This is a genomic window from Agrobacterium sp. 5Ca39, from assembly GCF_055382365.1.
Map to the genome: position 1 here is coordinate 2,292,843 of NZ_AP026436.1, position 115,343 is coordinate 2,408,185.

General features: G+C 59.2%; 99 protein-coding genes and 2 riboswitches (2 of these 101 cut by a window edge). Of the genes, 47 read left to right on the top strand and 52 right to left on the bottom strand.

Going from position 1 to position 115,343, the window contains the following annotated elements; all coding sequences use genetic code 11:
* The 6 genes from hemC to ACZ47E_RS11350 form a co-directional block, all read left to right on the top strand.
* Positions 1-245, top strand: partial view of a hydroxymethylbilane synthase gene (gene hemC / locus ACZ47E_RS11325; protein WP_278067051.1) — the final stretch only. It extends 685 nt beyond the left edge of the window; the window shows 245 of its 930 coding nt (coding positions 686-930); its start codon lies off the left edge, out of view; the stop codon is at positions 243-245.
* Positions 246-249: 4 nt separating this feature from the next.
* The gene (locus ACZ47E_RS11330) at positions 250-990 is read left to right on the top strand and encodes a uroporphyrinogen-III synthase (protein WP_006698238.1); all 741 of its coding nucleotides are present in this window, start codon (positions 250-252) and stop codon (positions 988-990) included.
* Positions 991-1,063: 73 nt separating this feature from the next.
* Positions 1,064-2,503, top strand: a complete 1,440-nt coding sequence (locus ACZ47E_RS11335) for a COG4223 family protein (RefSeq protein ID WP_278067052.1) — start codon at positions 1,064-1,066, stop codon at positions 2,501-2,503.
* Positions 2,504-2,507: 4 nt separating this feature from the next.
* Positions 2,508-4,124, top strand: a complete 1,617-nt coding sequence (locus ACZ47E_RS11340; RefSeq protein WP_278067053.1) for a heme biosynthesis protein HemY — start codon at positions 2,508-2,510, stop codon at positions 4,122-4,124.
* Positions 4,125-4,138: 14 nt separating this feature from the next.
* Entirely contained in the window at positions 4,139-4,627 is a 489-nt protein-coding gene (locus ACZ47E_RS11345) for a tellurite resistance TerB family protein (RefSeq protein WP_004443844.1), read from the top strand.
* Entirely contained in the window at positions 4,617-5,348 is a 732-nt protein-coding gene (locus ACZ47E_RS11350) for a glutamine amidotransferase (protein ID WP_042936033.1), read from the top strand. The genes ACZ47E_RS11345 and ACZ47E_RS11350 overlap by 11 nt, the downstream gene beginning before the upstream one ends.
* A 115-nt stretch (positions 5,349-5,463) precedes the next feature.
* Here ACZ47E_RS11350 and ACZ47E_RS11355 read toward each other — a convergent pair whose 3' ends face one another.
* On the bottom strand, positions 5,464-6,696 hold the full coding sequence (locus ACZ47E_RS11355; RefSeq protein ID WP_278067054.1) for an MFS transporter: 1,233 nt from the start codon (positions 6,694-6,696) through the stop codon (positions 5,464-5,466).
* A gap of 244 nt (positions 6,697-6,940) precedes the next feature.
* Here ACZ47E_RS11355 and ACZ47E_RS11360 point away from each other — a divergent pair, with 244 nt between their 5' ends.
* Entirely contained in the window at positions 6,941-7,231 is a 291-nt protein-coding gene (locus ACZ47E_RS11360) for a YggT family protein (protein WP_004443850.1), read from the top strand.
* On the top strand, positions 7,228-7,533 hold the full coding sequence (locus ACZ47E_RS11365) for a DUF167 domain-containing protein (protein WP_037090205.1): 306 nt from the start codon (positions 7,228-7,230) through the stop codon (positions 7,531-7,533). The genes ACZ47E_RS11360 and ACZ47E_RS11365 overlap by 4 nt, the downstream gene beginning before the upstream one ends.
* 6 nt (positions 7,534-7,539) lie before the next feature.
* On the opposite strand, the gene ppa is transcribed toward ACZ47E_RS11365, so the two are convergent.
* The 4 genes from ppa to ACZ47E_RS11385 all read right to left on the bottom strand — a co-directional run bounded on the left by ppa (position 7,540) and on the right by ACZ47E_RS11385 (position 12,980).
* The gene (ppa, locus tag ACZ47E_RS11370) at positions 7,540-8,073 is read right to left on the bottom strand and encodes an inorganic diphosphatase (protein WP_004443856.1); all 534 of its coding nucleotides are present in this window, start codon (positions 8,071-8,073) and stop codon (positions 7,540-7,542) included.
* Positions 8,074-8,229: 156 nt separating this feature from the next.
* On the bottom strand, positions 8,230-8,736 hold the full coding sequence (locus tag ACZ47E_RS11375; RefSeq protein ID WP_006698245.1) for a GNAT family N-acetyltransferase: 507 nt from the start codon (positions 8,734-8,736) through the stop codon (positions 8,230-8,232).
* Positions 8,737-8,945: 209 nt separating this feature from the next.
* Positions 8,946-10,769 (bottom strand): translational GTPase TypA, encoded by a 1,824-nt coding sequence (typA, locus tag ACZ47E_RS11380; protein WP_004443860.1) that lies wholly within the window; start codon positions 10,767-10,769, stop codon positions 8,946-8,948.
* A 150-nt stretch (positions 10,770-10,919) separates the two neighbouring features.
* On the bottom strand, positions 10,920-12,980 hold the full coding sequence (locus ACZ47E_RS11385) for a M3 family metallopeptidase (RefSeq protein WP_464016850.1): 2,061 nt from the start codon (positions 12,978-12,980) through the stop codon (positions 10,920-10,922).
* 171 nt (positions 12,981-13,151) lie between these two features.
* On the opposite strand from ACZ47E_RS11385, the gene ACZ47E_RS11390 reads away from it, so the two are divergent.
* From ACZ47E_RS11390 to ACZ47E_RS11400, 3 genes are all read left to right on the top strand, one after another.
* On the top strand, positions 13,152-13,577 hold the full coding sequence (locus ACZ47E_RS11390) for a hypothetical protein (protein WP_037090200.1): 426 nt from the start codon (positions 13,152-13,154) through the stop codon (positions 13,575-13,577).
* Positions 13,578-13,710: 133 nt separating this feature from the next.
* Entirely contained in the window at positions 13,711-14,169 is a 459-nt protein-coding gene (locus ACZ47E_RS11395) for a MarR family winged helix-turn-helix transcriptional regulator (RefSeq protein ID WP_006698248.1), read from the top strand.
* A gap of 5 nt (positions 14,170-14,174) precedes the next feature.
* Positions 14,175-15,371, top strand: coding sequence for a multidrug effflux MFS transporter (locus ACZ47E_RS11400; RefSeq protein ID WP_004443867.1), 1,197 nt, complete (start codon positions 14,175-14,177; stop codon positions 15,369-15,371).
* A gap of 54 nt (positions 15,372-15,425) precedes the next feature.
* On the opposite strand, the gene ACZ47E_RS11405 is transcribed toward ACZ47E_RS11400, so the two are convergent.
* Complete coding sequence (locus tag ACZ47E_RS11405; RefSeq protein WP_004443869.1) at positions 15,426-16,649, bottom strand: argininosuccinate synthase; 1,224 nt, start codon at positions 16,647-16,649, stop codon at positions 15,426-15,428.
* A gap of 313 nt (positions 16,650-16,962) precedes the next feature.
* On the opposite strand from ACZ47E_RS11405, the gene ACZ47E_RS11410 reads away from it, so the two are divergent.
* Positions 16,963-17,817, top strand: a complete 855-nt coding sequence (locus tag ACZ47E_RS11410; RefSeq protein WP_004443871.1) for an SDR family NAD(P)-dependent oxidoreductase — start codon at positions 16,963-16,965, stop codon at positions 17,815-17,817.
* A 143-nt stretch (positions 17,818-17,960) separates the two neighbouring features.
* The gene (locus ACZ47E_RS11415) at positions 17,961-18,608 is read left to right on the top strand and encodes a LysE family translocator (RefSeq protein WP_278067056.1); all 648 of its coding nucleotides are present in this window, start codon (positions 17,961-17,963) and stop codon (positions 18,606-18,608) included.
* A gap of 38 nt (positions 18,609-18,646) precedes the next feature.
* Here ACZ47E_RS11415 and ACZ47E_RS11420 read toward each other — a convergent pair whose 3' ends face one another.
* The 7 genes from ACZ47E_RS11420 to ACZ47E_RS11450 form a co-directional block, all read right to left on the bottom strand.
* Positions 18,647-19,441 carry an ABC transporter ATP-binding protein gene (locus tag ACZ47E_RS11420; protein WP_278067057.1) on the bottom strand — a complete coding sequence of 265 codons (795 nt, stop codon included), beginning with the start codon at positions 19,439-19,441 and terminating at the stop codon, positions 18,647-18,649.
* A complete protein-coding gene (locus ACZ47E_RS11425; RefSeq protein WP_004443879.1) occupies positions 19,438-20,319 on the bottom strand; it encodes an ABC transporter permease in 882 nt (293 codons plus the stop codon). Before ACZ47E_RS11425 ends, ACZ47E_RS11420 begins: the two co-directional genes overlap by 4 nt.
* A 107-nt stretch (positions 20,320-20,426) precedes the next feature.
* Positions 20,427-21,380 carry an ABC transporter substrate-binding protein gene (locus ACZ47E_RS11430; protein ID WP_004443882.1) on the bottom strand — a complete coding sequence of 318 codons (954 nt, stop codon included), beginning with the start codon at positions 21,378-21,380 and terminating at the stop codon, positions 20,427-20,429.
* A gap of 108 nt (positions 21,381-21,488) precedes the next feature.
* Positions 21,489-22,661: a dual-specificity RNA methyltransferase RlmN gene (gene rlmN / locus ACZ47E_RS11435; RefSeq protein ID WP_077987047.1), complete on the bottom strand. Its 1,173-nt coding sequence runs from the start codon at positions 22,659-22,661 to the stop codon at positions 21,489-21,491.
* A gap of 266 nt (positions 22,662-22,927) precedes the next feature.
* Positions 22,928-23,431, bottom strand: coding sequence for an invasion associated locus B family protein (locus tag ACZ47E_RS11440; RefSeq protein WP_003523183.1), 504 nt, complete (start codon positions 23,429-23,431; stop codon positions 22,928-22,930).
* A gap of 296 nt (positions 23,432-23,727) precedes the next feature.
* Positions 23,728-24,108 (bottom strand): YkvA family protein, encoded by a 381-nt coding sequence (locus tag ACZ47E_RS11445; protein ID WP_004443888.1) that lies wholly within the window; start codon positions 24,106-24,108, stop codon positions 23,728-23,730.
* A 51-nt stretch (positions 24,109-24,159) separates the two neighbouring features.
* Positions 24,160-24,465 carry a 4a-hydroxytetrahydrobiopterin dehydratase gene (locus ACZ47E_RS11450; protein ID WP_004443891.1) on the bottom strand — a complete coding sequence of 102 codons (306 nt, stop codon included), beginning with the start codon at positions 24,463-24,465 and terminating at the stop codon, positions 24,160-24,162.
* A 125-nt stretch (positions 24,466-24,590) separates the two neighbouring features.
* Between ACZ47E_RS11450 and ACZ47E_RS11455 the strand changes: the two genes are divergently transcribed.
* Positions 24,591-25,001: a low molecular weight protein-tyrosine-phosphatase gene (locus ACZ47E_RS11455; RefSeq protein WP_278067480.1), complete on the top strand. Its 411-nt coding sequence runs from the start codon at positions 24,591-24,593 to the stop codon at positions 24,999-25,001.
* On the opposite strand, the gene thpR is transcribed toward ACZ47E_RS11455, so the two are convergent.
* Both thpR and ACZ47E_RS11465 read right to left on the bottom strand, forming a co-directional pair.
* A complete protein-coding gene (gene thpR / locus ACZ47E_RS11460; protein WP_004443895.1) occupies positions 24,935-25,528 on the bottom strand; it encodes an RNA 2',3'-cyclic phosphodiesterase in 594 nt (197 codons plus the stop codon). The genes ACZ47E_RS11455 and thpR overlap by 67 nt on opposite strands.
* Before the next feature lie 68 nt (positions 25,529-25,596).
* The gene (locus tag ACZ47E_RS11465; protein WP_037090185.1) at positions 25,597-26,247 is read right to left on the bottom strand and encodes an arylesterase; all 651 of its coding nucleotides are present in this window, start codon (positions 26,245-26,247) and stop codon (positions 25,597-25,599) included.
* Between the two features lie 92 nt (positions 26,248-26,339).
* On the opposite strand from ACZ47E_RS11465, the gene ACZ47E_RS11470 reads away from it, so the two are divergent.
* From ACZ47E_RS11470 to ACZ47E_RS11480, 3 genes are all read left to right on the top strand, one after another.
* Positions 26,340-27,050 carry an ABC transporter ATP-binding protein gene (locus tag ACZ47E_RS11470; protein ID WP_006698256.1) on the top strand — a complete coding sequence of 237 codons (711 nt, stop codon included), beginning with the start codon at positions 26,340-26,342 and terminating at the stop codon, positions 27,048-27,050.
* Positions 27,047-29,608: an ABC transporter permease gene (locus ACZ47E_RS11475; RefSeq protein ID WP_278067058.1), complete on the top strand. Its 2,562-nt coding sequence runs from the start codon at positions 27,047-27,049 to the stop codon at positions 29,606-29,608. The genes ACZ47E_RS11470 and ACZ47E_RS11475 overlap by 4 nt, the downstream gene beginning before the upstream one ends.
* A 218-nt stretch (positions 29,609-29,826) precedes the next feature.
* Positions 29,827-30,564 (top strand): Bax inhibitor-1/YccA family protein, encoded by a 738-nt coding sequence (locus ACZ47E_RS11480; protein WP_006698258.1) that lies wholly within the window; start codon positions 29,827-29,829, stop codon positions 30,562-30,564.
* A gap of 114 nt (positions 30,565-30,678) precedes the next feature.
* Here ACZ47E_RS11480 and ACZ47E_RS11485 read toward each other — a convergent pair whose 3' ends face one another.
* The 3 genes from ACZ47E_RS11485 to acnA all read right to left on the bottom strand — a co-directional run bounded on the left by ACZ47E_RS11485 (position 30,679) and on the right by acnA (position 35,084).
* Positions 30,679-31,071, bottom strand: coding sequence for a DUF2794 domain-containing protein (locus ACZ47E_RS11485; RefSeq protein ID WP_004443903.1), 393 nt, complete (start codon positions 31,069-31,071; stop codon positions 30,679-30,681).
* A 389-nt stretch (positions 31,072-31,460) separates the two neighbouring features.
* Positions 31,461-32,201 (bottom strand): DUF1223 domain-containing protein, encoded by a 741-nt coding sequence (locus ACZ47E_RS11490; RefSeq protein WP_072495153.1) that lies wholly within the window; start codon positions 32,199-32,201, stop codon positions 31,461-31,463.
* 189 nt (positions 32,202-32,390) lie between these two features.
* Positions 32,391-35,084: an aconitate hydratase AcnA gene (gene acnA / locus ACZ47E_RS11495; RefSeq protein ID WP_464016851.1), complete on the bottom strand. Its 2,694-nt coding sequence runs from the start codon at positions 35,082-35,084 to the stop codon at positions 32,391-32,393.
* Between the two features lie 269 nt (positions 35,085-35,353).
* Between acnA and ccmA the strand changes: the two genes are divergently transcribed.
* From ccmA to ACZ47E_RS11520, 5 genes are all read left to right on the top strand, one after another.
* On the top strand, positions 35,354-35,995 hold the full coding sequence (gene ccmA, locus ACZ47E_RS11500) for a heme ABC exporter ATP-binding protein CcmA (protein ID WP_278067059.1): 642 nt from the start codon (positions 35,354-35,356) through the stop codon (positions 35,993-35,995).
* 202 nt (positions 35,996-36,197) lie between these two features.
* Positions 36,198-36,857: a heme exporter protein CcmB gene (ccmB, locus tag ACZ47E_RS11505; protein WP_004443913.1), complete on the top strand. Its 660-nt coding sequence runs from the start codon at positions 36,198-36,200 to the stop codon at positions 36,855-36,857.
* A gap of 74 nt (positions 36,858-36,931) precedes the next feature.
* Positions 36,932-37,693 (top strand): heme ABC transporter permease, encoded by a 762-nt coding sequence (locus tag ACZ47E_RS11510; RefSeq protein WP_278067060.1) that lies wholly within the window; start codon positions 36,932-36,934, stop codon positions 37,691-37,693.
* Between the two features lie 3 nt (positions 37,694-37,696).
* Complete coding sequence (gene ccmD / locus ACZ47E_RS11515; RefSeq protein ID WP_278067061.1) at positions 37,697-37,870, top strand: heme exporter protein CcmD; 174 nt, start codon at positions 37,697-37,699, stop codon at positions 37,868-37,870.
* Positions 37,867-38,472 carry a DsbE family thiol:disulfide interchange protein gene (locus tag ACZ47E_RS11520; RefSeq protein WP_107340296.1) on the top strand — a complete coding sequence of 202 codons (606 nt, stop codon included), beginning with the start codon at positions 37,867-37,869 and terminating at the stop codon, positions 38,470-38,472. The genes ccmD and ACZ47E_RS11520 overlap by 4 nt, the downstream gene beginning before the upstream one ends.
* Positions 38,473-38,486: 14 nt before the next feature.
* On the opposite strand, the gene ACZ47E_RS11525 is transcribed toward ACZ47E_RS11520, so the two are convergent.
* The 7 genes from ACZ47E_RS11525 to ACZ47E_RS11555 all read right to left on the bottom strand — a co-directional run bounded on the left by ACZ47E_RS11525 (position 38,487) and on the right by ACZ47E_RS11555 (position 45,857).
* Entirely contained in the window at positions 38,487-39,668 is a 1,182-nt protein-coding gene (locus ACZ47E_RS11525; protein ID WP_278067062.1) for a GGDEF domain-containing protein, read from the bottom strand.
* A 122-nt stretch (positions 39,669-39,790) separates the two neighbouring features.
* Positions 39,791-40,387 carry a DUF2585 domain-containing protein gene (locus ACZ47E_RS11530; protein ID WP_035207953.1) on the bottom strand — a complete coding sequence of 199 codons (597 nt, stop codon included), beginning with the start codon at positions 40,385-40,387 and terminating at the stop codon, positions 39,791-39,793.
* Positions 40,384-41,034 (bottom strand): septation protein A, encoded by a 651-nt coding sequence (locus ACZ47E_RS11535; RefSeq protein WP_004443928.1) that lies wholly within the window; start codon positions 41,032-41,034, stop codon positions 40,384-40,386. The genes ACZ47E_RS11530 and ACZ47E_RS11535 overlap by 4 nt, the downstream gene beginning before the upstream one ends.
* Positions 41,035-41,036: 2 nt before the next feature.
* Positions 41,037-42,473: a signal recognition particle-docking protein FtsY gene (gene ftsY, locus ACZ47E_RS11540; RefSeq protein WP_278067063.1), complete on the bottom strand. Its 1,437-nt coding sequence runs from the start codon at positions 42,471-42,473 to the stop codon at positions 41,037-41,039.
* Positions 42,474-42,505: 32 nt separating this feature from the next.
* Positions 42,506-43,780: a tRNA (N(6)-L-threonylcarbamoyladenosine(37)-C(2))-methylthiotransferase MtaB gene (gene mtaB / locus ACZ47E_RS11545; protein ID WP_278067064.1), complete on the bottom strand. Its 1,275-nt coding sequence runs from the start codon at positions 43,778-43,780 to the stop codon at positions 42,506-42,508.
* The gene (gene dapF / locus ACZ47E_RS11550; protein WP_464016852.1) at positions 43,777-44,676 is read right to left on the bottom strand and encodes a diaminopimelate epimerase; all 900 of its coding nucleotides are present in this window, start codon (positions 44,674-44,676) and stop codon (positions 43,777-43,779) included. Before dapF ends, mtaB begins: the two co-directional genes overlap by 4 nt.
* A 110-nt stretch (positions 44,677-44,786) precedes the next feature.
* Positions 44,787-45,857 (bottom strand): MBL fold metallo-hydrolase, encoded by a 1,071-nt coding sequence (locus ACZ47E_RS11555; protein ID WP_278067066.1) that lies wholly within the window; start codon positions 45,855-45,857, stop codon positions 44,787-44,789.
* Between the two features lie 325 nt (positions 45,858-46,182).
* Here ACZ47E_RS11555 and ffh point away from each other — a divergent pair, with 325 nt between their 5' ends.
* The 5 genes from ffh to trmD all read left to right on the top strand — a co-directional run bounded on the left by ffh (position 46,183) and on the right by trmD (position 49,883).
* A complete protein-coding gene (gene ffh / locus ACZ47E_RS11560) occupies positions 46,183-47,754 on the top strand; it encodes a signal recognition particle protein (RefSeq protein ID WP_004443941.1) in 1,572 nt (523 codons plus the stop codon).
* Between the two features lie 11 nt (positions 47,755-47,765).
* Positions 47,766-48,083, top strand: a complete 318-nt coding sequence (locus ACZ47E_RS11565; RefSeq protein ID WP_003505091.1) for a chorismate mutase — start codon at positions 47,766-47,768, stop codon at positions 48,081-48,083.
* A 33-nt stretch (positions 48,084-48,116) separates the two neighbouring features.
* The gene (gene rpsP, locus ACZ47E_RS11570) at positions 48,117-48,494 is read left to right on the top strand and encodes a 30S ribosomal protein S16 (protein ID WP_004443943.1); all 378 of its coding nucleotides are present in this window, start codon (positions 48,117-48,119) and stop codon (positions 48,492-48,494) included.
* A gap of 120 nt (positions 48,495-48,614) precedes the next feature.
* Entirely contained in the window at positions 48,615-49,181 is a 567-nt protein-coding gene (rimM, locus tag ACZ47E_RS11575) for a ribosome maturation factor RimM (protein ID WP_077986991.1), read from the top strand.
* A 3-nt stretch (positions 49,182-49,184) separates the two neighbouring features.
* Positions 49,185-49,883 (top strand): tRNA (guanosine(37)-N1)-methyltransferase TrmD, encoded by a 699-nt coding sequence (gene trmD / locus ACZ47E_RS11580; RefSeq protein ID WP_035207958.1) that lies wholly within the window; start codon positions 49,185-49,187, stop codon positions 49,881-49,883.
* Here trmD and ACZ47E_RS11585 read toward each other — a convergent pair.
* Positions 49,865-50,611: a sulfite exporter TauE/SafE family protein gene (locus ACZ47E_RS11585; RefSeq protein ID WP_006698271.1), complete on the bottom strand. Its 747-nt coding sequence runs from the start codon at positions 50,609-50,611 to the stop codon at positions 49,865-49,867. The two genes, trmD and ACZ47E_RS11585, sit on opposite strands and share 19 nt — an antisense overlap.
* A 265-nt stretch (positions 50,612-50,876) precedes the next feature.
* Here ACZ47E_RS11585 and rplS point away from each other — a divergent pair, with 265 nt between their 5' ends.
* From rplS to ACZ47E_RS11600, 3 genes are all read left to right on the top strand, one after another.
* Positions 50,877-51,416, top strand: a complete 540-nt coding sequence (gene rplS, locus ACZ47E_RS11590) for a 50S ribosomal protein L19 (RefSeq protein ID WP_003505101.1) — start codon at positions 50,877-50,879, stop codon at positions 51,414-51,416.
* Between the two features lie 123 nt (positions 51,417-51,539).
* A complete protein-coding gene (locus ACZ47E_RS11595) occupies positions 51,540-52,337 on the top strand; it encodes a transporter substrate-binding domain-containing protein (protein ID WP_004443949.1) in 798 nt (265 codons plus the stop codon).
* On the top strand, positions 52,334-53,167 hold the full coding sequence (locus ACZ47E_RS11600) for an amino acid ABC transporter permease (RefSeq protein ID WP_137069027.1): 834 nt from the start codon (positions 52,334-52,336) through the stop codon (positions 53,165-53,167). The genes ACZ47E_RS11595 and ACZ47E_RS11600 overlap by 4 nt, the downstream gene beginning before the upstream one ends.
* Before the next feature lie 47 nt (positions 53,168-53,214).
* Here ACZ47E_RS11600 and ACZ47E_RS11605 read toward each other — a convergent pair whose 3' ends face one another.
* Positions 53,215-54,492 (bottom strand): MFS transporter, encoded by a 1,278-nt coding sequence (locus ACZ47E_RS11605; RefSeq protein ID WP_022556971.1) that lies wholly within the window; start codon positions 54,490-54,492, stop codon positions 53,215-53,217.
* Positions 54,493-54,905: 413 nt separating this feature from the next.
* Here ACZ47E_RS11605 and leuC point away from each other — a divergent pair, with 413 nt between their 5' ends.
* Complete coding sequence (leuC, locus tag ACZ47E_RS11610; RefSeq protein WP_004443956.1) at positions 54,906-56,315, top strand: 3-isopropylmalate dehydratase large subunit; 1,410 nt, start codon at positions 54,906-54,908, stop codon at positions 56,313-56,315.
* Positions 56,316-56,366: 51 nt separating this feature from the next.
* Here leuC and ACZ47E_RS11615 read toward each other — a convergent pair whose 3' ends face one another.
* The 7 genes from ACZ47E_RS11615 to ACZ47E_RS11645 form a co-directional block, all read right to left on the bottom strand.
* The gene (locus ACZ47E_RS11615; RefSeq protein ID WP_034500057.1) at positions 56,367-57,881 is read right to left on the bottom strand and encodes a M48 family metalloprotease; all 1,515 of its coding nucleotides are present in this window, start codon (positions 57,879-57,881) and stop codon (positions 56,367-56,369) included.
* A 254-nt stretch (positions 57,882-58,135) separates the two neighbouring features.
* Positions 58,136-58,852, bottom strand: coding sequence for a thiamine ABC transporter ATP-binding protein (locus ACZ47E_RS11620; protein WP_072495165.1), 717 nt, complete (start codon positions 58,850-58,852; stop codon positions 58,136-58,138).
* Positions 58,849-60,489 (bottom strand): thiamine/thiamine pyrophosphate ABC transporter permease ThiP, encoded by a 1,641-nt coding sequence (gene thiP, locus ACZ47E_RS11625; RefSeq protein ID WP_278067067.1) that lies wholly within the window; start codon positions 60,487-60,489, stop codon positions 58,849-58,851. Before thiP ends, ACZ47E_RS11620 begins: the two co-directional genes overlap by 4 nt.
* 19 nt (positions 60,490-60,508) lie before the next feature.
* Positions 60,509-61,522: a thiamine ABC transporter substrate binding subunit gene (gene thiB, locus ACZ47E_RS11630; protein ID WP_082074410.1), complete on the bottom strand. Its 1,014-nt coding sequence runs from the start codon at positions 61,520-61,522 to the stop codon at positions 60,509-60,511.
* 37 nt (positions 61,523-61,559) lie between these two features.
* Positions 61,560-61,670, bottom strand: a riboswitch (TPP riboswitch).
* A 45-nt stretch (positions 61,671-61,715) separates the two neighbouring features.
* Entirely contained in the window at positions 61,716-62,108 is a 393-nt protein-coding gene (locus ACZ47E_RS11635; RefSeq protein ID WP_006698278.1) for a VOC family protein, read from the bottom strand.
* An 88-nt stretch (positions 62,109-62,196) separates the two neighbouring features.
* Positions 62,197-64,023 (bottom strand): ABC-F family ATP-binding cassette domain-containing protein, encoded by a 1,827-nt coding sequence (locus ACZ47E_RS11640; RefSeq protein ID WP_004443966.1) that lies wholly within the window; start codon positions 64,021-64,023, stop codon positions 62,197-62,199.
* 4 nt (positions 64,024-64,027) lie between these two features.
* Positions 64,028-64,681, bottom strand: coding sequence for a thiamine diphosphokinase (locus ACZ47E_RS11645; protein ID WP_107340285.1), 654 nt, complete (start codon positions 64,679-64,681; stop codon positions 64,028-64,030).
* Positions 64,682-64,770: 89 nt separating this feature from the next.
* A riboswitch (SAM riboswitch) is annotated at positions 64,771-64,847 on the top strand.
* 84 nt (positions 64,848-64,931) lie between these two features.
* On the opposite strand from ACZ47E_RS11645, the gene metA reads away from it, so the two are divergent.
* The gene (gene metA / locus ACZ47E_RS11650) at positions 64,932-65,858 is read left to right on the top strand and encodes a homoserine O-acetyltransferase MetA (RefSeq protein WP_142186834.1); all 927 of its coding nucleotides are present in this window, start codon (positions 64,932-64,934) and stop codon (positions 65,856-65,858) included.
* Between the two features lie 76 nt (positions 65,859-65,934).
* The gene (locus tag ACZ47E_RS11655) at positions 65,935-66,954 is read left to right on the top strand and encodes an aldose epimerase family protein (protein ID WP_022556979.1); all 1,020 of its coding nucleotides are present in this window, start codon (positions 65,935-65,937) and stop codon (positions 66,952-66,954) included.
* A gap of 15 nt (positions 66,955-66,969) precedes the next feature.
* On the opposite strand, the gene mtgA is transcribed toward ACZ47E_RS11655, so the two are convergent.
* Positions 66,970-67,617 carry a monofunctional biosynthetic peptidoglycan transglycosylase gene (gene mtgA, locus ACZ47E_RS11660; protein ID WP_220360067.1) on the bottom strand — a complete coding sequence of 216 codons (648 nt, stop codon included), beginning with the start codon at positions 67,615-67,617 and terminating at the stop codon, positions 66,970-66,972.
* Positions 67,618-67,854: 237 nt separating this feature from the next.
* Here mtgA and ACZ47E_RS11665 point away from each other — a divergent pair, with 237 nt between their 5' ends.
* Positions 67,855-68,769, top strand: a complete 915-nt coding sequence (locus tag ACZ47E_RS11665) for a polyprenyl synthetase family protein (protein ID WP_004443976.1) — start codon at positions 67,855-67,857, stop codon at positions 68,767-68,769.
* Between the two features lie 31 nt (positions 68,770-68,800).
* Here ACZ47E_RS11665 and ACZ47E_RS11670 read toward each other — a convergent pair whose 3' ends face one another.
* The 6 genes from ACZ47E_RS11670 to ACZ47E_RS11695 all read right to left on the bottom strand — a co-directional run bounded on the left by ACZ47E_RS11670 (position 68,801) and on the right by ACZ47E_RS11695 (position 77,331).
* Positions 68,801-69,463, bottom strand: a complete 663-nt coding sequence (locus ACZ47E_RS11670; protein ID WP_004443979.1) for a YiaD family glycine zipper/OmpA-like lipoprotein — start codon at positions 69,461-69,463, stop codon at positions 68,801-68,803.
* Between the two features lie 66 nt (positions 69,464-69,529).
* A complete protein-coding gene (gene ispG, locus ACZ47E_RS11675) occupies positions 69,530-70,780 on the bottom strand; it encodes a flavodoxin-dependent (E)-4-hydroxy-3-methylbut-2-enyl-diphosphate synthase (RefSeq protein WP_006698284.1) in 1,251 nt (416 codons plus the stop codon).
* 120 nt (positions 70,781-70,900) lie between these two features.
* Positions 70,901-72,091: an MFS transporter gene (locus tag ACZ47E_RS11680; RefSeq protein WP_004443984.1), complete on the bottom strand. Its 1,191-nt coding sequence runs from the start codon at positions 72,089-72,091 to the stop codon at positions 70,901-70,903.
* 33 nt (positions 72,092-72,124) lie between these two features.
* Complete coding sequence (locus ACZ47E_RS11685; protein ID WP_004443986.1) at positions 72,125-72,904, bottom strand: DeoR/GlpR family DNA-binding transcription regulator; 780 nt, start codon at positions 72,902-72,904, stop codon at positions 72,125-72,127.
* Between the two features lie 122 nt (positions 72,905-73,026).
* Positions 73,027-76,488: a pyruvate carboxylase gene (gene pyc, locus ACZ47E_RS11690; RefSeq protein ID WP_278067068.1), complete on the bottom strand. Its 3,462-nt coding sequence runs from the start codon at positions 76,486-76,488 to the stop codon at positions 73,027-73,029.
* Between the two features lie 105 nt (positions 76,489-76,593).
* Positions 76,594-77,331, bottom strand: coding sequence for a helix-turn-helix transcriptional regulator (locus ACZ47E_RS11695; RefSeq protein ID WP_004443990.1), 738 nt, complete (start codon positions 77,329-77,331; stop codon positions 76,594-76,596).
* Between the two features lie 335 nt (positions 77,332-77,666).
* Here ACZ47E_RS11695 and ACZ47E_RS11700 point away from each other — a divergent pair, with 335 nt between their 5' ends.
* Positions 77,667-79,433, top strand: a complete 1,767-nt coding sequence (locus ACZ47E_RS11700) for a glucan ABC transporter ATP-binding protein/ permease (RefSeq protein WP_004443992.1) — start codon at positions 77,667-77,669, stop codon at positions 79,431-79,433.
* A gap of 526 nt (positions 79,434-79,959) precedes the next feature.
* Here the strand turns inward: ACZ47E_RS11700 and ACZ47E_RS11705 are convergent.
* Entirely contained in the window at positions 79,960-88,455 is an 8,496-nt protein-coding gene (locus ACZ47E_RS11705) for a glycoside hydrolase family 94 protein (protein ID WP_278067069.1), read from the bottom strand.
* Positions 88,456-89,019: 564 nt separating this feature from the next.
* On the opposite strand from ACZ47E_RS11705, the gene ACZ47E_RS11710 reads away from it, so the two are divergent.
* Entirely contained in the window at positions 89,020-90,198 is a 1,179-nt protein-coding gene (locus ACZ47E_RS11710; RefSeq protein ID WP_278067070.1) for a M20 aminoacylase family protein, read from the top strand.
* Positions 90,199-90,274: 76 nt separating this feature from the next.
* On the opposite strand, the gene ACZ47E_RS11715 is transcribed toward ACZ47E_RS11710, so the two are convergent.
* Entirely contained in the window at positions 90,275-90,418 is a 144-nt protein-coding gene (locus ACZ47E_RS11715; RefSeq protein ID WP_004443999.1) for a hypothetical protein, read from the bottom strand.
* A gap of 227 nt (positions 90,419-90,645) precedes the next feature.
* Between ACZ47E_RS11715 and ACZ47E_RS11720 the strand changes: the two genes are divergently transcribed.
* Positions 90,646-91,749 (top strand): NAD(P)/FAD-dependent oxidoreductase, encoded by a 1,104-nt coding sequence (locus ACZ47E_RS11720; protein ID WP_278067071.1) that lies wholly within the window; start codon positions 90,646-90,648, stop codon positions 91,747-91,749.
* 11 nt (positions 91,750-91,760) lie between these two features.
* Here the strand turns inward: ACZ47E_RS11720 and ACZ47E_RS11725 are convergent, their stop codons facing one another.
* The 4 genes from ACZ47E_RS11725 to denD form a co-directional block, all read right to left on the bottom strand.
* A complete protein-coding gene (locus ACZ47E_RS11725; protein WP_112765651.1) occupies positions 91,761-92,735 on the bottom strand; it encodes a threonine ammonia-lyase in 975 nt (324 codons plus the stop codon).
* 110 nt (positions 92,736-92,845) lie between these two features.
* Entirely contained in the window at positions 92,846-94,630 is a 1,785-nt protein-coding gene (locus tag ACZ47E_RS11730; protein WP_004444006.1) for an IlvD/Edd family dehydratase, read from the bottom strand.
* Positions 94,631-94,639: 9 nt separating this feature from the next.
* A complete protein-coding gene (locus tag ACZ47E_RS11735) occupies positions 94,640-95,542 on the bottom strand; it encodes an NAD(P)-dependent oxidoreductase (protein WP_006698294.1) in 903 nt (300 codons plus the stop codon).
* Positions 95,539-96,525: a D-erythronate dehydrogenase gene (gene denD / locus ACZ47E_RS11740; protein ID WP_037090136.1), complete on the bottom strand. Its 987-nt coding sequence runs from the start codon at positions 96,523-96,525 to the stop codon at positions 95,539-95,541. The genes ACZ47E_RS11735 and denD overlap by 4 nt, the downstream gene beginning before the upstream one ends.
* A 200-nt stretch (positions 96,526-96,725) precedes the next feature.
* On the opposite strand from denD, the gene ACZ47E_RS11745 reads away from it, so the two are divergent.
* The 6 genes from ACZ47E_RS11745 to ACZ47E_RS11770 all read left to right on the top strand — a co-directional run bounded on the left by ACZ47E_RS11745 (position 96,726) and on the right by ACZ47E_RS11770 (position 103,243).
* A complete protein-coding gene (locus tag ACZ47E_RS11745) occupies positions 96,726-98,171 on the top strand; it encodes an FAD-binding oxidoreductase (RefSeq protein WP_278067072.1) in 1,446 nt (481 codons plus the stop codon).
* Between the two features lie 118 nt (positions 98,172-98,289).
* Positions 98,290-99,006, top strand: coding sequence for a FadR/GntR family transcriptional regulator (locus ACZ47E_RS11750; protein ID WP_035207984.1), 717 nt, complete (start codon positions 98,290-98,292; stop codon positions 99,004-99,006).
* Between the two features lie 195 nt (positions 99,007-99,201).
* On the top strand, positions 99,202-100,362 hold the full coding sequence (locus ACZ47E_RS11755) for a fumarylacetoacetate hydrolase family protein (RefSeq protein WP_278067073.1): 1,161 nt from the start codon (positions 99,202-99,204) through the stop codon (positions 100,360-100,362).
* Between the two features lie 21 nt (positions 100,363-100,383).
* Entirely contained in the window at positions 100,384-100,914 is a 531-nt protein-coding gene (locus tag ACZ47E_RS11760) for a TRAP transporter small permease (protein WP_004444021.1), read from the top strand.
* Between the two features lie 4 nt (positions 100,915-100,918).
* Complete coding sequence (locus ACZ47E_RS11765) at positions 100,919-102,196, top strand: TRAP transporter large permease (RefSeq protein ID WP_004444023.1); 1,278 nt, start codon at positions 100,919-100,921, stop codon at positions 102,194-102,196.
* A 39-nt stretch (positions 102,197-102,235) separates the two neighbouring features.
* Positions 102,236-103,243, top strand: a complete 1,008-nt coding sequence (locus tag ACZ47E_RS11770) for a TRAP transporter substrate-binding protein (RefSeq protein WP_037090135.1) — start codon at positions 102,236-102,238, stop codon at positions 103,241-103,243.
* A gap of 101 nt (positions 103,244-103,344) precedes the next feature.
* On the opposite strand, the gene acs is transcribed toward ACZ47E_RS11770, so the two are convergent.
* Positions 103,345-105,297 carry an acetate--CoA ligase gene (gene acs, locus ACZ47E_RS11775; protein ID WP_004444026.1) on the bottom strand — a complete coding sequence of 651 codons (1,953 nt, stop codon included), beginning with the start codon at positions 105,295-105,297 and terminating at the stop codon, positions 103,345-103,347.
* 230 nt (positions 105,298-105,527) lie between these two features.
* Between acs and ACZ47E_RS11780 the strand changes: the two genes are divergently transcribed.
* Positions 105,528-106,229, top strand: a complete 702-nt coding sequence (locus ACZ47E_RS11780) for a DUF1013 domain-containing protein (RefSeq protein WP_167497188.1) — start codon at positions 105,528-105,530, stop codon at positions 106,227-106,229.
* A 57-nt stretch (positions 106,230-106,286) separates the two neighbouring features.
* On the opposite strand, the gene ACZ47E_RS11785 is transcribed toward ACZ47E_RS11780, so the two are convergent.
* Positions 106,287-106,946 carry a YggS family pyridoxal phosphate-dependent enzyme gene (locus tag ACZ47E_RS11785; RefSeq protein ID WP_072495178.1) on the bottom strand — a complete coding sequence of 220 codons (660 nt, stop codon included), beginning with the start codon at positions 106,944-106,946 and terminating at the stop codon, positions 106,287-106,289.
* 191 nt (positions 106,947-107,137) lie between these two features.
* Between ACZ47E_RS11785 and leuS the strand changes: the two genes are divergently transcribed.
* The 3 genes from leuS to holA are packed head-to-tail and all read left to right on the top strand — an operon-like array spanning position 107,138 to position 111,355.
* A complete protein-coding gene (gene leuS / locus ACZ47E_RS11790) occupies positions 107,138-109,768 on the top strand; it encodes a leucine--tRNA ligase (protein ID WP_184288647.1) in 2,631 nt (876 codons plus the stop codon).
* A complete protein-coding gene (gene lptE, locus ACZ47E_RS11795; protein ID WP_006698300.1) occupies positions 109,761-110,306 on the top strand; it encodes an LPS assembly lipoprotein LptE in 546 nt (181 codons plus the stop codon). Before leuS ends, lptE begins: the two co-directional genes overlap by 8 nt.
* 11 nt (positions 110,307-110,317) lie before the next feature.
* Positions 110,318-111,355, top strand: coding sequence for a DNA polymerase III subunit delta (gene holA, locus ACZ47E_RS11800; protein WP_464016853.1), 1,038 nt, complete (start codon positions 110,318-110,320; stop codon positions 111,353-111,355).
* A 64-nt stretch (positions 111,356-111,419) separates the two neighbouring features.
* On the opposite strand, the gene fdxA is transcribed toward holA, so the two are convergent.
* The 3 genes from fdxA to ACZ47E_RS11815 all read right to left on the bottom strand — a co-directional run.
* Positions 111,420-111,758, bottom strand: coding sequence for a ferredoxin FdxA (gene fdxA, locus ACZ47E_RS11805; RefSeq protein WP_004444038.1), 339 nt, complete (start codon positions 111,756-111,758; stop codon positions 111,420-111,422).
* Positions 111,759-111,916: 158 nt separating this feature from the next.
* Entirely contained in the window at positions 111,917-112,333 is a 417-nt protein-coding gene (locus tag ACZ47E_RS11810) for an RNA-binding S4 domain-containing protein (protein ID WP_004444041.1), read from the bottom strand.
* Positions 112,334-112,337: 4 nt separating this feature from the next.
* Positions 112,338-115,343, bottom strand: partial view of a helicase-related protein gene (locus ACZ47E_RS11815; protein WP_278067481.1) — the 3' portion only. Its footprint extends 78 nt past the window's final position; only the last 3,006 of its 3,084 coding nucleotides appear in the window; its start codon lies off the right edge, out of view — the gene reads right to left on this strand; the stop codon is at positions 112,338-112,340.

Genomic DNA, 115,343 nt, shown 5'->3' on the forward strand with positions numbered 1-115,343 from the left:
CAGTGAGCTGTGAGCGCGCCTTTCTGGCGGCGCTTGACGGCTCCTGTCGCACGCCGATTGCCGGTTATGCCACCTGTGACGGCGAGGAACTGCATTTTTACGGCCTCATCCTCACCCCCGATGGCCAGACGAGCCATGGCATCGAAATCTCCGGCAACCGCAGGGATGCGGCGAGACTGGGCCAACAGGCCGGCGAAGAGGTACGCGCCAAGGCAGGCAGCAGTTTCTTCGAAGGCTGGGGCTGAGCCAATGCGGATCGTCGTCACCCGGCCGCAGCGTTCGGGCGAAAGGACGGCCGCAAAACTCGAAGCGCTCGGCCACAGGCCGGTGCTACTGCCGCTGTTCTATCCCGTCCATCATCACGAGCGCGCCATCTCGGCGCTGTCGCACCCAATGACGGCCATCGCCGTGACCAGCGCAGAGGCTTTGCGGGCACTGGAGACATCACGAGACCGGCTGGTTCCCAATCTGTCAAAACCGCTGTTCGCCGTCGGAAGGGCAACGGCTGAAGCGGCGGAAAAAATCGGTTTCAAACACATTCTCACCGCTTCCGGCGACGCCGTAAGTCTGAACGCGCTGGTGACTGAACGCGCGGCCCTGTTTTCCGAGAAAGAACCCCTGCTTTATCTCGCCGGCCGACCCCGTGGCGCCGTCTTCGAGGAAGGCCTTGCCGCCGCCGGCATTGCCTTCAAAACGGTCGACTGTTACGAGATGCTGCCCTGCAACGTTCCTGAAACTGTGCTCGAAACGGCCCTGGTGAAAAACGCGGCGGATGTGGTCCTGCTTTATTCATCGGAAGCGGCGCGGGCATTTTTCCGTCATGTATCGACGGAAAAATACGAAAAGGCTTTGGCGAGAACACAATTCATCTGCATCAGCCGCAACGTGTTTTCTCTCGTTCCGGAAATCTTCCGCGTAAACGCGGTTGCTGCCAAAGAGCCGAGCGAGGCTGCAATGTTTGAACTTCTGCACCGCAACTCTGGAACCTAATTCGAGCTCGCCTCTTTCCTTTGCCGCCGTCACTGACTAGGTTTAGAGTACTGCAGGCAGAAATGAGGTTGTCATGGTATCGGGAAAGCCGCCACGCCACTCCAAGTCCAAAGCCGAACCGGTCACGATCGACCTGGACGCCAAAGACGTGAAAGCAGTTTCCGCCGACGTGGATGCCGCCGAGACCGACAAAAAGCCCGGTGACAAAACCCCGGAGACCGCAGCGGATTCCGCAGTTTCGGATATCAGATCGGAAGCAACCGCAACAGGCAATGCCGCACCGATATGGGATCAGCCAAAGAGACCCCCTCTCGAGCCCAATGTCGGGAAAGCGGACGCCGTGGCGGCGACACCGAAGGCGGAGAACCTGGATAACGGACAGAAAGCGCCTGTCTCGCCCTCCTCCGCTCCGCCTCAAGCCGATACTAAATCTTCGACAGGCACCGCCCAGACGACCGCTGCCGCGGCTGCAACAGCAAAGCCTGCCTCCGGATCCACAGCCTCCACCAGCGCATCCGGCGGCGCCACCACGGCAAAGCCTTCGACCGCGACCTCGTCCTCAGGACCGGCAAAGCCCTCCATACCACAGCGGGTCGAAAGCAAACAGGCGGCGACCTCGGGCCTGATCGCGGCAGGTATCGTCGGCGGCCTTGTGGCGCTCGCCGCCGCCGGCAGCATGCAATATGCAGGCATCCTGCCCTCCTTTAATGCAGGCAAGGCGGAAAGCGAGGAAATCGCTGCCCTTAAAACCGATCTGGACAGCTTGCGCCAGCAGCTTGCCAATGCGCCAGCCTCCGACACCTCGGCGCTGGAACAGCGCATCGCAACCCTTGAAGGCGTGAAGGGGGAGGCCTCGCAGGTCGATGGGCTGTCAGAGAAAATCACCGCCCTCGAAGCGGCTCTCCAGTCGGAACGGTCTGCGCAGACTTCGGCGACAGCGGAACTGACACGCCGTCTCGCTGATGCTGAAGCCAAGATCAACGAGCCGCGCGACGATATCGAAGTCGCCCGCGCCATAGCATCGGCCTCGCTGAAGGCCGCGATCGATCGCGGTGGACCGTTCCTGACGGAACTTGATACCCTGTCCAAGGTAACGCCCGACGATCCGGCCATCGCATCGCTGCAATCCTTCGCCGCAACGGGCGTACCATCACGCTCGGAGCTGATGCAGAAGTTCCCCGATGTCGCCAATGCGATGCTCTCAGCCATAAACCAGCCTGACCCCAATCAGGGCATCATGGAACGCCTGACCGAAAGCGCCTTTTCGCTGGTGAAGGTGCGACCCGTCGGAAACATCGAAGGCGAAACCCCCGAAGCCAGGATCGCACGCATGGAAAACAAGCTGCGCAATGGCGATCTTCAGGGCGCGGCACTTGAGTGGAACGGTCTTCCGGATGCCGCCAAGACGGCATCCGCTGATTACAAGAAATCTCTGGATGCGCGCGTCGAGGTCGAAAATCTGGTGGGCAGCACGTTGAACCGCGCCATCACCAGCACCGGCAGGCAGGGGTAAGGGCATGACCAGAATTCTGACTTTCGCCGTTATCGTTCTGGCTCTCGGTTTCGGTTTCTCATGGCTGGCTGACAGGCCGGGCGTCCTTTCCATCGTCTGGCAAGGTCAGCTGATCGAAATGAGCCTGATGGTCGCAGCCTCCATCATCGCGGCGCTCATCGCTGCTGCCATGCTGCTCTGGTGGATCGTCAACGCCGTATGGACTTCGCCTAATGCCGCCCGTCGTTATTTCCGCGCGCGCAAGCGCGACCGCGGTTATCAGGCGCTCTCCACTGGCCTCATCGCCGCTGGCGCTGGCAATGCCATTCTTGCACGGAAGATGACGGCCCGCACGCAGGGACTACTGAGTGCTGATCAGGAGCCGCTAATTCACCTGCTCGATGCACAGGCCGATCTCATCGAAGGCAAATATGATGAGGCGCGCCGTAAGTTCGAGGCCATGGCGCGTGATCCCGAAACGCGCGAACTCGGCCTTCGCGGCCTCTATATCGAGGCACGTCGTCAGGGCGCTTACGAAGCCGCCCAGCAATATGCCGAGGACGCCGCGGAAAAAGCACCCTATCTGCCATGGGCGGCACAGGCGACGCTGGAAAACCGATGCCGCAATGGGCAGTGGGACGATGCCATCCGTCTGCTTGATCAGCAGAAGGCGGCCAGCGTCATCGAACGCGGCGAGGCGGAGCGGCTGAAAGCCGTGCTTCTCACTGCCAAGGCCGGCGAGAAACTGGAAAGCGACCCGGTAGGTGCGCGCGAGGACGCGAAGCACGCTCTCAAGCTTGCAAAAGGCCTCGTCCCGGCAGCGCTTATCGCGGCAAAGTCCTACCTGCGCGAAGACAATCTGCGCAAGGCCGCCGCGATTCTTGAACCCGTCTGGAAAAACGATCCGCATCCTCAGATCGCCGAACTTTACATACGTGCGCGCAGCGGCGATACTGCCATCGACCGGCTGAAGCGGGCAGAGCGGCTTGAAAGTCTGAAGCCCAACAACATCGAATCCCTGTTTGCAGTGGCGCAGGCGGCGCTCGACGCCAAGGAATTCGCCAAGGCCCGGGCGAAGGCCGAGGCCGCCGCCCGGATCGAGCCGCGTGAAAGCATCTTCCTCTTGATGGCCGATATCGAGGAGGCCGAAACCGGGGATCAGGGCCGTGTGCGCTACTGGATGGCGCAGGCACTGCGCGCGCCGCGTGATCCGGCATGGGTCGCCGACGGTATCGTCTCTGAAAAATGGCTGCCGGTCTCGCCTGTCACGGGTCGTCTCGATGCCTTCGAATGGAAAGCGCCTTTCGGGCAGCTGGAAGGCCCTGTTGAAGATCTGACAATCGAAAACGCGATTGCCGCAGCACCCGCAAGGACCGAACCGACGGTAAAGACGGTCGTCGTGGAAACCGCGCCCGAGACCCGTGCGGAGCCAAAGCGGGCTTCGGCTGAGCCCATAGAGGTAAAACCGAGTGTTTCGGCTCCGACGGAGAAAAAGCCCGTCACGATCGAAGCGCCGGTGGAAACCGAAGCGGCGAATGAAAAGGCCGAAGCAGTGCCCTTTTTCGGCGGTGCGCCAGATGATCCGGGTGTGAAGAAACCCGGCGCGGAAGCCGAACCCAAGACACGGCTCAAACTCTTCTGACGAGCAGGCTATCGATGTTCCAGCAAATACAGTCGTTTATTCAGAACCTCGTCGGCCCGCAGGCAGGTGATTTCAGTCCCGATGATCTGAGGGTGGCGGTAGCCGCCCTCTGTTTTCAGGTCATGGAAGCCGATGGCACCATCTCGAAAAGCGAGCGTGATCGTCTTCGCGAAATTCTGCATGAATATTACCATCTCGACGGCGGCAAGCTTGATGCCCTGCTCGCCGCCGGCCAGGAGGCCGGCAAGGAAGCCGTCGATTATTACCGCTTTACCACCGATATCCGTCGCCACTTGGATGAAGATCAGCGCGTGGAGCTTATTGGCATATTATGGGATATTGTTTACGCTGACGGCGAACGAAGCGAGATGGAAGACCATGTGATCTGGCGTGTCGCGGATCTGCTGGGTGTTTCCGTGCGCGACAGGGTCCTGCAACGTCAGCAGGCCGCCACGAGGTCCGGACCCGCTGAAGAAAGCGAAAACGAAGACGATGCTGTTTGACCCCTCCAGGCAACAGAAACAACAACCTTCACTGCTCATCGTCCTGCATCAGGAACGCTCCACGCCCGGTCGCGTCGGCCAGATGCTGGTGGAAAAAGGGTATCGTCTGGATATAAGGCGCCCCGCGCTCGGCGATGACCTGCCACAGACGCTGGAAAAACACGCCGGAGCCATCATTTTCGGCGGCCCGATGAGCGCCAATGATCCGCATGATTATGTCAAAGCCGAAATCGACTGGCTGAAAGTGCCGCTGAAGGAAAACAAGCCTTTTCTCGGCATCTGTCTCGGTGCGCAGATGTTGTCCAAACATTTGGGCGGCAGGGTGGAAGCCGACAGGGACGGCAAGGTGGAGATTGGCTGGTATCCGCTCCATGCCACCGAACATGGGCGGCTTCTGATGCCGCACTGGCCGAAGATGGTCTATCACTTCCATCGCGAAGGCTTTGAGCTGCCGCGTGGAGCCGAACTTCTGGCATCGGGCGAGACCTACCCCAACCAGGCCTATCGATATGGAAAAAATGCCTGGGGCCTGCAGTTTCACGCCGAACTGACCCGTGCCATGATGCATAGCTGGGTGGTGCGCGGCGCGCAGCGTTTCGGCATGCCCAATGCCCAGGTGGGCAGCCAGCATCTGGAAGGCCGCATGCTGTTCGATACCCCGCTCAGGGCATGGCTCAGCAATTTTCTCGATCTGGTTTTTGAGGGCAAGGCGCAGCGCTAGAGCATTTCCGGTAAAGATGCGCTGCGGCTTTACGTCCGGATAATCCGTGAAAACAAAAAGTTGGATCGTTTTTGCGCTTCGAAGAAAAGCCAAGACGATCTGAGACCAATGGCTGTCAGTGCGGCGCGTCGAGATTGTCGATCTTGCGCAGCTTGGAAAAGCCGAGCGCCCAGATGACCGCCACGGCGAGCGTGCCAGCCCCGCCGATGACAACGGCTGGAACGGCACCCACAACATGAGCCATGGTGCCGGCACGAAACTCACCCAGTTCGTTCGATGCGCCGACGAAGACCATGTTCACCGCGTTCACACGCCCGCGTACCTCATCCGGTGTCCAAAGCGCGATCAAAGTTTCTCGCACATAAACCGATACCATGTCCGATGCGCCCATGACTACCAACGCGGCGATGGACAGCCACGCGGTTTGCGAAAGTCCGAAGACCACGGTTGAAACGCCGAAAAGGCCAACGCCAGCGAACATCAGCAGGCCGGCATGGTGACGAATGGGCTTGAATGCCAGAATGACGGCGACGGTGATGGCGCCGATACCGGGCGCCGCGCGCAGAAGCCCGAGGCCCCACGGGCCGAGCGTCAGCACTTCCTTGGCAAAGATCGGCATCAATGCAACCGCGCCGCCCAGCAACACCGCGAAGAGATCGAGCGATATTGCACCGAGGACGATCTTCTCCTGCGAGATGAATTTAAACCCGGCGAGCATGGTTTCGAGGCTGATCGCCTTTGCCGGGCCGCGTTGTTCCGGCTTGCGGATAGCCACCGCAAGTCCTGCGGAGACGATAAAAAGCACGAGCGCCACACTGTAGGCAACGGAGGCGCCGAGACCATAAAGCAGGCCGCCGGCAACGGGACCGAGAATAGAGGCCATCTGCCAGGAGGAAGAATTCCAGGCGATGGCGTTCGGCAAATCCTCTACCGGCACGAGATTGGGCGCCAGCGACTGGACCGCCGGTCCCATGAAAGCGCGCTCTATGCCGAAGACGACAAGAATGGCAAAAACCGGCCAAGGGGAAAAGCTGTGCGTGAGTGTCAGCGCCATAAGAGCGACGGCACAGAGCGCCGCAACCATTAGGCATATGGCCATAATACGCCGGCGATTGTGCCGGTCGGCAACCGTTCCCGTAACAAGGATCAAAAGAAGGGACGGCAGAAACTGGAAAAGACCGATCAGGCCGAGATAAAAGGCATTGCCGGTCACTTCATACATTTGCCACCCAACCGAAACACTGACGATCTGTATGGCAAAGGCCGAAAAAAACCGGGCGCCGAAGAAACGTCGATAGGATGAATGCCGGAATGCACCGAAACGGTTTTCGGCAGAAGGAAGAGACATCGGCTGGGTGCTCGCGAAGAAAATGTGTGATGGCAATAAAGCGATATGACAGGAATCGCCAGCCCTCACCATCGCGATCGCGCAAAGTGTGAGCGTTTTTTGCGTGAAATCTTGCCGCCGGGTTATGAGTTAGACCACGATCACGGCAGGTGAATCTAACCGGTGATGATTACGATTCGGCGCAACACTTGCCGGTTCAGCGACGAATGTCTAAATGTCTTGCAACCAAGATACGGAGATATTGATGCTTGCCCTGTTTCAGACCATCGATCTGGCCTTGAACCTCTATACCTGGGTGCTGATTGGCAGCGCCATTTTTTCATGGCTTTACGCCTTCAACGTCATCAATTCCCGCAACCAGTTCGTGAACGCCATCGGCAGCTTTCTGTTCAATGTCACGGAACCGGTTCTGCGCCCCATCCGTCGCGTTCTGCCCAATCTCGGTGGCATCGACATTTCGCCGATCATCGTGCTCCTGATCATCTTCTTCATCCGATCCTTCATGTGGAACACGCTGTACCCGATGTTCGCGTGAACGGCTGCTGGCAAAAACACGGTGATCATATCCGGCTCTCCGTTCGCCTCACGCCGAATGGCGGGCGGGACGCGATTGATGGAGTCGAGCTCGATGCGGACGGAAACGCGCAGCTAAAGGCCCGGGTCAGCGCCGTGCCGGAAGGCGGTAAGGCGAACAAGGCCCTGACTGTTTTGCTGGCAAAGAAACTTGGCGTACCCAAAACCGCCATCAGCTTCGTTTCGGGCGAAACAGCGCGCAAAAAAATCCTCCGGATCGACACCGACCCGGAGGATTTTGAAGACCGATTGAAAAAGCTTTAGACCAGATCAGCCCTGCGCCTTGTAGCGCTCGATGGCTTCGACGATCAGCTTCTTGGCAACGTCAACATCCTGCCAACCGCCCATCTTCACCCACTTGCCGGGCTCCAGATCCTTGTAGTGCTCGAAGAAGTGCTCGATCTGCTTCAGCGTGATTTCCGGAAGATCGGTGTAATTATTGACCTTGTCGTAACGACGGGTCAGTTTCGGAACCGGAACCGCCAGAATCTTCTCGTCCTTGCCGCCATCATCTTCCATGATCATCACGCCGATGGGACGAACATTGATGACGCAGCCCGGTACCAGCGGGCGGGTGTTGCAGATGAGAACGTCGATCGGATCGCCATCGTCGGACAGGGTGTGAGGTACGAAACCATAGTTACCCGGATAGGTCATCGGCGTGTAGAGGAAGCGATCAACGATCAGCGCACCGGCATCCTTGTCCATCTCGTACTTGATCGGGTGTCCACCGACCGGCACTTCAACGATAACATTAACGTCTTCCGGCGGATTTTTGCCTACGGAAATTGCATCGATACGCATTCGCTTCCCTCATTCGCGGGTTGGATTTGGTTTTCGATACTGGGAAAGTCTGCGCATTGCAACACGGCTGTGGGCATATAAGGCATAATGGATAAATTGGGTGCCAGCGATGCGGTCACGACCGGACGCGAAACGACAATCCCGGAATTTGCGCCGTCAGTTCCAGACGAAACCGACCTTGCGAAGTGATTTGCCACCGAAATCTTCCATGCCTTCGGCAATGTCGCGCCCGCCATGCGAGCGGAAAAAGCGATTGGCTACATCGCTGTCCTCAAGGCACCAGACGACAATACCGTTGCAGCCAAGCGAGGTCAGCAACCGGCGCGCTTCCGTGAAAAGCAGTGATCCGAGGCCGATGCCCTGATATTCCGGACGGAGATAGAGTTCGTAAATTTCGCCGTCATGCGGCAGTCCGCGCGCCCGGCTGAGGCCCAGCGTCGCGTAGCCGGCAACAACGCCCGCCACTTCAACCACCAGCATGGTTGCTGAACCCTTGGTTGCCTTTTTCCACCAGATTTCGCCACGGCGCTCGAGCATCTGCGTCAACGGCCGATGCGGGATAAGCCCGGCATAGGCCTGTTGCCACGACAGACGGTGCGCCTCGGATATGGCGCGCGCATCATGCGGTTCAGCACGGCGAACATCGATGGATAACGTTTTCATAACGCGATTCTGGCCCCGGCCACGGAAACTTACCAGTCATAAAGGTTAACGCCGGCAAGCTTACCCACAGCCTATTCATGTGGACGACCAGAAAAAATTAACGCATCCTTAACCTTTGGCAAAGCGCCTTTCGACTCATGCACACATAAAAAAGAATGCATAAAAAAACCCGGCGCAAGGCCGGGTTTTCGAAACAGGGATCGAACCGATCAGCTGGCAGCAAGCTTTGCCTTTTCGAATCGCTTGCGGTCATTCGGATCGAGATAGAGCTTGCGAAGACGGATAGACTTCGGCGTGACTTCAACGAGTTCGTCATCCTGAATCCAGGAAAGCGCGCGCTCCAGCGTGAACTTGATCGGGGGGGTGAGCTTCACGGCTTCATCCTTGCCGGCGGCGCGGATGTTGGTGAGCTTCTTGCCCTTCAGCACGTTCACGTCGAGGTCGTTGTCACGGCTGTGAATGCCGATGATCATGCCCGCATAAACCTTCTCACCGGCATCGATGATCATCGGGCCGCGATCTTCGAGGTTGAACAGAGCATAGGCAACAGCTTCGCCCGACTCGTTCGACAGCAGAACGCCGTTGACGCGACCGCCGATCTCGCCCTTGTAAGGCTGGTAGTCGTGGAACAGGCGGTTCATGACGGCCGTACCGCGCGTGTCGGTCAGAAGTTCCGACTGGTAACCGATCAGACCACGGGTCGGCGCGAAGAACACCAGACGGACGCGGTTGCCGCCCGAGGGGCGAAGCTCGACCATTTCGGCCTTGCGCTCGGACATCTTCTGCACGACGACGCCGGAATGCTCCTCATCCACGTCGATGACAACTTCTTCGACCGGCTCCATCAGCTGGCCGTTCTCATCCTTGTGCATGACGACGCGCGGACGCGAAACGGCAAGCTCAAAACCTTCGCGGCGCATGTTTTCGATCAGAACCGCCAGCTGCAATTCGCCACGGCCAGATACGAAGAAGGAATCCTTGTCGGCGGATTCTTCGATCTTCAGCGCAACGTTACCTTCGGCCTCCTTGAACAGACGGTCGCGGATGACGCGGCTCGTCACCTTGTCGCCTTCGGTGCCGGCGAGCGGCGAATCGTTGACGATGAAGGACATGGTAACGGTTGGCGGATCGATCGGCTGCGCCTGCATCGGCTCCATGACGGCCGGGTCACAGAACGTGTCGGCGACGGTGCCCTTGGAGAGACCTGCGATGGCGACGATGTCGCCTGCATGGGCTTCTTCGATCGAGGTGCGCTCGATGCCACGGAAAGCAAGAATCTTGGAGATGCGGCCATTTTCAATCAGCTTGCCATCCTGGCCGAGAACCTTGACCGCCTGGTTCGGCTTGATCGAACCGGAAGCGATACGGCCGGTGATGATGCGGCCGAGGAAGTTGTTGGCTTCGAGGATCGTGCCGATCATGCGGAACGGACCTTCTTCAACCTTGGGCTCCGGCACGTGCTTGACGACGAGATCGAGGAGCGGCGCAAGACCTTCATCAGTCGGGCCTTCCGGATTGACGTTCATCCAGCCGGAACGGCCCGAGCCGTAGAGGATCGGGAAGTCGAGCTGCTCGTCGGTTGCATCCAGAGCCGCGAAAAGGTCGAAGACTTCGTTTACGACTTCCTCATGGCGGGCATCCGGACGGTCGATCTTGTTGATGGCGACGATCGGGCGAAGGCCGACCTTCAGCGCCTTGCCAACCACGAACTTCGTCTGCGGCATAGGGCCTTCGGCAGCGTCAACGAGAACGATGGCGCCGTCCACCATCGACAGGATACGCTCGACTTCACCGCCGAAGTCGGCGTGGCCGGGGGTGTCGACGATGTTGATGCGGGTATCTTTCCACTCGATCGAGGTGGCCTTGGCGAGAATGGTGATGCCGCGCTCTTTTTCGATGTCGTTGGAATCCATCACGCGTTCCATCACGCGCTGGTTTTCACGGAACGAACCGGATTGCTTCAGAAGCTCGTCAACAAGCGTCGTTTTTCCATGGTCAACGTGCGCGATGATCGCGATGTTGCGAAGTGCCATTGTTCAAAATCTCTGAGGTTGGGCGCTATATTGATGAGAAACGCCAATTTAGTTTGGCGCGCTCATAACCTTTTTTTTGCAAATGCGAAAGGGGGGCTCATGTCATAAGCCCCCTGCGCTCAGCTTCTAGCTCAGAAATATGACAGTCTCTTATAGGAGACCGCGCTTCGAAAGCATCGCGTCCGGGCTCGGCATCTTGCCGCGGAAGGCGAGATAGGCTTCCTCGGGATCCACGGAACCACCGACGGAGTAGATGTTGTCCTTCAGCCGCCGCGCCATATCGCTATCGAAGGCATTGCCGGTTTCCTCGAAGGCGGAAAAGGCATCGGCATCCAGCACTTCCGACCACATGTAAGAATAATATCCAGCGGAATAACCGTCGCCGGAGAAAACGTGCTGAAAATGCGGTGTCGCATGGCGCATGACGATGGATTCAGGCATGTCGAGCGTTGAAAGAACCTCACCCTGCACGGCCATCGGGTCGTCGACGCTGTCGCGCGTATGGAACGCCATGTCGACAATCGCCGAAGAGGTAAACTCCACCGTGCTGAAGCCGGCATTGAAGGTCTGTGCAGCCAGAACCTTGTCCAGCAGCGCCTTCGGCATTGCGGCACCGGTTTCGTAATGCAGGGCATATTTTTCCAGGATTTCCGGCACAGTCAGCCAGTGTTCGTAAAGCTGCGAGGGCAATTCGACGAAATCGCGCGATACGCCCGTTCCCGACACCGAGGGGTAGGTGACATCGGACAACATGCCATGCAACGCGTGGCCGAATTCGTGGAAGAGTGTACGCGCATCGTCAAGCGAAAGAAGCGCGGGCTTACCTTCGGCCGGTTTGGCGAAGTTGCAGACATTATAAATAATCGGGATTTCTCCAACCGTACCATTTTTCAGCGGCAACTTGTGCTGCGATTGGAACGAACTCATCCATGCGCCTGATCGCTTTGAGGGCCGCGCGAAATAATCGCCGAGGAACATGGCCTTCAGATCGCCCTGGTCGTCGCGGATCTCGAAAACCCGGACGTCCGGGTGATAGGCGGCGACACCCTTGACCTCGACGGCACGAATTCCAAACAGCCGCCCGGCCACATCGAAGCAGGCTTCAATGATCTTTTCCAGCTGCAGATAAGGTTTCAGTTCCGCCTCGGAGAAATTGAATTTCTGAGCGCGGAGCTTTTCGGCGTAATGTCGCCAGTCCCATGGCAGAACGTCGTGGTTTTTGCCCTCCGCGGCGATGATGGCGGCAAGCTCAGCCTCCTCCTCACCCGCGCGGCGAACGGCCTTTTCCCAGACCTGCCCCAGAAGGCCGTTCACGGCATCGGGCGTCTTTGCCATCGTGTCGTCAAGCTTATAGGCGGCGAAATTCGCATAACCGAGAAGCTTCGCCTTCTCCTCTCGCAGTTCAAGCGTGCGGCGGACGATCTCTCGATTGTCGGTCTCGCCGCCGTTTTCACCGCGCGCCACCCATGCCCTGAAGGCCTGTTCACGCAGGTCTCGACGTTCGGAAAATGTCAGGAAGGGCTCGATGATGGAACGGGAAAGGGTGACGGCGAACATGCCATCCTCGCCATGCTCACGGGCCGCACCCGCCATTGCGTCGCGCAGAAAACCGGGAATGCCGGCAAGTTCCTCTTCCGTGGAAAGCAAGAGCTTCCAGTTCTTTTCATCCGCCAGTACATTCTGCCCGAACTTTGCACCGAGACCGGCCAGCTCCTCATTGATCACCGCCAGCCGCTCCTGCCGGTCTTTCGGCAATTTCGCGCCGGAGCGCACGAAACCCTTCCAGTGCCGTTCGAGAACACGGTTTTCCTCACCCGTCAGCCCAAGTGTCTCGCGTTTTTCCCACAAGGTATCGATGCGCTTGAACAGAGCCGCGTTCATGCCGATCTTAGAGTAGTGCCGCGACATTTTCGGAGCAATCTCCCGCTCCAGCGCCTGGATCACGCCATTGGTGTTCGCTCCTGCCCTGTTCCAGAACAGCGCCGAAATGCGTGAAAGATCGTCACCCGCGACCTCAAGCCAAGTTACAGTGTTTACAAATGTCGGCGCCTCGACATTGACTGCGATCGCATCGATCTCCTGCTCATGGGAACCAAGTGCGGCGTCAAAGGCCGGAGCGAAATCCTCATCCCTGACTGAATCGAATTTTGGCAGACCATTGTGACCGTTCCAGTGAACGAGTGCGGGATAAAGCGCGGTCTCAGATGGCATTTCATGTTCCTCGTACAATTCCGGTTTAGCCATATGGGCACGCCGCCGCCGCCAATTCAATATCGGAATTTGGTGTGGAATACGCACTCGCCTTCATTTCCAAGTATTGACCGATATGACGACATCATGGTCTGCTTCTTTAAATAATATCCCATGACGGAGATATGTATTATGGAGATTTATTCTTTAAGGGCCTCTAATAATTTCCTTTTCAGGGACAATTCCAGAAATGCAAGATCCGTGGGCATTGCCGATTTCGGCAAGGCCGGAAAATCCGATGCAGCCTCAGGCTTTGAAGAGACGGTAAGAGGGATAGATTTTACCCGCATCAGCCCGCGCGACCTGCGCGAAATCGCCCGAGATTATTACCATGCGGGAAAAATCAGCCAGGACACCCTTTTTGAACTTTCGTCCGAACTTCCGGCACAAACCCTTAGTGCCAGCGGTGAGGTCATCGACATAGCTGATGTGACCGAGGACACGGAATTCGACTTCCTGACCTATTTTTCCGACCGAGCTGAAATTGCCCGTTCCATCGGCACCGCAGACGAGGTTGAAAAAATGCAGGACGTTCTGTCTTTTTTTGCTTTGGCGTGACGGTCCTAGACCGGGTTGCGGGATACCTTGCGATCGAAGTGACATATAGTTTACTCGATTTTCGGTAATATGATTTGTGTACCATTGATTATCGCCTGGATTTTAGTAAGGCTGACTTACGAAAAGGCGAAGCATGGGCACGAAACGCGAAAAAGATTCATTGGCATTTTTGCTGAACAGCGGTGCACGCCTGCTGAACAGTGCTTTTGAGCGCCGTATATCCGAGGCCGGACTGGGCCTGACCCCCGGCGAGGCGCGCGCGCTGCTGACGGTCGCTGTCGTTGACGGCAGCAAACAGTCGGACATCGCCGCTCGCCTCGGAATAGAACCCATGACGATCTGCGCCTATCTTGATAAGTTGCAGTCCCTCGATCTCATCGAGCGGCAGCAGGACCCGCAGGACAGACGCTCCAAGCGTATTGTGCTGACCAAATCCTCAGCCGACATGCTGGAAGCCGTGCGGCAGGAAATAGATGAACTCGTCCGCCACGCCACCCAGGGCCTGAATGACGAGGAGGTGGCGCTGTTCCGCCACTTTCTGCAAACCCTTCGTGACAATCTGCAGCCGGAACAACCGGGGCAGAACGGCTGATCACCATGTCGCCAAAACCGATCATGTCCACGAAACGCACGGCGATGCTTGGTGCGTTTTTGACGGCGCTTGCGCCCATATCCATGGCGATTTACACACCCGCCATGCCGGAACTGACGCGGGTTTTTGCCACTGACCAGTCCGCCGTCAAGCTCAGCCTGTCCCTCTATTTTGCCGGGTTCGCGCTGGCGCAACTGCTCGCCGGGCCGGCATCGGATGCCTTCGGTCGGCGAAAGGCAAGCATCGTCTTCCTCCTGATCTTTCTGGGCGGCGGCCTGGTGGCCATTTCCGCGCCGACGATCGAAGTGCTGCTTTTCGCCCGGCTGGTTCAGGGCATCGGTGCTTCGGTCGGTATGACGGTGGCGCGTGCCGTGGTGCGCGACCAGTTTACCGGCGCCGAAGCCTCCAGCATCATGAATCTCATTGGTATCATGCTGGCGGTCGGTCCTGCCCTCGGACCGACGATCGGTGGACTTTCACTCGCGGCTTTCGGCTGGAAATCCGTGTTTTTTCTGATGGTCGGCCTCGGAGCCATCGCCATTTTATCCGTCGTGATTTTTTTGCGGGAAACAACGGTTCCGGACAGGAGTCTGATCCGGCCCAGGCGGCTCCTGTCGGCCTATGGCACGCTGCTCAGCGCGCCACGTTTCCTTCTGGCTGCATTGGTGCTTGGTGGTTCCATCGGCGCGCTTTATGCGCAGGCCACAATGCTGACTTTCATCCTTATCAACGAGGTCGGCATGACACCCACCGCCTTCGGCATCGGCATGCTGATGCAGACAGGCGCCTACTTCTTCGGCTCGATTGCCCTGCGTTACATCGCCCCCCGACTGGGAGACCGGCGCTCGGTCGTGATCGGCCTCTGTTTTTCCGGAACCGGCGGCCTCCTTATTTTATTGTCAGTTTTCCTGATGCCGCCATCGTTCCTTTCGATCATGGGGCCCGTTGCAGTCGCGACTGTCGGCATCGCCCTGCTGACCCCTTCGATGGTGACAGCAGCGCTTGCTCCCTTCCCGCATATCGCCGGTTCGGCATCGGCCATGATGGGATTTATCCAGATGGGATCGGGCTTCGCCGGCGGTGCTGCAGCCTCCCTCATCGGTTCACCTTTGACCGGCTTCGGCGTCATCATTCCCATGATGGAATTCACAGCCGTTGCCAGCTACATCGGCTTCCGCATCGTCTCCAGAAGAGCGACATGAAAAAACCCGCCGGTGTCACCACCAGCGGGTTTCGTTATTTTTTCAAGAACAGAATTACTTGCTGAGATTGCGCTTTGCCAACGTGCGAAGACGCAGCGCATTGAGCTTGATGAAGCCTGCCGCATCCTTCTGGTCATAAGCGCCGTGGTCGTCCTCAAAGGTCACCAGCGCGTCGGAGTAGAGCGACTTGGCACTCTCGCGGCCGGTTACCATGACGTTGCCCTTATAGAGCTTCAGCGTCACTTCGCCTTCCACATGCTCCTGGCTCTTGTCGATCAGGGCCTGCAGCATTTCGCGCTCCGGCGAGAACCAGAAGCCGTAATAGATCAACTCGGCGTAGCGCGGCATCAGCTCGTCCTTCAGATGCGCAGCACCCCGGTCGAGCGTGATGGACTCGATGGCGCGATGCGCGGCAAGAAGGATGGTACCGCCGGGCGTTTCGTAAACGCCGCGCGACTTCATGCCGACGAAGCGATTCTCGACCAGATCGAGACGTCCGATGCCGTTTTCGCGGCCATAATTGTTGAGCGTGGCAAGAAGCGTCGCAGGCGACATCTCGACACCATTGATCGAGCAGGCATCACCCTTTCGGAAACCAACCTTGATGACGGTTGCCTTGTCGGGAGCGGCTTCCGGGGAGATCGTGCGCATATGCACATATTCAGGAGCTTCCACCGCCGGGTCTTCCAGAACCTTGCCCTCGGAAGAGGAGTGCAGCAGGTTGGCGTCCACGGAGAATGGCGCTTCGCCCTTCTTGTCCTTGGCAACCGGAATCTGGTGCTGTTCGGCAAAGTTCAGGAGGTCGGTACGGCTCTTGAACGTCCAGTCGCGCCACGGGGCGATGATCTTGATGTCAGGGTTCAGTGCATAGGCCGAAAGCTCGAAACGGACCTGGTCGTTGCCTTTGCCGGTCGCACCATGGGCGATGGCGTCGGCGCCGGTCTTCCTGGCGATTTCGATCAGGTGCTTGGAAATCAGCGGCCGGGCAATGGAGGTGCCGAGCAGATAGACGCCTTCGTAGACGGCGTTGGCGCGGAACATCGGAAACACGAAATCGCGCACGAACTCTTCACGGACGTCCTCGATGAAAATTTCCTTGATGCCCAGCATCTCGGCCTTCTTGCGTGCCGGCTCAAGCTCTTCGCCCTGGCCGAGATCGGCGGTGAAGGTAACGACCTCAGCGCCGAGTTCCGTCTGAAGCCATTTCAGAATGATCGAGGTGTCGAGGCCGCCGGAATAGGCGAGAACGACTTTCTTAACGTCTTTCGGGAGTGCCATAGTGATGTCCATCTGCATGATGACGGCATCGGGACACCGCCATTTCCTTGGGATTTCGGCACTTTTACAGTGCAACCCGAAATGTGTGAAGCGCTTTTCCGTGAGATAAGCGACAAAACAATTGATGGACACGCGTGACGCACGTGACGACAGCTACACCGAGGGGAACGAAGCCGGTGTCACATGCATTTAGAAAATTCGCGCTTTATGATGAAGCGGCGCGATCGACTTGAAAACCGTGAATGAAGCCACTCAGGTTCAGGCAACGTTGCAAACCGCTGGAAACAGCAGAAACGACGCGAAGGAGAAACCTATGACGACCATCCACCCCGCATTCAAGGAAGATAATGTCGCCGTCATAACAGGTGCGGCCTCTGGCATCGGACTCGCCGCCGCCCGCAAATTCGCCGGTTTCGGCATGAGTGTCGTGCTCGTCGATCTCGATGGCGAGAAACTCGCCGCCGCGCATGCGGACGTTCTGGCACTTGCCCGGGACGGCGAGGCGCAAATCGTTGCGATCCCAACCGACGTCTCGAAACTCGATGAGCTGGAGGCGCTGGAACGCGCCGTAATTCAGCGTTTCGGGCGCGTTCACGTCCTCATGAACAATGCCGGCATCCAGCCTGGCAGCGCCATTTTCGGTCCCCAGGCCAACTGGGAAAAGATTATCAGCGTCAATCTGATGGGCGTTGTGAATGGCAGCCGTGTCTTCGGTCAGGGCATGATCGCCCATGGTGAGCCGGCACTCATCATCAACACCGGCTCGAAACAGGGCATCACCACGCCTCCCGGCGATCCCGCCTACAATGTCTCGAAATCGGGCGTCAAAACCTTCACGGAAGCGCTTCAGCACGAGTTGCGCAATGTTCCAAATGGTAGAGTTTCCGCCCATCTCCTCATCCCCGGCTTCGTCTTCACAGGCCTTACAGCCCACGGCAGAACGGAAAAACCGGAAGGCGCCTGGACCGGCGAACAGACCATCGAGTTCATGCTCGAAAGCATTGGCCGGGGCGATTTCTACATTCTCTGCCCGGATGGCGAGGTTGACCGCCCGACGGACGAGAAACGCATTCTCTGGGCGGCCTATGATATCGTCCAGAACCGCCCGCCGCTCTCGCGCTGGCACACGGAATATTCCGCCGCCTTCACCAGCTTTCTCAAGAACTGACGCCAAGGGGCCGCCGCGATCTGAAAATTGCGGTGCCCCGCCCTGCTTAATCCACCACTGCGCTAGGGCCGCCACTCAAAAACATTGGCAGAAATCCGCAATCACGTTAAACAACGGCCCTCTCCAGCTTTACGGGTGCCGCGATGGATTTCGTTCCAAGCCTGCCAACACTGATCGCCTTCACCATCGCCATCCTTCTCCTGGCGGTAACGCCGGGTCCGGACATGACGCTCTGGATCAGCCGCTCCCTGCGCGAAGGCCGGGCGGCGGGCTTCATGACCCTGGTAGGAACCAATATCGGCATCACCGTGCACACGATGCTGGTCGCCTTCGGTGTCGCCGCCCTCATCGTCGCCTCGCCGACGGCTTTCATGATCCTGAAGACCGGCGGAGCCGCTTATCTTGTCTGGCTCGCCATTCAGGCGATCCGCAAGGGCTCGGATTTCGTGATGGTCAAAGGCACCGGCGAAAAAGCGCAGGCCTCCCTCAAATCCGCCCTGCTGAACGGCATCTGGGTCAACCTGCTGAACCCGAAGATCATCATCTTCTTCATGACCTTCCTGCCGCAATTCGTCAGCGCATCTGATCCGCATGTGACCGGCAAGCTGATTTTCCTCGGCATCTGGTCAATCATCGTCGCACTGCCGATCGGCATCGGCATCGTGATCGCCGCAGATGTTCTCTCCGCCTGGCTGCAAAGCAACCGGAAAATTCTGCGCGGACTGGATTATACGATCGCCGGCGTCTTTTCGCTTTTCGCCGTGAAGATTTTCTTCACGCAGGCCCGCTGACGGCAAACAAAAGGCGCCTTACGGCGCCTTTTTTAGAATCAACCAATCAGCAACTCATCGTCATCGAGCTTCTGGCCGCGTATCTTGCGGAACATGTCGATCAGATCCTCCACCTCAAGATCCTTGCGGCTGTCACCGGAAACGTCGAGCACGATCTCACCGGCATGCAGCATGATCGTGCGCGTGCCATAGTCCAGCGCCTGACGCATGGAATGGGTGACCATCAGCGTCGTCAGCTTGCGCTCCGATACCACCTTGCGGGTCAATTCCATCACGAATTCCGCCATGCCGGGATCGAGCGCTGCCGTATGTTCGTCCAATAGAAGCACGTCCGAGCCTGACAGTGTCGCCATGACGAGAGAGACCGCCTGCCTCTGGCCACCCGACAGAAGGTCCATGCGGTCCTTCAGACGATTTTCCAGACCGAGATTGAGCGAAGCGATACGCTCCTTGAAAAAATCCCGCCGGCCACGTCCGAGCGCAGGCAAAAGACCGCGACGTTCACCACGTGATGTCGCCAGCGCGAGGTTTTCCTCGATGGTAAGCGCGCCGCAACTGCCCGCCAGCGGGTCCTGAAACACGCGTGCCACCCGCCCCGCCCGGCTGGCGGTCGGCTTGCGGGTAACATCGGCGCCACCGATCATCACCCTGCCTGCCGTAGGCAGCACATCGCCGGCCAGAACACCGAGAAGTGTCGATTTGCCCGCACCATTGGAACCGATGACCGTAACGAACGAACCATCCTCAATGGTGAGGTCTATCTTGGACAGCGCCTGCTTCTGCAGTGGCGTGCCGCGCCCGAAGACGACCTGGATGTCGGAAAGCGAAATCACGATGTTGCTCCCCCACGGCGCAGTCGGGGCAGGATCAATGCGATGGCCACCAGTACCGCCGTTACAAAATTGAGATCGGACGCCTTGAGACCCAACACATCACTCGACAGAGCAAGCTGGATGGCGAGACGATAGGCGATGGAGCCGAAGACACAGCCGATCAGCGCGATCAGGATGCCGCGCGCGCCAAACAGGGTTTCACCGATGATGACGGCCGCAAGCCCGACAACAATGGTGCCGACACCGGAAGTCACATCCGCAAAACCATTGGTCTGGGCAAACAGCGCACCACCAAGAGCCACAAGCGCATTTGAAAGCGCCATGCCAAGATAGATCTGGCTACCGGTCTTCACGCCCTGCGCCCGCGCCATCCGGGCATTGGCACCCGTCGCGCGCATGGCAAGACCCGCATCGCTTTCAAGGAAACGCCAGACGAGAATGACAGCAATCAGCACCAAAGCGCCGACGAAGAGCGGCCGCACCAGATATTCAGAAAGGCCGAGGCCGTAAAACGGCGATATCATCGTGTCCTGATTGAGCAGCGCGACATTCGGCTTTCCCATCACGCGCAGGTTGACCGAAAACAGTGCGATCATCGTCAGGATCGAGGCAAGCAGGTTCAGAATCTTGAAACGCACATTGAGTGTGGCGGTCACGATGCCGGCAGCCGCACCGGCCACCATCGCAATCGCCGTCGCGACCCAGGCATTCAGACCGGCGATGATCAGCACGGCTGCCACGGCAGCCCCAAGCGGAAACGAACCGTCCACGGTCAGGTCAGGAAAATCAAGCACCCGGAAAGCGAGGTAAACGCCGATCGCCACGAAAGCGAAGACCAGTCCCAGCTCCACGGCACCCCAGAAGGCGATTTGGCTCACGGTAATGTCCTTGTTATTGCCGCCATCGGGCGGATACGGGCACCGTCTCGTGCCACGTAAAACGGGCGGCGAGTTTGCCGCCGCCCGTTATTCAGTCAGGTTTCGGTTCAGTCGATGACCTTGGTGGCGCGCTTCGTAACGCTTTCGGGGAAGGTGACGCCTGCTTTTTCAGCGGCCTTCTTGTTGATCACGAGATCGGTGCCAACAGCAACGGTTGCCGGAATATCGCCCGGCTTTTCACCCTTGAGGATGCGGACAACGACGGCACCGGTCTGCTTGCCAACGTCGAAATAGTTGAAGCCGAGGGCAGCAACCGCACCGCGAGCAACGGAATCCGTATCGGCGGCATAAAGCGGGATCTTGGCTTCAGACGCAACACCGGCAGCAGCCTCGAAAGCCGAAACGATGGTGTTGTCAGTCGGAACGTAGATCACGTCGGCCTTGCCGACCAGCGCACGGGTCGCACCCTGCACCTCAGCCGACTTGGTGGCGACAGATTCAACGACCTTGAGACCCGCCTTCTCGGCCTCGGTCTTCAAGAGAGCGAGTGTCGAAACGGAGTTTGCCTCGGCCGAATTGTAGATGAAGCCGATGGACTTGGCGTTCGGCGAGATTTCCTTGATGAGCGCCAGATGTTCGCCGACCGGCAACATGTCGGAAAGGCCGGTGACGTTACGGCCCGGCTTCTGCATATCCTTGACGAGCTGCGCGCCGACCGGATCGGAAACCGCCGTGAAAACGACCGGAATGTCGCGCGTGGCGGCAACGACGGCCTGGGCAGACGGCGTGGAAATCGGCACGATGACAGCAGGTGCCTCGCCAACGAACTGGCGCGCGATCTGTGCTGCGGTGCCGGGATTGCCCTGCGCGGATTCGTAAAGGAACTTGAGGTTCTCACCTTCCTTGTAGCCCGCTTCGGCAAGGGCAGCCTTCACGCCATCGCGGGCGGCATCGAGTGCCGGATGTTCGACGATGGCGGTCACGGCAACGGTGACGGTTTCAGCCTTCGCCGGCAGAACGATGGCGCTCGCAGCGGCGAGAGCCAGAATGAATGCGCGCATGGATATCCTCCTGTTGGTTCCCTGTTTTCGTCTTCTTAGGAACAAGACAGGCCGAAATCAATCGGAGAACCGCCGGAAAACCAGCTTTATGAGGCAAAACCGGCTTATTCAGTCGTCTGCGCCGTGGTTGGCGATCATCATCGCCTCGAAAGCCAGCCTTTCGGTCTTGCGCATGCGCTCGGATTCCGACTTCAGCTGGCCACAGGCCGCTAGGATATCGCGGCCGCGCGGCGTGCGGATCGGCGAGGCATAACCTGCCTGATTGATGAAATCGGCGAACTTCTCGATCTGCGCCCAGTCCGAGCACTGGTAATTCGTGCCCGGCCACGGGTTGAACGGAATGAGGTTGATCTTGGCTGGAACCCCCTTCAGAAGCTGCACCAGCATCTTGGCGTCTTCCAGGCTGTCATTGACGTCCTTGAGCATCACATATTCGAAGGTGATGCGCCGGGCGTTGGAGAGGCCCGGATATCTGCGGCAGGCTTCGATCAGTTCCTTCAGCGGATATTTCTTGTTGATGGGCACCAGCATGTCGCGCAACTCATCACGCACCGCATGCAGCGAAATCGCCAGCATGACGCCGATCTCATCGCCGGTGCGGAAGATTTCCGGCACCACACCCGAGGTGGAGAGTGTAACGCGGCGCTTGGAAAGCGACAGGCCATCGCCATCGGTGGCGATCAGAAGCGCGGTCTTAACATGCTCGAAATTGTAGAGCGGCTCGCCCATGCCCATCATCACGATGTTGGAGACCTTGCGGCCTTCGCTCGGCACATAAGCGCCAACCGGCGTCGAACCATCGGGGAAATCACCGAGCCGATCACGCGCCAGCAACAGCTGCGAGAGGATTTCCTCGGCCGTCAGGTTGCGCACCAGACGCTGCGTGCCGGTGTGACAGAAAGAACAGGTCAGCGAACAGCCCACCTGGCTCGAAATGCACAGCGTGCCGCGCCCTTCTTCCGGAATATAAACCGTTTCGATCTCGACGGGACGACCAGCGCCCCGCGGCGGAAAACGCATCAGCCATTTGCGGGTGCCGTCATTGGAGATCTGCTCCTCGACGATTTCAGGTCGAGCGATGGTGAAGGCCGCCTTCAGCTTCTCGCGAAGCTCCTTGGCGACATTGGTCATATTGTCGAAATCGGAGACGCCGCGCACATAAAGCCAGTTCCACAACTGGCTGACGCGCATCTTCACCTGCTTTTGCGGCACACCGATTTCCGCGAGCGCCTCACCCATCTCCTCACGGGTCATGCCGATCAGCGACGGCTTGCCGGACATGAGATCGCTATTGGCGATCAGCGGGGTTTTGACTGCCAGACCGGCAGGAGCTTGCATTACGGACATCACGTTATCCCATCGTTCCATGCGTCGCACGACCGGCCTGTCGGGAAGGCGGAAAATCGTCTGCATGTCGAGAAAATCAAAGGCGGAGCACTTTTCGCGCATCCGCCTGTCAATATTGCCGCGCCTTTAGCATCAAACTGGCAAAAACGCAAATGGCCGGTCGAGGACCGGCCATTGCCAAACGCGATGAAGGGTCAGCGTTACTTGCAGCTCTCGATCTGCTTGAGAGCAGCCGAAATACCCGACAGCGAATAGGAATAGGAGGTCGCGGTGCCACGGCCGGAAACTGCCTTGACGGTCATGGACTTGCCGCCCTTCATGGCAGCCACGAGAGCCGGTTCTTCCGCAGCGTTTTCAACCCAGGCGGCCTTGTCCTTGGTGAACATGACGAAATTCTTGTTGTCGATCGTCACATTGACCTTCGAACCCTGCTTCAGCGGATAACCTACCATGGCCTGCGGCTCGTAGGAGATGTTCTGGCCCGGGCGCTGGGAGACGATGAAGAATATATCGCCGTGGTCGACGCTCGCCGGTTCCTTGGCGGTGGGAATGGAAAGAACGTAGCAGACGGTGCTGTTGCCCGATTTGTACGAATAGGCACCCCAAGCATTGAACTGCTGGATGCGCGTGGGCGACTGTGCAGATGCTACGCCGACGCTGGTCAGCAAAATGGCCGCTGCGGTTGCTACACTTCTTACAAACATAGAATTTCCTGCCGGGTTATTGTCTTCCATTGGCCCGAAGCATCGGCGAGCCCAGAGTCTGGATCGGCCACGTTCAGGTGCGGATCGTCTTTTCTCATTGTGGTCGGGAAGCGGTTACCAAACCGTCAACAACATGCATAAAATGCCGGAAACGTCTTGCAGTGTTACAGATTGGCGACTCCCGACGCCCTGAAGAGAAGGGCATGCAACACCCTTCCTCCGTGTGTATGACACATAAATTCAGGCAAGAATTTGTCGCCCGTCGGGCGCGCCCGAACGGGCAGATCACAGAGGCGTTACCCGGCTTCCTGCTGCCGCTTCAACATGGCGTCCGCCGCGTCGTAATGTTCCATCTTGATATTGGCGCGGATCATCGCGAGCGCTGCGGTAATCACGGCTATGTCATCAGTAAAACCGACGACGGCCAGCATGTCCGGCACGGCATCAAAAGGCATGATGAAATAAGCCAGCGCAGCGAGGATGATACCCTTGGCGCGCAGCGGCGTGTCGCGATCGATCGCGCAGTAATAGGCCGCGGCCGCATCGCGGGCAAACGGCACTTTCGACATGACACGTTTCAGCTTCGGCCAGAACCTGGTCCGAACAACCTCTTCGCGCTCACGCTGCCTATCGGTTTCACCCGGCAGAAGAATTTCACCGATTTTCACATCATCCATGATCGACGGTCCTCCGGTCACGGCTATTATATGGGATTTAAGGTGGAGCGTTCAATTGCCTCGGCCGGCAGCGGCCTTCTGCATGGCCTCGGCCAGAAGAAAATCGCGCTCCGTCACACCCTGTGAATCATGGGTCGTGAGGCATACCTTGACCCGCGAATAGACGTTGGACCATTCGGGATGATGGTTGAGCCGCTCTGCGACGAGTGCGGATTCAGCCATGAAACCGAAGGCTTCCGCAAAGCTGGAAAACTTGAAGGAACGGACGATCGCCGCCCCGTCTTCGCGCAGGGACCAACCCTCCAGTTTCTGCAGGGCCTGCCGGATGGCATCGGGCTCGAGTCTGGGATATTTCATGAATTTGCCTCCGCTTTAAAACCCATTAACTCTTTAACGACCGGATCGACGCATATTCCATGAAACATACAGCTATTCTCTTCGTCTGCATGGGCAATATCTGCCGCTCACCGTAGGCCGAAGGGATTTTGAGGAACCTTGCCGACAGCGCAGCGCTTCATCAGCTTACCGTCGATTCCGCCGGCACCGGCGGATGGCACAGGGGTGACGCGCCCGATCCGCGATCCATCGCCATGGCGCGCCGGCACGGTATCGATATTTCACTTCAACGGGCGAGACAGGTCACTGCGGCGGATTTCGAGACCTTCGATCTGGTATTCGCCATGGACGAAAACAATCTGGCGAACCTGCTGCGATTGAGCTCCGAAAGGCACCGCCACAAAATCCATCTTTTCATGGAATATGCCGCCGGGCATCGCGAGAACGTCCCCGATCCCTACTACGGGGCCGAGGACGGATTCCTCACAGTTTACAACATGCTTTTGGCGGGATGCAGATCGCTGCTCGAAAAGATCGAGCTGGACCGCGCCTCGTGAAGCGGAAACACCTCTTCGACGATATAGGGCCCGCCACCCACCGATTCCTTCGACGACATCAGCACAAAGCGCCCGACCGTAAAGGGTGAGGTGCGGAAGTTGCCGCGTCCGGAAAGATACTGCACCACATCGTCCACGCGGGAGGAGCGCAACCGCGCCAGCGTGACGTGGGGCATGAACTTGCGCGGATCGGGCGGGAGACCGATCCTTTGGCAGATTCTCTCGATTTCCGCCTGCAGCGCATGCATTTCGGGCGAGGGAGAAACGCCAGCCCAGATGGAATGCGGCTTCTTGGAGCCGAAGGAGCCCATTCCGGTGAGGTTGAGCTGGAATTCCGGCCGGTCTATCCGGTCCAGCCTGTCGACGACCTCATCGGCGGTACGACCGTCGATGTCACCGATAAAACGCAGGGTTATGTGATAATTCTCCACATCGATCCACCGGGCTCCCGGCAGACCACCGCGCAACAATGAGAGGCTCATCGCCGCATTGCGCGGAATTTCGAGGGCGGTAAACAGTCTCGGCATGGCGAGCTCCCCGAATCTCTTGGCAGAACAAGCATAGCGAATCACGCAATGCAGACGGGCGCAAGTGCTTATTTTTTTTGCGCACCGATTGTCTTGATGAAGCTTTCAACAGCCGGCAAAGATTTTTCGACCATCACTGCCACCCCCTTGGTATTGGGGTGCATCTTGTCGTCCAGCTTCAGCGCATCATCCGTCACCACGCCATCCAGAAAGAAGGGATAAAGCGGCAGGTTGTATTTTTCCGCAAGCTTCGGGAATATCGGATTGAAGCGCTTTGCATAATCATCCCCCATGTTTGGCGGCGCCATAATACCGACCAGCAGCACGGCTATGTTGCGCTTCTGAAAACCGGAAATGATGGTGTCGAGGTTCTTTTCGGTCTGTTCCGGCGGAATTCCACGCAGAGCGTCGTTGGCGCCCAGTTCCAGAATGACGCCGTCAGTGCCATCGGGAACAGACCATTCCGCCCGCGCCAGACCGCCTGAGGAAGTGTCACCGGACACACCTGCGTTGGCGATGGCGACATTGATCCCCCTGGCCTTTAATGCAGCTTCAAGCTGTGCGGTATAGCTGTCAGTCGGGGGAAGCTGATAACCCGCCATCAGGCTGTCGCCGAGGCCAACCAGCTGCAATGTCCGCTCCTGGGCGAAGCCAGCAGTGGCGGAAAGGGCGGTGGCGAAAATGACGATGAAGTGAAACAGGGCAGCTTTAAATCTCATCACGGCTTTCCTAACTTGGTTCCCATTGCCTGAAATAACCGACCGCATCGACCGCCAGACCGTTTTCATCACCCTATATAGGAACGAGAATTGTGACGAAAAGCATCATAGAGCTGAAGAAAGCCGACCTCACGCTCGGCAGTGCCGCCGCCTCCGTCCACGTTCTCAAGAACATCGATCTCTCAATCAGAGAGAGCGAGGCGGTTGGCATCGTCGGCCCCTCCGGATCGGGAAAGTCGACACTTCTGATGGTGCTTGCCGGGCTCGAGAGGCTCGACAGCGGCGAAATCATCATTGCGGATACGCCGCTGCACGAGCTCGGTGAGGACGCGCTCGCGGATTTCCGCGGCCGCAACATTGGCATCGTTTTTCAGTCCTTCCACCTCATCGCCAACATGACCGCACTGGAAAATGTCGCAGTGCCGCTGGAATTGGCAAACGTTCCGAACCCGTTCGAAATCGCCGAGCGTGAACTGGTCGCTGTCGGTCTCGGCGAGCGCCTCAATCATTATCCCGGCCAGCTCTCCGGCGGCGAGCAGCAGCGTGTGGCCATCGCCCGCGCACTCGCCCCGTCGCCAGCCGTATTGATAGCCGATGAACCGACCGGCAACCTCGATACCGACACGGGCAAACAGATCGCCGATCTTCTGTTTGCCAAACAGGCCGAGCGCGGCATGACGATGATCCTCGTTACCCATGATCCCTCGCTGGCGGCCCGATGCTCACGGCAGATCAAGGTTCGCTCCGGCGAAATCGAGGGCGACAGCGCCCGCTCACAGATGGCTCGGGCGGTATCCGCATGACCGGAATCTTTCTTCCGTCTTTTGCAAATGTCAGAAACGCAGCAAGGCTCGCGCGGCGCGAAATTCGCGGCGGCCTGCGGGGCTTTTACATCTTCCTCGCCTGCATCGCGCTTGGAACCGGCGCCATCGCCGCCGTCAATTCCGTCTCGCGCGCGGTCACCAGCGCCATCGCCACGGAGGGGCAGTCCATACTGGCAGGCGATGTGCGTTTTGAGCTGCGCAACAGGGAAGTGACGACAGAAGAGCGCGCTTACCTCGATAGTCTCGGCACCGTCGCGGTTTCCACCGGTCTACGCTCCATGGCGCGCCTCGCCAATGGCTCAGAACAGACCCTGACGGAAGTAAAGGCCATTGACGGCTCCTACCCGCTCTATGGAACGTTCGTGGCCGAGCCGAACCGGCCGCTGAGCGAGCTTCTGGCCGGAAATGGCGACACCTATGGCGCGATTGCCGCGCCGCTTCTGCTGGAGCGGCTCGGAATCAAGGTCGGCGATGAGATTCTGCTTGGTAATGTGACGTTGAAACTGAACGGCACCGTGATCGATGAGCCGGATGCCCTATCTGATGGTTTCGGTTTTGCTCCTCGACTGATGGTCAGCCGCGACGCCCTTTTCGCCTCTGGTCTCGTCCAGACGGGCAGTCTCGTCGAACACGCCTACAAGATCAAGCTGAACGACCCTGCAGCACGGGCGGCAATGACCGATGCAGCCAACAAGGCGTTTCCCGATGCCGGCTGGTCGATCCGCACCAGCGACCGGGCTGCCCCGTCGCTCACCGAAAACGTCAACAGGTTCTCGCAGTTTCTGACGCTGGTTGGCCTCACTGCCCTGATCGTCGGCGGTGTCGGCGTCGCCAATGCCGTTCGCGCATTTCTGGATTCCAAGCGCACCACCATCGCCTCGCTGAAATGCCTGGGTGCGCCAGCCTCCGTGGTCACCATGACCTATCTCTTCCAGATCGCCTTCATTGCGGCCGTCGGCATTGTCATCGGGCTTATGGTCGGTGCCGTTGCGCCACTCATCGCCATGCGGTTTCTGGAGGGCGTGCTGCCAGTGCCGGAAGAACTTGCCTTCTATCCCGGCGCGCTCGGTCTCGCCGCCCTGTTCGGCCTCCTGACGACACTCGCCTTCGCCATCGTACCACTCGGTCAGGCACGCGAGGTGCCGGCTACGGCGCTCTTCCGCGAACAGGGTTTCGAGGAGGGAAGCTGGCCATCCTGGCCTTATCTGACCGCGACCGGTGTGCTTCTGGCGGCGCTTGCGGCCCTTGCTGTCTTGTCGGCGGAAGACCGTTTCATAGCCTCGGTCTTCCTCGCGGCCATTGCCTTTGCCTTCGTAGTGCTGCGGCTGGTTGCCTCCGGCGTAAAGGCCATAGCCAAGCGCAGTCCGCGCGTTCATTCGGCTGCGCTGAGACTGGCGATCGGCAATATTTACCGACCGGGCGCACTCACCCCCTCGGTGGTTCTTTCTCTCGGCCTCGGCCTGACCCTCCTCGTGACGCTGACGCTGATCGACGGCAACCTGCGCCGCGAACTAACGGACAGCCTGCCGGAGAAGGCGCCGAATTTCTTCTTCGTCGATATTCAGGGCAGCGAAGTGCAAGGCTTCCGCGATCTTCTCAAACAGGAAGCGCCGCATGGCACCCTGACGGAAGTGCCGATGCTGCGCGGCCGCATCCTCGCTCTCAACGGAGAAGACGTGACGAAAATGGACGTACCCTCGTCCGGGCGATGGGTGCTGCGTGGTGACCGCGGCATCACCTATTCCGAAAACATTCCTGAAAATGCCAAGCTGACGGAAGGCGCCTGGTGGGCACCGGATTATAGCGGCGAACCACTGGTCTCCTTCGCAGCGAAAGAGGCGGGTGATCTGGGCCTGAAGATTGGCGACAGCGTTACCGTCAACGTGCTTGGCCGCAGCATTACGGCGAAGATCGCCAATCTGCGCAATGTCGAATGGGAATCCCTGTCGATCAACTTCGTCATGGTGTTTTCGCCCAATACTTTCCGCGGCGCGCCCCATGCCTGGCTGGCAACACTTGCCGATCCTTCCGCAACTGCGGCCGACGAAGGCCGCATATTGCGCGCCGTCACCAATACTTATCCCACGATCACCAGCGTCCGCGTGAAGGATGCGCTCGACGTCGTCAACCGGCTTGTCGGACAGCTCGCGACCGCGATCCGCGCCGCCGCAGCCGTTGCGCTCATTGCGTCCGTCCTGGTTCTCGCCGGCGCGCTTGCGGCCGGCAATCGCGCCCGTACGCATGACGCCGTCATCCTGAAAACGCTGGGCGGCACGCGAAGCCTGCTCATACGCGCCTTCTCCTATGAATACATGATCCTCGGTCTCGCCACCGCCGTCTTCGCGCTTTTCGCCGGCGGTGTCTCGGCATGGTTCGTGATCGCCCGCATCATGAAGCTACCCTCCAGCTTCCTGCCGGATGTGGCAATCGGAACCCTTGTCGTCGCCCTTGTGATGACTGTGGGCATCGGCCTCATCGGCACCTGGCGGATTCTCGGGCAGAAGGCAGCGCCTGTTCTCAGACAGGCCGGTGAATGATCATCGGTTGTGCGCCGCTTAACTTTAACGATTAATTCTTTGTAATGATCGCCAAAACGTGAGCGCTTTTCGCGCATACGGTGTCTTTTCGGCGGGAAAAGGCCTTGTATCGAACACGTTCTGCCATCATATTCTTGAGCAGGCTTGCTGAAGCTCCGCAGCGGCGCCCGGGAGGTATCCCGACACCGTAGCAATTACGGAGCTCAAAAGAGGAAACAATGGCTGACTTTAATAACTACCAGAACCGCATGGCGCAGACGCGTGCACAGTCTGGTGCGCTGATCGACGAAGGTCTTCGCGCCTATATGCTCAAGGTTTACAACCTTATGGCGCTGGCTCTGGTCATCACCGGCGTTGCCGCGTTCGGCACTTATACGCTCGCCGCTTCCAATCCGGCTGTCCAGCAGCTGCTTTTCGCGTCGCCGCTTCGTTGGGTCGTGATGCTCGCTCCGCTGGCACTGGTCTTCTTCCTTAGCTTCCGCATCCAGAACATGAGCGTTTCCGCTGCGCAGACGACCTTCTGGGTTTACGCCGCGCTGATGGGTGTTTCGCTCTCCTCGATCTTCCTGGTCTATACCGGCCAGAGCATCGTGCAGACCTTCTTCGTGACCGCGGCTTCGTTCGGTGCGCTCTCGCTTTACGGTTACACGACCAAGAAAGACCTGTCTGGCATGGGTTCGTTCTTGATCATGGGCCTGTTCGGTCTGATCATCGCTTCGATCGTCAACATCTTCCTTGCATCCTCCGCGCTGCAGTTCGCGATTTCCGCGATTGGCGTGCTGATCTTCGCAGGCCTGACCGCCTACGACACCCAGAAGATCAAGGAAATGTATTTCGATGCCGACGATGTTGCCGTCGCTGGCCGCAAGGCCATCATGGGTGCGCTGACGCTCTATCTCGACTTCATCAACCTCTTCACCTTCCTCCTTCAGTTCCTCGGGAACCGCGACGACTAAGGGATTGGGTCCTACGGAAAAAGAAAGGCGACCTCAGGGTCGCCTTTTTTATTACCTCATTTCGCTCAATGCGCCTGATCGTCCGTTAAGGCAGGAGACTGACGTTATTGGAGCTCATTCGATAAGTTTCAAAACCTTGTCGAAAACCTTGAGGACTTGCGGCAGCTCGTGGCCGCGCTTCAGAATGCGGCCATCCACATTCACGACGCTGTAGGCTCCCTGCTTCGCCGCCAGCCTGGGGTTCTTTTCGATCCTATAGAGCGGCATTTCTCCCGACCGTTTAAAGACGGAAAACACCGCTTTTTCCTTCAGATGATCGATGGCGTAATCCCGCCACTCCCCTTCTCCCACCATGCGGCCATAAATGCGCAAAATCGCATCCAGCTCGCGGCGGTGAAAGGTCACCGGCAATGGATCCTTGTTCTTCTTGTATTCACGGAGATCGATAACGGTGGAGCTGTCGCGTGAAGCGGTTTGAGCCTGCTGCACATCCGGTTGATCGGTCATCCAGTACCTCCGATTCCACCCAAATCATCAGATCAATGTGAGCTTGGCGGCTCGAAATTGCAAGTGTTGTCGACTTACGGCGCTCACAGGATCCAGATGGGGTTTCTCGGCTTCGAAAGCTCTGCAGGCAGAAAAACAATGCGACAACGAGCATCTGCCCCAACATCACCGACAAACCGTCCCGCGCAAGAGCAGGGTAAAAACGGTAACCATTTAGGCACCCATTTTACGGGCGCCTGCCGTATTTCGGTCAAACCATGGCCTGAATTGGGTGGAATAGTCGCATTGTCAATTGATGCCTAGGCACCAAGATGACCCGGTCCGGTGCATTGACCCTTTACCCCCAGCCCCCAGTGCCCGGACCGGATCTTCAATCGCCAGATCGGCGATTATGGCGTTTCGTTCCCCAATAAAATACTTGCACCGACAATCGCCGCGGGATCACCGCTTGCATTCGCCGTCTGCAACAGCACGGCGCAGCCGCCCTTTTTTACCTTGGCGACCACGCTCGCCGGCAGCTTTACCGTCATCGGCGAACCGTCCCACATGCCGACCGTCTGCACGTCATAAACGCTGTGCCAGTAGGACATTTTTTTTCCCTGGTTTTCACCCTTCTGCACATCCACGGTCTGCTCCCGGGTGAAATATGCGACGACGACATCGGCCTTGCCGCTGCCGGCACCGATATCGATCTCCACCTCATCACCCGCAAATTTTGACGAGACGGGCACGTTCAATCCCTTGCCCTCACGCTTGAACGAGTCGAGCCTGTCATAGATCCCGCGCACATCCGCGCCCTTGACGTGGTCACGGCCGTTCAGAATGGCCTGCGGCGTGTAGACCCCGTTGCGGCCGAGTGCACGCATGTAACCGTATTGCCGTTCGGTATTTTCCTTGGATGCGAGCGAATCCGTCCAGCCGAGATAGTTCCAATAATCGACATGATAGGAGAGACCGACGACGTCGCCCTTCTGGATCATCTTGCGCAGGGCCTCATCCGCCGGGGGGCAGGATGCACATCCCTGCGATGTGAACAATTCGACGACGCCCTTCACCGCCTCCTGCGCCTGCGCGGAGGTGACGAGCAACGTGCCGAGAAGACATATCGACAGGGGGAATTTCAGCGGCATTACAAAAACCTTTGTCCGGAAGAGATCCAGACGAATTGATGCGATCAATCCCGCCGGGATGCAAACCGGAAAATAACGTCTAACGCCCTTCAATAGAAAGTCACGAAGGGGTGAGCGACAATCACAAAACAAGCGACTTGAAACGGAAAGACGCCGGGATTCCTCCCGGCGCCTTCGATTGTCGAAGCTTTACGCAGCCAGATCGCGCAGAACGGTCTGCAGAATACCGCCATTGTTCATGTAGATCACTTCATCAAGCGTATCGATACGGCAAAGAAGCGGAACTTCCTTCACCGTGCCGTCGCTGTAAGTGATCTTGGCGATCTTCTTTTCACGCGGCTTGATCTCGCCTTCGAGACCGTCGATCTCAACGATTTCATCGCCTTTGAGGTCGAGGCTCGCCCAGGACGTTCCCTCTTCAAAGACGAAGGGGACGACGCCCATGCCGACCAGGTTCGAACGGTGAATACGCTCAAAGGACTGCGCGATGACCGCCTTGACGCCGAGCAGGTTGGTACCCTTGGCCGCCCAGTCACGGGATGAGCCGTTGCCATATTCGACACCTGCAAAGATGACGAGCGGAACGCCCTCAGCCTTGTACTTCATTGCCGCGTCATAGATCGACATCTCTTCCTTGGACGGATAGTGAATGGTGTAGCCACCTTCCTTGCCGTTCGGGCCGAGCATGTGGTTGCGGATGCGGATGTTGGCGAAGGTGCCGCGCATCATCACTTCGTGGTTGCCACGACGTGTGCCGTACTGGTTGAAGTCGGCAACGCCGACACCGTGATCGGTGAGATAAGCACCGGCAGGCGATGCCGCCTTGATCGAACCGGCCGGAGAAATATGGTCGGTGGTGATCTTGTCGCCGAAGAGACCGAGAACGCGCGCGCCCTTGATGTTCTTGAGACCCGAGCCCGTCTTGCCCATGCCCACGAAGTAGGGTGGGTTCTGGACATAGGTCGAGTTGTCGTCCCAGGCATAGGTCTGACCCGGCGGCACCTGAACGGCCTGCCAGTTGGCATCACCCTTGAAGACGTCGGCGTACTTCGTCTCGTAAAGCTCGCGCGTAACGTATTTCAGGATGAACTCCTGAATTTCCTTCGAGGTCGGCCAGATATCCTTGAGATAGACCGGGTTGCCGTCCTTATCATTGCCGATCGGCTCCTTGGTCAGGTCCTTCTGGACCGTACCGGCAAGAGCGTAAGCGACGACGAGGGGCGGAGAGGCCAGATAGTTCGCCTGCACGTCAGGCGAGATACGGCCTTCGAAGTTGCGGTTACCGGAGAGAACGCCGGCCGCAATCAGGCCCTTGTCGTTGATCGTCTTGGAGATCGGCGCCGGCAGCGGGCCGGAGTTGCCGATGCAGGTCGTGCAGCCGAAGCCAACGAGGTTGAAACCGATCGCATCGAGATCCTTTTGAAGGCCCGACTTGTCGAGATATTCGGCAACCACCTGTGATCCAGGTGCAAGCGACGTCTTCACCCATGGCTTGGAGGTCAGCCCCTTGGCGACAGCGTTACGGGCGAGAAGGCCGGCAGCGATGAGGACGGAGGGGTTGGACGTGTTGGTGCAGGAGGTGATGGCGGCAATTGCCACATCGCCGTGACCAAGATCGAAGTCCTCGCCTTCAACCGCGTAGCGGCTCGAAAGCTGGCCGGGCTTCTTGTAGTCGTTTTCGAGAGCCGTCGCGAAATTGGGCGCGATTGTTTCGAGCGGCAGGCGGCCTTCCGGACGCTTCGGGCCGGCCATGGACGGTACGACGTCGCCGAGGTCAAGTTCCAGCGTGTCGGTAAAGACAAGATCGGAACCGTCGCCGGTGCGCCACATGTCCTGGGCCTTGGAGTAGGCTTCCACGAGGGCAATACGATCCTTTGCACGGCCGGACATCGTCAGGTAATTGATGGTTTCGCTGTCAACCGGGAAGAAGCCGCAGGTCGCGCCATATTCCGGGCCCATATTGCCGATGGTCGCCCGGTCGGCCAAAGACATTGAATCAAGGCCGGGGCCGAAGAATTCGACGAACTTGGAAACGACGCCCTTCTTGCGCAGCATCTGCACGACGGTCAGAACGAGGTCAGTCGCGGTGACGCCCTCCTTCACCTTGCCAGTCAGCTTGAAGCCGATGACCTCAGGCAGAAGCATGGAAACCGGCTGGCCAAGCATGGCCGCTTCAGCCTCGATACCGCCGACGCCCCAGCCGAGAACGCCGAGGCCGTTGATCATGGTCGTGTGGCTATCCGTGCCGACGCAGGTATCCGGATAAGCGATGGTCTCGCCGTCCTCTTCCTTGGTCCAGACGGTCTGGCCGAGATATTCCAGGTTGACCTGGTGACAGATGCCCGTGCCGGGGGGAACAACGCGGAAGTTCTTGAATGCCTGCTGGCCCCACTTGAGGAAGCGGTAACGCTCGCCATTGCGCTCATATTCAAGTTCGACGTTGCGGGCAAAAGCGTTCGGCGTACCGAATTCGTCAACGATAACGGAGTGGTCGATGACGAGATCGACAGGAACCAGCGGATTGATCTTTTCGGGATCGCCACCCAGCGCTTTGATACCATCACGCATCGCAGCAAGATCGACCACGGCAGGAACGCCGGTAAAGTCCTGCATGAGAACGCGGGCGGGGCGGTAGGCGATTTCGTTTTCGGTGAGGCCCTTGTTGTTGAGCCATTCGGAAACCGCCAGAATGTGTTCCTTGGTAACGGACTGGCCGTCCTCGAAACGCAGGAGGTTTTCGAGCAGGACCTTCATGGAATAGGGCAGCTTGGAAACGCCCTTCAGGCCATTGGCTTCAGCCTTGGGCAGGCTGAAATAGACATAGTCCTTACCATCGACGGTAAGAACGGAACGACATTTGAAACTGTCGAGTGATTTGGGCATGGATAAAAACCCCGCTTACACTGATAGCCAACACGTTCGTGCGGACACCTATGCACTCATGCACATCAGGATGCGGGTACGACCATTTCCGCTGTCCGCACGTGAAAATTGCTCCTCGCAATCGTCAAGTCCGGCGCAAGATGATGTTCACGCCGGCCGCTGGCGTGTTGACACCCATATAGATAATTTCAGACAAACGTGCCAGACCATTCCACGACGCTAATCGATTTTTTTATGATCGAACGGCAAATTTTAATCGGAACCGCAGCATGCATCTGACGGCGGAAAATCTTGGCGTGCGACGCGGCGAAGATTTCATATTCATGAACATTTCCTTCAAGTTAAGCGACGGTGAGGCGCTGGTGCTGACCGGGCGTAACGGCTCGGGAAAATCGACGCTGCTGCGCACGGTGGCCGGTCTGTTGCGACCCGAGCGGGGGCAAGTGAAGATAGCCGGCGAAGGAATAGAAGCCGAGATGCGACCTTCGGAAGCGTGCCATTATCTCGGCCATCGCAATGCGATGAAGACGGAACTGACAGTTTCCGAGAACCTGCGCTTCTGGAAGGATTTCCTTGGAGACTTTCATGGCGCGGCGGGCGTAGCGATTGACGAAGCGGCCGAGAGTGTCGGCCTTGCCCGCATTACCCACCTGCCTTTCGGTTACCTGTCCGCCGGTCAACAGCGCCGCTTCGCGATGGCAAAGCTCCTTGTCGCATGGCGGCCGGTGTGGATTCTCGATGAACCGACTGCGGCGCTCGACAGGGCGGCAGACGACATGTTTACCGACCTTGTGAAAGGCCATCTTGCAAAAGGCGGTATCGTGCTGGCGGCAACCCATCAGCCTTTGGGGCTGGAAAAGGCGCAGGAGTTGCAGATGACCGGGTTCGCGGGCGTGGAGGCTTGGGCGTGATGGCGATGTGCACGCGGCTTACCCCCCTCTGTCCTGCCGGACATCTCCCCCTCAAGGGGGGAGGTCGGCAAGAGGCGCTACAGCCACTCGATTCTCGAGCATTGAGTTGGACGAGACCTAACCGCGAGTCGATCTCCCCCCTTGAGGGGGAGATGTCCGGCAGGACAGAGGGGGGTAAACTACACCCACCGAGGCCACGCCAATGACCGCTCTCTTCCTCCGCGATCTCAAACTCTCCATCCGCGCCGGCGGCGGCGCGCTGATCGGCGTCCTGTTCTTCATGACAGTGGTTGCCGTCATCCCTTTCGGCGTTGGACCCGATCTCAACCTGCTTGCTCGTATCGGCCCGGCCATTGTCTGGATCGGCGCACTTCTGTCCGCCCTTCTCGGCCTCGACCGGTTGTTCCAGGCCGAACGCGACGACGGCTCCCTCGATCTCATCCTGATGCAGGAAACGCCGCTGGTGCTGACCGTCTTCGTCAAATGCCTGGCGCACTGGGTATCAACGGGCCTGCCCCTGGTGCTGGCATCGCCCCTTCTCGGCCTGTTCATGAACATGGACGAGGTGGCAATCGGCGCGGTGATGCTCACCCTTCTCGTCGGCTCTCCCGCCATCACCTTCATCGGCGCGGTAGGGGCGGCGGTTGCCGTTGCCCTGCCACGCGGCGGCCTTCTGGTCTCCATCCTCGTCCTGCCGCTCGCCATTCCGGTGCTGATCTTCGGTGTCAGCGCTTCCTACGCGGCAGTGCAGGACCCGGCGCCTTTCCTGCCACCCTTTCTCATTCTCTGCGCGATCACGTTATTTTCAGCCGTGACCGGCCCTTTCTTTGCCGCTTTGGCACTGCGCAATGTTATGGATTGAGGAAACCGCAACGCACGATACCCTGTTGACAGGGATCAATTGCGGGGCGGCCATTCTCGGGTTACACAAACGGCATGAACGAGCAGACTTTCTCCATCACCAAGTTCAGCGATCTCGCCAATCCCACGCGGTTTCTGGCGCTGGCGGCACGCATCCTGCCATGGCTCGCCGGTTTGACCGCGCTGGTGCTGGCGGCCGGCCTCTACATGTCCTTCACCTCGGAAGGAGATTACCAGCAGGGTTACACGGTGCGCATCATGTATGTGCACGTGCCCTCCGCCTGGCTAGCCATGATGTGTTATTCGGTCATGGCAATATCCGCCATCGGCACCCTCGTCTGGCGTCATCCGATAGCCGATGTCAGCCATAAGGCCGCAGCCCCCATTGGCGCGGCCTTCACGCTGATCGCACTTATCACCGGTTCGCTCTGGGGCAAGCCTATGTGGGGAACCTGGTGGGTGTGGGATGCGCGGTTGACTTCCGTTTTCGTGCTTTTCCTGATGTATCTCGGGCTCATCGCACTCAACCGCGCCATGGACGATCCATCCAGAGCCGCCCGCGTCAGCGCGGTGCTGATCCTCGTCGGGTTCGTGAATATTCCGATCATCAAGTTTTCGGTCGAGTGGTGGAATACGCTGCATCAGCCGGCAAGCGTCATCCGGATGGGCGGCTCCGCCATCGACGCGGAGTTTCTCTGGCCGCTTCTGACCATGGCGATCGGTTTCACGTTGCTGTTCTTCACCCTGCATATCGCCGCCATGCGCAATGAAATCTGGCGCCGCCGCGTGGCCGCGCAACGCCGGCTTGCCGCTCGCATGGCGAACCGGGAGGGTTGAGGGATGACACACGCCTTTTATATCGGCATGTCCTATGCGACGACCGGCCTTGTCGTTCTCTGTCTCATCGCCTGGGTCGTCGTTGACGGCCAGGCACGCAAGCGGGAACTGAAGGAACTCGAAGCATCCGGTGTGCGCCGCAGGGCAAGAGCCGGTTCCGCTGGTGACGGCAAATGACGCAGACTAACCAGAATGACACATCAAAATCCAGGTCGTCTGGCCGCGCACGTTACGCGCTGGCGCTTCTTCCCTTGCTGCTGTTCGGCGGCTTTGCCCTCGTTGCCGGCAAGATGCTATATGATCAGGATGTCAACGGACTGGATGTCAGCGCCATACCGTCAGCGCTGATCGGTACCAGGGCGCCGACCCTGTCGCTGCCGCCGCTGGAAGGTTCGAACCTGCCGGCACTGACGGATGCCGCCATCAAGGGCAAGCTGACGCTGGTCAATGTCTTCGCTTCCTGGTGCATTCCCTGCCGGCAGGAACATCCGCTGTTGCAGGAACTGGCGAAAGACGACCGCATCACTGTCGTCGGCATCAATTACAAGGACAAGCCGGACAATGCCCTGCGCTTCCTCGGCGAGCTCGGCAACCCCTTTGCCGCGATAGGGGTAGATCCCAGCGGCAAGGCGGCGATTGACTGGGGTGTGTATGGCATTCCCGAAAGTTATCTGGTCGGCGCGGACGGCACGATCCTTTACAAAAAGGTCGGCCCCTTCGATGCCCGCAGCGTCGAGCGCGACCTGCGACCGGCCATTGCGGCCGCAGCCGGGAAATAACCGCTCGTAAGGCATCACGCCTTGTTAACGACCCTCAGAGGCGGGCCTTCCGCCGGCAGACGCATGCCTTCCAGCACCACCTGATCGCGACCGCCGCGTTTTGCGGCATAAAGACTGTCATCAGCACGCTTGATGGCGTCGTGAATGGAATGATCGCCCCTCGCGACCGCCGAAACACCGAAGCTCGCCGTGATCTGACTGGTCACACCCCGGTTGCGCCAATCCAGTGACGACAGGCCTGTCCGCATGCCATTGGCAAGCTGGCTGGCCGCAGCAGCCGTCTGACCGGGCAGGAACACCACGAATTCCTCGCCGCCGAAACGCGCTACCAGCGCATCCTCGGGTGCATTTTTTGTGAGAAGATCGGAAAGGCCGATGAGGACGATATCTCCCGCCGCATGGCCGTAGACATCATTGATACGCTTGAAATGGTCTATGTCGCAGGCAATCACCGCGCCATCAGGCGTATCATTGCGAAAGTCGGGCACACGCCGGTCGAAGCCACGGCGGTTCAGCACGTCCGTCAGGGGGTCATGCTCCGCCGCGTGCTGATGCCGGTCCACGGTGACGGAAATCTGGCTCGCGAGCACCGAAAGCGCGAGCAGGAAGCCAAAAATACTCGCAGCAAGCTGCATGTAGAAAGCATAATCCGACTCGAAGAACTCGCTGAGCTCGATCATCGAGCCTCCCGGCGTCATCACCAGCAGCAAGCCGATGCGCACCAGCGTCTCCACCACCACAAGACAGGCGATCCCCACCATCAGCCTGTCGGCAAGCGCAGCCGGGCGCTTTCGCACGAGCCAGACCGGGATCGCGAGCAAAAGGGCGCAAACGAGATCGCCGATGACGAGTTCGCGTTTCAGATCGGGCGTGATGAAAACATGGAAAGAGACCAGCAACACCGCAACCACGACGATCGACAGCCGCGCCTTGGTATAGACCGGCCGCACGAAATGGGTGAGCAACGCGTGGCCATAGAGGAAGAAGGCGGAAAAGAACAACAGATTCGAAAGGATCGCCTGAACTTCAAAAGGCAGCCCGCCAAGCACCAGCGGTGTTGCAAAAGCAAAGGCCGCTGAAAGATATCCGATACCCCAGTAGCGGGCGGAAGCCTGCCCGGTCCTCTGCAGGAACAGAAACACCACGCCGAATGTCAGCATGATAAAGGGAAGAAGATAGGCGAAATTGTCTTGCAATGGGTTCTGCCGGAGGGAGAGACGAGCCTTTGAACCCGGATGTTACCGCAATGCCCTTAAGAAAGCCTGCATATATCGCGCGATTCCAGGGCCGTTCGGACTGCAATGTCGACGAACACCGTTCACATTTGCGGGAGCGCGTTCTGCCATTCCTTTATGGCTTCAACAGGCCAGACAAGCATGACGACGTTGAGCGTCAGGTTGTCGCGGATCAGCCAGCCGGTGAATATCTCGAAGAAGATGGCGGCCACCACGGTTAGCCACACCGGCGCACGGCCGGCGAAGAAGAAACCCAGCGCCATGAAAACCGTGTCCATCGCCGAGTTCAGGATACTGTCGCCCGTGTACCCCAGCGCCATCGTCGCGGTTCGGTAGCGATCGATGATGATGGGCGAGTTTTCAAGAATTTCCCACGCAGCCTCTACCAGCACCGCAAGGGAAAGCCGCATGGAAAGCGGCTTGTTGCGGAACAGCAGCCACGCAAACCAGTAGAACAGGAAGCCGTGGATGATATGTGACGGGGTGTACCAGTCAGCGATGTGCTGGGAGTTGCCCGGTGTATTCACGCCAGGCTCGAACAGCTTCACATAACCGCATTCACAAATCGGAATGCGGCCCATGGCGTAGAGAATGATGATCTGCAGGAGAAGCAGCCCGGCGGCCACGCCGAACCATTTAAGCGAACGCGAACGGGAAGCCGGCATCTCCGCAACTGTCATTTTTCGTCCTTGCCAAGCGGCTCGACAGAATGGCGCATCACAAGCGGCATCTGCGCCATGGTGAAGATGATGGTGATCGGCATGGTGCCCCAGACCTTGAAGGCCACCCAGGTGTCTGTGGAGAACATGCGCCAGACAACCTCGTTCAGCACCGCCAGAAAGAGGAAAAAGATGCCCCAGCGCAGCGTCAGCTTGCGCCAGCCCTCATCCGTCAGCTTGAAGGCGGAATTGAAGACGTAACCGAGTAGGGACTGCCCGAAGAACAGGCCGCCCAGCAGAATGACGCCGAACAGCGTGTTGACGATGGTCGGCTTCATCTTGATGAAAGTGTCGTTCTGCAACCACAACGTCAGAGCGCCGAACACGAAGACCACGATGCCTGAAATCAGCGGCATGATCGGCAGCTTGCGCGTCAGCACCCAGGAAACGGAGAGCGCAATTGCCGTCGCGATCATGAACAGGCCGGTGGCGATGAAGATCGGGCCACCGAACTCTGTCAGAACCGGAAAAGTGGTGGCAAGCCATTCGCCGCGGGAATTCGCGAAAAAGAAAACGACGAGCGGGCCAAGCTCAAGCACGAATTTCAGGAGCGGGCTGATTTCCGCCACCATCTTTTCGCTTTCCTTGGAATTGCTTTCAATATCCATACTCAAACTCCCGCAATGGCCTTGGCGAAATCTTCCGCCTCGAAGGGCTCCAGATCGTCAACACCTTCACCCACGCCGATGAAATAGACCGGCAGCTTGTGTTTTGCAGCGATGGCGACGAGGATACCGCCCCGCGCCGTGCCATCCAATTTTGTCATAATCAGGCCAGAAACGCCCGCAACGTTGCGGAATATTTCCACCTGGTTCATGGCGTTCTGGCCCGTTGTCGCATCCAGTGTCTGCAACACGGTGTGCGGCGCATCCGGATCGAGCTTGCCGAGCACGCGCACGATCTTTTCCAGCTCCGCCATCAGTTCCGTCTTGTTCTGCAAACGGCCCGCCGTATCGATGATGAGCACATCGCTTTTCTGCGCCCGAGCCTGCTCATAGGCGTCGTAAGCGAGACCCGAGGCATCTGCCCCAAGCTTGGTGCCGATGAAGTCCGAGCCGGTGCGGTCGGCCCATATCTTCAACTGCTCAATCGCTGCCGCGCGGAACGTATCGCCGGCCGCCAGCATCACCTTGAGGCCCGAGCCAGAAAGCTTGGCGGCGAGCTTGCCGATGGTCGTCGTCTTGCCCGTACCGTTGACGCCGACCACGAGAATGACATGCGGCTTGTGCGAGAGATCCAGTTCCAAAGGTCTGGCAACAGGCTTTAGCACCTTGGTGATTTCACCAGCCATAATGCGCGCCACATCTTCACCGCTCACATCCTTACCGTAGCGTTCGGATGACAACGCGCCGGTGATGCGCATGGCGGTCTCGACGCCGAGATCGGACTGGATGAGAAGATCTTCCAGCTCGTCGAGCGTATCTTCATCCAGCTTACGTTTGGTGAAAAGCGCCGAAATCTGTGTGGTTAGCTGCGAAGACGTGCGGGCAAGCCCGGCCCGCAGGCGCTGAAACCATGTCAGTTTCACCTCAGGTGCGGCAGGCGCAGGCTCCTGCCGTTCGCTGGCGGACGAAAAACCCTTTGGCAGGGCTGGTGGAACCGCAATGGGTTCAGGCGCGGTCGCGGCTTCCGCCTCGTCAAGCAGCGCATCCATCGCATCGGCATCAAGCACGACGTCGGCAGCCTCCGGAGTCGGCTCGACCTGCTCCTCGGCAGCCGCTTCCGCCTGTAGCAACGACAATGGCACCAGGCCCATATCGCCGGAAAGCTCGGCACCGGGAAGAAGCGGCGCGTCCTCGTCTTCATTCTCGCCGGAGGAGGCTAGATCTTCCGCCTCGTCGGGGGCCGGGCCGCCGGCCGTCTCCATCTCCAGTTCGGAAACAGGGTCCCTGTCGACAGCATCATGCGCTTCGGCGTCGCTCAGCGCCGCTTCGAAAGAGGCGTTTTCATTGCCGCGCTCAAGCGCAGCATTCTCTTGTGGCCGCTCTTCCGTTTCGGCCTTGTCCTTGCCGAACGAAAAGACTTTTTTGATGAAGCCGAGGGCCATGGTTGTTCCCGTGTCTCTTTTCTTGCGCTGTCTCAGGCCGCATCTGCGGCTAGAAGCCTCATATTCAGATGTTTGCCGTTGTGGCCGGTAATCGCAACCCGCGCAAGAGTGCGCGGGGCAAGATCGGGCGCCGCCACCAGCGTGAAATTGTCCGTATGGGCAAAACCGTTGTTTTCGACGAGGATCGTCTGCGCCGAACTGACCATACCTTGCAGATGCGCCATCCTGAGCACTTCACCCCGCACGCGAAGCCTCGCTGCCCGCTCCTTCACAAGCGCGCGGTCCAGCTGCGGCATGCGTGCGGCCGGCGTGCCGGCACGCGGGCTGTAGGGAAAGACATGCAGGCTGGAAATGCCGCATTCTTCCGCAAGCGTCGCGGCGTTCTCGAACATCTCTTCTGTCTCAGTCGGGAACCCGGCGATCATATCCGCGCCGAAAGCGATATCTGGCCTGAGGGCCCGCACCTCCTGACAGAAGCGGATAGCATCGGCACGTGAATGGCGGCGTTTCATGCGTTTCAAAATCATGTCGTCGCCATGCTGGAGTGACAGGTGCAGATGCGGCATGAAACGCGGATCACCGGCAATCAGATCCATCAGATGGTGGTCGGCCTCGATACTGTCGATGGAAGAAAGGCGCAGGCGCAGAATGTCGGGCACCTGCTTCAGCAATGTCTTGGCAAGATAACCAAGAGAAGGCTCACCCGGCAGATCGGCGCCGTAACTGGTCGCATCCACGCCGGTCAGTACGATCTCGCAATAACCGCTCTCCGTCAGCCTGCGGGCCTGATCCACCACCGCACCCATCGGCACGGAGCGCGAATTGCCACGGCCATAAGGTATGATGCAGAAGGTGCAGCGATGATCGCAGCCGTTCTGCACCTGAATGAAGGCGCGCACATGCCCGTCTATGTGCTTGACCATCTGCGGCGCAGTCGCCTTGATGCTCATGATATCGTTGACACGCAGTTTTTCTTCCGCCGAAACGCCAAAATCCGGCAGCGCGCGATAGGAGGCGCTTTTCAGCTTTTCCTCATTGCCCAGCACCGCATCCACCTCTGGCATGTCGGCAAAGGTCTGCTTCTCGGTCTGGGCGGCACAGCCCGTCACGATGATGCGCGCATGTGGGTTGTCGCGCCGGGCGCGGCGGATCGCCTGACGAGCCTGTCGCACCGCTTCCCCGGTCACCGCGCAGGTATTGACCAGCACGGCATTGTTAAGCCCGGCCTTTTCGGCCTCCGCCCGCATCACTTCCGATTCATAGGTGTTGAGACGACAGCCGAAGGTTATGACCTCGACCCCGCTCATACAGCCCCCCGCTCGACAGCATCCCGCGCCCACAAGCCGGTAATGGGATCGACAGAACCTGACCATTCCCATTCGGCCGGGCCGGTCATGATGACGTGATTATCATCACGCCAGTCAATGGTCAGCGGCACGCGGATGGGGCTTGAGGCGACATCGATGGTGACCGTTCGGCCGGTGCGGCCGGTGCGGGCAGCGGAAACAGCTGAAGCGCAGGCGGCGGAACCGCAGGCAAGCGTCAGCCCGGCGCCGCGCTCCCAGGTGCGGGTGCGAAGCGCGCTCTCTGAAATCACCTGCGCCAGCGTGATATTGGCCTTTTCCGGAAACATCGGATGGTTTTCGAGAAGCGGCCCGAAACGTTCGAGATCGAACTCCATCGGGTCACGATCAACCCAGAATATGGCGTGCGGGTTGCCCATCGACATGACGGCAGGCGAATGCAGGATCGGCGCGTCGATCGGCCCGATCTGCAACTCGATGCGGCTGGTATCGTGGAATTCTTCCGAAAGCGGAATGTCGCTCCAGCGGAAACGCGGGAGCCCCATATCGACCGATATCATGCCGTCTTCATGCTCGACGGCATTCAGGATACCGGCGACCGTCTGGAAGGTGAAGCTAGTCTTGCCGGTTTCGGACGACAGCGCCTGCACCACGCAACGCGTGCCGTTGCCGCAGGCCTGCGCCTTGGTGCCATCGCAGTTGAGGATGTCAATATAGGCATCCGTTCCTGCGATACGCGGATCGTGGATGGCCATGATCTGGTCGAACTGGGTGGCAGGATCGGCATTGAGGGCAATTGCTGCCTCTGGCGTGACCATATCCTTTCGGCCGCGCATATCGACAACCAGGATCTTGTTGCCAAGCCCGTTCATCTTCGCAAATTCGACCGTGTTCGCCATCGCTTTAAACCTGAAAACCGCTTTTCATACGGGATTTTCCCGTGCTTTCGCCCTATATGGCGGAAACACCGGCAAATTACCAGACTGTTGCGTCGCAAACGGGGCGGCTGTCAGGCGGAAGGCACGTCGAAAACCTCTCCGGGGCGCATCGGCCGGAAACGGCTCTTCTCCACCCCGTGTTCGGTCAGCGCTGCCTTGAGGGCCACAAGCGGCGCATCCACCGCCTCATCGGTCAGCTGTACCGTACCCCAATGGTGGCCGCAGACATGCGCCGCACCGCAAAGCTTCATGCCTTCCACGGCTTCCGCCGGGTTCTGGTGCTGGCCCTTCATGAACCAGCGCGGCTCATAGGCGCCGAAGGGCAGGTTGGCGAGGCGGAACTCACCATGCTTCTTGCGCGCGGCGTGATAGTTGAGGCCCTCGTGAAAGCCGGTATCGCCAATATGGTAGATTTTCCCACCCGGCGTTTCGATGACGAACGCCGCCCAGAGTGCCATGCGCCGGTCGTTCAGACCACGCGCCGACCAATGATGGCACGGCTCGAAGTGAATTTTCACCGCACCGGCATCAATCACATCACCCCAGTCGCCCACCTCGATGCGCGCCGCCTGAACGCCGGTACGGATGATGGCATCATTGCCGAGCGGCGTGATGAAAAGCGGCTTGTGCGCCACATGCAGGCGCTTCAGCGTCTCCAGATCCAGATGATCGTAGTGATTATGCGTTACCAGCACCAGATCGATGGGCGGCAGATCCTCAAAACGGATACCGGGCGGGTTGACGCGCTTGGGCCCGGCGAAGCTGAAGGGGCTGGTGCGCTCAGACCACACGGGATCGACGAGAATATTCAGGCCCGCTGTCTGGATAAGAAAGGAAGCATGGCCGATGAAGGTGACACGCATGTCTTTACCCTCGACCCGGCTGTCCGGTTTCGCAAACGGAAACGGGCTCGCATAGCTTTCCGGCCACTTGGCGCGTTCACCGTTGAAGCGCCATTTCAGCAGACCCATGAAGTTGCTGGGCGGCGTACCACCGGGATTGAAAAAGCGTATCCCGTCGAAATGATCGGAGATGGGGCCGCTATAATAGGCGCTGGCGCTTGAACGACGGGCATAAAGGCCGCCGCCCGCGAGAGCGAGCAGGCCAACAGCGGAAAAACGGAAAAATTTTCGACGGTTCATGACAAATGTATAGGGAGCAGAATGGCGCCGTTCAAGCGCCGCCTCTGACGGCCGACGACTGATCACGCAAAGATGAAATGCAGGCTTTGTCGGGCGGAAACCAACGCTGCCTTGACTTTTCCGGCACTTTCCTGTTTATCCCGCCCATCAGCTGGCAGTTTCACGACTCCAAGCCGCCGACCGGGACCCGAAAAGGTATAAAGAGATCCCGGAGGTCAACACCCGACAGCGCGATGCGCCCTCGGGTGCTTTTTGGCTTTGCGTCTTGTTTTTGCCAGCGAAAGCACCGACGTTTCGGAAACCCGGAACGAAGAAGGAAGAAACGATGTTTGAAAACCTCCAGGACCGCCTTGGTTCCATTCTGAATGGACTGACCGGCCGTGGCGCGCTGACGGAAGCCGATGTTGCCGCCGCCCTGCGCGAGGTTCGCCGTGCGCTGCTGGAAGCGGATGTGGCCTTGGAAGTCGTGCGTTCCTTCACCGACAGAGTGCGTGAAAAGGCCGTCGGCGCGGCCGTTCTGAAATCCATCAAGCCCGGCCAGATGGTCGTCAAGATCGTTCATGACGAGCTTGTCGAAATGCTCGGCACCGAAGGCGTCTCGATCGACCTTCATGCGGCCGCCCCCGTCGTCATCATGATGGTAGGTCTGCAGGGCTCGGGTAAAACCACAACCACCGGCAAGATCGCCAAGCGCCTGACCGACCGCGACAAGAAGAAGGTGCTGATGGCATCTCTCGACACGCGTCGTCCGGCCGCACAGGAGCAGCTTCGCCAGCTCGGCGTCCAGACCGGCGTCGACACCCTGCCGATCATTGCCGGCCAGTCGCCGACGGATATTGCCGCACGTGCCGTGCAGGCCGCAAAGCTCGGCGGGCATGACGTCGTCATTCTCGATACCGCCGGCCGCACACACATCGACGAACCCTTGATGCTGGAAATGGCCGACATCAAGAAGAAGTCCAACCCGCATGAAATCCTGCTGGTGGCGGATTCGCTGACCGGTCAGGACGCCGTCAATCTGGCGCGAAATTTCGATGAGCGTGTCGGTATCACCGGCCTTGTTCTCACCCGCATGGACGGTGACGGCCGCGGCGGTGCGGCCCTATCCATGCGCGCCGTCACCGGCAAGCCGATCAAGCTGATCGGTATCGGCGAGCGCATGAACGAACTCGACGAGTTCCACCCGCGCCGTATCGCCGATCGTATTCTCGGCATGGGCGACATCGTGTCGCTGGTCGAAAAGGCCGCCGAAAACATCGATGCGGAAAAAGCCCGCGCCATGGCCGAGAAGATGGCCAAGGGCAAGTTCGACCTCAACGATCTCGCTGACCAGCTTGCCCAGATGAAAAAGATGGGCGGCATGGGCGGCATCATGGGGCTGATGCCCGGCATGGCCGGCATGAAGGACAAGATGGCTTCCGCCGGCATGAACGACAAGATGTTCGACCGCCAGATTGCCATCATCTCCTCCATGACCAAGGCGGAGCGCGCCAATCCGGATATTCTGAAACACAGCCGCAAGAAGCGCATCGCCGCCGGTTCCGGCACCGATGCTGCCGAAATCAACAAGCTCTTGAAGATGCATCGCGGCATGGCCGACATGATGAAAGCCATGGGCGGCAAGGGCAAAGGCGGCATCATGAAGCAGATGATGGGCGGCCTTGCCGGCAAGATGGGCCTCGGTGGCATGATGGGCGGCGGCATGCCTGATTTGTCCAACATCGATCCGAAGCAGCTTGAAGCGCTCCAGAAGCAGGCGGAAGCCGCCGGCCTCGGCAAGCCGGGTGGAATGCCCGGCCTTGGCGGTCTGCCGGGCGGATTGCCGGGCCTCGGAGGCACAAAGCTGCCGGGTCTTGGCGGCATGCCGGGCCTTCCCGGCTTTCCGAAAAAGAAGTGAGGGGGACGCCAATGAACAATACAGAGGTGAAAGCCCAGCTTTCCGAATACCGCCAGTCGATCGACAACATCGATGCCGCACTGGTTCACATTCTTGCCGAACGTTTCCGCTGTACCAAGGCGGTGGGCGTGCTGAAGGCAAAGTACAATTTGCCGCCGGCAGACCCGGCGCGCGAGGAATACCAGATCGAACGCCTTCGCCACCTGGCAAAGGACGCCAATCTGGACCCGGATTTCGCCGAGAAGTTCCTGAACTTCATCATCAAGGAAGTCATCCGGCATCATGAAGCAATCGCCGCCGAACATGGCGGCACAGAAAAGACCGCCTGAAAGGCGGACAAGCCATCCTAAGGAGTAAATGACATGGCACTCAAAATTCGTCTCGCACGCGGTGGTTCCAAGAAGCGCCCGTATTACCAGATCGTTGTTGCTGACGCCCGTTCGCCTCGCGACGGCCGCTTCCTCGAGAAGGTCGGTTCCTGGAACCCGATGCTTGCCAAGGACAACCCGCAGCGCGTTGAGCTGAAGGCTGACCTCATCAAGGAATGGATCGCCAAGGGCGCACAGCCGACCGACCGCGTTCTGCGCTTCCTCGCAGAAGCCGGCCTTGCCGAGCGCGCCGCTCGCAGCAACCCGGAAAAGGCAAAGCCGGGCAAGCGCGCTCTGGAACGCGTTGCTGAAAAGAAGCAGAAGGCTGAAGATGCAGCCGCTGCCGCTGCGGAAGCCTCTGCTGCAGAATAATCTGCACGGAAACTTTTGAGGAACGGGTGGCGTGGATTTCCACGCCGCCCGTTTTTTGTTTATTTTGGCGTCAACAGACCTTAAAGCTGACGCAACCAATACCAGAAGACGGACGGCCCGATGGCAAAGCTGGAAAACCCGATACTCATGGCAAAAATCGGTGGCGCGCAGGGTCTGCGTGGCGAAGTCCGTGTCAGCACATATACTGATGACCCGCTGGCGCTCGGCGATTACGGCAATCTGGTCAGCGCCGACGGCCGCATTTTTGAAATTCTGGAAATTCGCGAGGGCAAGAACGTTGTCGTTGTGCGCTTCAGGGGCGTCAACGACCGCAATGCAGCCGAAAGCCTGAATGGGCTCGAACTCTTCATCGAACGCGACAATCTGCCCGACGACGAGCTTGATGACGACGAATTCTATTATGCCGATCTCGAAGGGCTGGAGGCAGTTGATGCCGAAGGCAAGAGTTATGGCGCCGTCAGTGCGGTCTATGATTTCGGCGCGGGAGATCTGCTGGAGCTGAAGGGTGCGGGCCGTCGCCCGGCCCTCATTCCCTTTTCAGAGGCGGCGGTGCTGGAGATCGACCTCGAAGCCGGACGCATTCTTATCGATCCGATGGCCGCCGGCCTGATCGATAATCCCGACGACAAGGACGAAACCGGCGTACCGCCGTTCGGCAAGAAGTAACCGATGACCTTCAAGGCTACCGTGCTGACGCTTTACCCGGAAATGTTTCCGGGACATCTCGGATATTCGCTGGCCGGCAAGGCGCTGGAGCGGGGACAATGGTCGCTGGACGCCGTGCAGATCCGCGAATTCGCCACCGACAGGCACAGAAGCGTCGATGACACGCCCGCAGGCGGCGGCGCTGGCATGGTGCTGAAACCCGATGTCCTGGCCGCGGCCATCGACCACGTTTCCAATGGTGACACGCGCCCGCGCCTGCTGATGAGCCCGCGCGGCAAGCCTTTGTCCCAGAACCGTGTGCGCGAACTTGCGGCGGGTGACGGCGCAATCATCGTCTGCGGCCGTTTTGAAGGCGTCGACCAGCGGGTGATCGAGGCGCGCGCGCTGGAGGAGGTGTCGATCGGCGATTACATCCTCTCCGGCGGTGAGCCGGCGGCGCTGACGCTGCTGGACGCCGTCGTCCGCATCCTGCCGGGCGTCATGGGCAATGACCTTTCCGGCGTGCATGAAAGCTTCGAGGGCGGGCTGCTGGAACATCCTCATTATACCCGCCCGCAGGTCTGGGAAGGCCGCGATATCCCCGCCGTTCTCACCTCCGGCAATCACGCCGTCATCGACAAATGGCGTCATGAACAGGCGCTGAAGCTGACGAAGGAAAGGCGGCCCGACCTTCTTGAGAAGCCTCAGGTCGAGACGAAATAATAAGCCGTCAGCACCAGCCCGACCGCAATCACCAGCCAGCGAATGACCCACTGCGGCACCCGCCGCGCCGTGTGCACGCCCGCATAGCCGCCAAGCGCTGCCGCGGGAAACATGATGAGCGCCGCCCACCAGGAGACAACACCGCCGCTGACGAAGATCGTAATCGCGATGACCGCAATCACCACCGACAGCAGGTTCTTCAAAGCGTTGAGATGATGATAGCTCCCGCCCGAGGTTATTCCGAGGATGGCAAGCATCATGATGCCCATTCCTGCGCCGAAAAAGCCGCCATAGATGGAGGCAAGCCCCTGGAAGACGAGGCTCGGCAGATTGCCGGGAGAGCGCTCGGTGCTTGCCTTCGGCCTGAGCCAAGGGCCGGCGGCAAAAACGGCGGTGGCGGCGAGAAGCAGCCATGGAACCAGCTGACGAAAGGAGGGGTTGTCGAGCGACAGAAGCAGGAGCGATCCACCCAGCCCACCGACGACAGAAACAGCCGACAGAAGGATCGCCTCGCGCCAATGGGCGCGTATCTCCGGCCCATAGGCGATGACGGACGTGACGTAGCCCGGAAACTGCACGATCGCCGACGTGGCGTTTGCGACAATCGGCGGCAGGCCGGCCAGCGTCATCGCACCGAAGGTCAGGAATGTGCCGCCGCCGGCAATCGCATTGACGACACCTGACAGAAAGCCGGTTGCAAACAGCATGAGAACGATGAATATGGACATGGCCCCTCCCAAGGTTTTCATGCCATATCCGGCCGAAAGCCGCTTCGCAACTGTCAGAGCGCGGCGAAGAATTGATAAAAATTGTCATGAAGGGATGACAAACGGTGCATCCTCGTGTATGTGCCCGCGTGGAATTGGGGTTTACCCCTTTAACCGCAAGCAAAGAATGGCGAACCCGCTCCTGCCGCAAGGCATGGCCTGAAGGCATCGACCGACAGGCAACCGTTGAGCGCTCTGGCTGTTTCAGAAGAAATCAGAGGTTAACATGACCAATATCATTCAGCAGCTGGAAGCCGAACAAGCTGCCAAGATCGAAGCAAAGCGCACCCTGCCTGAGTTTTCTCCGGGCGACACGCTGCGCGTGAACGTGCGCGTTACCGAAGGTAACCGTACCCGCGTTCAGGCTTATGAAGGCGTTTGCATCGCCCGTTCCGGCGGCGGCCTTTCCGAAAGCTTCACCGTTCGCAAGATCTCCTACGGCGAAGGCGTCGAGCGCGTATTCCCGATCTACTCGCCGCTGGTCGAAGGCGTTGAAATCGTTCGCCGCGGTAAGGTTCGTCGTGCGAAGCTCTACTATCTGCGCGACCGTCGCGGCAAGGCTGCCCGTATCGTTGAAAACACCGGTACGCGCGCCCGTAAGCTGAACGAGTCCGAGCGCCAGGCAGCTGCCGAAGAAAAGGCACGTCTGGAAGCTGAAAAGGTAGCAGCAGCACAGGCTCTCGCCGCCGAAAAGGCAGCAGCCGAAGCTGCTGAAGCCAAGGCAGCAGAAGAAGCAGCAAAGGCTGCAGAAACCGCAGCAGAATAAGATTTCCAGTTTACTGGATTTACGAAAAAGGCGGTCTTGGGACCGCCTTTTTTGTTGCGCTCACATGTCTTGCTCTCGCTCCGGCAAGCGTGCAATTTGAGAAAAATCGCTCCGGAGCCTTTCATGATCGCCAGACGCCCGTTTCTCGCCGCCCTCGCCGTATTGGCCATGACGCCTGCACTCGCCGGCGCCGTCGATCTGCCGGATCTTGAGGGACGCACCGTCGTCGTGGTCACGGAAAATGCCTATCCGCCGCTGCAATTCGTCGACCCGAAAAGCGGAAAAGCCATCGGATGGGAATATGATGCGATGGAAGAGATCGCCAGACGGCTGAATTTCAAGGTCGAATATCAAAATATTTCCTGGGACGCGATGATACAGTCAGTTTCTGCGGGGCAATACGACATCGGGATGACCGGAATCAGCATCAAGGACGACCGCAGGGAAAAAGTGGATTTCTCCGTCCCTTATATGCGTTCGGAAATGTTCATGCTGGTGCGGGCAGACGAAAACCGCTTTACCGACGCAAAGAGTTTCGCCGCCTTCGATAAAGGTCTCGTTGGCGCACAGGCCGGCACCACGCCCTTCTACACGGCCGTTTACGATGTTCTGGATGGCAACGAGCAAAATCCGCGCCTTCGCCTGATGGAAACCTTCGGCGCCAGCGTTCAGGCGTTGAAAACAGGCGATGTCGACCTCGTGCTCACCGATGGCGTTGCCGGCAAGGGTTATGTCGATGCGTCAAACGGCACGCTCAAACTGATCGGTGGTCCGCTTGGCGGCGATGACTTCGGTTTCATCTTCAAAAAAGGTTCCGATCTCGTTGCCCCTGTCAATGCCGCGATCGCGGCGCTGAAGGCGGACGGCACCTTCGCCGCACTCGATAAGAAGTGGTTCCTCGACTACAAGCTTGGCGAATGACGCTGCACGACGCCACAACAAAGCGGAACACGCAGAACAGCACGAGCGAGGATTTTCCCTGGTGGCTGCTCGCGATCCTCGTGATCGGCATTGCCCTTGCCGCGATGATCGCTGTCAATGGCATTTACACGCAGGTGTTCAGCACCGTGGCAAAAGGTGTCGGCATCACGGTTTCCGTCACGCTCACGGCCTTTATGCTGGCAACATTGCTCGGCCTTTGCATCGCCCTCGTCGGAATGGCTGATAATATCGTGGCACGGCAAGTGGCGCGGTTTTACATCGAAGTGGTTCGCGGCATACCGATCATCGTTCTGCTTTTCTACATCGCTTTTGTGGGAACGCCAGGCCTGGTGGCACTCTATAACGGGCTGACTGCTCCGCTTGTCTCACAGGGATGGGTGGAGCCTTTGCTTGTGCGGGACGTATCATTGATCTGGCGGGCGATCATCGCACTGACCATCGGTTATGCGGCTTTCATTGCAGAGATTTTCCGCGCCGGCATACAGGCCGTTCCGGACGGGCAGATCGAGGCAGCAAAGGCCCTCGGTTTCAGCCGCTATCAGCGCTTCAGGCTGATCACTCTGCCACAGGCGACCCGGACGATCTTTCCGCCGCTGTCGAACGATTTCGTGTCGATGGTGAAGGACAGCTCACTTGTTTCGGTGCTCGGCGTCACCGACATCACCCAAATGGGAAAAGTCTATGCCGCCGGTTCTTTCCGGTTTTTCGAGACCTATTCGATCGTCGCCTATATCTACCTGATCCTGACCATAGGCCTGTCACTGATATTGCGGCGGATTGAAAAGGCGATGCGCTCGAAACAAGGATGAGGGAAAGGGGACAGCCGGAAGCAATCCGGCTATCCCTCTCTTTTGGTTCAGGCGGTTTGAGCCTGATTGCCCATCTTGCGGGTGGCGATGATGACTAGCACACCGGCAAGCGCGAGGCAGAAGGCAAGGAAGAACATCGGCGCAATGGTGCTGCCGGTCTGATCCTTGATCCAGGGCACGACGTTTTGCGCCACGAAGCCACCGAGATTGCCGACCGAATTGATGGCGGCGATACCCGCAGCAGCGCCCGCTCCCTTGAGGAAGCGGCCGGGCAGGCTCCAGAACACCGGCTGGCCTGCAAAGATACCTGCAGCGGCGATGCAGAGGAAAGCGAACTGCAACACCGGGTCGCTCAGCAATGCCGACATCAGCAGGCAAAACGCGCCGATAAAGGCAGGACCAACGATATAGGGCGTCTTGTTCTTTGCCTTATCGGCCGCCAGAGGCACGACGAACAAGGCAACGGCAACGATCACCCAGGGGATGATGTTGATGAAACCGTTCGCGGTGTTGGAAACGCCAAAGCTCTTCACGATGGTTGGAAGCCAGTAGCTGAGACCATAGGCGGCCAGCGGAAATCCAACATAGCAGAGCGACATGAACAGAACCCGCGGATTGATCAGGGCTTTGAAGCCATCTTCCGCATGCTCTTCCATGCCCTTGTTCTCTTCGGCAAGCCGGTTCTTCAGCCAGTCCTTCTCGTCCTGCGACAGAAACTTGGCCTTTTCGGGCGTATCATCCAGATAGAAGAAGGTGGCTATGCCAGCGATCACAGCCGGAATACCAGTGGCAAGGAATACCCATTCCCACCCGGCATAACCGAGGAAACCGTCGAGATCGAGCAACATGCCGCCGAGCGGCGCGCCGATGGCATTGGCGAGCGCGCTGAAGATCATGAACAGGCCGATCATGCGGCCGCGATAATCGCGCGGGAACCAGAGCGTCATCAGGAACAGCACACCCGGGAAGAAGCCCGCCTCGCAAAGCCCGAGCAGGAAGCGCAGGATGTAAAACATCGTGGCGTTCTGCGTATAGGCAAGCGCGATGGTGACGGCCCCCCAGGAAACCAGAATGCGGGCAAACCATTTGCTGGCGCCGAAGCGGTTGAGGAACAGGTTGCTCGGCACTTCGAAGATGAAGTAGCCGATGAAGAATAGCGACGCGCCAAGACCATAGGCGTATTCGCTGAGGCTCAACGCATCGACCATCTGCAGCTTGGCATAGCTGACATTCTGTCGGTCAATATAGGCGATGAGATAGAGAAGGCCAAGAAACGGCATGAGCCGCCAGGTGATCTTCGAGATAAGGGCCTTTTCGGATACCATATGCTTTCCTCCCTTCGATTTCTCGTCGAATGCAAATGATAAGGGAACCCATCTATATGTGCGCTGCAAAATAGGCAAGTTGCGTTGCATCATAACAACCGCAAAGCGTTGCTGGGCAGGCCGTCTCGCCGTGATGCAGTGCATAGTGTTGGCACGATCCTGTCCTTCAGCCTGTCTCCTGCGCATTCATGTTGCCGTAAAACCATCGATCTGCTATGAAAGTTGCCATGGGATCTAAATTCGGATGTCTCGCTCAGAATGTGTATGTGCTGCAGGACCACAAGCGTCTGCCGGCACGCTTCTTTGCGCGCATTTCCGGGGCGCTCACCAGCCGACTTAGGCTCGCCTGACAGCACTGCTGTCCACCGCCTTACTGAACCCTATTATCCTTTTCCATGACAAGGCACAGAGCCATGAGCGCACCCCGCACTTTGTATGACAAGATCTGGGACGACCACGTCGTCAATCGCGACCCGGATGGAACCTGTCTTCTCTATATTGACCGTCACCTCGTTCATGAGGTGACGAGCCCGCAGGCCTTCGAAGGTCTGCGCATCGCCGGCCGTCCGGTGCATTCGCCGGCCCGCACGCTCGCTGTGGTCGATCATAACGTGCCGACCACCGCCGACCGGCTGGAAGGCATCAAGAACGAAGAAAGCCGCATTCAGGTGGAAGCGCTGGCGCAGAATGCCAGGGACTTCGGCGTTGAATATTATTCCGAACGCGACAAGCGCCAGGGCATCGTTCACATCGTCGGTCCCGAACAGGGTTTCACCCTGCCGGGTATGACGATCGTCTGCGGCGACAGCCACACCTCCACCCACGGCGCATTCGGCGCACTGGCGCATGGCATCGGCACCTCCGAAGTTGAGCATGTTCTGGCCACACAGACGCTGATCCAAAAGAAAGCCAAGAACATGCTGGTGCGTGTCGATGGCAAAATCCCCGAGGGCGTTACCGCCAAGGACATCATCCTTGCCATTATCGGCGAGATAGGCACCGCCGGTGGCACCGGCCATGTCATCGAATTTGCCGGTGAGGCGATCCGTTCGCTCTCCATGGAAGGTCGCATGACGGTCTGCAACATGACCATCGAGGGCGGCGCCCGCGCCGGCCTGATTGCACCTGACGAAACGACCTTCGAATACATCAAGGACAAGCCGCGTGCGCCGAAGGGCGAAACGCTGGAACAGGCGATCGCCTACTGGAAGACTCTGAAATCCGACGAGGGCGCCCATTACGACAAGGTCGTCATCCTTGATGCGGCCAATCTTCCGCCTATCGTCTCCTGGGGCTCTTCTCCGGAAGATGTAACCTCTGTTCAAGGCATTGTTCCCAATCCCGATGATATCGATGAAGAAAACAAGCGCGCCTCCAAGTGGCGTGCGCTTGACTACATGGGCCTCAAGCCCGGCACGCGCATTACCGATATCGCCATTGACCGCGTCTTCATCGGCTCCTGCACCAATGGCCGCATCGAGGATTTGCGCGCGGCGGCGAAGATCGTTGACGGCCGTAAAGTCGCTCCCACCGTTTCGGCCATGATCGTGCCCGGCTCCGGTCTCGTGAAAGAACAGGCGGAAAAGGAAGGTCTGGACAGGATTTTCCTCGAAGCCGGTTTCGAATGGCGCGAGCCAGGCTGCTCCATGTGCCTTGCCATGAATGACGACCGCCTGAAACCCGGCGAACGCTGCGCGTCCACCTCGAACCGCAATTTCGAAGGCCGTCAGGGCTATAAGAGCCGTACCCACCTCGTCTCCCCCGCCATGGCGGCGGCGGCAGCCATTGCGGGTCATTTTGTTGACGTTCGTGAGTGGCAGTGATCGCCGGGTGAAGGCCTGAACATAAAACCCCGGGGCTATCCGGGGTTTTTGTTATTCAGAGATGATCTTTACCCTTTGCCCGGGCTGAATCGTGGCCGTGGCGCCCATCGCATTGATCATGCGGAACATGTCGAGCTTCCGCTCCGTTCCCATCATCCGCGCCGCCATCGTGGCCACGGTTTCACCCGGCTTCACCGTCACCACCCGCACTCTTAGCGGCTTCAGGGAGGCGATCTCCTGCGGCGTCATCTTGCGGAAGCTGGTGCGCAAGGTATTGGCGATGGAATCGAGTTGCGTATTGCCCTTCGGCACCGCGGTCAGGAACCGGAATATCTGCTGGCCGACGCGGATGACCGTGACGTCGAAATCCCATTTATCCGCGCTTGCCCGGGCTGTCGCGGCCTCCAGTCCGTTGATCTGCGTTTCCTTTACCGTTTCAGGCAGCAGGCCGGCGACCCAGCCGCTCGTCAGGTAATTGGCAAGGCTCGTCTGTTTCGGATCGGCGACGCCGTCGAAACGGATTGCGACCTCGCCCGGCCCTGTCGCCAGGACAGCCTCAACCTTGTTGTCGATCACGAACCCTTCCGGCACGTCGAAACGAATGCCGAGCGTTCCATGCAGGAATGTCTGGCCGCGGACATAACCTTCCTGCGGGCTATCGCCGTAAAGCAGCCCGTCTATACCATCGAGAAACCAGTCTCGGCCACGATCTCCGACCTGGCCTTCCTGGCCGAAGGCACGGGCATGCCGGCGCGCAAGCTCGATGCGCTGTGGTGTATTGGGGTGACTCGAAAGGAAGTCGAGGCTCTGGTCGTTTTCCGGATCGGCCGAAGAGAACCGCGCATAGGCCGCCATGGAATCAAGAAAGCGCGGCGATGCGTAAGGATCGTAACCCGCCTCGCCAAGCATGCGTACCCCGATCACATCCGCCTGCAACTCCTGCTGGCGCGAAAAAGCTGCAAGCCGCAGCTTGCCACGGGCCAGCGCCTGCTTGCCGGCGAGATCGCTGGACAGGACCTCTGCAACCACGCGGCTCGCAATCACTTCCGCTTCTTCGCGGCGCTGACGTTCGATCCCGTGGTTGGCGGTGACGTGGCCCATTTCGTGCGACAGCACGGCCGCCACTTCCGAGGCGTCATTGGCGAGCGCCAGAAGCCCGCGCGTCACGTAAAGATACCCGCCGGGCAAAGCGAAAGCGTTGATGGCGGGCGAATTGAGAATGGTGATGCGGTAGGATTGCTGCGGATTTTCGGAGACGGCCGTCAGCGCTCCGGCAATCCGTGCGACAAGCCGCTCCGTCTTGGCATCACGATATTCGCCGCCATAGCTTGCCACGATGCGTGGATGTTCGCGTGCGCCCATCTGCGCGCGCGGATCGTTCTTCTGAACCTCTTCCACCGTCTGCGGATTGTCCGAGGGACGCAATGTGGACTGGTAGGCCGGGCTGAAAAGAGATTGGCACGATGACAGCAACACGGCAGAAGCGGTCAGCGCGGACCACGCCGCAGCGAGCCGGCCGGAACGGCGAAGGCCTGAACCGGAGAAGAGCCTCCGCTGTGCAGTCATGCTATTTTTCATTCTCTATGCCTGCCCCTTAACGTTCCTGATCATCCGTTAATTGCAGACCAGAATAACAGATTCGCCCCAACGGGCGATGAATGCCGAGACGGTAAAATCGATCCATCAAATCCGGAATATTCCTGAAGAACGCAATAATTCTCATCTTTTCTCGGGCAACAACTTGAAACTGGCAAGTGCAAATTAGCGCCATTGAAGTCATCTAAAGCGATTGCCAGCGGCGCGCGTCGAAAATAAGGCGGTCACCCGTTCAGGAAACTGTCCACGGCTTTCACATTTTGTGTGGCAAAGAAATCCGCTGTCGCTCCGGCAAAAACGACACGGCCACGATCAAGAAAAACCACCCGCCGCGCTAATCTTTTTATGTCTTCCGGGTGATGGCTCACAATAATCACCGCATTATTTGTTTCTTGATGCAAGTCAAGCAACAGAGAACTCATGCCCGCCCGTAACCCTGGATCAAGTGCGGCGAAAGGTTCATCGAGCAGCATGACGGGCTTCTTCCTGACCAATGCGCGCGCAAGCGCCGCCCTCTGCCTTTCTCCTCCGGAGAGCGTGCCCGGCAAACGCTTGTCGAAACCCGAAAGACCAACGCGCGCAAGCGCAACATTTATCCTTTGCCGGTCTTCCGCGTGTAATCTGAGCGTGGGGCTTATACCAAGCGCGACATTGGTAAAAACGTCGAGATGGGCAAAAAGATTATTGTCCTGAAAGATCGAAGAGACAGGCCTTTCGGAAGGGTCGAGCGTCGTCACGTCCCGTCCGCCGATCATCACGCGGCCGGAATCCGGCAACTCGAAACCGGCAACGAGGTTAAGCAGTGTCGATTTTCCCGAACCGGATGCACCGACGACAGCGGTGACCTGCCCCTGCGGAAACGCACAGTCGAGGTCGAAATCCTGCGTTCCAAGCCGCAGCCTGACCCTGTCAAGCTGCACTGCGAAATCGTCGCCCTTCATGTCATCGCCTCTGCCGCTTTTGCCTGCTCCGGTTGTGAATGTCGCGATACGCCGGTTGCAGCAAGCAACAGGCAGACCACACCGAGAAGAAAGGCGTAACCGGCGGCATCGTTGGTCCGGTAGCTGCCCATATTGCTATAGACGAGCCACGGCAAGGTGACAAAATTCTCTGAACCGAACAGGGCAACCGCGCCGAGATCGCCAAGCGACAGGGCCATCGCGAAGGAAAATGCCATGGCCAGCGGCCGCCACAGGACGGGCAGATCGGCGAACCGCAGCCGCGGCAGACCCTGAAGCCCGAGGCTGGCGGAAAGTCGGCCGGTGCGGAGAAAATGACTGGTGACGGCCGGCTCCAGCACCCGCATGGCAAGCGGCAGGGCCATCAGCATGTTGATGAGCGCCACGAGAACCGGGGCATAAACAGCGACGTCACCGAAAGGCCGCAAGAGAAGGAACCATCCGCTTCCGAGCACCACGGGCGGAACCAGCAGAACCAGAGACGATCCCGCGCCGAGAACGCTGGACAAGAGGTGAAGAGGCCGCGCGGCCCGCCGTTTCGCGCTGACCGCCTGACGTGCGCGGATGATCGCCATGCTGACGATGATCACGAAAATTGCCGAGAACGCGGCAATCCCAAGACTTGTCGTCGCCGCGCGCAGGAAGACCGGTGCTGTGATGAGGCGCGGCAGGTCTGCCTGGACCCCCGAGAAGACAATGGCGACCAGCGGCAGTCCGATCAACAGCACCGCGGAAACGATGATTAGACCATCCCACAGGCGGGCCGCCGCCCGGCCCGCATCGAAACGGCGCACAGGCCGGCCAAGTGAAGCGATTTCCGCTTCCGGCGACGGCAGGAAGGCCAGAAGGCCGAGCAGGGCCGCGGTGAGGACGATCTGCAGAACCGAGAGCGCGATCGCCCGCTGCGGATCGAAATCGAACCGCAGCGCCTGGTATATAGCGACCTCCAGGGTGGTCGCCGCCGGCCCGCCGCCCAGAAGGAGCACGAGCGTAAAACTGGTGGCGCAAAGCATGAAGATGAGGCCGGCGATACCCGGAACAAGCCGGGACACGGCCGGCCATTCGACAAAACGGAAAACCGAGATCGGCCCCATGCCGAGGCTCGCCGCCATGCGCCAATATTCGCCCGGAATACGCTCCAGCCCGGCCAGCAACAACCGGACGGAAAGCGGCAGATTGAAAAACACATGAGCAATGAGGATGCCGGAAAGACCGTAAATGCTGAAAGGTTCTTCCGCGCCGGCGAAAACAAGAAGCGTATTCAAGACACCCTGCCTCCCCCAGATGGTAATGATACCGAAGGCGCCGACGATCACCGGCAGCCCCATCGGCACTGCCATCAACCGGATGATCCAGATCCTTCCCGGAAACTCCCGCTGCCGGGAGAGTGCCAAGGCCACGGGAAGACCAAGAATGATGGAAAGAAGGGTGGAGAGCGTCGCCTGATAAACCGTGAAGCGCAGAATACGCAATGTATAAGGGTCCAAAATGCCGGAAGCGGATGCACCCGCATCAAAGGACAGAAGCGCAAACACGGCGAGCGCCATGAACAGGAAAACGGCGGCAAAAGCCGCCGTCCCGAAAATGATTGACCGCCGGTAATCGCGACGCAGCATCATGCGTGGACGCGCCTCTTCTTCAATTCATGCTCATGGCCGTCAGCCATTCGTCTATCCATGCCTTGCGGTTTTTCGCGACCTCTTCCGGCTGCATCAGGAAAGTCTTCTGCGGCACGACGAGCCTGGAAAAGGCCTCCGGCAGGGGGGCGGAGGTTGCCGCAACTGGCATCATCCAGTTGTTTTCGGGAATGGTATCCTGAAAACCGGAGGTGAGGGTGAATGCGAGAAACTGCTTTGCAAGATCCTTGTGCGGCGCGTTTTTGAGAAGGCCTGACACTTCGATCTGGATGTAATGTCCTTCGGAGAAAGCTGCGGCCTGATAACGATCCGTCTTTTCGGCGACCATATGATAGGCGGGCGAAGTCGTGTAGGACAGCACCATCGGCACCTCCCCCTTGGTGAAGAGCCCGTAGGACTCCGACCAGCCCGGCGTAACGGTAAGGATCCGCTTCCTGAGCTTTGCCCAGGCTTCCGGCGCCTGGTCGCCATAAACCGATTTCACCCACAGAAGCAGCCCCAGTCCCGGCGTCGAGGTGCGCGGGTCCTGAATGGCTATCTTCTGGGCGGGGTCGCCTTCCACGAGTTCTTTGAGGCTCGTTGGTGGGCTTTTCAGCGTCTGGGTGTCATAGACGATAGCGAAATGGCCGTAATCATAGGGAACGAACACATCGTCCTCATAGCCGCCGGGTACCTTGGCCGCTGATGCATCAACGCCGCTGACATCGAAAAGGCCGGTCTGTTTCGCCTCCGCGACCAGATTTGTATCAAGTCCCACGACGACATCCGCCTTGGACCCCGGACCTTCCAATTTCAGCCGGTTGAGAAGCGCCACGCCGTCCGCCACGCCGACAAAATTGACGGTGCAAGCGCACACCTTCTCGAAAGCTTCCTTTATTTTGGGACCGGGCCCCCATTCAGAAACAAAGCTCTCATAGGTGTAGACCGTCAGTTCCGGTTTTTCCTGCGCAACTGCGAAGCCGGGCAGAAGCATGGAAACGGCAATAATGGAATTTACAAAAATACGACGGCGCACGAATATCTCCTCAAAACGAGGAGGGAAATAGCCGCCTGCATGAAAGCCGTCTAATCCCTCCGCCGGTATGAACCGGATCAGGTTCTTCGGGTTGGCAAGCCTCTCAGCCTTTTGCGCCCAAGCGCGAAAGACACCCCGTTAGATCAAGATAATGGTGTAGTCCCGCAGACCCGTCTTGGCAAGATGGCTGCCATCAACCCTGCTGCGCCATGTGCACCAGTTCCCAGACGTGGCCGTCGGGATCCTGAAAACTGCCTGCATACATGAATCCGTGATCCTGAACGGGTTTCCAGTGGCTGCCGCCTGACGCGAGCGCTGCCTCGATCATACGGTCGATTTCCTCCCGGCTTCCGGCGGAAAGACAGGTCAGTACCTCGGTACTCCGCTTGGCGTCGGCGATGTCGCCGTTGATGAAATCACGGAAACGCTCTTCCTGAAGGAGCATGACGAAGATGTTCTCCTCGACAATCATGCAGAGCGTGCGGTCATCGGAATATTCCGGATTGAAGGTGAAACCCAGTGTCGTGAAGAAGGCTCTCGATGTCTCGATATTCTTGACGGGCAGGTTGACGAAGATCATGCGCATGGTGTTGAACTCCTCCGAACCGGGACAGCAAACGGCATTTCCGCGGTCCTGTCAAAGGCGGATGGCGGGGCGGCCGGAAAGATCGTCCTCAGCCTTCCAGTTCCTCGCGCAGCATCTCCAGCTCCAGCCACTCCTCTTCCATGGCCTCAAGTTTTTCGCGCAGCTTTTCCATTTCCTGCGCCAGCTTGTTGAAGGCCGCCTGATCCTTGGCGAAGAGTTCCGGGTCGGCCATGCGCTGCTCGCGTTTTGCAATCTCTTCCTGCGCCTTCTCCATCTCCTTGGGGAGATTTTCGAGGGCGAATTTCTGCTTGAACGAAAGCTTGGCCTTGGCCTTTCCAGGCTCCTGCGAAGACGGGGCTGAAGGTGCGGCTTTCGCCTTTTCCTGTCTCTCAGCTTTTCGTTTCTCTTCCGCAGCTCCCTTGCGCTGCGCCATCATATCCGAATAGCCACCGGCATATTCGATCCAGCGTCCGTCCGGTTGATCGGGATTGGCCGGCGCGATGGTGGAGGTGACCGTACGGTCAAGAAAATCACGGTCGTGGCTGACAAGGATGACCGTGCCGGAAAAACCGGCCACGATCTCCTGCAACAGATCCAGCGTTTCGATATCGAGATCGTTGGTCGGTTCGTCGAGAATCAGAAGATTGGTCGGCCGGGCGAGAATACGCGCCAGAATGAGCCTTGCACGCTCGCCGCCGGAAAGGTTGCGGATGGGTGTGCGGGCCTGTTCCGGCTGGAACAGAAAGTCCTTCATATAACCCGTGACATGCTTCACCTCGCCATTGACGAGAAGATTGTCGCCCCGGCCGTCGGTCAAATAATGTGCGAGCGTATCGTTGGGATTGAGCTCCTCGCGCTTCTGGTCAAGCGTTGCGATCTCGAGATTGGTGCCGAGCTTGACCCAGCCGCTGTCTGGTTCAAGCTGGCCGGTGAGCATCTTCAGCAACGTTGTCTTGCCCGCGCCATTCGGTCCGACGAGACCGATGCAATCGCCGCGATGCACCCGCAGTGAGAACGGCGCGACAATCATGCGCTCACCGTAAGCCTTGGTGATAGCCTCCGCCTCGATGACCAGCTTGCCGGACTCCCGGCCTTCCGTGACGGTCGCCTGTACAGTCCCCTGCGGCCCCTTGTGCCCACGATATTCCGCCCGCATGGCCTGAAGCTCACCGACACGGCGCATGTTGCGCTTGCGCCTTGCAGTCACGCCATACCGCATCCAGTGTTCTTCGCGCTCGATGGCCTTGCCGAGCTTGTGTTGTTCAAGCTCTTCCTCTTCAAGCACCTTGTCACGCCATTCCTCGAAATGGGCAAAACCACGATTGAGACGGCGGGACTGGCCGCGATCGAGCCAGACGGTCGAGGTCGAAACCCGTTCGAGAAAACGACGGTCGTGCGAAATCAGCACCAGCGCGCTGCGCGTCTGCTGGAGTTCGCTTTCAAGCCATTCGATTGTCGGCAGATCCAGATGGTTGGTGGGTTCGTCCAGCATCAGAATATCGGGCTCCGGCGCCATGACACGGGCAAGCGCGGCGCGGCGCGCTTCACCACCGGAAAGGTTTGCCGGATTTTCCTGACCCGTAAGCCCGAGATGCTCGAGAAGATAAGTAACCCGATAGGCATCGTCGCCAGGCCCGAGCCCCGCCTCGGCATAGGCCTGAACGGTATCGTAACCGGCAAAATCCGGAGCCTGTTCCAGATAACGGATGGTTGCAGCGGGATGACGGAAAACCTCGCCCGACTGGGCCTCGACAAGGCCCGCTGCGATCTTCATCAGCGTGGACTTGCCGGAACCGTTGCGTCCGACAAGGCAGATGCGGTCGCCCGGCTCCACCTGGAGATTGGCGCCGTCCAGCAGCGGGGTAACGCCGAAGGTCAGCTTGATGTCATCGAGTTTCAAAATAGGGGGTGCCAAGGCGTCAGGCTCCGGTCAGATCATAAGGGCGGGCGAGCACGATGGCTTTTCCGCTTTTAAGCGAAAAATGCACAGGGCCGCCATTCGCGACATTGGAAATAGTGCGGGAGGAACCGAAAGCAAGCGCGAAATCCTCCAGCGGGTAACGCACATTGCCGATATCCAGCCCCTCCAGGGCTGTGAAGCCGGCCACCGAGAAAAGCGAGCCTGCGGGTAGAGAGACATCAAGCGAGCCCGGGAGCAGCGGCCGGGCCTCTTCCTCGCCGGAGGTGAGCGAAACATCGAGACCACGTTCGGCAAGCGCGACGGCGTAAAGGAGGTGCTGGAGGGCATGGTCGCTTCGTGCACCCCCGAGCGCGCCGACAAGCACCAGCGTACCGGCGCCGCGGGCGAGCGCCTCCGAGACCGCTATCTCACCGTCGGTCACCGCCTTTGCTGCCGGGTAAGGCTGCCGTGTCACACCGGGCCAGGCATCCAGCAACTCTTTGGTGGCGGAATCGAAATCCCCGACCCACAACTCCGGTGTGAGGCCAAGCGGCCGTGCGTGGCGCATGCCGCCATCAGCCGCGATCACGCGGCTACCCGCGACCACGTCCCTGAGACGATCAGTAACCGTAACATCGCCGCCGAGCAGAATGGTGAAGTGCGCTTTATCCATGCCCTGCCTTATCGCACCTCGGCCGAAAATGGAAAGCCGAAAGCCTCCGAAAACCGTCCATATTGATTTTCGTCGGCTTCGGGATTATGAAACGCCTTAGTGGTGATTTGCCGACCGGCTTGCAGCCACTTTAAAGAAGTCGCTAAAGGGTCGAGGAAAAAGGCAATTTCCTGGGACCGGTCGCGATTTCCGCTGCCGGTTTTTTTGTTTTCGCAACGTTCTTTACGTGATCCGGAAAAGAGAGTTCGACATGCCGATCAAGATTCCCGATACGCTTCCCGCCTTTGAGACCCTCGTTCACGAGGGCGTGCGGGTCATGACCGAAACGGCGGCCATCCGGCAGGATATCCGCCCGCTCCAGATCGGGCTTCTCAACCTCATGCCGAACAAGATCAAGACGGAAATCCAGATGGCGCGCCTCGTTGGCGCCTCGCCGCTTCAGGTTGAGTTGTCGCTTGTGCGCATCGGCGGTCATCGCGCCAAGAACACGCCGGAAGAACATCTCCTCTCCTTCTACGAGACGTGGGAAGAGGTGCGTCACCGCAAGTTCGACGGTTTCATCATCACCGGTGCTCCCATTGAGCTGCTGGACTATGAGGACGTCACCTACTGGAATGAAATACAAAAGATTTTCGAGTGGACGCGGACCAATGTCCATTCGACCCTCAACGTCTGCTGGGGCGCGATGGCCGCCATCTATCACTTCCACGGCGTGCCTAAATACGAGCTGAAGGAAAAGGCTTTCGGTGTTTACCGCCACCGCAATCTTTGCCCCTCGTCGATCTACCTCAATGGTTTTTCGGACGATTTCCAGGTTCCCGTGTCACGCTGGACGGAAGTGCGCCGCGCCGACATCGAAAAACATCCGGAACTCGAAATCCTCATGGAGTCGGAGGAAATGGGTGTATGTCTGGTACATGAGAAGGCAGGCAACCGTCTCTATATGTTCAATCATGTCGAATATGATTCGACATCGCTTTCGGACGAGTACTTCCGCGATGTTCACGCCGGCGTGCCGATCAAGCTGCCGCATGATTATTTTCCGCATAACGATCCCGAACTCGCGCCCCTTAACCGCTGGCGCAGTCATGCCCATCTGTTTTTCGGAAACTGGATCAACGAGATATACCAGACGACACCATATGAACTCGAGGCCATCGGCCAGCTGGCGGCCTGAATTTGCGGGATTGCGAATTGCCGGGAAATGACGCAACGTCCGCCCGGCAATTCATGGCAACCGGGAGAATGATGTTATGAGCGACGGGGCAGCACGGGAGAATTTTGGTTTCACGGCAACGGGCGAAAAGGTCGAGCGTGTCACCATTTCGAAAGGTGGGCTTACAGCGAAGGTCATTACCTGGGGTGCCGTCATCCAGGATTTGCGCCTTGAGGGTCACCAGCCGCCGCTCGTTCTCGGCTTCGACAAATTCGAGGATTATAAATATTCCTCCTATTTCGGCGCCACACCCGGCCGTAACGCCAACCGCATCGGCAATGGCAGATTTTCGATCGACGGTCACGAATACCAGCTGGAACTGAATGAAAAGGGCGTAACCCACCTGCACGGCGGCAGCGACGGCATGGGCAAACGCAACTGGATGCTGATGGAACACGGCGAAAGCCACGCGGTTCTGCAGATCATCGACCCCGATGGCCGTGCCGGTTATCCCGGCAACTGCACGGTCACAGCCACCTACACGATCCGTGACGGCGGCGTGCTGTCGGTGGTCTATGAAACGGTGACCGACAAGCCGACCATCGCCAATGTGTGCCAGCATTCCTATTTCAATCTCGATGGCGCCGACACCGCACTTGGGCATGAGATCAGCATCGCGGCTGACTTTTACCTGCCCACCAACGACAAGCAGATACCGACCGGCGAAATCCGCTCCGTCGAAGGCACCGTCTTCGACCTTCGCCACCCGACGCCGATGCGGCGCAGCGAAAATGGTGAGCAGGTTCTCTACGACCATAATTTCTGCCTTTCGCCCGAGCGCCGCGCCAAGCGCAAGGTCGCCCGCGCTTATTCGCCAGCCTCTGATATAGCTCTAGAGGTTCACACCACCGAACCCGGTGTGCAGTTTTATTCGGCTTTCAAACTGGACGTTCCCGTTCCGGGCCTCGATGGCCGTCACTACGGTCCCTTTGCCGGTTTCTGCCTGGAAACACAGATCTGGCCGGATGCCGTCAACCACCCTGATTTTCCGCATGCCATCCTACGGCCGGGCGAGACGCTGCGCCAGGAAACCGACTATATTTTCAAGAAGGGCTGAAGCGGCGCGCTGGTATCAATCCAGCACGCAGCCGACATAGCTGCCCGAGGCGCGGGCGCGGCGCTCGATAAGGCCGGCGAGCCTCTGCAACCCGCGCCCCGGCTTGCTGGCCACACGATCAATGGGATTGGGAAGCGAAACGGCCAGAAGTGCGGCCTGTCGGGAACTGAGCTTGGCGGCCGGCACCTTGAAGTGGTGCTGGGCGGCAGCCTCGATGCCGTAAATACCCGGTCCCCATTCGGCGACGTTGAGATAAATCTCCATCATCCGCTTTTTTGACCATACGAAATCGGCGGCAATCGCCAGCGGCAATTCCAATCCCTTGCGCAGAAACGAGCGACCGTTCCATAAAAACAGGTTTTTGGCCGTCTGCATCGGGATGGTGCTGGCGCCGCGCGTCGCGGCCCCGTCGAGCGCATTGCTGACCACGGACTGCATCTGGTTCCAGTCAACCCCGCCGTGAAAACAGAATTGCCCATCCTCGGACATCATCACCGATTGCACGAGGCGCGGTGAAATATCCTCTAGTGGCACCCAGCGCCTGTCATAGCCTTGCAGCGTCACCAGATCGGCAAGCATCAGCGTCGACACGGGCCGGATGAAGGGCAACGCATAAACCGGAATCAGCAGATAAGGCAGGATGAGCAATGCCAGCAAGGTCATGATGATGCGCTTGGCCAACGTGCGAAAATCCACCTTCGGACTGCTCCGGTCTTCCGCCAGCACGGCGTAATCTGCGTCGCTTTCAGGCGTACTGCTCACTATCCGTCCCCGCACCCCACGCCAGTTGAAGCCTTTCATAGTCCATTGCCGTCTTCAAGGCGAGTCCGGCGCGACAGTTGAGTTGGGGAATCACGAAAAGGTTTGCCTGCATTCGCGCGGCATGCCAAAGAGCGCGGCATGGACGCTCAGATGACGAATTTCGAAACGCGGCTGCGCGAGAACGCCGCCAGGACCGAAGCCCTGCTTGGCCGCCTGCTCTCCGGCGAGACACGCGCGGATGAGATCGCGCGCCCGCAGAACCTGCTCGAGGCCATGCGCCACGGCGTCCTGAACGGCGGTAAACGCCTGCGGCCCTTCCTAGTCATCGAAAGCGCCGCACTCCTCGGCGGAGATGGAGAAGCTGCGCTTTTTGCCGGTGCCGCGCTGGAATGCCTCCATTGCTATTCGCTGGTTCACGACGATCTGCCGGCTATGGATGACGACGACCTCCGTCGTGGCCAGCCAACGGTGCATCGCAAATTCGACGAGGCGACCGCCATCCTCGCTGGCGACAGCCTGCTGACGCTGGCCTTTGATATCATTGCATCGGAAGAAAATCCGCTCGCGGCCGGGCGCAAGGCCGCGCTCGTGCTTTCGCTTGCCCGCGCAGCGGGCATCGGCGGCATGGCCGGCGGGCAGGCGCTTGATCTCGCCGCGGAAAAGAACGCACCGGACGAAACCGGCATTATTACATTGCAGGCTATGAAAACCGGCGCACTGCTGCGCTTCGCCTGCGAGGCGGGCGCAATCATCGCCGGTAGCGATGATTGCGAAAGGCAGAGGCTACGCCTCTTTGGAGAAAAAATCGGCCTCGCCTTCCAGCTTGCAGACGATCTCCTGGATTTGACGGCCGACGCCGCCACCATGGGCAAGGCGACCGGCAAGGATGCCGCACGCGGCAAGGGAACGCTGGTGGCGCTGCGCGGCCAAGACTGGGCGCGTCGCAAACTTCAGGAACAAGTGGCAGAGGCCAGCGAACTCCTGGCTCCCTATGGCGAAAAGGCCGCGATTCTCATCGCGGCCGCCAGATTTATCGCAGAACGAAAAAGCTGAGTGGGTTTTCCCGCTCAGCCTCTCCAGTCGATCAGCCCTTGAGCGGCGAAATCAGCACTTCCACACGGCGGTTTTGGGCGCGACCATCAGACGTTGCGTTCGAGGCGATGGGCTGCGAAGGCCCAAAGCCAAGTGTTGAAATGCGTCGTTGATCGACACCGCGTGCGCCGAGATAGTTGGCAACCGACGCGGCGCGGCGTTCCGAAAGCCCCTGATTGTGGGCGAGGCTACCGGTCGAGTCGGTATGGCCGTTGATGTCGATCAGCGTGCGGTTGAACTTGTTCAGCACGATCGCAACGGAATCGAGCGTCTGATAGAAGGGCGGAATGACCTGATCCTGATCCGTGGCAAAGGTGATATTCGACGGCATGTTGAGAACAATGCTGTCGCCACGGCGGGTCACCGAAACGCCGGTCCCCTGAAGCTGCGCGCGGAGTTCCGCTTCCTGGCCATCCATGTAATTGCCGATGGCGCCGCCAGCGAGCGCGCCGATGCCGGCACCGATCAGGGCAGCGTTACGGCGTCCGACCGGCGAACCGCCCACAGCCAGACCGCCGAGCGCACCGACAACAGCGCCGATACCCGCGCCGCCGGCCGTGTTCGACATTTTCTGCTCGCCCGTATAGGGATCGGTGGTGGTGCAGGCGGAAAGATAGGTGCCGCAAAGGGCGACGATCGCGATTTTTTTGATCATGTGTTTTGATGCTCCGAAAGGGTCAGGAGGTATGACAGTGGAATTGCGGCCTTTTCACGCTACTCGTTACTCCGCCGCGTCTTTCCGGCCAAAACGCTTTTCGATGTAATCGGTCACAAGCGCTTCGAAATCAGCGGCTATGTTGGGGCCACGCAGGGTGAGGGCTTTCTCTCCGTCGATAAAGACCGGCGCCGCCGGGCTTTCGCCCGTTCCGGGCAGCGAAATGCCGATATCCGCGTGCTTGCTTTCACCGGGACCATTTACGATGCAACCCATGACGGCGACATTTAATGCCTCGACGCCGGGATATTTTTCACGCCAGACCGGCATATTCTTGCGGATATCGTTCTGGATGTTCTGGGCCAGTTCCTGAAATACCGTCGACGTGGTACGCCCGCAGCCGGGACATGCCGCAACCACCGGAATGAACTGACGGAAACCCATGACCTGCAGCAATTCCTGCGCCACCTGCACCTCGCGGGTCCGGTCGCCATTCGGCTCAGGCGTCAGTGAAACGCGGATCGTATCGCCAATACCATGCTGCAACACATAACCCATGGCGGCGGACGAGGCGACGATACCCTTTGAACCCATGCCGGCTTCCGTGAGACCGAGATGGAGGGCATGGTCGGAGCGTTCAGACAACATCGAATAGACGGCAATCAGGTCCTGCACCTGGCTGACCTTGGCCGAGAGGATGATACGGTTGCGCGGCAGGCCGATCTCTTCAGCAAGCTCGGCGGAAATCAGCGCCGACTGAACAATGGCCTCCCGCGTGACCTGACGGGCGGAAAGCGGAAAGCCCTCTTCCTTGTTCCTGTCCATCAGCGTAGTCAGCAATTCCTGATCCAGAGATCCCCAGTTGACACCGATGCGAACGGGCTTGTCGTAACGGATCGCCATTTCGACGATCTCACCAAACTGCTTGTCCTTCTTGTCCTTGAAACCGACATTGCCCGGGTTGATGCGGTACTTCGCCAGCGCTTCGGCGCAGGCCGGATGGTCGGCCAGAAGCTTGTGGCCGATATAATGAAAATCACCGACCAGCGGCACATCCATCCCAAGACGCAGCAGCCGTTCGCGAATTTTCGGCACGGCGGCCGCACTCTCATCACGGTCTACGGTGATACGGACGATTTCCGAACCGGCCCGGAACAGCGCCGCCACTTGGCTGACGGTGGCGTCGATATCAGCCGTATCGGTATTGGTCATCGACTGCACGACGACGGGTGCGCCGCCACCGACGATGACGCCGCCGACGTCTACGGCGACGGAGGCGCGGCGGGGCTTCGGGTCGTAATCGGCATGTGACGTCATGGCGGTCTCTGGAGCTTGCGGCAAGGTCTTGCAATTGAGGTGAAACAAGGGGGACTTCTTGTCAACACCCAACGCGCTGGAGCTTCTACTTTACCGCAATCATGGCAAAATTCGATACGCCTATTCCTTGCCCGCACCGTCGGCATGACGGGCGAGCCGCGAAAGTAGCAGAACCACCACATGCAGTAACGGGAGAAACAGGAAGACGCTGGCGAGACCGGTATGTTCCGCAATGAAGCCAATCGCCGATGGCGCCACCAGAATGCCGGAATAACCCATGGTGGTGACGACCGAAAGGCCGATTCCCGGTGCCAGGCCCGGCATATTGCCCGCCGCCGAGAAGGCAATGGGCACCATGTTGGAGATGCCGATGCCCGCAATCGCGAAGCCAACGATCGCGATGGTGGAATTTCCCGCAATACCGGCGATAAGAAGACCGATAATCGACATGGCCGAACAGAAGCGCAGGGTCGTCACAGCCCCGAAGCGGTCGCGCACCAGATCGCCGGCAAAACGCATGGCCGCCATGGTCATCGAGAAAGCCGCAAAGGCGAAGCCGGATTGTGACACCGAAGCTCCGAGCTCGTTGCGCAGATAAAGAGCGCCCCAGTCGAGGATTGCGCCTTCCGGGATCATCGAGAAAAGGGCCATCAGGCCGATGATCCACGGCAGCGGCGTCAGCGGCAGGCCGCCTTTCGGGCGCTCTTCCTCCGGGTGCGGACGATCTGCAAGCACACGCGGCCATGCCACGATCAGCAGTACGAATGCGATGACCGTCAGCGCAATGGCATGCCCCTGCACGCCGATGGCCGTGATGAGATAACCGCCGAGACCGGCCCCGATGAGGCCGCCGAGGCTCCAGAAAGCGTGGCAGGATGACATGATGGCGCGGCGCATATCGCGCTCAACCGCTACCGCATTGGCATTCATGGCGACATCCATCGCTCCCGTTAGGCCGCCAAACAGGAAAACCGCGATTACCCCGGCCCAGACGGTTCCCGCCCAGGAAATGAAAAGCAGTGTGGGCAGAAAGATCGCCGCGGTCACGAGACTGACCGTCCGGGAGCCAAAACGGGCGATCTGCGAGCCGGCGATCGGCATGAAAACCAGCGAGCCGATACCGAAGACCAGGATGATGAGACCAAGCGCGCTTTCACTAAGGGAAAGACGCGCCGCAAATTCGGGAATCTTGGGCGCCCATGATCCCATCATGAACCCGTTCATCAAGAACAGCAGGGAAACGCCGATACGATGACGCGTCAGATAGGACGAGCGTGCACCCGTCTGCGAAAATGTGGTGGGGCCATTCATCGGCTATATCCTTCAGACTTGACCATGGGAAAATCAGGCGACGGCATCGTCGCCGCAATAAACGTCTACGCCTCGGCTGGACACGCCCTCGACCAACACGCGGTCGGCATCCCGTTCCAGCACAAGGGAAAGCGGCGGGGAAAAATCATGCACGTGGAACGCTGCCTTATGCCCCAGCTTCTCGGTGGTGATTGCAGCGACAATCCGCTGGCTGGCGCTGCAGGCGAGCCGCTTGAAAACGGCATCCTCGAAGACATCGGCCGACAGGCCGGTCTCGACCGCGACACCACAGACCCCGAGAACACAGAGATCGGGTCGCATCAATTCGAGCTGCCGCAGCGCCATTGCATCGATTGCCGCACCAACGGCGGGATCAACCTTGCCACCGATCAGCACAAGATCGATATCCGCCCGCCCCGTGAGTTCGGCGGCAATGGCGGGCGTATTCGTCACCACCGTTACATTGAGACCAGCCGGGATCGCCCTGGCAATGGCGAGGTTCGTCGAACCGGCATCGATGAAAACGACCATGCCCCGCTTGAGAAGCGGGACAACGGCGCGGGCCAGCAGAGCCTTGCGGTCCGCATCCTCGGCGATCCGCGTCTTCAGCGGCACCGTCTTGCTATCCGAGAGCAGGGCGCCGCCATAAACGCGCATGCATTCCCCACGGGCCGCCATCTCTCGCAGGTCGCGGCGAACCGTGTCTTCAGAAACGCCAAAGTTTTGAGCGAGGTCCTGCGCCAGCACACGGCCGTTCTGCCGCAACTGTTCGAGGATAAGCGCCTGCCGCTCGCTGACGAAATGATCACTCATACAGACTCATGCATAAACAGGAATAAACGTGCATGAACATGCATATTCGAGTTTTCGGGGAAACGCAATAAAAAACGCCCGCCGGGAAGGCGGGCGTCTGACTGTTCGATCGACGAATGTATTTATTCCGCGTAAGCGACCAGTAGATCCTTCGCATCGATCTGGTCGCCCGGGCGCACCAGAACTTCCGCGATCTTGCCATCCCGCTCGGCGTGAAGCGCCGTTTCCATCTTCATCGCCTCGATGGAGAGCAACACATCGCCAGCCTTGACCTCCTGGCCTTGATTGACGAAGACGCGGCTGATGACACCCGGCATCGGTGCCCCGACATGCGACGCGTTGCCAGGTTCGGCCTTGCGGCGCACGGCAGAGCCGGAAGCACCATGCGTCCGATCCGGCACCTTGATACGGCGCGGCTGACCATTGATTTCGAAAAACACCGTCACCATGCCCTTGTCGTCAACGCCGGATGAAGCCTGATTGACGATGACCAGCGTCTTGCCGCGCTCGATATCTGCAAACAGTTCCTCGCCATCCTCCATTCCGTAGAAATAGGCATGGGTGGGAAGCACCGAGACCGGGCCATAGGTTTCGGCGGTGAGCGCGAAATCCGTGAATACCTTCGGATACATCAGATAGGATGCGAACTCGAAATCATCGACCTTGCGCTCCAGCTTGGTCTCGATGGTCTTCCGTTCGGCATCGAGATCGGCATCCGCCAATAGTGAACCCGGACGAACGGTATAGGGCGCTTCGCCCTTCAACGCTTTTTTCTGCAGGGCTTCCGGCCAACCGCCGGGCGATTGTCCGAGATCGCCCTTGAGCATGGAAACCACGGACTCCGGGAAAGAGACCTCGCGCTCGGGATTCTGTACGTCGGCCACTGTCAGATCCTGGCTGACCATCATCAACGCCATATCACCGACGACTTTCGAAGACGGCGTCACCTTGACGATATCGCCGAACATCCTGTTGGCATCGGCATAAGCCTGCGCCACTTCGTGCCAACGGCTTTCGAGACCCAGCGAACGCGCCTGTTCCTTGAGGTTGGTGAACTGACCACCCGGCATTTCGTGCAGATAGACTTCCGACGCCGGCCCCTTGAGATCGCTTTCGAAAGCCGCATACTGGTTGCGCACGGCCTCCCAATAGAAGGAAATGCGACGAATCCATTCGGTATCGAGGCCCGTATCGCGTTCCGACCCGGCAAGCGCTTCCACGATCGAACCAAGGCACGGCTGCGACGTATTGCCGGAGAAGGCGTCCATCGCGGCATCGACAGCGTCGACACCCGCATCCACGGCGGCAAGAACCGTCGCTGCGGCAATTCCTGACGTATCATGGGTGTGGAAATGGATCGGCAGACCCGTTTCTTCCCGCAGCGCCTTGAACAGAACCTTGGCGGCAGCCGGTTTCAGCAGGCCCGCCATATCCTTGACGGCAATAATATGCGCGCCTGCGCGTTCCAGTTCCTGGGCGAGATTGGTGTAATATTTCAGGTCGTATTTCGGACGCGCCGAATTGAGGATGTCTCCGGTGTAGCAGATGGCCGCTTCACAGAGCTTGTTTTCCTCCGAGATGGCATCCATCGAGACCCGCATATTCTCCACCCAGTTCAGGCAATCGAAGACACGGAAAAGATCAATGCCGCCCTTTGCGGCCTGACGGACAAAATACTTCACGACGTTGTCCGGGTAGTTCTTGTACCCGACGCCGTTTGCCCCGCGCAGAAGCATCTGCAGCAGCAGGTTGGGAGCACCTTCGCGGATCAGCGCCAGACGCTCCCACGGGTCTTCGGTCAGGAAGCGCATGGAAACGTCGAATGTAGCACCGCCCCAGCACTCCAGCGACAGAAGCTGTGGCAGCGCTTTGGCATAGGCGATGGCGACGCGGGCGATATCATGGGTACGGACACGGGTCGCAAGCAGCGACTGATGTCCGTCGCGCATCGTCGTATCCGTGACGAGTACCCGCTTTTCGTTGCGCATCCAGTCTGCGAAACCCTTCGGGCCGAGCTTGTCCAGCAACTGCTTGGTGCCGTCGGGCGTCGGCGCATCGATATAGGGCACGATGGGCTTTGCCGCCTTGTCCGAGGGCCTTGCGCGTCCCTTGGTTTCCGGGTGGCCGTTCACGGTCACATCGGCGAGATAGGTCAAAAGCTTGGTAGCGCGGTCCTGACGTTTGACCTGGGCAAAAAGCTCGGGGGTCGAATCGATGAAGCGGGTTGTATAGGTATTGTTGCGGAAACTGTCATGGCCGATGATGGCCTCTAGGAATGTGAGGTTGGTCGCCACGCCGCGGATACGGAATTCGCGCAAAGCGCGATCCATACGGTTGATCGCCTCGTCGGGCCGCGGCGCCCATGCCGTCACCTTCACAAGCAACGGATCATAGTAGCGGGTGATGACAGCGCCAGTATAGGACGTGCCGCCGTCCAGACGGATACCGAAGCCTGAAGCGGAGCGATAAGCGGTGATACGGCCATAATCCGGAATGAAATTGTGTTCCGGGTCTTCCGTCGTAATGCGGCACTGGAGGGCGTGGCCATTCAGGCGGATATCCTCCTGCCTCGGCACCCCGGATTCCGGCGTGCCGATGGCGGCGCCTTCCAGAATGTGAATCTGCGCCTTGACGATATCGATACCGGTGACGACTTCCGTAACGGTATGTTCCACCTGAATGCGCGGATTGACCTCGATGAAGTAGAATTTGCCGGTGTCGGCATCCATCAGATATTCGACCGTGCCTGCACCGATATAACTGGTCGCGGCGGCGATCTTCAGGGAATAGGCGGCCAGTTCCTGACGTTGCGCTTCCGACAGATAGGGCGCAGGCGCACGCTCGACGACCTTTTGATTACGCCGCTGAATCGAACAATCACGTTCGAACAGATGCACGACATTGCCGTGCGTGTCGCCGAGAATCTGGCTTTCGACGTGGCGCGCACGCTCGACCAGCTTTTCGAGATAGACTTCGTCCTTGCCGAAGGCGGCCTTGGCCTCGCGCTTGGCTTCCGTCACCTCGCGAGCAAGGTCTTCCTTTTTGCGGATGGCGCGCATGCCACGGCCGCCACCGCCCCAGGAGGCCTTGAGCATGACGGGATAACCGATCTCCTCGGCCATACGCTCCACTTCCGCCATGTCGTCCGGCAGTGGGTCGGTGGCGGGAACGACGGGAACGCCAACCGAAATCGCCAGATTACGGGCGGCGACCTTGTTGCCGAGCTGGCGCATCGTATCAGCCGTCGGTCCGATGAAGGTGATGCCCGCCTTGTTGCAGGCCTCCACGAATTCGGGGCTTTCAGACAGAAGACCGTAACCGGGATGAATCGCGTCCGCTCCGGAGAGCTTCGCAACGCGGATAACCTCCTCGATCGAAAGATAGCTCTCGATCGGCCCCATATCCTTGGCGAGATGCGGCCCCCTGCCGACCTGATAGGACTCGTCCGCCTTGAAGCGGTGCAAAGACAGCTTGTCCTCTTCCGCCCAAATCGCAACGGTTTTAATCCCGAGCTCGTTGGCTGCCCGGAAAACGCGGATCGCAATTTCGGATCGGTTGGCAACAAGTATTTTCGATATTTTCAAGACGGTCTCCCCACACGCCAAAACAAAATTCTGCTGCACTGCGGAATTAAGCAGCAAAACCCGGTCTTGGAAAGGGCAATTCCGGCGAGAACTGTTCTGTTTGCGCTAGCTCAGCAAGCCATGGCGGAACGCGAGTGCGACGGTGTGCTGCCGGTTCTTGGCGCTGAAACGACGCTGAATCCCGTTTATATACCAGTCGACCGTATGGTTGGAGATGGATAGCTTGCGGCCGATCTCCGCCGATGTCATGCCATCCGCCATCAGCGCCAGCACTTCCGTCTCACGCCGTGTGAGCTCAAGAGCGGAACCGTCTGGAATATTGCTGAGATCATGGGCCTGACCTGAAAGATCGAGCAGGCGCCAGAAGACCGCCCGGGTCGCAGCATCGAGCAGTTCCACCTGCAAGGAGGGCAATTGCCGGTCCTGTCCACCTATGAACACGGCACCTATGAATCCCGCCCGTCCATGCACGGGAAAAGCATAACCGCCCTGCAAGCCGTAACGGCCGGCATCGTGGAAAAACACGCTCGCCCTTTTCCGATGCATGGCGCGGGGAAGCCCCTCCAGCGCCTCTTTCCAATGAAAGGGTTTGTGCACCATGCCGATCACTTTGCGGACGGGATCGACGAGGTTGTATTTCTTGGCCCTGTAAACCTCTATCCAGCCTTCCGGCAAATGTTGCGCAAGGATTTGGCCGGTGGAGGCCAGCTCGCCGGTCATGCGTCTGCTGACAAGGAAATATTCGAAACCATATTCCCGAATGAGCGTTGCAAATTCTGAACGCACACGTTCGGCGTTTCCCGCCTGGTAACACGCAGAGATGAAGTGAAGAATATCATGCATAAAGACACATGGTCCGGACTTGGCTTGAAGGGGATGACACGAAGGACATGGTCCCGCGATGACGTCATGTTACTCGGGCGCCGGTCGGGTGAGATTGAACATATCGTCGTTAGCAATCCCTGAAACGAAGATGCGAAATCTTGTGACGGCAGGCCCCGGGAAACACCGGGAGGTTTTTTCGGTTCGCATGGACGGCCAATCTGTTAAGCCGCCATTCAGACAGAAAGAGCGATAATTACACAAAATTCGCCGTCTCATGCAACCTTGCTAAAGTAGCATCGTATTGAGGCCGAACAATCAACCGCTCGAAAAGACGCCCGGACTGGATTGAAAATTTGACCTTGTTTCAGGTTTACACACGCGCTCTGCGCTATCTGACCGTTCATAAATGGCGTGTGGCTGTCGTCGTCATCGCCAACGTCATTCTTGCAGCGATCACCATTGCCGAACCCGTGCTGTTCGGCCGGATCATCGACGCCATTTCTTCTGGCTCCAATGTCACGTCCATTCTCATATTGTGGGCGGGGTTCGGCGTCTTCAACACCGTGGCTTACGTAGCCGTCGCCCGCGAAGCCGACCGGCTGGCGCATGGCAGGCGCGCTTCGCTCCTGACGGAGGCCTTCGGGCGCATCATCTCGATGCCGCTTTCCTGGCACCATCAGCGCGGCACGTCCAATGCCCTGCATACCCTCCTGCGCGCCAGCGAAACGCTCTTCGGCCTATGGCTGGAATTCATGCGCACCCATCTCGCGACCTTCGTCGCGCTGGTGCTGCTTGTGCCCACCGCCATGTCCATGGACCTGCGCCTCAGCTTCGTGCTGATTGGCCTCGGCATCGTCTACTGGTTCATCGGCAAATGGGTGATGGGCCGCACCAAGGATGGTCAGGCTTCGGTCGAAGAGCATTATCACAGCGTTTTTGCCCATGTCAGCGATTCCATCAGCAACGTTTCCGTGCTGCACAGCTACAACCGCATCGAGGCTGAAACCAAAGCGCTGAAATCCTTCACCGAAAAGCTGCTAAGTGCGCAATATCCCGTGCTCGACTGGTGGGCCTTTGCGAGCGCTCTGAACCGCACGGCCTCCACCGTTTCGATGATGATCATTCTTGTGATCGGCACCGTGCTGGTGAAGAACGGCGAGCTGCGCGTCGGCGACGTCATCGCCTTCATCGGTTTCGCCAATCTCCTGATAGGCCGTCTGGACCAGATGCGCCAGTTCGTGACGCAGATTTTCGAAGCCCGCGCCAAGCTTGAGGACTTCTTCGTCCTCGAGGATTCCGTCAAGGAACGGGAAGAACCGGGCGATGCCCGTGAATTGTCGAATGTCTCCGGCACCGTGGAATTCCGCAATGTCAATTTCGGTTTTGCCAACACCAAGCAGGGCGTTCACGATGTCTCGTTTACGGCCAGGGCCGGCGAGACGATCGCGATCGTCGGACCGACAGGTGCCGGCAAGACGACGCTCATCAACCTGCTGCAGCGGGTCTATGATCCCGATTCCGGCCAGATCCTGATCGATGGAACCGATATCTCGACGGTGACGAAAAATTCGCTCCGCAACTCCATCGCCACGGTGTTTCAGGATGCCGGCCTGCTGAACCGCTCGATCCGCGAAAATATCCGCCTTGGTCGTGAATCGGCCACCGATGCGGAAGTGGTGGAAGCGGCGGCGGCCGCAGCGGCGACGGATTTCATCGACAGCCGCATCAACGGCTATCTGACCCAGGTTGGTGAACGCGGCAACCGCCTGTCCGGCGGCGAGCGCCAGCGTATCGCCATTGCCCGTGCGATCCTGAAGAACGCCCCCATTCTGGTTCTCGACGAGGCGACCAGTGCACTCGACGTGGAAACCGAAGCCCGTGTGAAGGCCGCAGTGGATGCGCTGAGAAAGAACCGCACGACCTTCATCATCGCCCATCGCCTTTCCACTGTCCGCGATGCCGATCTCGTCCTGTTCCTCGATCAGGGCCGGATCATCGAAAAGGGCACCTTCGATGAGCTAAGCCAACGCGGCGGTCGCTTTACCTCGCTGCTGCGCACCAGCGGCCTGCTGACGGAAGACGAAGGCCAGCAGCCCCGGCCAAAAGCGATAGCCTCCTGAGGCTCAGGAATGGAATGCAAAAAGGGCGGGCACTGTCGTGTCCGCCCTTTTTCGTTGTCTGCTTCGAAAATATCGGGACATCACCAAGCTTCTACCTCAGTCCCCCAACCGTCATATTTACCACCGAATTTTTGCAGCCGTTGTGCTGAGAAGCTCAATTTCTCGGTCGATCTCGTTCGGAGCTTGCGGCTTGGAAAACTCTATACCCCGCCGCGCTGTCTGCGATGCATCCATCGCCTCACGGGTGATGCTGTAGCCACGGGGGACCAAGAAGTCTCTGTGCAGCATCTGCCCTTCATGCGTCGGAAAATATGCGAAATGGTCTATCGGTCTCGATTTGCTGCCATCGTGCCCTTGCTTCGCATTGACCGCCCGTTGAGCGTTCTTGCCAGCCCTGTATCGCCGTACAGGCGCCATGCCCCAGACGCCAAACAACATCGAAGGCGGGGGAACCTCACAACAAAATTCGGGCCCCTGCGTCACCGCAGGAGCCCGACTTAAAAAGCAAGCCGAAGGCCCGCTCGTCTCAGTCGAAGGGGATCACCCTCTCGCCGGCCGCCAAGTCCTTGCCATCGACAGACACCGAAACCTCCGCCGTGCCAGGCTTGCGGCTGACGGCAATGTCTCTAGCCTTGCCGTCGAGCGTGATCTTCACCGAGAAACCGCTCCAGTCATCCGGCAGCGACGGTGAAATATGCAGCCTGCCGTCAGTGCGGGTGATGCCGAGAATACCCTCGACAGCGGCACGGTAGAGCCAGCCGGCCGAGCCGGTGTACCAGCTCCAGCCGCCACGGCCCGCATAAGCGCCTTCACCGTATACATCCGCGGTCACCACATAGGGTTCGACCCGATAGGTTTCCGACGCTGCCGCATCGAGCGCGTGATTGACCGGGTTGAGCAGCTTGAAGCAGTTCCAGGCCTCCTGCGCCCTGCCCTGCTTGGCAAGAGCGAGAACCACCCAGGTCGCCGCGTGGGTATATTGTCCGCCATTTTCGCGCACACCTGGCGGATATCCCTTGATGTAGCCCGGATCGTGCGGCGCGCGCGAGAATGGCGGCGTGAATAGCCGGATGATGCCGGTCTTTTCATCCACCAGATGCTCCATGACCGCATCCATTGCCTGCCGCGACCGGGCCTCTTCGCCTTCGCCGGAGAGAACGCTCCAGCTTTGGCCGAGCGAATCGATCCGGCATTCCTCGCTTCCGGCGGAACCCAGCGGCGTGCCGTCGTCGAAATAGCCGCGACGATAATAGCTGCCATCCCACCCCGCGGTTTCGAGCGCATTGCGCAGTTTTTCGCGGTGCGAGGCCCATCTGCCGACCCGATCCGTATCACCGCGCTTTTCCGCAATTTCAATGAAATCGCGCAAGGCGCCGGAAAGGAACCAGCCGAGCCAGACACTGGTACCCTTGCCGCCAACGCCGACGCGGTTCATGCCGTCGTTCCAGTCACCGCCGAGGATCAGCGGCAGGCCGTTCTCCCCGTTGCGATGAATGGCAAGATCGAGCGCCAGCGCCGCGTGTTCGTAGAGCGTCGCGGATTTGTCGCTGGTTTCCGGCTGGAAGAAAGCGTCGTGCTGGCCGGGCATCAGCGCCGGCCCCTTCAGGAAGGGAATGCTCTCATCCAGAATGGCGATATCGCCGGTCGCCGAAACATACTGGTTGATCGCATAAGCAAGCCATACCACGTCGTCCGAGATAGTGGTGCGGACACCGGCGCCTGTCAGCGGCAGCCACCAGTGCTGAACGTCGCCTTCCGGGAACTGCCGGCCGGCTGCGCGTAGGATCTGCTTGCGAGCGAGATCCGGCTGGTAGAGCAGGAACGCCAGGGTATCCTGAAGCTGGTCACGGAAGCCGAAGGCGCCGCTCGACTGATAGAAAGCCGTGCGCGCCAGAATGCGGCACGCCAGCGCCTGGTAGGGCAGCCAATTGTTGACCATGTGGTTGAAGCCGGCATCCGGCGTGGACACCTGTAATTGGCCGGTAAAACCGGTCCAGAACGCCTTGCTTTCCTCCAGCACGGACTGGAAATCCACACGGCGGACATCCTTCACCAGCGCCTCGGCTTCTTCCGCATTATCGGCGTCGCCCAGAATGAAGGTCATGTGCCGTTCTTCGCCGGGCTTAAGGTGGATTTCCTGCATCAGCGCCGCACAGGGATCGCCGTCAACCTCGGTGCTGCCGCTGAGTGCGTTACCCGACACGATCGCCTGCGGGGCCTGTGCCGAACCAAAGCGGCCAATGAATTCCCGACGACTGGTGGTGAAACCGCTCGCCTCCGTGTCAAGCGTCAGGAACGCCGTGCGTGCGCTGTAGTCAATGCTGTAGGGGTTCGACGCGAAGATTGCGTTGTTGCCCGCATCATGTCGGCTCAGAATGAACGGCGCTGATTTCTGTCCGTTATTGCCGAGCACCCATTCGACATAGGCATAAACCTTCAGCCGGCGGCTTTTAGAGCCTTTGTTGCGAACGATGACCTGCGAGAACTTGACCGGCTTTTCACGATCGACGGTCTGTGTCACCTCGACTTCAAGTGTGTCGGCAACGCCGGTCAGGATGGAGTAGCCCAGGCCGTGACGGGTTTCGAACATGGATTCTGGATCACGCGACAACGCGGCACACGGCGTATAGAGCTTTCCTGTGTCCACATCGGCGACATAGAAGGCCTCGCCCGGCCGGTTGATGACAGGGTCATTGCTCCACGGCGTCAGTTGATAATCGCGCGAATTGCGGCTCCAGCTGAAACCTGCGCCTTCGGCCGAAATATGGAAGCCGAAATTCTCGTTCGAGATGACGTTGATCCACGGATGCGGGGTGGACTGCCCACCATGTTGACGCACCACATATTCCTGTCCGTTCCTGGCGAAGCCGCCGAATCCGTTCCAGAAATCGAGATCGCCCGCGTCTTCGACCGGCTCCGCAACCGGGAAAGCCGGGACCGGCAGACGGGCCTGTGCGGCGTCGCTTGTGCCATCGGGACCACGATGGGCCGCAAACAGCGATACCGCGCGGTTGATCTGGTCCACGATCTTGCCGTTGCGCACATGGAGTACAACGCGGGAAGCGGCCAGAAGCGCGCTCCACGTCTCTTCATCCATCAGGTCACGGCGCACGGAGAAGACGTGCGGGCGACCGCCATCGGCGGGATTGATGCGGCGTTGTGCTTCGGAAATATGATCCAGCGCATGCTGCATGTCCTGCGCGTAGGATGCGGCCCGTTCGTTGACGATAACGAGATCGAAGATCACGCCGCGCGAACGCAGATATTCATGGGCACTCAGCGCCTCACGAGCGATGTCCATGTCCATATCGTCGTTGATGCGCAAGCTGAAAATCGGGAAATCGCCGGAAATCGCAAGCGGCCACAAGGCGCGCTGTGAAGCGAGTCCTGTTTTCAGCGTTTCCGAATCCGCCCGCAGATGCATGTCGGGATAGGTCAGATATCGGCCGAGATGCTGGAAGGCGGCCGCCTGCTGTGAGGTGACGCCCACATGGCGCATCTGCACCTGTGTACGCGTCCAAGCATGAACGAGTTCATGCGCGAAAGCATCAGGATGACGATAACGGTCGATCGCCTTGTCGACTTCCTCGCGGCTCGGCGCGGCAATCGTCCAGAAGATCACGCTCACCTTCTTGCCTGCCGGCACGCGCACGGTGCGTCGCAGCGACAGGATGGGGTCGAGCGTGAAGCCGTCAGTGCTGGAAAGCGTCGCACCGGCATCGAATGCCGCCGCTTCGCGCAGCGATCGGCCACGACCGATGAATTTGGCGCGATCCGTCTCGAATTCCGTAGGGCGCGACGGGCCGGCATTATCGGCGGCCAGATGCGCAATGACGGTGCCCGGCTCGTTCGGGCTGCGACGGTTGCGCCAGGCGCGGATGACGTCGCCACGCCGGCCGATCTCCGTCTGCACGAACATGCGCGAGAAGAGCGGATGGGCGTTGTCGTCATCCTCAGACGCAATGACCGGCTCCATATAGGAAGTCACTTCGATATAGCGATCCTCGGAACCGACATTGAGCAGGGTGACGCGGCGGCCTTCTGCATCGTGCTCGGTGGCGACGATGCATTCGACAACGCTCTGCAGGTCGCCGGTGGTCTTGTGGAACTCGGCCTTGTCGTCGGTGAAGACTGTCTTGGTCTTTTCACCCTCGAAGACACGCGGCTCCGCAGTCGCACTCCACCATTGCCCGTTGGTGGTGTCGCGCAGGAAGATGAAGGTGCCCCAGCGGTCTTCGGTCGGATCGGCCTTCCAGCGGGAAATCGCCTGCCCGTTCCATTTCGAATAACCTGCACCCGTCGAGGTAAGCATAGTCGAGTAGTGACCATTCGACAGGAACACCACCTCACGGTCGCGTACCGCCGGATCGGCAATGGAACGCACTTCCGCTCGCAGCAGGTCGGCCTGTTCCTTGCCGGGGGTCTCCGGCTCGTATTTGGCGCTCATGACCGGCACTTCGCGCGGCGCCTTTTCCTGCAGCAGCAGTTCAGCCGCCTCGATCACCGGATCGGAATGGAAGAGTTCGCGCAGCACGCCGTCAAAGGCGACGTTGGCGACGGCCGCAATCGACATGCCATGGTGGTGGGCATAATAGTTGTAGACCACCGCGCAGACCTTGCCATCGGGCACACGCGTTGGCGTGAAATCCACCGCATCGTGGAAACCGTATTGGCCAAGTGCGCCAAGCTTGCGCAGCTTGTCGAGGTTTTCAAGTGCACCATCCGGATCGTATTGGCTGGCGAGGATCGATGCATAGGGCGCGATTACCGCATTCTGGCCAAGGCCACGCTTGAGGCCCAGCGTCGGCACACCGAAGTTGGTGTACTGGTAGTTCATGTTGTGATCGCGGGCATTAAACGCCGCTTCGGAAATGCCCCATGGCGTGCCCAGACGGCGGCCGTGATTCATCTGTTCCTTGACGATCAGGTTGTTGGTCTGGTTGAGGATACCCCCCTGACGCTCCTGCATCACAAGCGGCGGCATCAGATATTCGAACATGGAGCCCGACCAGGACACCAGCGCGCCCTGCGCACCGATCGGCACGACCTGACGGCCAAGGCGGTACCAGTGCTCAGTCGGCAGATCGCCCTTCGCGATGGCGAAGAGGCTGGTCAGACGGCATTCCGACGCCAGAAGGTCATAGCAGGCCTCATCCAGCTCCTTGCTTTCGACGCGATAGCCAATGGAAAGAAGGCGGCGATCCTTGCGGTAAAGGAACGTGAAATCCATCGAGAAAGCGAGATTGCGGCTGCGGTCGCGCAGCGAAGCGAGACGCTGGCGCAAGGGCTCGACATTGGTCAGGTCGATGGCGCTGTCGGAAATATGGGCTTCGCAGCACTCGACCAGCAACTGCGCCCAACGCGTCACTTCGGTGCTCTGTGTGGACTTCACCTCGTGGTCGACATTGGTGGCGAGCTTCTGAATGTCACGCGCAAGCACCGCCAGGTTGATGACGCGAATGGAGGCGAATTCGTGCTCGCGCTTGACGGATGCCAGCGCGTTCGAGAAGCCGATGATACGCTCTTCGAGACGGCGATGCAGCGGCCGCAGGTTCTTGCGGTCGTCCGGCAAGGCCTTCAGCGTTTCGCGTAGAATGCCGGCCACGTCGCCGATACCGTCGAGGTTGCCCTGAAGATGGGCCGACGGCGCTTCCGCCCAATCGCGGCAGGCGGAAGAAACCGCAATCAAATGGCCAGCGAGATTACCGCTGTCCACCGCCGAAACATAACGCGGTCCAAGCGTCTGCAAGGTATCGGTGTGATACCAGTTGTAGAGATGGCCACGATATTTTTCCATCTTCTCAACGGTCTGGATCGTGTTCTCGATGCGCTCCAGCGTGTCGGCAAAGCTGATCCAGCCAAACTGACGCGCGGAGATGACGGAGAGCAGATAGACGCCGATATTGGTGGGAGACGTGCGCGAGGCAACGATCGGCTCCGGCGTCTCCTGGAAATTGTCCGGCGGCAGGTGGTTTTCCTGCGGTGTCACGAAGGTCTCATAATAACGCCAGGTACGGCGCGCAATCTTGCGTAGTTCGAACGAGACGTGCTCGGAAACGAACAGCCGGTCTTCGGTCTCGGCTGACTGGCTGACATACCAGGCAACGGCGGGCGATAGCACCCACAGCAGCGTAAAGGGAATGCCGATCAGGAAGGCATTGTCGCCCGGCAGCGCCGCGAACAGAAGGCCGAGCATCGCCACAACGGGGGCGTGCCACATCTGACGATAATAATCGATGATGCTGCCCTGCGCACTGGACTGGATACTGGCGGCGGTGCGCCATTCCAGCATCAGCTTGTGGCTGACGAGCAGGCGGTAGAGCGAACGCGCAATCGCATCTGTCATCATGCAGGCGGCATCGGCGATGAAGACGATTCTCAGCGCGACTTGCGCATTGGTGGCGCGGATTTCAGACCAGATGGTGTGGAAATGCGCCTGCGGCACGATGTCTGTCGAACGCGGCACAAGGCCGGAAAGCAGCGAAAGCGTCGGTGCAACGAAGAGCGAGAAGATCAGCAGGATCTGCCAGATCAGCGCCCCGAGCGGATCCATGAAATACCAGCCGAGGATCGAGGCGAAGAACCAGGCGATCGGCGTCAGTGAGCGACGCAGATTGTCGACCATCTTCCACCGTCCGATAGCGGTGACGCCGCGGGCGCGGTCGAGAATATAGGGAAGCAGCTGCCAGTCGCCACGCGCCCAGCGATGCTGACGCGAAACTTCCACCTCATAGCGCGTCGGGAAGTCCTCGACGAGTTCCACATCGGTCACCAGCGCGCAACGCGCAAACGAACCTTCAAGCAGGTCGTGGCTGAGGACGGAGTTTTCTTCGATACGGCCCTTCAGCGCCGCCTCGAAAGCATCCACGTCGTAAAGACCCTTACCGGTGAAGGTGCCTTCGGAGGTCAGGTCCTGGTAAACGTCGGAAACCGTGAAGACGTAGGGATCGATACCGCGGTTGATGGAAAAGACACGCTGGAAAACCGAAGCATCCTTGCCCGTGGTCAGGGAAGGTGTGACGCGCGGCTGCAGCAGACCGTAACCTTCGACCACCCGACCGGATTCAGGATCGATCCTGGGGCGGTTGATCGGATGGTGCATCTTGCCGACCAGCTTCGTCACCGCATCGCGCATCAGGCGCGTATCGGCGTCCAGCGTCATGACATATTTCACACCTTCCGGAATGATATTCGCGCCGCCGAGGAACGTCGTGTCCTTGTCGCCGCGCAGCAGCATGTTCAGCTCATGCAGCTTGCCGCGCTTGCGCTCCCAGCCCATCCAGCAGCCTTCGGCGGGATTGTAGATGCGACGACGATGCAGAAGGTAAAATCGTGTCTTGCCGTCAAAGGCGTAGCGGCTGTTCAGTGTTGCCAGCTCGCGCTTGGCATATTCGAGTATCTCAAGATCATCCTCGGACTGCTCGTATTGCGCGTCGCGCCAGTCGCTCACCAGCGAGAAATAGATCTCACCATGCGGATTGGCGAGATAATGCACCTCGATATTGCGCATCATCTCGTCAACGCTGTCGCGACTGGTCAGCATGCAGGGCACGGCGACCAATGTGCGCGCGTCCTCGGGAATTCCATTCTTGAACTCGTATCCGACCAGCCGGAACGGTTTCACGAAGAAAGTGACAAGGGTGTTGAAGAGGCCGGTCGCGCCCTCCGAGGCGGGCAGAGCGAACATCAGCAGGAAAGCGGTGACAACATACCAGGGCATGCCCGCTTCGGCGAGGAACCACCCGACCGCCAGCATGGCGACCGCGGTGATGAGAAGCACTGGCGCTGCAATTGCCAGCCAGTTGAACTTCCGCATCGCCCGGACGATACGCTGCGATACTAGGGGCCGGTATCCCAGCGCCTTTTCAAGCTCGAAACGACGCTGACCCACCAGCACGGAGCCGACATTGACGGGATGCGTCTCGTCCGCCTCTGCGGGCATATCGGTACGCGCCATTTCGACAGCGGCACGGGCGACCTCAACTTCGGTCTTGGGAGAACGACGCGCCAGAAGTTCGATGGTATTGCGGTAGGTGTTCCGGGAGCCGAAATCGAGCGTTTCGTAATCGGTTTCTTCGCGCAGAACCTTGTCGATATGGCTGACTTCCTCGAACCACACCGACCATTCGGTATCATCGATCTCGCGCAGGCTCTTGACGATGTTGCCCATCGTCACGTTGCCGGATGCGAGGCGATTATGTTCCGACATCATCACGTTTTCAGCGTCGGTGCCGGCAGCGTGAAGACGCTCTTCGAGCCATGCGACGGCAAAACCCGATGTCTGCGAGCCGTTTCGGAGGCGATAAAGGAACTGCGTCGCGAAAGTCGGGTCATCGACCAGCGAATCGACCTGGTTGAGAAGTGCTGCCGACGCTTCCGCATCGTTCAGGCGGATAATCTCGTCGACCACCTCATTCGCCTTCTGGCGCATGCGGCGCGAACGCTCCACACGGATGGAGATGCGGCGAAGATTTTCGATGAGGACAAAACGGATGATCGAGGGCAGCGCCCACAATTCACCGATCTGCAGCGTCTTCGAGGTCTGGTAGCCATCCACCAGCGCCGTCATGTTTTCGCGCGATACCGTGCTGTGGGTGTGGGCAACATAAAGCCAGCCGAGCGCCATGACCCGCGGGATCGTCACGCCGCCCACCGTCATTGTCGGCAGCTGGCGATAGAACTTGCGCGGAAAATCACGACGGACTTCCTGGATCGCCTCTTCGATGACGTAGTGGTTGTCGAGAAGCCATTCCGCCGCCGGCGTTATCGTCGCGCCATTTTCCGCGTCGACCGCCGTTGTGCGATAGACCCTGAGGATTTCCTTTTCATTCTCGCGATGACGCTCGAAGAAATCGAACTCCATGAAGCCGGGAAGGCTGTCGGCGCCATCGCGGGAAAGCGCGGCGCCCGCATCATGCAGTTCCTCGACCGTCATATAGGACGCGCGGATCGAATCATTATGATCGATCTGCTTCGTCTCGGAATCACGGGCGGCGGCGGTCGGGGTGATATGAAATGACATCGGGCTCGTATTCTGAACTTTATGGAGACTTGTTCGACTTGACCGGCATTTCGTCCGTGGCGGGAACACACACGAAAATCGGCCACGCTATATTTATGACTTATCCTGAACCTTCGGTGAACCGGACCGGACACCCGGCTGAGAGGACCGTCCGGCAGGAAGGCGCCACATACTGCTGCACAATGTTTGCAATCTGTTTGCGGGGCTTGAGATCAGCGCGTGCAGGAAGCTTCCGGTTACAGAAAGATCTCATCCTGCGGCCCGGCAACGCCGTTCCGACTGGATTTCGCACCCTCACCGACGGCGAAATTTGTGCGCGCAACGCCCGATGGTCCCCCGTTGATAACCTGAAGGGCAACACGAGACCGGAACGGTTCGCGCTACATCCGAAAGACGCTAATGCCCCAGGACATCAATAGTTCCATGCCACCTGTCGCGACCCGATGCAAGCGCTGAATTTCAGGCCGTCTGAGTGCCTGCGGCGCCCCTTACATGCCCATGCATATGCTGCTATGTCATTTTGAAAAAGCACCGTAAAAAACGGCGAAACCCGGGACTTCGAAAATGACCAGACAGACCGCCACCATGACGTCTTTCGCCAATCATATGCCGGATGTGGTGGCAATCCGCCGCCACCTGCACCGTCACCCTGAAATAGGCCTCTCCGAGTTCAAGACCTCGGATTTCATTGCCGAACAATTGCTGGCGATGGGGTACGAGGTAACGCGCGGGCTCGCCGGCACTGGCGTTGTCGCCACGCTGCGCAATGGTGACAGCACGCGCACGCTTGGCATTCGAGCCGATATCGACGCCCTGCCGATCCACGAAGAAACGGGGGCGGAGTATGCGAGCGCCAATCAGGGCGTGATGCATGCCTGCGGCCATGATGGCCATACTGCCATGCTTCTCGGCGCAGCGAAGATCATAGCCGAACGCAGGAATTTTAACGGAACACTGCATCTGATCTTCCAGCCGGCGGAGGAAAATTTCGGCGGCGCCCGCATCATGATCGAGGACGGCCTGTTCGACCGCTTTCCCTGCGATGCGGTTTTTGCACTCCACAACGACCCTGGCCTGCCCTTCGGGCACTTCGTGCTGCGCGACGGGCCGATCCTTGCCGCGGTCGACGAGTGCAAGATCACCGTCAACGGTTATGGCGGCCACGGTGCCAAACCGCAGGATGCCGCTGATCCTATCGTTGCCGGGGCAAGCATCATCATGGCGCTGCAGACGGTGGTTTCACGCAACATCCATCCGCAGCTGTCGGCGGTCGTCACCGTTGGCGCCTTCCATGCCGGTGCCGCCAGCAACGTCATTCCCGAAACGGCGGAAATGCTACTGACCATCCGTTCCTTCGATCCGGGCGTGCGCGATGAGCTGGAAAAGCGCATTCGGGCGATAGCCGAAGGCCAGGCGGCCAGCTACGGCATGAGCGTCACCATCGATTACGAGCGCGGTTATAATGCAACCGTCAACCACAGGGCGGAAACGGATTATGTCGCCGATCTCGCCCGCCGTTTTGCCGGGCCTGAAAAGGTCGCAGAAATGCAGCGCCCGTCGATGGGCGCGGAAGACTTTGCCTACATGCTGGAGAAACGGCCGGGCTGTTATTTCTTCCTCGGCACCGCACGAACCGACAACGACCCGCCGTTGCACCATCCAAAATTTGATTTCAACGACGAAATCCTGCCAATCGGAACCGCTTTCTGGGTCGATCTTGCGGAAGATTACCTGAAGTCGTGAATGGGAATGAAAAAGGCCGGTCGGAGGAGCGACCGGCCTTTTGTTCTCAAATTACCTGATGAGAAGATCGGGAGGATCAGGGAACGAGACCGAATATGACGGCAGCGACAAAGGCCATGCAGACGCCGACGAGAGCCGCATGAACCGAATCTTTCCAGTTGCGCGGCGACTGGGGCTGCGAAACAAAGTCTTTTACTTTTCCTGCCTTGGAATAAGACATTGTACACTCCCTTCCTGCTCGGCCCTTCAAAGCGGGCATTGCTTATTTCACTCGTAGAATAGCTTTATTCCCCACTGTTTCAGTAGAGATAATATTCCATAAGATACGTGCATCGGGAAAAATACGGATTGCAACTTGCCGGGCGGCAAGCATCAATCTACCCATTGCGCGGCATCAGCGCGACGGGGCGCTTTCCGTCTGAAGGCAATGCGGACACGGAAAATACCATGACAGATATCGACGCCATCATTATTGGAGCCGGTGTGATCGGCCTGGCGACAGCGCGAGAACTCGCTATGCGCGGCCTCTTCGTCGTCATCCTGGAAAGCGAAAAGGAATTTGGCTCGATCACTTCCTCCCGCAACAGCGAAGTTATCCACGCAGGCCTTTATTACCCGCCTGGAAGCCTCAAGGCCCGACTTTGCGTGGAGGGCAAGGAGCGTCTTTATGCTTTCTGCCAGAGCCACGGCGTTGCTCATCGCCGCTGCGGCAAACTCATCGTCGCCACGAGCCATGAAGAGACGGCCATGCTCGCCACTCTCCAGGAGAAGGGCAAGGCCAACGGATGTAACGATCTTGAGCTGATTGATGAACGACAGGCGGTTTTACTCGAACCCGCGCTTACCTGCGTTGCAGCCCTTACGTCACCTTCGACCGGTATCATCGACAGTCACGGATACATGCTGGCGCTGTTCGGAGACGCACAGGATCACGGCGCGGCCATGGCCGTCAACGCCCCCTTCGAAAGGGCGGAAGTGGCGGGCGATGGTTTTCGGATCCACGTCGGCGGCGCGGAGCCCACCAGCCTGACGTGCCGGCTGCTCATCAATTCCGCCGGACTTGTTGCGCCGATGTTGGCGAGAAAGATAGAGGGATTGCCGGAGGATGGTATCCCGCAGGCGCGTTTCGCCAAGGGCAGCTATTTTTCGCTGGCCGGCAAGTCACCCTTTTCAAGGCTCATCTACCCGGCACCTCATACTCATGGCCTTGGCGTACATCTCACCCTCGATCTTGCTGGGCAGGCTCGTTTCGGCCCGGATGTGGAGTGGGTGGACGCCATCGATTACGCCGTCGATTCCCAACGCATGGAAGGTTTTGATGATGCGATACGGCGTTATTGGCCGCGCCTTCCCGACCATGCGTTGATTCCGGCCTATTCTGGAATCCGGCCGAAGATTTCAGGTCCGGACGAACCCGCTATGGATTTCCGCATTGACGGGCCGGAGACGCATGGCGTCAACGGTCTCGTCAATCTCTTCGGCATCGAAAGCCCCGGCCTTACTGCCTCGCTGGCCATCGCCAACGAGGTCGCGGCGCGGCTTGGGGCTTGATCCCAACCCGCTCAGCCGAAACGGGACAGCGCACCCGTCATGACCTCCGGATCGACATTGCCGCCGGAAGCGACTGCGATCACCGTTTCACTCTCCAGTTCATCGCCATGGAAGAGGGCCGCCGCCAGGGCCACCGCTCCACCGGGCTCAACGACGATCTTCAGCCGGTTGAAGGCGAGAACCATTGCCCGCAGCGCTTCCTCTTCGGTCACGGCGATGCCTTTCCCGCAAAGCCCAACCATGATCGGGAAGGTGATGTTACCGGGCTGCGGCGTAACGATCGCGTCGCAGATCGAACCCGAGGTCGTGGCGTTCCGCTCGATCTTGCCCGAGGCAAGAGAGCGTGCCACATCATCGAACCGCTCCGGTTCCGAAGTCCTGACCTTATAGTTCGGTGCTTTCGCTGCAAGCGCAAGGGATATGCCGGATGTAAGGCCACCGCCGCCGCACGGCACCAGGATCTCGGCTGAATCGATACCCAGTTCCGCCCCCTGTTCAGCAATCTCGAGCCCCACCGTCCCCTGCCCGGCAATGACCAGCGGTTCGTCATAGGGCCTGATCAGCGTCAACCCGCGCTCGCGCGAAATGCGGTCCCCAATGGCATCGCGATCCTCATTCGCGCGGTCATAAAGCACCACCTCCGCGCCATAAGCACGGGTATTGTCGATTTTGATCTTCGGCGCATCCGTCGGCATGATGATGACGGCGGGAACGCCGTGGAGGCTGGCGGCAAGCGCCACGCCCTGCGCATGGTTACCGGAGGAAAAGGCGATGACGCCTTTGGCGCGGACCTCCGCAGGCAGGCCTGAGACGGCCGACCAGCCGCCACGAAACTTGAAGGAACCCGTTCTTTGCAGGCATTCAGCTTTTACGAAGAGCTTTCGCCCGGCAATCTCGTCCAGAAAAGGTGATGAGAGAAGCGGCGTGCGAACCGCTTGAGTGCCGATGCGCTCCCGCGCGGCTTCTATCATCGAAATATCAGTCATGTCCTGCCCCTATAATGCGGATGTGCAGGCACCTTATGAGGTCACACGCATTTACGAAACTGCCCGAAAAGAAAAATCCCCGGACGTGGCCGGGGATTCTGGTCGTGTGATCAATGATTGTGCCGGGGCATCTTCTCGGCAATGCGGCGGAAATCCGCAGCGCCTTCCAGAACCGCGCCGTCCGAAAGCTGCGTTACCGACTGACGATAAATGCGCTGCCAGGGCGTCGCATCCGCGGGAACAGCCGGAATGCCGTCTGCCTTGCGGGCTGCAAGCTCCTCATCCGGCACCAGCACGTTACACTCGCCCTTGTTGAAGTCGATGCGGATCACATCGCCCGTGCGAAGCCACGCCAGGCCACCGCCGGCAGCACTTTCGGGCGAGGCGTTGAGAATGGACGGACTGTCCGCCGTTCCCGATTGCCGGCCGTCGCCGATCGTCGGCAGGCTGGTGATTCCTTTTTTCAAAAGCGCATCCGGCGGCTGCATGTTGACGACCTCGGCCGAGCCGGGCCAGCCAAGCGGCCCCGCACCACGAATGACGAGAATGGTACGCTCATCAATATTGAGGGACGGATCATTGATGCGGGCGTGATAGTCTTCCGAACCGTCAAAAACCACGCATCTGCCCTCGAAAATTCCCTCGTGCCCCGGCTCGTTGAGATAGCGCTGCCGGAACTCCGCCGAGATCACGCTCGTCTTCATGATGGCGAAATCGAACAGATTGCCCTTGAGAACCAGGAAACCTGCCCGTTCCTTCAGCGGCTTGTCATAAGGAAGGATCACATCTCGGTCGGTCGATTCCCGACCTTCCAGATTTTCCGCCACAGTTCTACCGGTCACGGTCCGACAGCTTCCATCGAGCTTGCCCGCCTGCAGAAGCTCCCACATGATGGCGGGCGTACCGCCGGCGCGGTGATATTTCTCGCCGAGCCATTTGCCGGCCGGCTGTATGTTGGCCAACAGCGGAATATCGTAGCCGTGGACCTGCCAGTCCTCTTCACGGAGTTCAACGCCCGCATGTTTTGCCATGGCCGCGAGATGCGGCTGGGCATTGGTAGAGCCACCGATCGCCGAGTTGACGCGGATCGCGTTCAGGAAGGCTTCGCGCGTCATGATGTCCGAGGGCTTGATATTCTCAACAACCAGTTCGACGGCGCGGCGGCCGGTGCGATAGGCCATCTGGCCGCGTTCACGGTAAGCGGCGGGGATTGCCCCGCAGCCGGTGAGCGACATCCCAAGCGCTTCCGCGATGGCGTTCATGGTCGACGCCGTGCCCATGGTGTTGCAATGTCCGACCGATGGCGCGGATTCCAGCGCCGCCTGCAGAAACTCCTCCCGGGTGATTTCGCCAGCGCCATATTTGCGGCGCATGCGCCAGATCACAGTGCCGGAACCGACCAGATCGCCCTCATGATAACCGTCGAGCATCGGCCCGCCGGAGAGCACGATGGCCGGAATATCGACCGTGCTCGCCGCCATCAATGCCGAGGGCGTGGTCTTGTCGCAGCCCGTCGTTAACACGACACCGTCGAGCGGATAACCGTAAAGCACTTCCACGAGGCTGAGATAGGCAAGATTGCGGTCGAGCGCTGCCGTCGGGCGCTTGCAGTTTTCGAACATCGGATGGGTCGGGAATTCGATAGGAATACCGCCCGCATCACGGATGCCGTCGCGCACACGCTTCACCAACTCCACATGGACGCGGTTGCAGGGCGTAAGATCGCTGCCGCTCTGGGCGATGCCGATCACCGGCTTGCCGGAACGCAGTTCTTCCGGCGTCACGCCATAATTCATGAAGCGCTCCAGATAGAGCGCCGTCATGTCGAGATGATCAGGGTTGTCGAACCAGTCCTGCGATCGCAGCCGGCGCATGGGTGTCTTCTCGTCGCTCATAAGCCTGCCTCAGCCCTGTTCGCGGTTGTTGAGTTTTTCGAGGTAAAGCAGGATGCCGCTGTGATCGATATCGGCACCGCCGTCACCAACGAAGTCGTCGAATTCCCGCGTCACCTGCTGCGTAAGCGGCAGGGTAAGCGACAGGTCCTTCGCCGTTGCCAACACGCCATTCAGATCCTTGAGCTGGAATTTGGATGGACCACCCGGCACGAAATTGCGCTTCACCATGCGTTCGCCATGCAATTCCAGTATCCGGCTTTCGGCAAAGCCGCCACGTATGGCATTGCGGAAACCTTCGCGAGAGGCTCCTCCCGCTTCCACCAGCATCATCGCTTCGGCAACCGCGCCGATCGTAATGGCGACGATCTGCTGATTGGCGAGCTTGCAGAGCTGGCCGGCACCCGAGGGACCCACATAGGTGAGCCGGCCCATCGGTGCAAAGACATCAGCAAGATCCGCGATCAGCGCCTCGTCTCCACCGGCCATGATGGCGAGTGTACCGGCCGTCGCGCCCGGCACACCGCCCGAAACCGGTGCATCGACGTGATGGATGCCAAGCGCCTGAAGCCGGGAGGAGTGTTCACGCGCGATCGGCGGCGCAATCGAGCTGCTGTCGATGACGACAGCCCCCTTTTTCAGCGCTTCGGCCACGCCGGCCTCGAACAGCACCTCGCCCACGGCCTTGCCGTCACTCAGCATGGTGATGACAATATCGGCGCCCTTGGCTGCATCTGCCGGCGATGCCGCGACGACCGCGCCATCGGCAACAAGAGCCTCGGCCTTATCGACACTGCGGTTCCAGACCGTGACCGAAAAGCCCGCACCCAGCAGGCGCCGGGCCATCGGCCCTCCCATCAGGCCGGTGCCGATAAAGGCGACCGAGCGCTTCTTCTCCTCCCCGCCGACACTCATTTCAGTGAACCTCCCAGTTCGTCCTCAATATGAACCTGAATAATCTCTTCGAAGGAGCTTTCCGCCGTAAAGCCCAGTTCGCGGGCACGCTTGGCTTCGAAACCGGGCGCCCAGCCTTCGCACATGCGCATGATCATCTCGTTCGGCTCGCGACGGATGAGGGCGACGGCCTTTTCCCCCGCCACCTTGCGCAGTGCCTCAATCTGCTCGCCGACGGTGGCGCTGAGGCCCGGCATCGACAGGTTGCGGCGCGGGCCGACCTTTTCTACGTCGATCGTGGCGCCATGAATAAGGAAACCGACGGCGGAACGCGGCGAGGCGTGCCAATGGCGAATGCTTTCCGGCACCGGCAGAACCGCCTCCTGGCCAACCAGCGGCTCGCGCAGGATATTGGAGAAGAAGCCGGAGGCAGCCGCATTCGGCTTGCCGGGACGAATGCAGATAGTGGGAAGGCGAATGCCGATGCCGTCAAAGAAACCGCGGCGGCTGTAGTCGGACAGGAGCAATTCGCAGATAGCCTTCTGCGTACCGTAGCTGGTCAGCGGCGTGGTGTGGAATTCGTCCGGGATCGGATAGGGAAGCGGCGCACCGAAGACGGCGATCGAGGAGGTGAAGACCACGCGCGGCTTGTAGCCATCCTTGCCGTTGGCAAGGCGGATGGCATCGAAGAGATAACGCGTGCCGTCGAGATTGATGCGGTAGCCCTTGTCGAAATCGAGTTCGGCTTCGCCGGAGACGATGGCGGCAAGGTGGAAGATGACGTCCGGACGGGCTTCGACCAGCTTTTCGGCTTCGCCAGATGCGGAAAGATCGGCCGCGCGCGCATCGACGGCACCGGAAAAACCGGCAGGCGCTTCGGGCTGGAACACGTCGATAAGCGTGAATTTCTCCACCGCCTTGCCACCCAGTGACCCGTCCTTGACGAGACGCTGCGTCAGCTTGCGGCCCACCATGCCAGCGGCGCCAATAATTGCGATATGCATGTCTTCCTCCTCTTTGTCCCGGTCGTTCTCCCGAGACCGAAAAAACATCATCAGCCAACCGACCGATAAATTAGCTTGTAAGGTTGTCTGATAACCTTATATTATCGAGTTGAAAATAGTATTTTTTCACAAACCGGCAAAAGCAAGGGCGAAGAAGCCTTGCCCGGACATTTCAGGGCGGATTGAGCGGAGAGGGTGGAATGACGATCGTCAGCGAACACGATATCGGGGAATTGCGATTCTCGCTGAAGAACAGGTTGGGCGAGGCTTTGGTGCTCACGTCGCCGGAGGACATGCTGCGTTATTGCCGGGACTGGCATGGCGACGTCACCAGTTCGGCTGTAGCTGTGATCCGTCCCCGGTCGACGGAGGAAGTATCTGATACGGTGCGCGCCTGCGCCGAACTCGGACTCGCCATCATCCCTCAGGGCGGCAATACCGGTCTTGTACTCGGCGGCATTCCCGATGCGCCTAAACGCCAGGTCGTTCTGAGCCTCGAGCGCATGAACGCCATCCGCACCATAGACAGCGATGATTTTTCCGCCGTCGTGGAAGCGGGCTGCATTCTCTCGGAATTCAAGGACGCGGTGCAGGACAAGGGTATGTTCTTCCCGCTATCACTTGGGGCCCAGGGTAGCTGCCGTATAGGCGGTAATGTCTCCACAAATGCCGGCGGCATCAATGTGCTGCGGTACGGGATGACGCGCGAACTGGTCCTGGGTCTCGAAGTGGTGCTACCGGATGGCACTATCTGGAATGGGCTGTCGACGCTGCGCAAGGATAATCGCGGCATCGACCTGAAGCAGCTTTTCATCGGTGCGGAAGGAACGCTCGGCATTATCACCGCCGTTGCCGTCAAGCTTTACCCCAATCCGGAACACGTCGAAACGGCGCTGCTCGGCCTCAATTCGCTTAACGATGCCATCAAGCTTTACCGTCGCGCCCGTCGCGAATGCTGCGACCTGATGTCTGCCTTCGAATTTATGCCGCCGGTCGCCTTCACGCTGGCGATCGAGGCAATCCCCGACCTTAAAATGCCGATCGCCGGTGACTACCCGGCCTATGTACTGATGGAAATTTCAGGCTCCGGCCTGGTCGACACCGCAGACCTGATGGGCCGCTTCCTCGAAGGCGTCATGGAAGACGGGCTGGTGCTGGATGGCGTCATCGCATCGTCACGGGCGCAGGCGCAATCGCTTTGGCTATTCCGCGAAGGCATGAACGAAGGCCAGGCGCTGCGCGGCAGCCATATGCGCACCGATATTTCCGTACCGCTGTCAAAACTCGCGGCTTTCGTGGCCGAAGCCGAGGCGGAACTGGCGGAAAAACTGCCGGAGTGCCTCGCTGTTTCCTACGGCCATGTGGGAGACGGAAACGTCCACCTCAACGTGCTGCCGCCAAACGGTTCGACGCCGGAAGAGCGCGAAGCATTCATCCACAAGTCCAAAACGCTCGTCAATGAGGTGCTCGACCGTTACGTCGGCAGCATCAGCGCCGAGCACGGCATCGGCCGGTTGAAACGCTCGGATTTCGAAAGCCGGCTATCTGATGTGCAGCGGCGGATGATCACTGGCCTGAAAAACACCTTCGACCCTGATTTGCGGATGAATCCCGGTTGCCAGATAACCCTGCAACCGGATAGCTAATCAAGGTACGGCAGAGGCGGCTGAAAACGCCGCCTTAAAAAACCCCGCTGACGGCGAAGGAGGAAGTCGTCTGCAGCGGGAAAAACGAACCAATCGTTTCTGTGGAACGGGAGCAACCATGACGCTGGAGTTCAATCAGATACATCGCAACGATCATCTCCCCGGCCGCATCGCCGCAGAGATCGCACGCGAGATCAACGATTCGAAACTCGGGCCGGGCGACAGGCTGCCGACTGAACATGTGCTGGCAAAAACCTTCGGGGTGAGCCGCTCTGTCATCCGCGAGGCGATAGCACAATTGCGCAATGAAGGTTTCGTCGAAACCCGGCAGGGCGTGGGCGCATTCGTCACCGATCCCCGGCAGAGACTGTCCATCCGCATCGAGCGCTCCCGGCTGAACGATCCGGAGAACTTCCGCGATCTATTCCAGCTTCGCATGCCGCTGGAAATAGAAGCAGCAGGGCTGGCGGCATTGCATCGTAGCCCGCAGCAGTTGGCGCGACTGGCCGCGGCACTGGAAAAGATGAAAACCGCCGACGATTGGTCGACGGAAGGCGTTGCCGCCGATCTGGACTTCCACCGTATTCTGGCTGAGGCCACACAAAACGAATATTTCCTGATGTTCCTCGGCTTCATTGCGGAGCGCATCAGTTCCGCCATCAACATCGCTTTCTCCCGGGCGGTTTTTGGGGAAATTCTCGAGGTAACGATTGCCGAACATGTGGCAATTTACGAGGCCGTGGAAAAAGCTGATGCGCCCGCGGCCAAGAACGCGATGCGCAAGCATCTGATTGGTGCGGCGAGCCGCGTCAATCTGGAGCTGGATATATTTTGACTGGAAAAAAGGACTGGCAGTCAAGCTATAGGACAGGTTTCCGCGCTTCATGAGCGATACATGATAAATTTGTCCGCGAGACCGCTAGACTCGCTCGAAAAGTCATACTAAGAAGAATAAGATTAGGTTGTCAGACATCCAGACAATAAGACCGCAGGAGGCGGCCTGTCGGAAGTCTGAAAGGGGAGGATATACATGGCCGGCGTAAGGTCGATCGACGCTACCGCAATTTTGCCTGAGGATTATGAAAACGCTTTGCTCGTCGGCCGCGTCTGGTCGAAAAGCGAAGGCGGCCCCTGCCCCGTCCTCCTCAAGGATGGCGTGCTTTATGACCTCACATCTATTTCTCCAACCATGTCAGAGCTTCTGGAGAAGACCGACCTGGTGGAGCAGCTCAAGGACACCGGTACTTTCGTCGCCTTAGGCGCGCTGGACGCGTTTCTGGACGGCTCAGCCGGCGATCTCCTCGCTCCCAACGATATTCAGGCCGTCAAGGCTGCAGGTGTCACCTTCGCCGACAGCATGCTGGAACGCGTGATCGAGGAACAGGCCAAGGGCGATCCGCTGCGTGCGCAGGAAATTCGCGGACGGCTGGCGCCTGTTCTTGGCGACAATCTCAAGGGACTTGAGGCCGGCTCAGAAAAAGCCGCCGAGGTGAAAAAACTGCTCCAGGAAATGGGCCTCTGGTCGCAATATCTGGAAGTGGGCATCGGCCCGGATGCGGAAATCTTCTCCAAGGCGCAGGCCATGGCCTCCGTCGGCTGCGGTGCCCTGATCGGCGTCCATCCCAAATCGCAGTGGAACAACCCTGAGCCGGAAGTGGTGTTGGCCATCACCTCTGACGGTCGCATTGTCGGCGCGACGCTCGGCAACGACGTCAACCTGCGCGATTTCGAAGGCCGCTCCGCCCTGCTGCTCAGCAAGGCGAAGGACAACAATGCCTCCTGCGCAATCGGCCCGTTCATCCGCCTGTTCGATGGCAACTTCAGCATTGAAGATGTGAAGAAGGCGCAGATTTCTCTTCTGGTCGAAGGAGAGGATGGTTTCACCATGACGGGCGTCAGCCCCATGGAGGCGATCAGCCGCACGCCGGAAAACCTCGCTTCGCAGCTCTTGAACCGTAACCACCAATATCCTGACGGCGCAGTCTTTTTCCTTGGCACGATGTTCGCGCCGGTAAAGGACCGCCATGGCCCAGGTCTCGGCTTCACCCATTCAAAGGGTGACCGTGTCGAAATCTCCACGCCCAAGCTCGGTAAGCTGATCAACTGGGTCACGACGACTGACGAATGCCCGGAATGGACGTTCGGCACCGCGGCACTGATGCGCAACCTAGCGAAACGAGGGCTGCTCTAGATATTTCTTCGGGAGGGGAAAATGCAAAAGACCATCAATCTCTTTTACCGGATTCTCGAAATCATTCTCGTCGCGCTGCTTGCCGGCATGTCGATCATGGTCTTCGTCAACGTCGTCATGCGTTACACGATGAATTCCGGCATCAATGTCTCGGAAGAGCTGTCACGCTACTTCTTCGTGTGGCTGACCTTCCTCGGCGCGGTACTCACCTTCCGCGAGAACAGCCATATGGGCATTGAAACGCTCGTGATGTTTCTGTCGCGCCGCGCCCGCATCGTCTGCATGATCATCTCGAACATCATCATCCTGGCCTGTTCCGCCATCTTCTTCTGGGGCACCTGGAAACAGTCCGGCATCAACGCCAGCATGCACGCCCCGGTCACCAAGCTCTCCATGATCTGGGTCTATGGCATCGGCATGTTCACCGGCGGCCTGATGTTCGTCATCGCGCTGGAACGCCTGTACCGCCTTCTGACGGGCCGCGTGACGGAAGACGAAATCGCCCAGTTTGCGGGCGAGAACCTGACGATCGAACAGCTTTCGGAGCGCTGATACCATGACACTTTTCGTTTTTGTCGGCTCTCTTCTGGGAGCCATGGCGATTGGCGTTCCCGTCGCTTTCTCGCTGATGTTCTGTGGCGTCGTGCTCATGTGGTACATGGGCATGTTCAACACCGCTATCATCGCGCAGAACATGATCTCGGGCGCAGACACCTTCACCCTGCTTGCCATCCCCTTCTTCATCCTCGCTGGCGAACTGATGAATTCCGGCGGCCTGTCCCGCCGCATCATCGACTTTGCGATCGCGCTGGTCGGCCACATCAGGGGCGGCCTCGGCATCGTGGCCATCGTCGCTGCCATCATCATGGCCAGCATCTCCGGTTCGGCCGCAGCCGATACCGCAGCCCTCGCCGCAATCCTCATCCCGATGATGGCGAAGGCCGGTTACAATATTCCGCGCTCCGGCGGCCTGATCGCAGCCGGCGGTATCATCGCCCCGGTCATTCCACCGTCCATGGCGTTCATCGTCTTCGGTGTCGCCGCTAACGTTTCGATCACCCAGCTTTTCCTTGCCGGTATCGTACCCGGTATTCTGATGGGCATCTCACTGATCGTCGCCTGGCTGATCGTGGTGCGCAAGGACGACGTCAAGCCGCTGCCGAAAACCACGGCCAAGGAACGCGTTACAGCCACGGCCCGCGCCGGCTGGGCGCTCGGCATGCCCGTCATCATCCTCGGCGGTATCAAGGCCGGCATCATGACGCCGACGGAAGCCGCCGTCGTGGCTGCCGCCTATGCGCTTTTCGTCGGCATGGTGATCTACCGCGAACTGAAGCCGGCTGACCTGTTCCACGTGCTGCTGCGCGCCGCGAAGAGCACCTCGATCATCATGTTCCTGGTCTGCGCGGCCCTCGTCTCCGCATGGCTTATCACAGCTGCGAACATTCCGAACGAAGTTGCCGGTTACATCGAGCCGCTGATCGACCGTCCGATGCTGCTGATGGCTGTCATCATGGTGCTGGTCTTCGTCGTCGGCACCGCGCTTGACCTGACGCCGACCATTCTGATCCTGACGCCAGTTCTGATGCCCATCATCAAGCAGGCGGGCATCGACCCGGTCTATTTCGGTGTTCTCTTCATCATCAACAACGCCATCGGCCTGATTACCCCGCCGGTTGGCGTGGTGCTGAACGTCGTCAGCGGCGTCGGCCGCATCCCGCTCGGCAAGGTCACGATCGGTGTCTGGCCGTTCCTCGTCGCCGAAACCATCGTGCTGGCGCTGCTGGTGATTTTCCCGGACATCGTCCTCGTGCCTCTGCAGTACCTACGTTAAGTGAAACTTTTTCTCGACCACAATCCAAGGGAGGATATTATGAGAAAGCTTCTTCTGACCACCACGGCAATCGCCTTCGCAGTTGGCGCGGCAGCGCCGGCAATGGCCGAATTCAACAGCCGCAACATCCGCGTTTCGAACGGTATCAACCAGGATCATCCCGTCGGCAACGGCATCAAGGCCATGCAGGCCTGCCTCGACGACAAGTCCGGCGGCAAGCTGAAACTGACGGCATTCTGGGGTGGCGCTCTCGGCGGTGACCTTCAGGCGACACAGGCCCTGCGCTCCGGCGTTCAGGAAGCGGTCGTCACATCGTCCTCGCCGCTCGTCGGTCTCATCCCGTCGCTTGGCGTCTTCGACCTGCCATTCCTCTTCGCCAATGCCAAGGAAGCCGATACCGTCATGGACGGCGCCTTCGGCGACATGATGAACAAGAAGCTGGAAGAACAGGGTCTCGTAAACCTCGCTTACTGGGAAAACGGCTTCCGCAACCTGTCGAACTCCAAGCATGCCGTCAACAAGTGGGAAGATTTCTCGGGCCTCAAGGTCCGCGTGATGCAGAACAACATCTTCCTCGACACCTTCCAGAACCTCGGTGCAAACGCTACGCCGATGGCTTTCGGCGAAGTCTTCTCGGCGCTTGAGACCAACGCGATCGATGCCCAGGAGAACCCCTATGTGACGATCGACACCTCGAAGTTCTACGAAGTGCAGAAGTACATCACGGAGACGAACCACGCCTACACGCCGTTCCTCTTCCTCTTCTCCAAGCCGATCTTCGACAGCTACACGCCGGAAGAACAGGCAGCCCTGCGCGAATGCGCAGTCGTGGGTCGCGACGAAGAGCGCAAGGTCATCCGCGAACTGAACCAGAAGTCGCTGGAAAAGATCAAGGCTGCCGGCCTCGAGGTGAACTCGCTGTCTGCCGAAGAGCAGGCGCGTATCCGCGAAAAGTCGATGGTCGTTTACGAAAAGCACAAGGCTGAAATCGGCGCCGACGTCGTTGACGCCGTTCTGGCTGACCTCAAGAAGATCCGCGGCCAGTAAACCTTACAGCCTACGATGAAAAACACCCGGAGGTTCGCCTCCGGGTGTTTTTGTTTGTGAGGACAGTCAATAGAAAAAGGCTGCCGAAGCAGCCTCTCAGTTCACGCCGTGCGGTTTTGCCGGTTGGCGATGAGGTCCTCGACGACAGCAGGATCAGCGAGCGTCGACGTATCTCCCAGCGCACCAAAATCATCCTCGGCGATCTTGCGCAGGATGCGCCGCATGATCTTGCCGGAACGGGTCTTCGGCAGGCCGGGCGCGAACTGGATCTTATCGGGTGTCGCAACCGGTCCGATCTCGTTGCGCACGTGTTTTACCAGCTCTTCGCGCAGCGCATAGTCGCCGTTCTGCCCCGCCATCAGCGTGACATAACAATAGATGCCCTGCCCCTTGATCGGATGCGGATAACCCACCACGGCCGCTTCCGAAACCTGATGATGCGACACCAGCGCCGATTCCACCTCGGCCGTGCCGAGACGATGACCGGAAACGTTCAGCACGTCATCGACGCGGCCGGTGATCCAGTAATAACCATCCTCATCGCGCCGGCAGCCATCACCGGTGAAATACTTGCCCTTGTAGGTGGAGAAGTAGGTGTCGATGAAGCGCTGATGATCGCCATAGACGGAGCGCGACTGGCCCGGCCAGCTGTCGATGATGCAGAGATTGCCGTCCGCCGGCCCTTCCAGCACATTGCCTTCGGCATCGACAAGCTGCGGTTGCACACCGAAGAACGGCCTTGTCGCCGAGCCGGGTTTCAGATCGGTCGCACCCGGCAGCGGCGAGATGAGAATGCCGCCGGTTTCCGTCTGCCACCATGTATCGACGATCGGACTCTTGTCCTCACCGACCACATGGTAATACCACTCCCATGCTTCCGGGTTGATCGGCTCGCCCACGGTGCCGAGAAGACGGATGCTGGAGCGCGACGAGCGCTGGACGAACTGGTCACCCGCACCCATCAGCGATCTGAGCGCTGTCGGCGCCGTATAGAAAATATTGACCTTGTGCTTGTCGATGACTTCCCAGAAACGGCCCTGATCCGGAAAATTGGGAACACCTTCGAACATCAGCGTCGTCGCGCAATTGGCCAGCGGTCCATAGACTATATAAGAGTGTCCCGTGACCCAGCCGACATCGGCCGTACACCAGTAGACCTCGCCATCCTTGTAATCGAAGACATATTCATGCGTCATCGACGTATAGACGAGGTAGCCGCCCGTGGTGTGCAGCACGCCCTTTGGCTTGCCGGTAGAGCCCGACGTATAGAGGATGAACAGCGGATCTTCCGCGCGCATCTTCACGGGCGGGCAATCCGGTTTCACCGTGGCGATTTCCTGGTGGTACCAGATGTCGCGGCCCGGCGCCCAGCCGGTCTTGCCGCCGGTTCGGCGAACGACCAGAACCTTGTTGACAATGACATATTGCTTGGCGGCGATATCGATCGCCTTGTCGGTATTTTCTTTCAGCGGTATCGGCTTGCCGCCGCGCACACCTTCATCGCAGGTAATGACGAAGGTCGACTGGCAGTCAACGATGCGGCCCGCCAGCGCTTCCGGCGAGAAGCCGCCGAAGACGACCGAATGGATCGCCCCGATGCGCGCGCAGGCAAGCATCGCATAGGCTGCCTCCGGTATCATCGGCATATAGATGGTGACGCGGTCGCCCTTCTTGACGCCGTGCTTCTTCAGCACATTCGCCAGACGGCAGACGTAATCATAAAGCTGGTTATAGGTGATCTTCTTGTCGATATAGGGGTTATCGCCTTCCCAGATGATCGCGGTGCGCTCGCCATGCGTCTTCAGATGCCGGTCGATACAGTTGTAGGAGACGTTGGTGAGGCCGTCCTCGAACCACTTGATTGGCACCCTGCCCTTGAAGGACGTATTCTTGACCTTGGTGTAAGGCTTGAACCAGTCGATCCGACGGCCATGCTTGTCCCAGAATTTTTCTGGATCCTCGACGCTCTCCTGGTACCATTTCTGGTAACGCTCATTGTCGATGAGCGTGCGGGCTTTCGCCGACTTGAGCACCGGGTAGATTTTGGCAGACATGAACTCCTCCTGGAACCGGGTATGGCTTCTGACGCGGCCCGAGACTCCCACCTCAGGCATGTGTTGAATTCATAGCAGGTCAATTGCGCACGGCAATTAGACAAAGGTCATTTGTTTCGCAAAGAATTGCAATTATGATGCAATCCGGTTATAGAGCGGCAATATCCCGGAAATCAGTGGTTGATACCACGCCCGCGACACCGGCGCGGACGGACAGAAGGACTGTATCTATGGCTCAACAATTGCTCATGCCAAAGGCAACGGCTGTATGGCTGGTTGACAACACCGCGCTGTCGTTCGATCAGATCGCCACGTTCTGCAAACTGCACCCGCTTGAAGTCAAGGCAATTGCCGACGGTGAAGCCGCGCAGGGCATCAAGGGCCTCGACCCGATCGCCACCGGACAGCTTTCCCGCGATGAAATCGCCCGCGCCGAAGGCAACCCGAACCACAAGCTGAAGCTTTCCGAGCCGAAGGTGCGCGTGCCGGAATCCAAGCGTCGCGGCCCGCGCTACACGCCGGTTTCCAAGCGTCAGGACCGTCCGAACGCCATTCTCTGGCTCGTTCGCAACCACCCGGAACTGAAGGATGCGCAGATTTCGCGTCTCGTCGGCACCACGAAGTCGACCATTGAGCAGATCCGCGACCGCACCCACTGGAACTCGGCAAACCTGACGCCGATGGACCCGGTCACGCTCGGCCTCTGCAGCCAGATCGATCTTGACCTCGAAGTTGAACGCGCCTCGCGTGGCCGTCCGCTGCCGTCCGCCGAAGAGCTGGACAATACACTGCAGCCGGCGACGGCAACGGAAGGTCTGGATTACAACTTCCAGCGCGAAGAAGACGAACAGATCGACGCCGATGCAGTCTTCAAGAAGCTCTCCTCGCTGAAATCCACGCAGAAGGATGAAGACGAGGACGATCAGTACTGATCGACGTTTTCGAATGCTCGAAACCCGGCCTGAGTGCCGGGTTTTTTGTTTATGGCCTTATCGCGTGCCGAAGATCGCCGAGCCCACACGAACACTGGTCGCGCCGAATTCGACGGCCGTTTCGAAATCCCCGGACATGCCCATGGAGAGTTTTTCCAGGCCACATTGCTTGGCAAGCTTCGCCAGCAGCGCAAAATGCGGACCGGGATTTTCATCTGCCGGCGGAATGCACATCAGCCCCTCGACAGCCAATTTCAACTCATCCCGGCAAAGGGCCACGAAAGCGATGGTCTCACGCGGATCGATGCCCGCCTTTTGCGGCTCGAGCCCGGTATTGACCTGCACATAAAAACGAAGGCTGCGGCCTTGTTTGCTGCATTCCTCGGCAAGCGCGCGGGCGATCTTTTCGCGGTCGACGCTCTCGACGACATCAAACAATGCCACGGCGTCCGCAGCCTTGTTGGACTGCAACGGGCCGATCAGATGCAGTTCTATGCCATCAGTCTTCTCTTTCAGCGCCGGCCACTTGCCCTGCGCTTCCTGCACGCGGTTCTCCCCGAACACGCGCTGGCCGGCATCGATGACGGGCTGGATCGCTTCCGCTTCGAAGGTCTTCGATACCGCGACGAGGGCAACATCTGCCGCCTTGCGGCCGGATTTTTCCGCCACATCCGCAATGCGCTGCCTGACATCCTGAAGTCGTGCTTCGATTTCCATCACAAGACCTTTTTTAACCGTTCGAACCGCTAACTAGACGCCGATCGCCTTGATGCCAAGCGGCTTTAGCACCATTTGAGGCACGCTGGCCAAGATTGAACGTCCGAACGCCCCGCCAAACTTGACGCCCCGGTCGTTTCATGGTGAAGGTCAGCGCACATTTTTCCCCTCGATACCCGGAATTTTAGACAATGGCCATCGAACGTTACAATCCTCGCGACGCCGAGCCGCGCTGGCAGCAAAAATGGAACGAAGACAAGGTCTTCGTGACAGACAACAGCGATCCGCGTGAGAAATATTACGTTCTGGAGATGTTTCCCTATCCGTCGGGTCGCATCCACATGGGCCATGTCCGCAACTATGCCATGGGTGACGTCGTCGCCCGCTACAAGCGCGCCCGCGGTTTCAACGTCCTGCACCCGATGGGTTGGGACGCCTTCGGCATGCCGGCCGAAAATGCGGCCATGCAGAACAAGGTTCATCCCAAGGACTGGACCTACCAGAACATCGCCACCATGCGCGGCCAGCTGAAATCCATGGGTCTGTCGCTGGACTGGACACGCGAATTCGCGACCTGCGACGTGGAATATTACCACCGCCAGCAGGCGCTGTTCGTCGATTTCATGGAAAAGGGTCTGGTCTATCGCAAGCAGTCCAAGGTTAACTGGGACCCGGTCGACCATACGGTTCTGGCCAACGAGCAGGTCATCGACGGCCGCGGCTGGCGCTCCGGTGCGCTGGTCGAACAACGCGAACTGACGCAATGGTTCTTCCGCATCACCGATTTCAGCCAGGACCTGCTGGACGAGCTGGACACGCTGGATCAGTGGCCCGAAAAAGTGCGCCTGATGCAGAAGAACTGGATCGGCCGTTCCGAAGGCCTGTCGCTGCGCTGGCAGACTGTTGCTGACACGGCACCGGAAGGCTTCTCTGACATCACGGTTTACACCACACGCCCCGACACGCTGTTCGGCGCCTCCTTCCTGGCCATTGCAGCCGACCACCCGCTGGCGAAAGAACTGTCGGAAAAAAATCCTGCGATCGCCGAATTCTGCGATGAATGCCGCCGCCATGGCACGTCTCTGGCCGCGCTGGAAACGGCTGAAAAGAAGGGCATCGATACCGGCGTCAAGGTCGTCCATCCGCTGGATCCGACCTGGGAACTGCCGGTCTACGTCGCCAATTTCGTGTTGATGGATTACGGTACGGGCGCGATCTTCGGTTGCCCCTCCGGCGACCAGCGCGACCTGGACTTCGCCCGCAAATACGGCCTGCCGGTCGTGGCGGTCGTCGCCCCTGAGGGCCCGGATGCGGAAAGCTTCACGGTCGATGACACCGCCTACACCGACGACGGCGTGATGATCAATTCCGGCTTCCTGAATGGCATGAAAACGACGGATGCCTTCGAGGCAGTCGTGCAGAAGCTGTCTGCGCAGACGCTGGGCAACGCGCCTCAGGCCGAGCGCAAGGTCAATTTCCGTCTGCGCGACTGGGGCATTTCCCGTCAGCGTTACTGGGGCTGCCCGATCCCGGTCATTCATTGCGAAGTCTGCGGCGTCGTGCCGGTTCCGAAAAAGGACCTGCCCGTCAAGCTGCCCGACGATGTGACCTTCGACGTGCCCGGCAACCCGCTGGACCGGCATCCGACCTGGCGTCACGTCGCCTGCCCGCAATGCGGCCATGACGCGCGTCGTGAAACCGACACGATGGACACCTTCGTCGATTCCAGCTGGTATTACACGCGCTTCACGGCACCCTGGGAAGATGCACCGACCGATCCGAAGGTCGCCAACCACTGGCTGCCTGTGGATCAGTATATCGGCGGCATCGAGCACGCGATCCTGCACCTGCTCTATTCGCGCTTCTTCACCCGTGCGATGCGCGAAACAGGTCATGTCGATGTCAAGGAGCCGTTCAAGGGTCTGTTCACCCAGGGCATGGTGGTTCATGAGACCTACAGCCGCGGTGAAGGCACTGCACGCGAATGGGTGCCACCTGCAGATCTGCGGATTGAGGAAACCGACGGCACACGCCGCGCCTTCCTGCTGTCATCAGGCGAAGAGGTGAAGATCGGCTCGATCGAGAAGATGTCGAAGTCGAAAAAGAACGTGGTCGATCCCGATGATATCATCGCATCGTACGGCGCCGATACCGCACGCTTCTTCGTGCTTTCGGACTCGCCGCCGGATCGTGATGTGATTTGGTCCGAATCGGGCGTCGAGGGCGCAAACCGCTTCGTTCAGCGCGTCTGGCGCATCATCGGTGAAGCTGCCGAGGAGCTGAAATCCGTCAGGCCGAAGCCTGCAACCGAGGGTGAAGGGCTGGCGGCCTCCAAGGCGGCCCACAAGACGCTGAAGGCTGTTCAGGAAGATCTGGACAAGCTCGCCTTCAACAAGGCCATTGCCCGCATCTATGAACTGGTCAACGCGCTCGCCGGTCCGCTTGCGGATGTCGCGGCGGGTGGCAAGTCCGACGACGTCAAGGCAGCAGCGCGTGACGCCGTCGAAATCCTGATCCGCATCATCGCCCCCATGACGCCACACCTGGCGGAAGAATGCTGGTCGGCGCTGGGCAATGAAGGCCTGGTGGCTGAGACGCCATGGCCGACCTTCGTGCCGTCGCTGGTGGAAGAAAACGATGTGGTCATGCCCGTGCAGGTCAATGGCAAAAAGCGCGGTGAATTGACAATCGCGCGCGATGCGGATCAAGATGCGGTCCGCGCGGCTGCCCTTGCTCTGGACGCCGTCAAATCTCTTCTTGCCGGCGGCGAGCCCAAGAAAGTCATCGTGGTTCCGCAGAGGATTGTGAACATTGTTGTCTGACGTTTTTTCGAGATGGAGCCGCGTCGCGGCAGCAATTTCCGTCGTGATGATGGCTGGTCTTCTGGCGGGCTGCCAGGTGCGCCCGCTCTATGGCGAGGCTTCCGGGACCAAGGAAAGGCTGGCGGCCGTCAGCGTCTCCGATATCGGCGGCAGAGTTGGACAGGAAGTTCGCAACCAGCTAATCTTCCTTCTGGCTGGCGGCGCTGGGCAGCCGACGACGGCGCAATATAACGTCAAGGTTTCGGTCAGCTCGAGCGCTTCCTCGACAGAGGTGCAGAATTACGACCTAACCACACGGACGAACAACAATTACGACGGGCCGTATCCAGGCCGTGTCATCATGAGCGGCCAATACGTGTTGACGCGCATTTCCGACGGTCAGATCCTGCGCTCCGCACGCCGCAGCGTGACGGCGCAGGTGGATCTGCCACAGCAGGAATTCGCCAAGATCCGGGCGACCCGCGACGCCGAAAACCGTGCGGCGCGCGAACTTGCCGAAATCATCCGCACCGATATCGCCGCCACGCTCGGCCGCTGAGAGCGGCGGCCGTGGCGGAGATAAAGTCCCATGAATTCGAGCGCTTCGCCGAGAATCCGGCGGAGCGCTTTCGCGTTTTCGTGCTCTACGGTCCGGATCGCGGTCTCGTATCAGAACGCGCAACCCTCATCGCCAAAAAGACGGGTATAGATCCCGACGACGCTTTTGCGTCGCTGAAACTGACTGCGTCCGATCTCCAGGGCGACCCGGGGCGTTTGCTGGATGAGGTGAACGCCATTGGTCTTTTCGGCGGCGAGAAACTTGTCTGGGTCAAGGGCGCGTCAGCTGAAAAGGCGCTGGTGGATGCCCTCCAGATTCTGGCGGAAACGCCGCCGGAAGCGAGCTTCCTTATCATCGAAGCAGGCGACATCAAGAAGGGCACGGGGCTGCGCAAGATCGCGGAACCGGCTCGATCCATCGCAGCCATTCCCTGTTACGCGGACGATGCGCGCGCACTGAACGCGTTGATAGACCAGGAACTTTCGGGCGACAATTTGCGTATCGCGCCTGCCGCGCGGCAACGGCTTATCGAATCGCTGGGGGGCGACCGTATCGCTTCACGAAACGAAATCCGCAAGCTGGCACTTTATTGCCGCGGCGCAGAGGTAATCGAGGAAGACGATGTTCTGGCCATCATCGGTGATGCCAGTACGGTTTCAGCCGATGACGCCGTTGACGCCATCCTGAAGGGTGACAGAAACGCGTTTTTCCATGCCACTCAGAAGATCATTTCTTCCAAGACGCCGATCTTCCTCGTGCTTCAGGGGTGCCTCAAGCAATTCCAGCTGCTCGATCAGATGCGCGCCGAGATGGACGAGAAAAAGCAGCAGGCCGGTCAGGTCATGCAGACGCTTGGACGTCATATCCATTTTCGCCGGAAACCGGTCATCGAAAGAGCGCTGCGCACATGGCAGCCAGCGGCGATCGCGCGCGAGATGAACCGACTGCAGGCGGCCATCCTGCAAAGCCGCCAGCGCCAAAGTCTGGAGGAAAGCGTGGCCCTACTGACACTATCATCCACCACGCTGCAATCCGGCCGCGGCGGATAAACAAAAGCCCTCGTGCAGACGAGGGCTTTTCAAATGTTGGTGCAAGACCGTCGCAAATCTGCGGTCAGTCGCCCTTGCCGGGCTCAGCAGAGAAATAAAGCTCCAGCTTGCCTTCGACACCATCCATTTCCTTGGCTTCCGGCATCGGGTCGCGCTTGATGGTGATGTTCGGCCAGATCGCGGCATATTCCGCATTGAGCTTCAGCCACTTGTCGAGACCCGGCTCCGTATCGGGTTTGATGGCCTCGGCAGGACATTCCGGTTCGCACACACCACAGTCGATGCATTCGTCGGGATTGATGGCGAGGAAATTTTCGCCCTCGTAAAAGCAGTCGACAGGGCAGACCTCAACGCAATCGGTATATTTGCAGCGGATGCAATTGTCGGTCACGACATATGTCATGATGAACTCCAGAATATGCAGGCCGGGTCTTTGGGCTTCGGAACACAAGCCGTCGCCCGGAATTCAGACAGGGCAATTTCGCAAGTGACGTAATGCCTTTGCTTGCAGATAGCAAGGATAAACAATTCTGAAAAACGGTGCTGACTTGGAGGTTTATTCTAATCTGTACTGCCGTCGCTGTCGGACAGAAACCTGTCGAGCGCTCTGCGCTCCTTTTTCGTCGGGCGTCCGCTGCCCGGCTGGCGCATTGCCTGCTCAAGGAGTGTCAGCCTGTCGGAAGGCTCCTTCGGCGGCGTCTGATCGTCATAGAGAAGTCTGGCTTCTTCATAGGGGCCGCGCCGCGTCCCGCCCGACTTCACCACCACGACCCTATCCATCCGCTCGAAGCTTATTTCCAGCCTGTCGCCGGGCTTCACCGCATGACTGGGCTGGCGGACGACGACGCCATTGATCTTTACCTGTCCCGACTGAACGTAGCTCTGGGCGAGCGAACGGGATTTAGCCATGCGAGCAAAGAACAGCCACTTGTCCAGACGCTGACGCGTGCTTTCCAGTGGCTGTTCGCTGTTTCCCATAGGCTTACTTCTTCAGCTGCTCCTTGAGGGCAGCGAGCTTTGCGAAAGGCGAATCCGGGTCCAGCGGCTTTTCCTTGCGCGGTGGCTTGGCCTCGAAACGCTGCTGGCCCTGCGGCTTTCCGCCACGGTCGCTGCGTTCCGGCCTGTCCTTGCGCTCGCTACGATCATGACGATCATTATTGCGGTTGTTGCCGCGATCGGGACGGCCGCCGTCACGCTTGCGCTCGCCCTCGCCGCCACGATTGGCTGCGTCGCGATTTGCCCCGTCGCGATTGTCACGGCGGCCTTCGCCGCGTCGCTCGCCTTGCTCGCGCGCTGTCTGCTCACGACCCTGGCCACGATTGCCGGGACGACGGTTTTCACCACGCTGGTTTTCATTGCGGCCACCCGGACGCCACAGAAGCACGGGCTTCGGCTCGGCGGCCTCACCGCTTTCCGCCGGAGCCGCTTCATTTGCAGCAGCCTCTTCACCGGCGGCTTCCGCGACCGGCGCCTCGGTAACGTCGCCTTCCACAACAGCAACCGCTTCGGAGGCCTGCTCTTCGGAAGCCGGCTCGTCCTGCTCGGTCTCAGCGCTATCCTCTTCGCCCGCCGTCGTTTCTGGGGCAGCCGGCACAGTGGCGCCTGCCTGGCTGGCGAGGAAGGCCTGCGCCTCTTCCGCCGTCACCTGATCGGCACGGTAACCGAGGCCCTTGAGGATTTCTTCCATGTCATCGAGCGTTGCGCCGAGAATGGAAAGCATCGCGGTCGTCGTCGTGAAACGACGGCCATCATAAGCACCTTCGGGGCGCGGCTGCTGGCCGGGCTTCCACTGCAGCAGCGGACGGATGAGATCGGCCAAGCGTTCGAGAATGTCGATACGCACCGCGCGCTTTCCGAGGAAACGGAAACCGGCAAGCTTGTAGAACATGCGCTCGTAGCTGGCATCCGTAACGACCGAGGTGCGGCCTGCAGCCAGGACGGGAATAAGGTCGCCATAACCCGGTTTGCCAAGACCATCATTCTTCAAGGCCCAGAGCAGCGTCACAAGTTCTGCCGGAGCAGGCTTCAGGAGCGCAGGCAAAAAGACATGATAGGCGCCGAAACGCACGCCGTAACGTCGCATGGAAGCACGCGCGTCCTGATCCAGCGACTTCACGTCTTCCGCGACGTCACGACGGAACAGCACGCCGAGATTTTCAACCAGCTGGAAAGCGAGACCCTTTGCGAGACCCTGAAGGTCTTCCGCGCGGGAGATATCATCCAGCGGCTTCAGCACGGTTGCGATCTGGTGGTTGACGAAACGCTCGATCCGCGCGAGCGCGTGATCACGGGCATTACCGCTCAGCTGCTCGTCGGCCAGCAGGATCACCCGCGGCTTCATGATATTGTCGCCGGCCGAAAGACGGGCAACCGGCTCGCCCAGCCAGCGAACCAGACCATCGGAGCTCAAAGCGAGATCGCCATTTCCACTGGCGTGCAGACGCGCGGCACGCGCCTCGTATTCGAGTGCGAGCGCCTTCTGCGCCGCAGCCTGCACGGCCTTCTGATCCGGCCCTTCCATTCCCGGCACCGGCGTGAACCGGAACCCGGCCAATTGGCCGACGTGATGACCTTCTACGAAGACATCACCATTTACACTGATTTCAGCTTCAAGCATCGCATTCTCTCTCAGGCGCCTCATGAGCACAGATGTCCTGCGATCAACAAAGCGTTTCGTCAACCTTTCATGTAGCGCATCGGACAATCGATCCTCGATTTCCCGAGTCTTTTCTTGCCAGTGTGTCGGATCGGCAAGCCATCCTGGGCGGTTCGATACATAAGTCCATGTTCTGATCTGCGCAATCCTCGCAGACAAGGTATCGATCTCTCCATCCGTGCGGTCGGCGCGACGCACCTGTTCGGCCATGAAATCCTCGTTCACCGTACCGCGCTTGACGAGGTCGAAATAGAGCGTGGAGATCAGATCCGCATGCTGCGCCGGCGCGATACGGCGATAGTCCGGAAGCGCGCAGGCCTCCCAGAGCTTTTCCACCCGTGCATCGGTCGTCGTCACGTCGATGATTTCGGGATAACGGGACAGATACTCCAGCGCCTGCTGGTCGATGGCCGGCAGGGCGCGCGAAAGCCCCTGGATCGCCGGCGCAGCGTCAAGGCTCGCACGCAGATTGGCGATAGAGGAAAAATCGAAGTTTTTCGTCCGCCACTGCAACACCTTCACCGCATCGAACCGATGCGTCTCAATCCGCTCCACCAGTTCGTCATCGAACGGGTCGACACGGCCTGTCACCCCGAAGGTGCCGTCACGAAGATGGCGGCCGGCGCGGCCGGCGATCTGGCCGATTTCGCCCGGATTGAGATTGCGGAATTGATAACCGTCGAATTTTCGGTCCTGCGCGAAAGCGACGTGATCGACATCAAGGTTAAGGCCCATGCCGATAGCGTCCGTCGCGACCAGATATTCGACATCGCCGGACTGATAGAGACCCACCTGCGCATTGCGCGTGCGGGGCGAAAGCGCGCCTAGCACAACGGCCGCGCCGCCCCGCTGGCGGCGCACCAGTTCGGCAATGGCATAGACCTCATCGGCGGAAAAAGCGACAATCGCCGTGCGCTGCGGCAAGCGGGTTATCTTCTTCTGGCCGGCATAAAAAAGCTGTGACAGACGCGGTCGCTCCACCACGGTAATTCCCGGCAGCAGCTTTTCGAGGATCGGGCGCATCGTGCCCGCCCCCAGCAGCAGCGTTTCCTCCCGACCGCGCAGATGCAGAACCCGGTCGGTAAAGATATGCCCGCGTTCGAGATCGCCTGCCAGCTGCACCTCATCGATTGCAACGAAGGCGGCCGTCGTTTCGCGCGGCATTGCTTCCACTGTGCAAACGGAATACTTGGCTTTTGGGGGTGAGATTTTTTCTTCGCCGGTTATCAGCGCCACATTGGGCGCCCCCACCTTTTCGACCAGACGGGTATAGACCTCGCGCGCCAAAAGGCGCAGCGGCAGGCCGATGACACCGCTGCCATGCGCCACCAT

What these genes read in the sequence shown, in the direction of transcription:
- ACZ47E_RS11330 (WP_006698238.1), top strand. Translation starts at nt 250, where the DNA reads ATGCGGATCGTCGTCACCCGGCCGCAGCGTTCGGGCGAAAGGACGGCC.
- ACZ47E_RS11335 (WP_278067052.1), top strand. Translation starts at nt 1,064, where the DNA reads ATGGTATCGGGAAAGCCGCCACGCCACTCCAAGTCCAAAGCCGAACCG.
- ACZ47E_RS11340 (WP_278067053.1), top strand. Translation starts at nt 2,508, where the DNA reads ATGACCAGAATTCTGACTTTCGCCGTTATCGTTCTGGCTCTCGGTTTC.
- ACZ47E_RS11345 (WP_004443844.1), top strand. Translation starts at nt 4,139, where the DNA reads ATGTTCCAGCAAATACAGTCGTTTATTCAGAACCTCGTCGGCCCGCAG.
- ACZ47E_RS11350 (WP_042936033.1), top strand. Translation starts at nt 4,617, where the DNA reads ATGCTGTTTGACCCCTCCAGGCAACAGAAACAACAACCTTCACTGCTC.
- ACZ47E_RS11355 (WP_278067054.1), bottom strand. Translation starts at nt 6,696, where the DNA reads ATGTCTCTTCCTTCTGCCGAAAACCGTTTCGGTGCATTCCGGCATTCA.
- ACZ47E_RS11360 (WP_004443850.1), top strand. Translation starts at nt 6,941, where the DNA reads ATGCTTGCCCTGTTTCAGACCATCGATCTGGCCTTGAACCTCTATACC.
- ppa (WP_004443856.1), bottom strand. Translation starts at nt 8,073, where the DNA reads ATGCGTATCGATGCAATTTCCGTAGGCAAAAATCCGCCGGAAGACGTT.
- ACZ47E_RS11375 (WP_006698245.1), bottom strand. Translation starts at nt 8,736, where the DNA reads ATGAAAACGTTATCCATCGATGTTCGCCGTGCTGAACCGCATGATGCG.
- typA (WP_004443860.1), bottom strand. Translation starts at nt 10,769, where the DNA reads ATGGCACTTCGCAACATCGCGATCATCGCGCACGTTGACCATGGAAAA.
- ACZ47E_RS11385 (WP_464016850.1), bottom strand. Translation starts at nt 12,980, where the DNA reads ATGCCATCTGAGACCGCGCTTTATCCCGCACTCGTTCACTGGAACGGT.
- ACZ47E_RS11390 (WP_037090200.1), top strand. Translation starts at nt 13,152, where the DNA reads ATGGAGATTTATTCTTTAAGGGCCTCTAATAATTTCCTTTTCAGGGAC.
- ACZ47E_RS11395 (WP_006698248.1), top strand. Translation starts at nt 13,711, where the DNA reads ATGGGCACGAAACGCGAAAAAGATTCATTGGCATTTTTGCTGAACAGC.
- ACZ47E_RS11400 (WP_004443867.1), top strand. Translation starts at nt 14,175, where the DNA reads ATGTCGCCAAAACCGATCATGTCCACGAAACGCACGGCGATGCTTGGT.
- ACZ47E_RS11405 (WP_004443869.1), bottom strand. Translation starts at nt 16,649, where the DNA reads ATGGCACTCCCGAAAGACGTTAAGAAAGTCGTTCTCGCCTATTCCGGC.
- ACZ47E_RS11410 (WP_004443871.1), top strand. Translation starts at nt 16,963, where the DNA reads ATGACGACCATCCACCCCGCATTCAAGGAAGATAATGTCGCCGTCATA.
- ACZ47E_RS11415 (WP_278067056.1), top strand. Translation starts at nt 17,961, where the DNA reads ATGGATTTCGTTCCAAGCCTGCCAACACTGATCGCCTTCACCATCGCC.
- ACZ47E_RS11430 (WP_004443882.1), bottom strand. Translation starts at nt 21,380, where the DNA reads ATGCGCGCATTCATTCTGGCTCTCGCCGCTGCGAGCGCCATCGTTCTG.
- rlmN (WP_077987047.1), bottom strand. Translation starts at nt 22,661, where the DNA reads ATGTCCGGCAAGCCGTCGCTGATCGGCATGACCCGTGAGGAGATGGGT.
- ACZ47E_RS11440 (WP_003523183.1), bottom strand. Translation starts at nt 23,431, where the DNA reads ATGTTTGTAAGAAGTGTAGCAACCGCAGCGGCCATTTTGCTGACCAGC.
- ACZ47E_RS11445 (WP_004443888.1), bottom strand. Translation starts at nt 24,108, where the DNA reads ATGGATGATGTGAAAATCGGTGAAATTCTTCTGCCGGGTGAAACCGAT.
- ACZ47E_RS11450 (WP_004443891.1), bottom strand. Translation starts at nt 24,465, where the DNA reads ATGAAATATCCCAGACTCGAGCCCGATGCCATCCGGCAGGCCCTGCAG.
- thpR (WP_004443895.1), bottom strand. Translation starts at nt 25,528, where the DNA reads ATGCCGAGACTGTTTACCGCCCTCGAAATTCCGCGCAATGCGGCGATG.
- ACZ47E_RS11465 (WP_037090185.1), bottom strand. Translation starts at nt 26,247, where the DNA reads ATGAGATTTAAAGCTGCCCTGTTTCACTTCATCGTCATTTTCGCCACC.
- ACZ47E_RS11475 (WP_278067058.1), top strand. Translation starts at nt 27,047, where the DNA reads ATGACCGGAATCTTTCTTCCGTCTTTTGCAAATGTCAGAAACGCAGCA.
- ACZ47E_RS11480 (WP_006698258.1), top strand. Translation starts at nt 29,827, where the DNA reads ATGGCTGACTTTAATAACTACCAGAACCGCATGGCGCAGACGCGTGCA.
- ACZ47E_RS11485 (WP_004443903.1), bottom strand. Translation starts at nt 31,071, where the DNA reads ATGACCGATCAACCGGATGTGCAGCAGGCTCAAACCGCTTCACGCGAC.
- ACZ47E_RS11490 (WP_072495153.1), bottom strand. Translation starts at nt 32,201, where the DNA reads ATGCCGCTGAAATTCCCCCTGTCGATATGTCTTCTCGGCACGTTGCTC.
- acnA (WP_464016851.1), bottom strand. Translation starts at nt 35,084, where the DNA reads ATGCCCAAATCACTCGACAGTTTCAAATGTCGTTCCGTTCTTACCGTC.
- ccmA (WP_278067059.1), top strand. Translation starts at nt 35,354, where the DNA reads ATGCATCTGACGGCGGAAAATCTTGGCGTGCGACGCGGCGAAGATTTC.
- ccmB (WP_004443913.1), top strand. Translation starts at nt 36,198, where the DNA reads ATGACCGCTCTCTTCCTCCGCGATCTCAAACTCTCCATCCGCGCCGGC.
- ACZ47E_RS11510 (WP_278067060.1), top strand. Translation starts at nt 36,932, where the DNA reads ATGAACGAGCAGACTTTCTCCATCACCAAGTTCAGCGATCTCGCCAAT.
- ccmD (WP_278067061.1), top strand. Translation starts at nt 37,697, where the DNA reads ATGACACACGCCTTTTATATCGGCATGTCCTATGCGACGACCGGCCTT.
- ACZ47E_RS11520 (WP_107340296.1), top strand. Translation starts at nt 37,867, where the DNA reads ATGACGCAGACTAACCAGAATGACACATCAAAATCCAGGTCGTCTGGC.
- ACZ47E_RS11530 (WP_035207953.1), bottom strand. Translation starts at nt 40,387, where the DNA reads ATGACAGTTGCGGAGATGCCGGCTTCCCGTTCGCGTTCGCTTAAATGG.
- ACZ47E_RS11535 (WP_004443928.1), bottom strand. Translation starts at nt 41,034, where the DNA reads ATGGATATTGAAAGCAATTCCAAGGAAAGCGAAAAGATGGTGGCGGAA.
- ftsY (WP_278067063.1), bottom strand. Translation starts at nt 42,473, where the DNA reads ATGGCCCTCGGCTTCATCAAAAAAGTCTTTTCGTTCGGCAAGGACAAG.
- mtaB (WP_278067064.1), bottom strand. Translation starts at nt 43,780, where the DNA reads ATGAGCGGGGTCGAGGTCATAACCTTCGGCTGTCGTCTCAACACCTAT.
- dapF (WP_464016852.1), bottom strand. Translation starts at nt 44,676, where the DNA reads ATGGCGAACACGGTCGAATTTGCGAAGATGAACGGGCTTGGCAACAAG.
- ACZ47E_RS11555 (WP_278067066.1), bottom strand. Translation starts at nt 45,857, where the DNA reads ATGAACCGTCGAAAATTTTTCCGTTTTTCCGCTGTTGGCCTGCTCGCT.
- ffh (WP_004443941.1), top strand. Translation starts at nt 46,183, where the DNA reads ATGTTTGAAAACCTCCAGGACCGCCTTGGTTCCATTCTGAATGGACTG.
- ACZ47E_RS11565 (WP_003505091.1), top strand. Translation starts at nt 47,766, where the DNA reads ATGAACAATACAGAGGTGAAAGCCCAGCTTTCCGAATACCGCCAGTCG.
- rpsP (WP_004443943.1), top strand. Translation starts at nt 48,117, where the DNA reads ATGGCACTCAAAATTCGTCTCGCACGCGGTGGTTCCAAGAAGCGCCCG.
- rimM (WP_077986991.1), top strand. Translation starts at nt 48,615, where the DNA reads ATGGCAAAGCTGGAAAACCCGATACTCATGGCAAAAATCGGTGGCGCG.
- trmD (WP_035207958.1), top strand. Translation starts at nt 49,185, where the DNA reads ATGACCTTCAAGGCTACCGTGCTGACGCTTTACCCGGAAATGTTTCCG.
- ACZ47E_RS11585 (WP_006698271.1), bottom strand. Translation starts at nt 50,611, where the DNA reads ATGTCCATATTCATCGTTCTCATGCTGTTTGCAACCGGCTTTCTGTCA.
- rplS (WP_003505101.1), top strand. Translation starts at nt 50,877, where the DNA reads ATGACCAATATCATTCAGCAGCTGGAAGCCGAACAAGCTGCCAAGATC.
- ACZ47E_RS11595 (WP_004443949.1), top strand. Translation starts at nt 51,540, where the DNA reads ATGATCGCCAGACGCCCGTTTCTCGCCGCCCTCGCCGTATTGGCCATG.
- ACZ47E_RS11600 (WP_137069027.1), top strand. Translation starts at nt 52,334, where the DNA reads ATGACGCTGCACGACGCCACAACAAAGCGGAACACGCAGAACAGCACG.
- ACZ47E_RS11605 (WP_022556971.1), bottom strand. Translation starts at nt 54,492, where the DNA reads ATGGTATCCGAAAAGGCCCTTATCTCGAAGATCACCTGGCGGCTCATG.
- leuC (WP_004443956.1), top strand. Translation starts at nt 54,906, where the DNA reads ATGAGCGCACCCCGCACTTTGTATGACAAGATCTGGGACGACCACGTC.
- ACZ47E_RS11615 (WP_034500057.1), bottom strand. Translation starts at nt 57,881, where the DNA reads ATGACTGCACAGCGGAGGCTCTTCTCCGGTTCAGGCCTTCGCCGTTCC.
- ACZ47E_RS11620 (WP_072495165.1), bottom strand. Translation starts at nt 58,852, where the DNA reads ATGAAGGGCGACGATTTCGCAGTGCAGCTTGACAGGGTCAGGCTGCGG.
- thiP (WP_278067067.1), bottom strand. Translation starts at nt 60,489, where the DNA reads ATGATGCTGCGTCGCGATTACCGGCGGTCAATCATTTTCGGGACGGCG.
- ACZ47E_RS11635 (WP_006698278.1), bottom strand. Translation starts at nt 62,108, where the DNA reads ATGCGCATGATCTTCGTCAACCTGCCCGTCAAGAATATCGAGACATCG.
- ACZ47E_RS11645 (WP_107340285.1), bottom strand. Translation starts at nt 64,681, where the DNA reads ATGGATAAAGCGCACTTCACCATTCTGCTCGGCGGCGATGTTACGGTT.
- metA (WP_142186834.1), top strand. Translation starts at nt 64,932, where the DNA reads ATGCCGATCAAGATTCCCGATACGCTTCCCGCCTTTGAGACCCTCGTT.
- ACZ47E_RS11655 (WP_022556979.1), top strand. Translation starts at nt 65,935, where the DNA reads ATGAGCGACGGGGCAGCACGGGAGAATTTTGGTTTCACGGCAACGGGC.
- mtgA (WP_220360067.1), bottom strand. Translation starts at nt 67,617, where the DNA reads ATGACCTTGCTGGCATTGCTCATCCTGCCTTATCTGCTGATTCCGGTT.
- ACZ47E_RS11665 (WP_004443976.1), top strand. Translation starts at nt 67,855, where the DNA reads ATGGACGCTCAGATGACGAATTTCGAAACGCGGCTGCGCGAGAACGCC.
- ACZ47E_RS11670 (WP_004443979.1), bottom strand. Translation starts at nt 69,463, where the DNA reads ATGATCAAAAAAATCGCGATCGTCGCCCTTTGCGGCACCTATCTTTCC.
- ispG (WP_006698284.1), bottom strand. Translation starts at nt 70,780, where the DNA reads ATGACGTCACATGCCGATTACGACCCGAAGCCCCGCCGCGCCTCCGTC.
- ACZ47E_RS11680 (WP_004443984.1), bottom strand. Translation starts at nt 72,091, where the DNA reads ATGAATGGCCCCACCACATTTTCGCAGACGGGTGCACGCTCGTCCTAT.
- ACZ47E_RS11685 (WP_004443986.1), bottom strand. Translation starts at nt 72,904, where the DNA reads ATGAGTGATCATTTCGTCAGCGAGCGGCAGGCGCTTATCCTCGAACAG.
- ACZ47E_RS11695 (WP_004443990.1), bottom strand. Translation starts at nt 77,331, where the DNA reads ATGCATGATATTCTTCACTTCATCTCTGCGTGTTACCAGGCGGGAAAC.
- ACZ47E_RS11705 (WP_278067069.1), bottom strand. Translation starts at nt 88,455, where the DNA reads ATGTCATTTCATATCACCCCGACCGCCGCCGCCCGTGATTCCGAGACG.
- ACZ47E_RS11710 (WP_278067070.1), top strand. Translation starts at nt 89,020, where the DNA reads ATGACCAGACAGACCGCCACCATGACGTCTTTCGCCAATCATATGCCG.
- ACZ47E_RS11715 (WP_004443999.1), bottom strand. Translation starts at nt 90,418, where the DNA reads ATGTCTTATTCCAAGGCAGGAAAAGTAAAAGACTTTGTTTCGCAGCCC.
- ACZ47E_RS11720 (WP_278067071.1), top strand. Translation starts at nt 90,646, where the DNA reads ATGACAGATATCGACGCCATCATTATTGGAGCCGGTGTGATCGGCCTG.
- ACZ47E_RS11725 (WP_112765651.1), bottom strand. Translation starts at nt 92,735, where the DNA reads ATGACTGATATTTCGATGATAGAAGCCGCGCGGGAGCGCATCGGCACT.
- ACZ47E_RS11730 (WP_004444006.1), bottom strand. Translation starts at nt 94,630, where the DNA reads ATGAGCGACGAGAAGACACCCATGCGCCGGCTGCGATCGCAGGACTGG.
- ACZ47E_RS11735 (WP_006698294.1), bottom strand. Translation starts at nt 95,542, where the DNA reads ATGAGTGTCGGCGGGGAGGAGAAGAAGCGCTCGGTCGCCTTTATCGGC.
- denD (WP_037090136.1), bottom strand. Translation starts at nt 96,525, where the DNA reads ATGCATATCGCAATTATTGGCGCCGCTGGCATGGTGGGCCGCAAGCTG.
- ACZ47E_RS11745 (WP_278067072.1), top strand. Translation starts at nt 96,726, where the DNA reads ATGACGATCGTCAGCGAACACGATATCGGGGAATTGCGATTCTCGCTG.
- ACZ47E_RS11750 (WP_035207984.1), top strand. Translation starts at nt 98,290, where the DNA reads ATGACGCTGGAGTTCAATCAGATACATCGCAACGATCATCTCCCCGGC.
- ACZ47E_RS11755 (WP_278067073.1), top strand. Translation starts at nt 99,202, where the DNA reads ATGGCCGGCGTAAGGTCGATCGACGCTACCGCAATTTTGCCTGAGGAT.
- ACZ47E_RS11760 (WP_004444021.1), top strand. Translation starts at nt 100,384, where the DNA reads ATGCAAAAGACCATCAATCTCTTTTACCGGATTCTCGAAATCATTCTC.
- ACZ47E_RS11765 (WP_004444023.1), top strand. Translation starts at nt 100,919, where the DNA reads ATGACACTTTTCGTTTTTGTCGGCTCTCTTCTGGGAGCCATGGCGATT.
- ACZ47E_RS11770 (WP_037090135.1), top strand. Translation starts at nt 102,236, where the DNA reads ATGAGAAAGCTTCTTCTGACCACCACGGCAATCGCCTTCGCAGTTGGC.
- acs (WP_004444026.1), bottom strand. Translation starts at nt 105,297, where the DNA reads ATGTCTGCCAAAATCTACCCGGTGCTCAAGTCGGCGAAAGCCCGCACG.
- ACZ47E_RS11780 (WP_167497188.1), top strand. Translation starts at nt 105,528, where the DNA reads ATGGCTCAACAATTGCTCATGCCAAAGGCAACGGCTGTATGGCTGGTT.
- ACZ47E_RS11785 (WP_072495178.1), bottom strand. Translation starts at nt 106,946, where the DNA reads ATGGAAATCGAAGCACGACTTCAGGATGTCAGGCAGCGCATTGCGGAT.
- leuS (WP_184288647.1), top strand. Translation starts at nt 107,138, where the DNA reads ATGGCCATCGAACGTTACAATCCTCGCGACGCCGAGCCGCGCTGGCAG.
- fdxA (WP_004444038.1), bottom strand. Translation starts at nt 111,758, where the DNA reads ATGACATATGTCGTGACCGACAATTGCATCCGCTGCAAATATACCGAT.
- ACZ47E_RS11810 (WP_004444041.1), bottom strand. Translation starts at nt 112,333, where the DNA reads ATGGGAAACAGCGAACAGCCACTGGAAAGCACGCGTCAGCGTCTGGAC.